Source organism: Burkholderia pulmonis (assembly GCF_984667975.1).
This window is the reverse complement of the sequence record NZ_OZ480186.1, coordinates 2898871-3010947: the sequence shown is the minus strand read 5'-3', so window position 1 is coordinate 3010947 and position 112077 is coordinate 2898871. Positions and strand designations below refer to the sequence as shown.

The following is a 112077-nucleotide window of genomic DNA, read 5'->3' as shown; positions in this document are numbered from 1 at the left end:
AAGCCGGGTTCGAAGGCCGACCTGCAGATCTGGCGCGACAAGTCGAAGAAGTCGCTCAGCGTGACGCTCGGCGCGATGGCCGATGCGAAGCTCGCGTCGAACGACGGCGGCCCGGTGGAGCAGGGGCGCCTGGGCGTTGCGGTGCGTCCGCTGTCGCCGCAGGAGCGCAGCGCCGACAACCTGTCGCACGGGCTGATCGTGCAGCAGGCCGGCGGGCCGGCCGCCAACGCGGGCATCCAGCCCGGCGACGTGATCCTCGCGGTCAACGGCCGCCCGGTCACGAGCCCCGAGCAGTTGCGTGACGCGGTCAAGGGTGCAGGCAACAGTCTTGCTCTGCTGATCCAGCGCGATAATGCACAGATCTTCGTGCCGGTCGATTTGAGCTGACCGGAGATGGTCGCGGCCGGCCTGGCCGGCTGCGGCGGGCGCCGTCGTTCGACCGCGTAGCGCAGCGCCCCGTATGTGTTCCGACCCCAAGGAGAGAGCCATGCAATATCTACGCAACGTGTCCCGATTTGCCGTCGCCGCGGCGCTGGCCGCCGGCCTCGCAGCCGGTGCGACCGGCGCGTACGCGCAGTCGGACGGCTTGCCTGCCGCGCGCCAGCAGGGCGATGTCACTTTCGTGTCTGGCGGCGTCGGGCAGGACGAATCGACGGCGTTCCAGCGCAACGAAGCGAGGTGGCCGCTGGCGCTGCGCTTCACCGGCAAGGGCGGCGAGTTCCTGGCCGACGTCCATGTGCGGATCGTCGACGGCAAGGGCACCGAAGTGCTGAAGACCGACGCGCGCGGGCCGTACATGCTCGTGAAGGTGCCGCCGGGGCGCTATACGGTGCATGCGTCGTACCAGGGCAACGATGAATCGCGCGCCGTCACGGTCGGCGCGAAGGGCGGCGCGAAAACCGCATTCCAGTGGAGCGCGCAGTAGCCGGCCGCGCGCGGCCCGGGCACGGGTCGCGCAATCGGACGAAGTTTCGCCCATAATGAAAGCCACGGCACCCGTGCCGTGGCTTTTTTCGTTTCCTGCCCCCGGCCCGCCGGCCGCCCGAAGGAGAAACGATGTCCGATGCAGCCGACCCTCGACTCGAAATCGTGCCGAACCGTCATCGCGTGCGCGTGATTCATCGCGGCATCACGTATGCCGATTCGCATGGCGCGCTGACCGTGCGTGAAACGGGGCTCCCGGACATCCATTACCTGCCGCGCGGCGACGTCAACATGCGCCGGCTCGTGAAATCAGGCACCACGACGGCCTGCCCGTTCAGGGGGCAAGCCGTGCACTTCGATTTGCAGACCGAAGACGGCGTGATCGAGAACGCCGCATGGAGTTACGAAGAACCGGAGGAGGGGGCGTCCGCGCTTGCGCACTACGTCGCCTTCGATGTCGCACTGGTCGACAGTCTCGTCGAGACGTCCTGATGCGGCGCGTGTTCATCGGGGAGGCGTCATGGAACTGAACGACACGTTACGCGTACCGCTCGCGCCGCCTGTCGTGCGGGATGCGCTGGAGGATCTCGCGCTGCTGAGGGCGAGCTTCGACCATTGCGAATCGTTCGTGAAACTCGCGCACGGCGAGTTCGCGCTGACGGTCACGGTGCCGCTCGGCCCGCTGCGCGCCCGCTACGACGTGCGCGCGCATGCGGCCGCCGAGCAGGGCGATGCGGAAGGGCAGCCGCGCCGCGTGATCAACTTCAAGGCGCGGGCCGACGGCCTCGGTGCGTTGCGCGGCCAGGTCGAGCTCGTGCTGATGCCGGACGACGACGCGGATGCCACGCGGATCGAGTACGTGGTCTGGGCGACAGCGAGCGGGCCGCTTGCCGAGCTGCCGGGGCGGCAGATCGACAATGCGCTGCGCGAGTGGACCGATACTTTCTTCCGCGAGTTCTGCGCGGTCGTGCAGGCGAAGCACGGTCTCGCGCCGAATCGTGCGCGTTCGCCCGCGCAGCGGCGCCAGCACGTGTTCCTGCGGCCGGCGTCGCTGGTGGCCGCGACCAAGCGTTCGCCGCCGCCGCATCTCGGCGGCGCGCTGACCGGGCGTGCGGCCAGTGCGCTCCCGCATCGCGGTTCGGGCACGGTGCCCGTCTGGGCATGGGCGGCGATGATCGTGTTCGTCGCGCTGCTGCTCTATGCGGCACGCTGGATCAACGTCGCCTGAGCGTCCGGCCGGTTCCGCCGCTCTCGCTTCATCGCCTGCCCGCCGCCCGCGCGGCGGGCGTTACCGTCCCGCCTCGGCGCCGGTCCCGGCGCCGCGAAATTCCCTTCGATACGCAGACGGCGACGTGCCGAGCGCGCCCGAGAAATGCTGGCGCAGCGACACGCTCGAGCCGTAGCCGGCCGCCTGCGCGATCGCGTCGATCGATTGCCCGGTGGTTTCGAGCAGGTGCTGCGCACGCGCGAGCCGCTCGGCCTGCAGCCACGCGGTGACGGTCGTGCCCGTTGCCTGGCGGAAGTGGCGCGTGAACGTGCGGCGGCTCATCAGCACGCGTTCGGCGAGCGAATCGACACTGTGCGCGGCGTCGAGGTGCGCACGCACCCAGTCGAGCAGGCCCGCGAGCCGCGCATCGCGCGGGTGCGCGGCGACCGGCTGCGGCACGTACTGGGCCTGCCCGCCCTGGCGGTGCGGCGGGATCACGAGGCGGCGCGCGATCTGGTTCGCGGCGTCCGAGCCGAAGCGCCGCCGCACGACGTGCAGGCAGCAGTCGAGCCCCGCGGCCGTACCTGCCGACGTCATCAGGTTGCCGTCGTCCACATACAGCACGTCGGGATCGAGCTTCACGCGCGGAAAGCGTTCGGCGAAATCGTCGGCCCACGCCCAGTGCGTGGTGGCCGGGCGGCCGTCGAGGAGGCCGGCCGCCGCGAGCACGTACGCGCCGAGGCACAGGCCGACGAGTTGCGCGCCGCGTGCGGCGACCGCGCGGACGGCATCGAGCAGCTCGCCGGGCGGCGCTTCGTCCGGGTCGCGCCACGCCGGCACGATGACGATGTCGGCATCGTCGAGCGCGTCGAGCCCGTATGGCGCGGTAATCGTGAAGCCGCCGGTCGTGGCCAGCGGGCCGCGCTCGGCCGAGCACACGCGGAACTCGAACACGGGCGACACGGCCGCGTCGCGCTCCTTGCCGAACACGACGGACGGCACCGACAGGTGGAACGGGCTGATGCCGTCGTATGCGATCACGGCGACGACGGTCGGAACGGGCGGGGCGGGCGACGCAGCGGCGGTCATGACGGGCTCCGGGTAGGCGATGGCCCGATTCTATCGAAGAATGGCTATCGGGCCACTGTCCGCGTGAGCGATGCGACCGGACAATGCAACGCATCGCGCTGCTGGCCGTCCCGCTCCGGGGCGGGGCGGCGCCCCCGGACCAGGAGCCCGTCATGTCGAACGCCGTCCCGCATTCCGCTTCCCATCCTGCCGCCCGCCGTGCACTGGTCGTGATCGACGTCCAGAACGAATACGTGACGGGCAACCTGCCGATCGAGTATCCGCCGCTCGACGTGTCGCTCGCGAACATCGGCCGTGCGATCGACGCCGCGCATGCGGCCGGCGTGCCGGTGATCGTGGTTCAGCACGTCGCGCCGGCCGGCGCGCCGATCTTCGCACCGGGCTCCGACGGCGTCGCGTTGCATGCGGTCGTCGCCGGCCGGCCGTACGCGCACCTGATCGAGAAGGCGCAGGCAAGCGCGTTCGCCGGCACCGATCTCGCCGCGTGGCTCGATGCGCACGGGATCGATACGCTCGCGGTGGCCGGCTACATGACGCACAACTGCAATGCGTCGACGGTCTATCACGCGGCGCATGCGGGGCTGAAGGTCGAGTACCTCGACGACGCGACGGGCGCGCTGCCTTACGAGAACGAAGCGGGGGCGGCGAGTGCCGAAGAGATTCACCGCGCGTTCACGGTGGTGTTCCAGTCGAATTTCGCGGCGGTGATGTCGACCGGCGCATGGATCGCGGGGCTGGCCGGTGCGCCGATGCCGGCGTGCGATTCGGTGGTCGCGTCGAACCGGCGGGCCCGCGCGCATCGCGCGAAAGCGGCCTGATCCGGACGGCGGGGCGGGGGCGGCCGCCTCTTGCCGTCAGTCGCCGTCCTTCAGCATCGCCGGGCTGTAGCGCAGCATGTCGAAGCAGCCGTCGACGAGCTTTTCAGCATGCTGCTCGGCGTCGATCTCGTCGGGCAGCATCAGCATGTCGCGCACGAAGCCGCTGACGAGCGTGTGCAGCATCAGCGTCGCGCGCCACGTATCGAGCCGCTCGGGCAACAGCTTGAGCCGCACGGCCCCGGCGAGATCGGCGTCGATCGTGTGCAGCGCCTCGCTCATCCCCGCGCGGTTGCGTTGCAGCAGCGGCTCCATGTCCGCGACGTACTCGCACTTCATGAACAGGATGCTGAACACGCGCCGCAGCTGCGAATCGCGCTGCACGCCGAGCAGGCACCAGATCAGGATCTGGCGGACCTTGTCGAGCGGATTGCCGCCCGGTGCGTCGAGCGGCATCCGCTTCAGTTCGTCGATCGGCAGAAACACGCGGTCGAACATCGCATCGAACAGCTCACTCTTGTTCGCGAAATGCCAGTAGATCGCACCGCGCGTCACGCCGGCGTGTTGCGCGATGTCCGCGAGCGACGTGTGCGACACACCCTTCTCGAAAAACACGTGTTCGGCGGCGTCGAGAATGCTGTTGCGCGTCTCGAGCGCCTCCTCCTTGGTACGTCTGACCATGTGCAGGCCTGATTGGATCGATCGTAGGTGAATATAGGGTCTGCAACCCTCGCAGCCGTCATGCAGACGGGCTATGCTTGCGACTGGTAACAATTCGTAAGACTGGATAGCCGGCGGCGCTCAACCGGGCTTTTTACATACATTCGTGAATGTATATACAATACCACCCTACGATCGAATGACCCAAGTGGCAATCAGTTAATATCCCACTCTGCTGATTCCCGCCAAAGTACCAGTCCGCAGTTCGCGGCATCCCCGTCGGCACGGAGGTCTCGTGCCGACGTGCTGTATCTAGCAGTCCAGTATTTCAGGTGTTCGATCTGCGCCGCGAGGCGCATCCGTGTTGCGCTCTGGTCGGGTGCGGCACTTATTCCATTGGTTATACACAGAGGTCGCTCCATGCGCGTCGAACGGGTTCCATACCGCTTAATCACTGTCGCGACGGCCGCCGTTTTCCTGGCCGCGTGCGGGAAAAAAGAATCGGCACCGCCGCCGCAAACGCCGGAAGTCGGCGTCGTCACCGTCCAACCGCAAGCCGTACCGGTCTTCACCGACCTGCCGGGCCGTACCAGTGCGTTCCTCGTCGCGCAGGTCCGCGCGCGGGTCGACGGTATCGTGCTGCGCCGTGAATTCACCGAAGGCACCGACGTCAAGGCCGGCCAGCGCCTCTACAAGATCGATCCGGCACCTTATGTCGCCGCACTGAACAGTGCGAAGGCGACGCTCGCGAAGGCGCAGGCGAACCTCGTCACGCAGAACGCGCTGGTCGCGCGCTACAAGGTGCTGGTGGCCGCGAACGCGGTCAGCAAGCAGGACTACGACAACGCGGTGGCCACGCAAGGCCAGGCCGCGGCGGACGTCGCGGCCGGCAAGGCAGCGGTCGACACCGCGCAGATCAACCTCGGCTATACGGATGTCGTGTCGCCGATCACCGGCCGTGTCGGCATTTCGCAGGTGACGCCGGGCGCATACGTGCAGGCGAGCCAGGCGACGCTGATGTCGACGGTGCAGCAGCTCGATCCGGTGTACGTGGACCTCACGCAGTCGAGCCTCGACGGGCTGAAGCTGCGCCAGGACGTGCAGAGCGGGCGTCTGAAGACGACCGGCCCGGGCGCGGCGAAGGTGTCGCTGATCCTGGAAGACGGCAAGACCTACCCGGAGCCGGGCAAGCTGCAGTTCTCGGACGTGACGGTCGACCAGACCACCGGCTCGGTGACGATCCGCGCGGTCTTCCCGAACGCGGGCCGCGTGCTGCTGCCGGGGATGTTCGTGCGCGCACGGATCGAGGAAGGCGTGAACGAGAACGCGTTCCTGGTGCCGCAGATCGGCGTCACGCACGACCAGAAGGGCCAGGCGATCGCGATGGTGGTGAACGCCAGCAACAAGGTCGAGCCGCGTCCGCTGAAGACGGTCGGCATGCAGGGCCAGAACTGGGTCGTCGAAGGCGGTCTGGAAGCGGGCGATCACGTGATCGTGCAGGGCGTCGACAAGGTGCGTCCGGGTGCGACCGTGAAGACCGTCGCCGCGCAGCTCGCACCGGCGGCCGATGCCGCATCGGGTGCTGCTGCCGCCACCGCCGCACCGGCCGCTGCCGGTTCCGGCGCCGCTGCTGCTTCCGGTGCTGCCGCATCGGGCGCCGCGCCGGCGAGTGCAGCCGCGGCTTCGAGCGCGCAATAACAGGGAGCCTGTTTCATGGCAAAGTTTTTTATCGATCGCCCGATCTTCGCGTGGGTGATCGCCATCATCCTGATGCTGGCCGGGGTTGCGGCGATCTTCACGCTGCCGATCTCGCAGTATCCGACGATCGCGCCGCCATCGATCCAGATCACCGCGAACTACCCGGGCGCTTCCGCGAAGACGGTGGAAGACACGGTAACGCAGGTGATCGAGCAGCAGATGAGCGGTCTCGACAACTTCCTGTACATGTCGTCGACGAGCGACGACTCGGGTAACGCGACGATCACGCTGACCTTCGCGCCGGGCACCAACGCCGACATCGCACAGGTCCAGGTGCAGAACAAGCTGTCGCTCGCGACGCCGGTTCTGCCGCAGGTCGTGCAGCAGCTCGGTCTGTCGGTGACGAAGTCGAGCAGCAGCTTCCTGCTGGTGCTCGCCTTCAACTCCGAAGACGGCAGCATGAACAAGTACGACCTCGCGAACTTCGTGGCGTCGCACGTGAAGGATCCGATCAGCCGGTTGAACGGCGTCGGTACCGTCACGCTGTTCGGCTCGCAGTACGCGATGCGGATCTGGCTCGACCCGAACCGCCTGACGAACTACGGCCTCACGCCGGTCGACGTCAGCTCGGCGATCACCGCGCAGAACGTGCAGATCGCGGGCGGCCAGATCGGCGGCACGCCGGCCACGCCGGGCACCGTGCTGCAGGCGACGATCACCGAATCGACGCTGCTGCAGACGCCCGAGCAGTTCGGCAACATCCTGCTGAAGGTCAACCAGGACGGCTCGCAGGTTCGCCTGAAGGATGTCGCGAAGATCGAGCTCGGCGGCGAAAACTACAACTTCGACACGAAGTACAACGGTCAGCCGACCGCGGCACTCGGTATCCAGCTCGCGACCAACGCCAACGCGCTCGCGACCGCGAAGGCCGTACGCGCGAAGATCGACGAACTGGCACCGTTCTTCCCGCACGGCCTCGTCGTGAAGTATCCGTACGACACGACGCCGTTCGTGAAGCTGTCGATCGAGGAAGTGGTCAAGACGCTGCTCGAAGGTATCGTGCTCGTGTTCCTCGTGATGTATCTGTTCCTGCAGAACCTGCGGGCGACGATCATCCCGACGATCGCGGTGCCGGTGGTGCTGCTCGGCACGTTCGCGATCATGTCGATGGTGGGCTTCTCGATCAACACGCTGTCGATGTTCGGCCTCGTGCTCGCGATCGGCCTGCTGGTGGACGATGCGATCGTGGTGGTCGAGAACGTCGAGCGGGTGATGGCGGAAGAGGGCTTGTCACCGAAGGAGGCGACCCGCAAGGCGATGGGCCAGATCACCGGCGCACTCGTCGGCGTGGCGCTCGTGCTGTCGGCGGTGTTCGTGCCGGTCGCGTTCTCCGGCGGGTCGGTCGGCGCGATCTATCGTCAGTTCTCGCTGACGATCGTGTCGGCGATGGTGCTGTCGGTGCTGGTCGCGTTGATTCTGACGCCGGCACTGTGCGCGACGATCCTGAAGCCGATCCCGCAAGGGCATCACGAAGAGAAGAAGGGTTTCTTCGGCTGGTTCAACCGCACGTTCAACAACAGCCGCGACAAGTACCACGTCGGCGTGCACCACGTGATCAAGCGCTCGGGCCGCTGGCTCATCATCTATCTGGTCGTGATCGTCGCGGTCGGCCTGCTGTTCGTGCGCCTGCCGAAGTCGTTCCTGCCCGATGAAGACCAGGGCCTGATGTTCGTGATCGTGCAGACGCCGTCGGGTTCGACGCAGGAAACGACCGCGAAGACGCTCGCGAACATTTCCGACTACCTGCTGAAGGACGAGAAGGAAATCGTCGAGTCCGCGTTCACGGTCAACGGCTTCTCCTTCGCGGGCCGCGGCCAGAACTCGGGTCTCGTGTTCGTGCGCCTGAAGGATTACTCGCAGCGTCAGCATGCGAACCAGAAGGTGCAGGCGCTGATCGGCCGGATGTTCGGGCGCTACGCGGGCTACAAGGACGCGATCGTGATCCCGTTCAACCCGCCGTCGATTCCGGAACTCGGTACGGCTGCCGGCTTCGACTTCGAGCTGACGGACAACGCCGGTCTCGGCCACGATGCGCTGATGGCCGCGCGTAACCAGCTGCTCGGGATGGCTTCGAAGGATCCGACGCTGCAGGGTGTCCGTCCGAACGGCCTGAACGATACGCCGCAGTACAAGGTCGACATCGACCGCGAGAAGGCGAACGCGCTCGGCGTGACGGCTGCGGCGATCGACCAGACGTTCTCGATCGCGTGGGCATCGCAGTACGTGAACAACTTCCTCGATACCGACGGCCGGATCAAGAAGGTGTACGTGCAGTCGGACGCGCCGTTCCGGATGACGCCGGAAGACATGAACATCTGGTACGTGCGCAACAGCTCGGGCGGGATGGTGCCGTTCAGCGCGTTCTCGACCGGTCACTGGACGTACGGTTCGCCGAAGCTCGAACGTTACAACGGCGTGTCGGCGATGGAAATCCAGGGTCAGGCCGCACCGGGCAAGTCGACCGGCCAGGCGATGACCGCGATGGAAGGGATCGCGAAGAAGCTGCCGGTCGGTATCGGCTATTCGTGGACGGGCCTTTCGTTCCAGGAAATCCAGTCCGGTTCGCAGGCGCCGATCCTGTACGCGATCTCGATCCTCGTCGTGTTCCTGTGTCTCGCGGCGCTGTATGAAAGCTGGTCGATCCCGTTCTCGGTGATCATGGTCGTGCCGCTCGGCGTGATCGGTGCGCTGCTCGCGGCAACGATGCGCGGCCTCGAGAACGACGTGTTCTTCCAGGTCGGCCTGCTGACTACCGTGGGCTTGTCGGCGAAGAACGCGATCCTGATCGTGGAATTCGCGAGAGAGCTGCAGCTGACGGAAAAGATGGGGCCGATCGAGGCCGCGCTGGAAGCGGCGCGTCTGCGGCTGCGTCCTATCCTGATGACGTCGCTCGCGTTCATTCTCGGCGTGATGCCGCTCGCGATCAGCAACGGCGCGGGTTCGGCCAGCCAGCACGCGATCGGCACCGGCGTGATCGGCGGGATGATCACGGCGACGTTCCTCGCGATCTTCATGATCCCGATGTTCTTCGTGAAGATCCGTGCGATCTTCAGCGGCGAGAAGGAAGACGTCGACGAGGCGCTGCGCCTGGCTCAGGAGCACTCGCACCACGAAGAGAAGCCGGGCAACGGCGACGAAGGCAACAAGGGACAGTGATGATGCAAAAACACGCTTTGACTGCAATCGCGGTCGCGCTCTTTGCCACGGGCTGCACGATGGCGCCGCATTACAAGCGGCCCGACGCACCCGTCGCGCAGGCGTACCCGGCCGGCGGCGTCTACGCGACGCAGCCGGGTGCGGCCGGCGCGCGCAGCGCGAACGGCCAGGCGGCGACCGCCATCGGCTGGCGCGAATTCTTCGTCGATCCGCGCCTGCAGCGGCTGATCGAAATCGCGCTGAAGAACAACCGCGACCTGCGCGTGTCGGTGCTGAACATCGAGGCGGCGCGCGCGCAGTACCAGATCACGCGCGCGGGCCTGTTCCCGACGCTCAGCGCGACGGGCACCGGCAATCGCCAGCGTTTGCCGAATGCGCTGACGTCGGTGCCGGGTCAGAACATCACGTCGACCTACAACGTCGGGCTGTCCGCTTCGTGGGAGCTCGACCTGTTCGGCCGCGTGCAGAGCCTGAAGGACCAGGCGCTCGCGCAGTACCTGTCGACCGCGTATGCGCGGCAGGCCTCCGAGATCTCGCTGGTGTCGCAGGTGGCTGACCAGTACCTGACGCTGCTGTCGACCGACGACCTGCTGAAGGTCACGGAAGACACGCTGAAGTCCGCGCAGGCGTCGTACAACCTGACGAAGCTGCAGTTCGACAACGGCACGGGCTCCGAGCTCGACCTGCGTCAGGCGCAGACGGTGGTCGAGCAGGCGCTCGCGAACCAGCAGGCGCAGGCACGTGCCCGCGCGCAGGCGCTGAATGCGCTGGTGCTGCTGATCGGCGAGCCGCTGCCGGACGACCTGCCGGCAGGCATGCCGCTCGACGCGCAGAACCTGCTGACGGACGTGCCGGCCGGGCTGCCGTCGGATCTGCTCACGCGCCGTCCGGACGTGATGCAGGCCGAGCAGACGCTGCTGGCCGCGAACGCGAACATCGGCGCGGCACGCGCGGCGTTCTTCCCGAAGATCTCGCTGACGGCCGCGTTCGGCACCGCGAGCCCGACGCTGGGCGGCCTGTTCAAGGCCGGCACGGCGGCGTGGTCGTTCGCGCCGAACATCGCGCTGCCGATCTTCGAGGGCGGGCAGAACATCGCGAACCTCGATCTCGCGCACGTGCAGAAGCGCATCGAGATCGCGAACTACGAGAAGGCGATCCAGTCGGCGTTCCGCGAAGTATCGGACGGGCTGGCCGCACGTGGTACGTACGACCAGCAGATCGCGGCGCTGGAGCGCAACGAGCACGCGCAGCAGCGACGTTTCGACCTGTCGGACCTGCGCTACAAGAATGGTGTGGACAGCTACCTGTCGGTGCTGACCGCGCAGACGGATCTGTACTCGGCGCAGCAGACGCTGATCAGCGCGCGTCTGGCGCGCTGGACGAACCTGGTCGACCTGTACCGCGCACTGGGCGGCGGGTGGGTCCAGCGGGCCGGCGAGACGCCGCGTGCGCCGGATGCGCCGGTCGACTACGACAAGGCGGCCGCTCCGGCGGCGGCGGCGTCGGCGGCAGCGACGAACGGGTAAGCGCAGAGAAGGGCAGGCGCGGGAAACCGCGTTTGTCCGCCGAACCGGCAGTACGCAAAAACGAAACGCCACGGACGCAAATCCGTGGCGTTTTCTTTTGTGCTGTCGAATCGTGCGAGAAGAAGGGTGTTGTCGTGGCGATGCGTGCGTCGCGTTCCGCTTGCGCTGTTCATGCCCGCCACGCCAACCACGCCAACCACGCTGACCGCGCTGACCGCGCTGACCGCGCAACGTGCGCAGCCAATCGACATCCTGCACCGCTCACCGGTGCTCGGCCTCCACGCGCGGAGCGCGCCCCCGAGCGCTCCGCGCGGCCCGGCACCTGCACAGCAAAAACGCCACGGCAAGCCGTGGCGTTTTGCGTTACCGCTTCGCGCCGTCGTCCGGCGCGGTGCGATCAGTGGTGCACGTCGGCGGGACGCCCGTCGAAGTCGTGTCCGGCGCGGCGGATGTCGCAGCGCGCATCCTTTTCGCCTTTCACGCCGTTGAACACGATGTTCAGGATCACGGCCGAGGCCGATGCCAGCAGGATGCCGCTGTGCAGGATCGGGGCGAGCGCGGGCGGCAGCTTCGAGAAGAAGTGCGGCGACACGACCGGCACGAGGCCCATGCCGACGCTCACGGCGACGATGAACAGGTTGTGCGAGTTGTTCACGAAGTCGACCTTCGACAGCACCTTGATGCCGTTCGCCGCGACCATCCCGAACATCACGATGCCCGCACCGCCGAGCACGAACGGCGGCACCGATGCGACGACCTGCGCCATCTTCGGGAACAGGCCGAGCAGCACGAGGATCACGCCGCCCGTGGCGCACACGAACCGGCTCTTCACGCCCGTCACGCCGATCAGGCCGACGTTCTGCGAGAACGACGTATGCGGGAACGAGTTGAAGATGCCGCCGATCAGCGTGCCGAGGCCGTCGACGCGCAGGCCGCGCACGAGGCGCTCCTGGTTGACCGGACGATCGACCATGTCGCCGACCGCGAGGAACATGCCGGTCGATTCGATGAACGTGACGAACATCACCGTGACCATCGTCACAATCGACAGCGGGTCAAAGTGCGGCATGCCGAAGTGGAACGGCATCACGATGCCGACCCACGGTGCGTGCGCGACGCCGTCGGTATTCACGCGGCCGATCGCGAACGCGATCGCGAAGCCGGCGACGATGCCGAGCAGCACCGAGATATTCGCGATGAAGCCGCGGCCGAACTTGTTGATCATCAGGATCAGCGTCAGCACGAGCAGCGACAGGCCGAGATAGACGGGGCTGCCGTATTCGGGGTTACCGACGCCGCCGGCCGCCCAGTTGATGCCCACTTCCATCAGCGACAACCCGATCACGGCGATCACCGTGCCGACGACCACGGGCGGGAAGAACCGCAACAACTTGCCGATCATCGGCGCGAGCACGATGCCGATGATGCCGGCCGCGATCGTCGAGCCGAAGATGTCGAGAATGCCGAGGCCGGGGTTCGTGCCGATCGCGATCATCGGGCCGACCGCCGCGAACGTGCAGCCCATGATGACGGGCAGGCGGATCCCGAAGATCCACAGGCCCAGCGTCTGGATCAGCGTGGCGATGCCGCACGAAAACAGATCGGCGCTGATCAGGAACGCGATCTGGTCTTTTGGCAGCTTGAGTGCGGCGCCAACGATAAGCGGCACCGCGACAGCGCCGGCGTACATGACGAGGACGTGTTGCAGACCAAGCGTTACCAGCTTGCCGGTCGGCAGCACCTCATCGCACGGATGGACCGTGTTCGATTGCATCTGTCTCACTCCATGATCTTGTTTTCGGGGTGATACGAAGTTATTCGGAATGAATCCACGCAACAAGAGCGCTGGGTTCTATTCCGTTCTTTGCTGGTTCGATATGCCGATTCGGCATGGAACAGGGTGTCGATCATCGGGAAACTGCCGCAGGAGTGAGGTTTCCCGGTTTTATAGCCCTTCAAAATAGCGCCGGCCCCCGTGTCAAATATAGGTCGCTTTATGGTGTGTATCGGGGCGGGCGCATAGTGGCAAAAAGGGGTGTCGAAAAATCGTGCCGGGTTAACCCGCGAACGGCCGCTTTTGCACACAAGGTGCAGCCCGGTGTAACCCGGCGGCAAACCATGCATTCGACGCGTCGACGATGCGGCAAAAAACGGGGCGCACATCGCGATCCCGTTATCATCGGTATCCGTTCATACGAATTCGCCTACACGTCATGCGCCTGCTCGGAATCGACCTCGGCACCGGCTCCGTCAAACTCGTCACGCTCGATGCCGACGGCGTCGAGCGGGCAGTCGCGAGCGAACCTTATGCGTTGTCGTCGCCGCACCCCGGCTGGGCCGAAATCGCGCCCGCCACGTGGTGGCAGGCGCTCGTGCGCGCGGCCGCGCGGCTGCCGGACGGCGAGCGCGCGCAGGTCGCGGCGATCGGTTTCTCGGGGCAGATGCACGGCGTCGTGCTGATCGACGCAGCCGGGCAGCCGGTGCGGCCCGCGCTGCTGTGGCCCGACACGCGTGCGGTGCGCGAAGCGGATGCTGCCGGCTGGGCCCGTGCCGGTTTGCCCGTCGCACCGAACCCCGTCGCGCCCGGCATGGCCGGCCCGCTGCTGCGCTGGCTGGCCGCGCACGAACCCGAGGCGCTGCGCGCCGCGCGCTGGGCCGTGCAGCCGAAGGACTGGCTGCGCATCGCGCTCGGCGGCGACGTCGCGGCCGATCCGAGCGACGCGTGCGCGACCGCGCTCGCGACGCCCGACGGCGCGTGGGATCTCGCATTGATCGACACGCTCGGCCTGCCGGCCGACCGCTTCGCACCGGTGCTTGCGTCGACTGCGCGCTGCGGCACGCTCGGCGCGCGGGCGGCCGCCGCGCTCGGCCTGCCGGCCGGCGTGCCGCTGGCGACGGGCGCGGCCGACACGGCATGCGCGGCACTCGGCAGCGGGCTGGCTGCCGCAGGCGACGCGATGCTGACGACCGGCAGCGGTGGCCAGATCGTCGTGCTCGCGGATACGCTGCCGCCTGCGCGGCGCGGCCTCCATCGCTATCGCACGGCAGCCGGCGGCGGCTATTACACGATGGCCGCGATGCAGAACGTCGGGCTCGCGCTCGAGGCCGTGCGCGGCTGGCTCGGCTACCCGGGATGGGCCGATGCGTATGACGATGCGTTCGCGCAGCCGGCGTCCGAACGGTTGTGCTTCCTGCCGTACCTGACGGGCGAGCGCTCGCCGTGGATGAACCCCGATGCGCGCGGCGGCTGGCTCGGCCTCGGGCTCGGCGATACGCGCGGCGCGATGATGCGCGCCGCGTTCGAAGGCGTCGCGTTCGCGTTGCGCGCGGGGCTCGATGCGATTCGCGATGCCGATCGCGGCGACCCGGTGACGATGCTGCGTCTCGCGGGCGGCGGTTCGGTCGATCCGCGCTGGCGCCAGTTGCTGGCCGACGCGCTCGGCGCATCGCTGCACGCTATCGACTGCCCGAACGCCGCGACGCGCGGCGCCGCGTTGCTCGCGGGTGTCGCGATCGGGCACTGGCGGGACGACGCTTGGCGTACGCTGGCACCGGCCGCGTCGCCGGTCGCCGCACCGCGTGACGACGGTCGACTGGCCGCGCGCCACGCGCGCTTCGTCGACCTGTACGCGCGCACGGATGCATGGTTCACGACGGGCGTTTAAACTCGAACACTTGTTCTTTTGCGTCAGCGATGACGCATCCCGGCAAGCCGGCGGCCGTTTCCCGCACGCGGTGCGCGGCGGGAGCGGCGATCATGGCGAGCACGAGATTCTTTCGCCGTGCCGCGCGGCACGGCTTCGACAGCTTTGCATGGAACCCGGGCCGGCACCGAGGCGCGGGCCCGGGCCGACCTCACAGACACACAGGAGTGACACGATGAAAACGAAAGCCGCGATTGCATGGAAGGCGGGTGCGCCGCTGACGATCGAGGAAGTCGATCTCGAAGGGCCGCGCGCAGGCGAAGTGCTGATCGAAGTGAAGGCCACGGGCATCTGCCACACCGACTACTACACGCTGTCGGGCGCGGATCCGGAAGGGATCTTCCCGGCGATCCTCGGCCATGAAGGCGCGGGCGTGGTGGTCGACGTCGGCCCCGGCGTCGGCACCCTGCGCAAGGGCGACCACGTGATTCCGCTCTACACGCCCGAATGTCGCGAGTGCAAGTTCTGCCTGTCGCGCAAGACCAACCTGTGCCAGAAGATCCGCGCGACGCAGGGCAAGGGCCTGATGCCCGACGCGACGTCGCGCTTCTCGCTCGACGGCAAGCCGCTGTTCCACTACATGGGCACGTCGACGTTCTCGAACTACATCGTCGTGCCGGAAATCGCGGTGGCGAAGGTGCGCGAGGACGCGCCGTTCGACAAGATCTGCTACATCGGCTGCGGCGTGACGACGGGCGTCGGCGCGGTCGTGTACTCGGCGAAAGTCGAGGCCGGTGCGAACGTCGTCGTGTTTGGTCTCGGCGGGATCGGCCTGAACGTGATCCAGGGCGCGAAGATGGTCGGCGCGGACAAGATCATCGGCGTCGACATCAACCCGAAGCGCGTCGAGCTCGCGAAGAAGTTCGGGATGACGCACTTCATCAACCCGAACGAAGTCGAGAACGTCGTCGACCATATCGTGCAGCTGACCGACGGCGGCGCCGACTACTCGTTCGAGTGCGTCGGCAACGTGAAGCTGATGCGCCAGGCGCTCGAGTGCACGCACAAGGGCTGGGGCCAGTCGTTCATCATCGGCGTGGCCGCGGCGGGCGAGGAAATCAGCACGCGTCCGTTCCAGCTGGTGACGGGCCGCGAATGGAAGGGCTCGGCGTTCGGCGGCGCGCGCGGCCGCACCGACGTGCCGAAGATCGTCGACTGGTACATGGAAGACAAGATCAACATCGACGACCTGATCACGCACACGCTGCCGCTCGAGCGGATCAACGAAGGCTTCGACCTGATGAAGGCCGGCGAGTCGATCCGCTCGGTCGTGCTGTACTGACCGGGAGCGCATCGTCATGCTCGAACTCGTTTCCTCGCATGCGTGCCACGGCGGCGAGCAGCGTTTCTACCGGCACGATTCGGTGGCCATCGGCCTGCCGATGAAGTTCTCGGTGTACCTGCCGCCGCAGGCCGCGCACGGCCGCGTGCCCGCGCTGTTCTATCTTGCGGGGCTCACGTGCACCGACGAGACGTTCGCGATCAAGGGCGGCGCGCAGCAATACGCGGCGCAGCACGGCCTCGCGCTCGTGATGCCCGATACGAGCCCGCGCGGCGCGGGCGTGCCGGGCGAGACCGATGCGTGGGATTTCGGCGTCGGTGCCGGCTTCTACGTCGATGCGACCGAGGCGCCGTGGTCGACGCATTACCGGATGGAGTCGTACGTGACGGGCGAGCTGCGCGAGCTCGTCGCGGCCGAGCTGCCGATCGACGGCGCGCGGCTCGGGATCTTCGGCCACTCGATGGGCGGGCACGGCGCGCTGACGCTCGCGCTGCGTCATCCGGGCCTGTACCGGTCGGTGTCGGCGTTCGCGCCGATCGCCGCGCCGACGCGCTGCCCGTGGGGCGAGAAGGCGTTCACGGGCTACCTCGGCGACGATCGCGATGCATGGAAGGCGCACGACGCGAGCGAACTCGTCGCGCGCGCCGATGCGCCGAAGTTCGCGGACGGCATCCTCGTCGACCAGGGGCTCGCCGATCAATTCCTCGCGAACCAGCTGAACCCCGACGTGTTCGAAGCCGCATGCGCGAAGGCCGGCCAGCCGCTGACGCTGCGTCGCCATCCGGGCTACGACCACGGTTACTACTTCATCTCGACGTTCATCGCCGATCACGTCGCGCATCATGCGCGCGTGCTGGCCCGGTAAGCGGGACGGGAAGCCGATAACGCATACGGCGCACCGCGCGACATCGCGGCCGCATGCAAAAACGCCGGCGCTGCCCTCGGGCACGCCGGCGTTTTCATTTGTGTCGGGCGGCGATCCGTCGGGCGGTGCTCCGTCGAACGTCGATCAGTCGCGCCGCAACAGGCTCGCGCCGTACACGAGCGCCGACAGCGCGGTGATCCAGAAGCTCGTCGGCCAGTCGGTGTGATACGCGAGCACGATGCCGGCCCACGCTTCGAACAGCGCGAACAGCGCGGCGAGCAGCACGCCGGTCGACAGCCGCGTCGTCACGTTCTGCGCGGCGGCAGCCGGCCCGACCAGCAGCGTGAACACGAGCAGCACGCCGACGATCTGCGTCGCCGCGGCCACCGCGAGCGCGCACACCGCGAGGAACAGCATCGACACCGTGCGCAGCGATACGCCCTTGGCTTCGGCCAGTTCGGGCTGCAGCGAGGCGAACAGCAGCGGCCGCGCGATCAGCGCGAGCGCGGCGAGGCTTACGGCGCCGATACCGGCGAGTACCGCGAGCGTGTCGTGGCTGACCGCGAGCACGTTGCCGAACAGCAGTGCGGTGACCTGCGTCGCGAACGACGTATAGAAATGCAGGAACAGCAGGCCGAAGCCGAGCGCGCCCGACAGGATCACGCCGATCGCGACGTCGCGGCCCGCGAGCTTTTCGCCGAGCGCGCCCATCCCGATCCCGGCCGCGAGCGTGAAGCCGACCATCCCCCAGATCGGCGAGATGCCGAGCAGCACCGCGCCCGTCGCGCCGGTGAAGCCGACGTGCGACAGCGCGTGGCCGGCGAAGGTCTGCCCGCGCAGCACCAGGAAGTAGCCGACGATGCCCGCAAGCACCGCGACGATCCCCGACGCCGCGAAGGCGTTGATCATGAAGTCGTATTCAAACATCGTGCGAATGCCCGGGATGAGCGTGTCCGTGGTGGTGATGGCCGTGGCTGCCGCTACCGCCGCCGCCGTGCGAGTGGCCGCCGTCGTCCTCGTGCTCGTGGTCGTGTTTCTCGATCTCGACGTCGCCCGACATCACGAAGATCTTGCCGTTCACGCGCATCACGTCGATCGGCGAACCGTAGAGCCGCGACAGCACGGGCTTCGTGATCACCTCGTCGACGGTGCCGAGCGCCGCGACGCCGTTGCCGAGATACAGCACGCGGTCGAGCGCGTTCAGCAGCGGATTCAGTTCATGTGCGGAGAACAGCACGGTGATGCCGAGCTCGCGCTGCACGTTGCGCACGAGTTCGACGACACCGCGCTGGTGGTTCGGGTCGAGGCTGATCAGCGGCTCGTCGAGCAGCAGCAGCTTCGGATTGCCGAGCAGGCACTGCGCGAGCAGCAGGCGCTGCCGTTCGCCGCCCGACAGTTCCGATAGCGGCCGGCGCGCGAGCGTCGGGCCGCCGACGAGGTCGAGCACGCGATCGACGTCGCGGCGCGTGGCCGCATTCGTGTGCGGCAGCCCCCAGCGGTGGCCGTCGGCGGCCATCGCGACGAAGTCGTAGCCGCGCATCCGGCGGTTCGCGAGGCCGCTCCTGATCTGCGGCATGTAGCCGATCGACGGGTTGCCGCGCACGACCGGCACGCCGCCGACGGACAGCGTGCCGGCCGACACGGGCACGAGGCCGAGCACCGCGCGCATCAGCGTCGTCTTGCCCGCGCCGTTCGGCCCGAGCACGCCGACGAATTCGCCGGGCTCGATCGAGAAGCTGACGTCGCGCAGGATCGTGCGTCCGCCCAGTTCGAGCGTGACGCGATCGACGGCGAGTGCGTGGGGAGTGGCGGTCATGTCGTTGCAGTGATTATTTCTTGCCGGCGGACAGTGCGGCGGCGAGCGCGTCGAGCTGGCCGGCCATCCATTGCTGGAAGGTCTTGCCGGCCGGCTGCGTCTCGGTGACGCTGACGGTCGGCACGCCGCCGTCGCGCGCGATCTTCAGCATGCGCTTCGTCATCGGTTCTTCGGCCTGGCTGTTGTAGATCAGCACGCGCACCTGCTTCTTGCGCAGGTCGTTCTCGAACGCGGCGACGTCCTGTGCGCTGGCTTCGGTGTCGTTCATCGTCGCGAGCTGGAAGCGCTGGTTGCGCATGTCGAGGCCGATCGCGTCCGACATGTAGCCGAACACCGGCTCGGTGGCCGTCACCGGCACGCCCTTGTACTGCGCGCGCAGCGCGGCGACCTTGTCGTCGACGGGCTTCAGCGACGCGACGAACTTCTGCAGGTTCGCATCGTACTCGGCCTTGTTCGCCGGATCGGCGCGACCGAGCTCGGCCGCGATCGCGCGCGCGGCGGCCGGCATCGTCGCCGGGTCGTACCACAGGTGCGGATTGTCGCCGGCCTTCTTGCCGACCAGATCGGCGACGACGATCGTCGCGCGCTTCGCCTGCTTCGACGCGCCGAGCAGCTTGGCCATCCACGGATCGTAGTCGGCGCCGTTGTAGATCACGACCTGCGCGTGCTGGAGCGCGCGAGCCGTTTTCGGGCTCGCTTCGAACAGGTGCGGATCCTGGTCGGGATTGCTGAGGATGCTCGTGATCGCGACGTGGCTGCCGCCGATCTGCGACGCGACGTCGCCGTAGAAATTCTCGGCGGCGACGACGTTGACGGTCGCGGCCTGCGCGAACGCGGGCGCCGCGAGCGTCAGTGCGGCAACGGCGGCGGCGAGCCAGCGGACAGGCGACAGGGCACGCCGCGGCGCGCGCTTCAGGGCAATGGACATGGAACTCCTCGGTGGAAGGGGCGGCGCGTGCGCCGCGCGATACGGCGTCAGCGTTGCGCGGGCTTGCGCTTGCAGTGCCCGCACAGGCCGCTCAGCTCGACGACCTGGTGGTGGACTTCGAAACCGTGCGCGGGCTCGCTCGCGGACAACTGCTTCGCGAGGTCGCCGCCGGGAATCTCGACGGTGTCGCCGCACGAATCGCAGATCAGGAACTGGCCTTCGTGCGGCACGCCGATCTCGCAGCACGCGAAAAACGCGTTCTTCGATTCGATGCGGTGGATGAAGCCGTGCTCGACGAGGAAATCCAGCGCGCGATAGACGGTCGTCGGCGGTACGCGGCCGCGTTGCGGTTCGAGTTCGGCGAGCAGGTCGTACGCGCCGATCGGGCGCTGCGCGGCCAGCACGCGCTCGTAGACCTGGCGGCGCAGCGGCGTCCACGCGAGCCCGTGCTCGGCGGCGAATGCGTCGGCCCGGGACAGCCGGGCGTCAATGGACGATGAGGTAGCCATGGCGTGAAGCAGCGCGATGAAACAAAGTACGGCGATGATATAACGTATCGCCGCGCCGTGCAGCGCGAATTCCTCCGCTCCGTCCCCTTCATTGTCGATTCCACTGCGCCGCACCGTGCGCCCTGCGCCTTGCCGGGCGTGTGCAGCGGGCCGTTGCCATGCGCCATCGTGCCGCAGCGCGTCATAGAAAGCCGTCACGTCGTCTTGACAGCGCGAATCGCGTATCCGATCATTCGATCACTAACAGAGCAATTGATCGGTCAGCGAGCGTTCGCTCACTCTCGTGACCGTCGTACAGCAGAACGAACCGGAGACAGCCAGTGAGACTGGAAGACAAGGTCGCGATCCTGACGGGCGCCGCAAGCGGCATCGGCGAGGCGGTCGCGCAACGCTATCTGGAAGAGGGCGCGCGCTGCGTGCTCGTCGACGTGAAGCCGGCCGGCGGCTCGCTCGCGCGGCTGATCGAGGCGAACCCTGGCCGCGCGGTGGCCGTCACCGCCGACGTCACGCGCCGCGACGACATCGAGCGGATCGTCGCGACGACGGTCGAGCGCTTCGGCGGCGTCGACATCCTGTTCAACAACGCGGCGCTGTTCGACATGCGCCCGATCCTCGACGAATCTTGGGACGTGTTCGACCGGCTGTTCTCGGTCAACGTGAAAGGGCTGTTCTTCCTGATGCAGGCCGTCGCGCAGCGAATGGTCGAGCAGGGGCGCGGCGGCAAGATCGTCAACATGTCGTCGCAGGCCGGGCGTCGCGGCGAGTCACTCGTTTCGCACTACTGCGCGACCAAGGCCGCGGTGATCAGCTATACGCAGTCGGCCGCACTCGCGCTCGCGCCGCACCGGATCAACGTGAACGGCATCGCGCCGGGCGTCGTCGACACGCCGATGTGGGAGCAGGTCGATGCGCTGTTCGCGCGCTATGAAAACCGGCCGCTTGGCGAGAAGAAGCGGCTCGTCGGCGAAGCCGTGCCGCTCGGCCGCATGGGCGTGCCGGGCGACCTGACGGGCGCCGCGCTGTTCCTCGCGTCGGCCGACGCCGACTACATCACCGCCCAGACGCTGAACGTCGACGGCGGCAACTGGATGAGCTGAAGTGGCGCCGCTCGCATGCGCCACCCGCCGGCCGGCCCGCAACGCAGCGGCTGCCGTCGTACGAAGAGGGGTTGCCTGATGGCCGAGATCGTCGTTGCCGGCGAGCTGCTCGCCGAATTCGTCGCCGCCGAGCGCGGCCAGGGCTTCGACACGCCGGGCCTGTTCGAAGGACCGTTCCCGAGCGGCGCGCCGGCCATCTTCGCCGACCAGGCCGCACGGCTCGGCGCACGCGTCGCGTATGCGGGCTGCGTCGGCCGCGACGCGTTCGGCGATGCGATCGTCGCGCGGCTCGAGCGCGACGGCGTCGACGTCGCGCGCATCCGTCGCGTCGCGCGCCCGACCGGCACCGCGTTCGTCGCGTATCGCGACGACGGTTCGCGCAGCTTCGTGTTCACGCTGTCCACCAGTGCGGCCGCCTGCGTCGATGCATCCGACGTCGATAGCGCGATGTTCGACGGCTGCCGCTATTTCCACGTGATGGGCTCGTCGCTGACGAGCGAATCGGCGATCGCGGCGGTGCAGCGCGGCGTGATCGAGGCCGCGCGGGCCGGCGCGAAGGTGTCGTTCGATCCGAACGTGCGGCCCGAAATGCTGAGCTTCCGCCCGATGCGCGCGGCACTCGACGAGATGCTCGCCGCGTGCCACCTGTTCATGCCGAGCGAAGCCGACCTGCCGTTCTTCTGCGGCCCGCAGCCGGCCGAGCGCGCGATCGCGGGCCTGCTCGCGACGCATCCGCTGCTCGAACGCGTGGTGCTGAAGCGTGGTGCGCAAGGCAGCGTCGCGTTCGACCGCGCGAACCGTGTCGAAGCGCCGGCGTTCCCGGTCGACGAGACCGACCCGACCGGCGCCGGCGACTGCTTCGGCGGCACGCTGGTGGCGAGCCTCGTCGCGGGCGTGCCGATCGATGCCGCGTTGCGCCGTGCGAATGCGGCCGGCGCGATCGCGGTCACGCGGCGCGGCCCGATGGAAGGCAACAGCAGCGCGGCCGAGATCGACCGTTTCCTGACCGAACGAGGTATCGCATGTCCGGCCTGACGACCGTTGCGGAACGCCCGCGAACCGCGCACGCGGACACCGTGCTGCGGATGATCTTCGACGCGAACCGCGCGGACGCGCAGCGCGGCATCTATTCGATCTGCAGCGCGCACCGGCTCGTGCTGGAGGCCGCGTGCGAAGCCGCACGCGCGGACGGCTCGCCGCTTTTGATCGAGGCGACCTGCAACCAGGTCAACCATCTCGGCGGCTATACGGGCATGACGCCCGCCGATTTTCGCCGCGACGTCGACGCGATCGCCGAGCGCTGCGGGCTCGCGCCTTCGGCGCTCGTGCTGGGCGGCGACCATCTCGGCCCGAACCCGTGGCGGCATCGCCGCGCGGCCGACGCGATGCGCGAGGCCGTCGCGATGGTCGCCGCGTACGTCGAAGCCGGTTTCGAAAAGATCCACCTCGATGCGAGCATGGCGTGCATGGACGATCCCGCGCGGCTCGACGACGCGACGATCGCCGCGCGCGCGGCCGAGCTGTGCCGCGCGGCGGAAGACGCTGCGCGGCGCACCGGCACGGCGCCCGTCTACGTGATCGGCACCGAGGTGCCGACGCCGGGCGGCGAAGTCAGCGGCGATGCGGGCGGCGAAGCCGGCGGCGACGCGATCGCGCAGATCGCCGTGACGCGCAGCGACAGCATCGCGACGACGCTCGACGCGCACCGACGTGCGTTCTCGGCGGCCGGGCTCGACGATGCGTGGACGCGCGTCGTCGCGATCGTCGCACAGCCGGGCGTCGATTTCGACGATCGCCACGTGCTCGATTACGACAGTGCCAAGGCGGCGTCGCTCGGCGCGAGTATCCTGCATACACCGCGTCTCGTGTTCGAGGCGCATTCGACCGATTACCAGACCGAAGACGCGCTCGCCGCGCTCGTGCGCGACCATTTCGCGGTGCTGAAGGTCGGCCCGGCGCTGACGTTCGCGCTGCGCGAGGCGCTGTTCGCGCTGACGTTCATCGAGGACGCGCTGATCGACGACGTCGCGCAGCGCTCGCAATTGCGCAACGTCGTCGACGCCGCGATGCGCGCGCAGCCCGAGCACTGGGCGCCGTACTACCGCGGCGACGAGACCGAGCAGCGGCTCGCGCGCCAGTTCAGCTACAGCGACCGCATCCGCTACTACTGGCTGCAGCCGGCCGTCGCGGCCGCGGTCGAGCAACTGTTCGACAACCTCGCGCGGCAGCCGGTGCCGGAGACGCTCGTCGCGCAGTGGCTGCCGGATGTCTACGCGGCGTGCCGCGCGGGCGGCCTCCCGAAGGAGCCGCGCGCGTGGGTGCGCCACCGGATACGCGACGTGATCGCGCACTATGCGCGCGCGTGCGGCATGCAGCGGCCGGCATGACGGGCCGCGAAGGAAGCGACGCAAGACCGACTCAAGACCGACGACACTTCGAATAATCACAGGAGACATGCCATGCAACGAAAGATGCTCGACGCCGCCCGCGGCTTCGCCGGAGCCGCGCTCGCGACGGCGGCCTGCGCCGCGTCCGCCGGCACGCTGACGATCGCGACGCTGAACAACCCCGACATGATCGAGCTGAAGAAGCTGTCGCCGGCGTTCGAGAAGGCGAACCCCGACATCAAGCTGAACTGGGTGATCCTCGAGGAAAACGTGCTGCGCCAGCGCGCGACGACCGACATCACGACCGGCAGCGGCCAGTTCGACGTGATGGCGATCGGCACCTACGAGACGCCGCAGTGGGGCAAGCGCGGCTGGCTCGCGCCGATGACGGGCCTGCCGGCCGACTACGACCTGAACGACATCGTGAAGACCGCGCGCGACAGCCTGTCGTACAACGGCCAGCTCTACGCGCTGCCGTTCTACGTCGAAAGCTCGATGACGTTCTACCGCAAGGACCTGTTCGCGGCGAAGGGGCTGAAGATGCCCGACCAGCCGACCTACGACCAGATCGCCGAATTCGCGGACAAGCTGACCGACAAGGCGAAGGGCACCTACGGGATCTGCCTGCGCGGCAAGGCCGGCTGGGGCGAGAACATGGCGTACGTGTCGACGGTCGTGAACACGTTCGGCGGCCGCTGGTTCGACGAGAACTGGAATGCGCAGCTCACGTCGCCCGAATGGAAGAAGGCGATCACGTTCTACGTGAACCTGTTGAAGAAGGACGGCCCGCCGGGAGCCAGCTCGAACGGCTTCAACGAGAACCTGACGCTGACGGCATCCGGCAAGTGCGCGATGTGGATCGACGCAACGGTCGCGGCCGGCATGCTCTACAACAAGCAGCAATCGCAGGTGGCCGACAAGATCGGTTTCGCGGCCGCGCCGGTCGCCGTCACGCCGAAGGGCTCGCACTGGCTGTGGGCATGGGCGCTCGCGGTGCCGAAGACGTCGAAGCAGCAGGATGCCGCGCGCAAGTTCATCGCGTGGGCGACGTCGAAGCAGTACGTCGAGATGGTCGGCAAGGACGAGGGCTGGGCATCGGTGCCGCCGGGCACGCGCACGTCGACGTATCAGCGCCCCGAGTACAAGGCCGCCGCGCCGTTCTCGGACTTCGTGCTGAAGGCGATCGAGACGGCCGACCCGAACGATCCGTCGCTGAAGAAGGTGCCGTACACGGGCGTGCAGTACGTCGGGATTCCTGAATTCCAGTCGTTCGGCACGGTGGTCGGCCAGTCGATCGCGGGTGCGGTCGCAGGCCAGATGACGGTCGACCAGGCGCTGGCCGCGGGCCAGGCCGCCGCCGACCGCGCGGTGCGGCAGGCCGGCTACAAGAAGTAACGCGCAAGCGGTCACGCGGCCCGTACCGCGCGCCGTTGCATACGGTGCGGGCCGGCGAAGCTGAAAGGCGGGCAGGCCGTTCGCGCCCGCGCATCAACCGGAGGAACTCCGATCATGCGTCACCTGCGTCTTCCCCTGAGTCACGCGCCGTCTGCCGGTGACGCGTCGTCACCGCCCGGCGCGCCGCGCCGCGCGCGCGGCGGCGCGAGCTGGCTCGTGTCGCCGTCCGTCGCGGTGCTGCTGCTGTGGATGTCGATTCCGCTCGCGATGACGATCTGGTATTCGTTCTCGCGCTACAACCTGCTGAACCCGGACGTGAAGGGGTTCGCGGGGCTCGACAACTACCGCTTCCTCGCGACCGATCCGTCGTTCCTGCCGGCGATCTGGCACACGCTCGTGCTGATCGGCGCGGTGCTCGCGATCACGGTGGTCGGCGGCGTGCTGATGGCCGTGCTGTTCGACCGCAAGTTCTACGGGCAGGGCGTCGCGCGGCTGCTCGCGATCGCACCGTTCTTCGTGATGCCGACGGTCGCCGCGCTGATCTGGAAGAACATGATCCTGCATCCGGTGTACGGGCTAATCGCGACCGCGATGCGCGCGCTCGGGATGACGCCGATCGACTGGTTCGCCGATTATCCGCTCACGGCCGTGATCATCATCGTCGCGTGGCAGTGGCTGCCGTTCGCATTCCTGATCCTGTTCACCGCGATCCAGTCGCTCGACCAGGAGCAGAAGGAAGCCGCGCGCATCGATGGCGCCGGCCCGATCGCGATGTTCTTCTACATCACGCTGCCGCACCTGAAGCGGGCGATCGCCGTGGTCGTGATGATGGAGACGATCTTCCTGCTGTCGATCTTCGCGGAAATCTACACGACGACCGGCGGCGGCCCGGGCGACGCGACGACCAACCTGTCCTACCTGATCTACGCGCTCGGCCTGCAGCAGTTCGACGTTGGCCTCGCATCCGCGGGCGGCATCATCGCCGTCGTGGTCGCGAACGTCGTGTCGTTCTTCCTCGTGCGGATGCTCGCACGCAACCTGAAGGGAGAGTACGAGAAATGAGCGACCTGACCTTCGACCGCCGGCGCGTGCCGGCCGTGTTCGACCTCGTGCGGCGCGCGCTGCCCGGCACGCTCGCGTGGCTGATCGCGCTGCTGCTGTTCTTCCCGATCTTCTGGATGGCGATCACCGCGTTCAAGACCGAGCAGCAGGCGTACGCATCGACGCTGTTCTTCGTGCCGACGCTCGACAGCTTCCGCGAGGTGTTCGCGCGCAGCAACTACTTCGCGTTCGCATGGAATTCGGTGCTGATCTCGGCGGGCGTCACGGTGATCTCGCTGCTGTTCGCGGTGCCGGCCGCGTACGCGATGGCGTTCTTCCCGAACCACCGCACGCAGAAGGTGCTGCTGTGGATGCTGTCGACGAAGATGATGCCGTCGGTCGGCGTGCTCGTGCCGATCTACCTGCTGTGGAAGAACGCAGGGCTGCTCGACACGGTATCGGGGCTCGTGATCGTCTACACGCTGATCAACCTGCCGATCGCGGTGTGGATGACCTTCACGTACTTCAACGAGATTCCGAGGGACATCCTGGAAGCCGGGCGCATCGACGGCGCGTCGACGTGGCAGGAGATCGTCTACCTGCTGATGCCGATGGCGCTGCCGGGGCTCGCGTCCACCGGGCTGCTGCTCGTGATCCTGTCGTGGAACGAAGCGTTCTGGAGCATCAACCTGTCGAGCTCGAACGCGGCGCCGCTGACCGTGTTCATCGCGTCGTACTCGAGCCCCGAAGGGCTGTTCTGGGCGAAGCTGTCCGCCGCGTCCCTGCTCGCGGTCGCGCCGATCCTGATCGTCGGCTGGCTGTCGCAGAAGCAGCTCGTGCGCGGTCTCACGTTCGGGGCGGTCAAATGAGCGCGGCCGGCCCAGGCACCAACGTGCTGATCTGCGATTGCGACGGCGTGCTGATCGACAGCGAGGCCGTGGCCGCCGACGTGATCGTGCGCGAACTCGATGCGCGCTGGCCGGGCGTCGATGCGCGGCCGGCCGTGATGCCGCTGCTCGGGTTGCGCATCGAGCGCGTGCTGGCCGGCGCTGGCGAGGCCGTCGGCCGCACGCTGTCGGCGGCCGACGTCGACGCGATCCGCCGCGCGGTCGAGGCGGCGGCCGTCAATGCGCCGATGGTCGAAGGCATCGATGCGGCGCTGGCCGCGATCCAGCTGACGACGGCGTGCGCGAGCAACAGCTATCGCGCATACGTCGAGGCGGCGCTCGCCCGCACGGGCCTCGCGCGCTTCTTCGGCGACCGGCTGTTCTGCGCGGATTCCGTTGCGCGGCCGAAGCCGGCGCCCGACGTGTATCTCGCGGCCGCGCGCACGCTCGGCGCGGCGCCCGCGCACTGCCTCGTCGTCGAGGACAGCGTGACCGGCATCACCGCGGCGGCCGCTGCCGGCATGACCGTGCTGGGCTTCGTCGGCGGCGGTCACGCATCGGCGGCGCAAATCGACGCGTTGCGCAGCATCGGCGCGCGTCATGTATTCGACGACATGCACGAGCTGCCCGGTTACGTCGCGCGCTGGCAGGCGACGGGCGCGGTGCTGCCGAACTAGCAACGATCAAGCGCTGCCGGCCAGGCGGCGCATCACGAACGAACGGAGACAGATCATGGCAAGCGTGCTCCTGCGCAACATCGCGAAGCGCTACGACGACACCGAAGTACTGCGCAACGTGAACCTCGACATCGCCGACGGCGAATTCGTCGTGTTCGTCGGGCCGAGCGGCTGCGGCAAATCCACGCTGATGCGGATGATCGCGGGCCTCGAGGACATCTCGAACGGCGACCTGCTGATCGACGGCGCGAAGGTCAACGACGTGCCGAGCGCGAAGCGCGGCATCGCGATGGTGTTCCAGTCGTATGCGCTGTACCCGCACATGACGCTGTACGACAACATGGCGTTCGGCCTCAAGCTCGCGGGCGCGAAGAAGCCGGAGATCGACCAGGCCGTGAAGCAGGCCGCGAAGATCCTGCACATCGACCACCTGCTCGACCGCAAGCCGAAGCAGCTGTCGGGCGGCCAGCGGCAGCGCGTCGCGATCGGCCGCGCGATCACGCGCAAGCCGAAGGTGTTCCTGTTCGACGAGCCGCTGTCGAACCTCGACGCCGCGCTGCGCGTGAAGATGCGGCTGGAATTCGCACGGCTGCACGACGAGCTGAAGACGACGATGATCTACGTGACGCACGATCAGGTCGAGGCGATGACGCTGGCGGACAAGATCGTCGTGCTGTCGGGCGGCGCGGTGCAGCAGGTCGGCACGCCGAACGAGCTGTATCACGCACCGGCGAACCAGTTCGTCGCGGGCTTCATCGGCTCGCCGAAGATGAACTTCCTGAAGGGGACGGTCGAATCGGTCGATGCGGGCGGCGTGCTCGTGCGTTTCGACAGCGGCGAGACGCAGCGCGTCGCGGTGGAAGCGGCGGGGCTGCAGCGCGGCGCGGCGGTGACCGTCGGCGTGCGGCCGGAGCACCTGCTGGTCGATGCTGCGGAGACGGGGGTTGCCGCGCGGACGATGGCCGTCGAGTCGCTCGGCGATGCCGCGTACCTGTATGCGGAGTCGGCGGTCGCGCCGGACGGGCTGATCGCGCGGATTCCGCCGCTCGACACGTACCGCACCGGCGAAGCGTTGCGCGTGCATGCGCAGGCCGAGCACTGCCACCTGTTCGACGAACACGGGCTGGCGTTGCGCCGGCTGAGCGCGCACGCGAAGGCCGCGTGACGGTCGGCGCCTGCGCCGCTCAGATGCGCAGGTGCGCGGCCATGTAATCGACGAAGGCACGCAGCTTCGGTGTCGGGTGCCGGCCCGACGGCCACAGCACGTGGATCGGCGTGATGCTCGCGACATGTTCGTCGAGCACCGCGCGCAGCGTGCCGTCGCCGAGCGCGTCGCGCACGAAGAAAACGGGCAGGCACGCGATGCCGAGCCCGCGCAGCGCGAAGCACAGGCGTGCTTCCGCGCTGTTGCTGACCATCGATATGGGCACGTCGGGCGGCGTGCCCGCACGCGGCACGCGCAGCGGCCAGGTTTCGAGCTTGCCGCTGCTCGGGAAGCGATAGTGCAGGCAGCGGTGCCGCGCGAGATCGGTCGGCGTGCGCGGCGTGCCGTGCCGGGCGAGATAGTCGGGCGAGGCGACGAGGTGCTGGCGAAAGTGGCCGAGCAACCGCGACGACAGCCGCGAATCCGACGGCTGGCCGGTGCGCAGCACCGCGTCGAACCCTTCGTCGACGACGTCGACGAGCCGGTCGCTGAAATCGATGTCGAGCTCGATCTCCGGATACGCGGCCATGAAATCGGCGAGCACCGGCAGCAGCAGCGTGCCGATCGTCGGCAGGCTCACGCGCAAGCGCCCGCGCGGCGCTTCGGCGCTGTGCGTCAGTTCCTGCTCGGCTGCGTCGAGCTCGGCGAGCACGCGCCGGCACCGTTCGAGAAAGCGCGAGCCCTCGGCCGTCAGCGTGATGCTGCGCGTGCTGCGGTGAAAGAGCCGCACGTTCAGGCGCGCCTCGAGCCGCGCGATGCGCTTGCCGATGGCCGATGCCGACAGCCCGAGCGCACGGCCGGCCGCGACGAAACTGCGCGTTTCCGCGACCTGAACGAACACGACGAAGCCGCCGAGATTTTCCATGCGAGTTTCCGATTGCGGACGCCGGCGTCCGGATTGTCAGGAACTCTACCCCGGTTTTTCTTCTTGCGTCGGCTCCCTACGATGGGCGTTCCTTCACTCTTTGAGGTCACGCCATGTCATCCCTGCCTGTCACCGCCCGTCGCGTCGAAGCCGGGAGCGCATCATGAGCGATTGCCCGTCGATGGACGGCCGCGTTGCCGGCCGGCCGGCGCAGGCGGCCGAACGCCTGCCGGTCGCGAACCTGCTGGCGCTCGCGACGGCCGGCTTCATCACGATTCTCACCGAGGCATTGCCGGCCGGCCTGCTGCCGTTGATGAGCGTCGACCTGCGCGTGACCGAGGCGCTGATCGGCCAGCTCGTGACCGTGTATGCGCTCGGCTCGATCGTCGCGGCGATTCCGCTCGTCGCCGCGACGCGCGCGATGCGCCGGCGCGGGCTGCTGCTCGCGGCGCTGGCCGGCTTCGTCGTGTCGAACGCGGTGACGGCCGTATCGCCGTACTACGCGCTCACGCTCGCCGCGCGCTTCGTCGCCGGGATGGCGGCCGGGCTGCTGTGGGCGCTGCTGGCCGGCTACGCGAGCCGGATGGTCGACGTATCACTGCGCGGCCGCGCGATCGCGGTCGCGATGCTCGGCGCGCCGGTTGCGATGTCGATCGGTATTCCGGCCGGCACTGCGCTCGGCGCGGCGTTCGGATGGCGTGTGGCGTTCGCCGGCATCACGCTGGCAGCGCTCCTGCTGATCGGCTGGATCCGCGCCCGCGTGCCCGATTATCCGGGGCAGCCTGCCGGCGCGCGCGAACCGGTGTTCGGCGTGATGACGCTGCCTGGCGTGCGGCCGGTGCTGACGGTGATGTTCGCGTACGTGCTCGCGCACAACATGCTGTACACGTACGTCGCGCCGTTCCTCGCGGGCATGCGGATGGGCGCGCAGGTCGACGTGGTGCTGTTCGTGTTCGGCATCGCGTCGCTGGCCGGCATCGCGCTGACGGGCGCGTGGATCGGCGCCGCGCAACGGCGCCTGACGCTGGCGAGCATCGCGCTGTTCGCGCTCGCGGCGGCGATGCTCGGCGCGGGTTCCGGGATGACGATCGTCTATGCGGGCGTCGTGCTGTGGGGGCTTGCGTTCGGCGGCGCGCCGACGCTGTTCCAGACAGCGACCGCGAACGCGGCCGGGGAGTCGGCCGATGTCGCGCAGTCGATGCTCGTGACGGTGTGGAATCTCGCGATCGCGGTGGGCGGTATCGCGGGCGGGATGCTGCTCGGCGCAACGGGCGCCGGCGCGATTCCGTGGGTGCTCGTCGCGCTGCTGGCGGCCGCCTGGGTCGGCGCGTGGCGTGCGCGCCGGCATGCGTTCCCGGCGCCGCGCGCGGCGTGAGCCGGGGCGGCCGACGGCGGCGTCAGGCCGCCTTCGCGGCGAGCGCGGCGCGCGCGCAGGTTTCGTCGGTGACGAGCCCCGACAGCCAGCCGCCGCGCAGTGCGGCAATCACCGCGTCGTGCTTCTTCGGGCCGCCGGCGAACGCGATCGTCGGCAGCTTGGGCGGCGTGGCGAGCGCCACGCTCGTCACGCGCGCGCTGGTCGACACGGTGATCTGCGTGCCCTGCGCGTCGATCGGCACGCCGAGCAGTTCGGCCACCGCGCCGAGCGCGGTCATCTCGTCGCGTTCGTGTTCGGTGATGAAGCCGTCTTCGTAGAGCGGGCAGTGCGGGCCGATGTTGCCGATCCCGACGAACGCGACGTCGGCCTTGCCCGACAGCGTCTCGACGATCCGGAACAGCCGGTGGTTGCACCATTGCGCGCGCTCGGCGGCGCTGTCGGCGAACAGCGGCGCGGGCAGCAGGAAGTGCTTGCTGCCGGTTTTCTCGGAGATGTACTGCGCGACGTCGTAACGGTTCGACGAGCCGTCGGCCGCGATCGCGCCGACCATCGACACGAGCCGGTGCTGCGGACGGTCGATCTGCGCGATCTGCGCGACCGCGGCCTTCAGCGTCCGGCCGCTGCTGACGGCGATCACCATCGGCCGCGTTTCGTTCAGGTAGCGCTCCATCACCTGCGCGCCGGCGACCGCGAGCTTGCGGTCGATCGCGTCGGGCGCATCGGCGTCGACGGGCACGACTTCGCACATCGCGAGGCCGTAGCGTTTCGACAGCTGGGCGCCGAGATCGAGACAGTCGGCAAGCTGGTGGTCGACGCGCACGCGGATCAGGTTCTTCTCGACCGCGAACGCGACGAGGCGCTGCGCGACGGGGCGCGATACCTGCAGCTTTTCGGCGATTTCGTTCTGCGTGTCGCCCGCGACGTAATAGAGCCACGCGGCGCGTGTGGCGAGATCGAGTTTTTCTGAGGACTTGGACACGATAGCGATTCGGTTCGGATCTGGGCCGGCCGGCGGGCCGCATGACGGCATCCACTGTACCGCATGTCGCGCGCGCGGCCGACGGCCGGTCGCGCGGCTGCGGCGCCTACACGAGTCGTGCGCGCGACGGCTCGTACAGCGGCCGCACGTGACGGTACAGCGCCCGGAATGCGTCGAGGCGTTCGCGCAGCTGCGCATGGCGGGCGGCGTCCGGCGCATACTCGGCGCGCACCGGCGGCTTGGTCAGCACCGTCTGCGGATCGCCGCCGACGGCCAGCCAGCCGAGCCGTGCCGCGCCGAGCGCCGCGCCCGTTTCGCCGCCGCCGGTCTGGCGCGTGTGCACGTTCAGCGCGTCCGCGATCAGCTGCGCCCAGAAGGCGCTGCGCGCGCCGCCGCCGATCAGCGACAGCCGGTCGGTTTCGACGCCGGCCGCGTGCAGCGCGTCCAGGCCGTCGGCGAGGCCGAGCGTCACGCCTTCGAGCACCGCGTAACCGAGGTGCGCGCGCTCGGTCGCGTGCGTCATCCCGAAGAACACGCCCTGCGCGTACGGATCGTTGTGCGGCGTGCGCTCGCCCGACAGGTAGGGCAGGAACAGCGGGGCCGTCGCGAGCGCGTCGGGATCGAGCGCCTCGACTTCGGCGAGCAGCGCGGGTTCGTCGGTGCCCGTCAGCTTGCAGACCCAGCGCAGGCAGCTCGCGGCCGACAGCACGACGCTCATCAGTTGCCAGCGATCGGGAATCGCATGGCAGAACGCATGCACGGCGGACGCGGGATTCGGCATGAAACGGTCGCCGACCACGCTCAGCACGCCCGACGTGCCGAGCGACACGAAGCCGTCGCCCGCGTGGATCGCGCCGATGCCGAGCGCGCTCGTCGCGTTGTCGCCGCCGCCGCCGGCGACCGCGACGGCCTCCGACAGCCCGAGCTCGCGTGCGACGTCCGCCCGCAGCGTGCCGGACGGCGCGTTGCCCTCGACGATGCGGGGCATCTGGTCGCGCGTCATTCCGCACGCGGCGAGCAGCGCGTCGGACCAGTCGCGGCGCGCGACGTCGAGCCACAGCGTGCCGGCCGCGTCCGACGGGTCGGACACTTTCGCGCCGGTCATCCGGAACCGCAGGTAATCCTTCGGCATCAGCACGCACGCGGTGGCCGCGAACACGTCCGGTTCGTGCTTCGCGACCCACAGCAGTTTCGGCGCGGTGAAGCCGGGCATCGCGAGGTTGCCGGCCAGCGCATGGAGATCGGGCGCGCGCTCGGTGAGCAGCGCGCATTCGTCGGCGCTGCGCATGTCGTTCCACAGGATCGCGGGACGCAGCACGCGATCGTCGCGGCCGAGCAGCACGGCGCCGTGCATCTGGCCCGACAGGCCGATGCCGCGCACCTGCGCGAAGGCTTGCGGATGCCGTTCGCGCAATGTCGCGAGCGCGGCGAGCGTGCCTTGCCACCAGTCGTCCGGATGCTGTTCGGCCCAGCGCGGATGCGGCCGCGACACGGCGAACGGCGTGCCGGCCGTGCCGACGACCGTGCCGTCGGGGGCGAGCAGCAGCACCTTCACTTCCGAGGTGCCGAGGTCGATGCCGAGATACATGAGCGATCCGTTACGTCAGTGGGGAGTCGCTACTTTAGCCGTGCGGCAGCGCACGTGCCAAGGCAGGTTCGCCCGGATGCGCCGTCAGCGCGCCGCGAGCCATGCGTCGACGCGCGCGAGCCCGGCGCGCAGCGCCTCGAACAGCGCTGCGTTGCCGGCGAGCGACCCCCACAGTGCGCGGCTGGCGCACAGCGCGACGACCGGGTCGTCCGCGTCGACGATCGCGCGCGCGCCGTCGGTGTCCATCACGCCGTCCTGGTACGCATACGGCAGCGTGCCGCGCGCCCAGCGTTCGAGAAAGCGCAGGAACAGCGCGGGCAGCACGGCGGTGGCGACCGGCGCCGCGCCGCGCGCGAACGATTCGGCGAGCGTCGGCGCGATGAAGCCGGGGATCTTCGAGAAGCCGTCGGCCGCGACGCGCTGGTTCGTGTCGAGCACGTACGGGTTGCCGAAGCGTTCGAGCACGATGTCGCGATAACGCGCGAGATCGAGCGGGCTCGGCGTGAGGCACGGGATCACGTCCTGCGTCACGTAGTCATGCGCGAAGCGGCGGATCGCCGCGTCGTGCGTGCCTTCGTGAATATACGTGTGGCCCGCGAGCGTGCCGGCCCACGCGATGCAGCTGTGCGTCGCGTTGAGGATGCGGATCTTCGCCTCCTCGTACGGGTGCACGTCGTCGACGAGTTCCGCGCCGGCCAGTTCCCAGCGCGGCCGGCCAGCCGCGAAGCGGTCTTCGATTACCCACTGGATGAACGATTCGCCCATCACCGGGCACGCATCGTCGATGCCGGTGGCCGCGCGCACGCGTTCGCGCACGTCGGCGGTCGGGCGCGGCGTGATGCGGTCGACCATTGCGCTCGGCGTCGCGACGAGCGCGTCGAACCATGCGAGGAGGTCGGCCTGCCCGCGCCGTTCGAGGAACTCGCGCATCCCCGCGCGAAAGCGTGCACCGTTGTTGCGCAGGTTGTCGCAGCTCTGCAGCGTGAGCGGGCCCGCGTCGCGCCGCATGCGTTCGGCGAGCAGCGCCGCGAGCGCACCGTAAAGCGTCGTGCGCGCGCCCTGCAGGTCGGCCGCGAGATCGGCGTTCGCGAGGTCGAGCCGGTTGTGTTCGTCGAGGTAATAGCCGCCTTCGGTGACGGTGAACGACACGATCCGGCAAGCCGGATCGGCGCCGGCGTCGATCAGCGCGGCGAGATCGATCGACCACGGCAGCACGCGCGTGATCGCGCGGATCGTCTCGTACGCGCGCTCGCCTTGCGGCGTGACGGTTTCGAGCGTGTATTCACCGTGCTGCGCGGCGAGCGCGTCCATCGTCGCTCGCATGTCGTCGCGGATGTTGCCGACGGTCAGCGACCAGCGTTCGCCGGCCGGCACGGCCGCGTTCACGCGATGCAGATACCACGCCTGGTGCGCGCGGTGAAACGAGCCCGCGCCGATGTGCAGCAGCACGGGCGCGCTTGCGGAGGGCGATTCGCTCATCCGGTGTCTCCTGTTCGTGCCAGTCTTTCCTGTTGAATACGATCATTTGCTCTTTGTGTGAGCGAATGATCGTATTCGGGCGAGCGAAAGTCAAGGCGGGGAAACGGCATTTCGATGGTGCGCTGCGGCGGCGCGCGGGCAGGGCGGGCGCGCAGGGCCGGCGGAAGCGCCGGCCGGAGAACCGGCGTCAGCGCCCTTCGCGGGTGAGCGCGACGAGTTCGTCGAGCAGCTTGCCGGCCGGCCCCGGCAGGATCCCGTGGCGGCGCCGGAACGCGGTGAGCGTGCGTACCGCGACGACTTCGTGCACGGGCAGCGTGTCGATCGTGCCGGCGCGCTGCTCGGCGCCGTACATCGGCTCGGCCATCCAGCTCAGGAAGCCGGCTTGCGCGACGAGGCTTTTCAGCGTCGTGACGGAGCGCGTCTCGACCGCGATGTCGGGCAGCGCGAGACCGTGTGCGTCGAAGGTCGCGCGCAGGTGGTCGAACGGCGCGGTGCCGCGCGGCGGAATCGCCCAGCGCGCGTGCAGCGTATCGGCGAGCGTCGGCGCGCGGCCGAGCGCGCGCAGCGGATGGTGCGGCGCCGCAACGATATGGCTGCGATCTTCCCAGCGACATTCGGGAATCGCGACGATCTCGTCGGTATCGGGCCCGTGCGCGGACAGCGCGAGGTCGATCTCGTGCTTGTTCAGCCCTTCCGCGAGCCGGTCCCACACGCCTTCGATGATTTCGACGCGCAGGTTCGGCCAGCGGTCGAGCACGCGGCCGACCGCGACCGGCAGCACGAGGCTCGCGATGCTGCCCACCGTGCCGACCTTGATCGTGCCCTTCGCGAACCCGCGCATCGCGTCGAGTTCCTCGCGCGCGTGCTCGGCCTCGTGCTGCAGCAGCGTCGCGTGCGGCAGCAGCGCGTCGCCGAACGCGGTGAGCTGCACGCCCTTCGAGTGGCGCTCGAACAGCGGCGCGCCGACCTGGTCCTCGAGCCGTTTCAGGATCCGGCTCAGGGCCGGCTGGGTTACATGCAGCGCGTCGGCCGCGCGGCCGAGGCTGCCGCACGCGACGATCGTCGTGAAGGCGCGCAATTGTCGGAGATCGAAAGTCATGCCGGAACGTAATGGCTTTTTTCAGAAAATACAGTATCCGTGAATGGCTTGCGCTTCGATACTGTGGAAACCGCCAAGCCATCGAGGAGACACCCGAGCATGTCCGGCCATCCGCCCCCTTCCGCCGCACCGATCACCGTTCGCGATGCCGTGATCGACCTGCTTCGCCAGTTCGGCATCGACCGCGTGTTCGGCAATCCTGGCTCGACCGAACTGCCGATGTTCCGCGATTTCCCGGACGATTTCCGCTACGTGCTCGGCCTGCATGAAGCCGTCGTGGTCGGGATGGCCGACGGCCATGCGCAGGCGACCGGCAACGCAGCGGTCGTCAATCTGCATTCGGCGGCAGGCACCGGCAACGCGATGGGCAATCTGTTTACCGCTTTCAAGAACCGCACGCCGCTGATCGTCACCGCGGGCCAGCAGGCGCGCGCGATTTTGCCGTTCGATCCGTTCCTCGGCGCGACGCAGGCCGCCGAGCTGCCGAAGCCGTACGTGAAATGGAGCATCGAGCCCGCGCGGGCGCAGGACGTGCCGGCCGCGATCGCGCGGGCCTACCGCATCGCGATGCAGGAGCCGCGCGGCCCCGTGTTCGTGTCGATCCCGGTCGACGACTGGGATCAGCCGGCCGAACTGCTGCCGCGGCGCGACGTCACCAGCATCGTGCGGCCCGATCCCGACGCGCTCGCGCGGCTCGGCGACGCGCTCGACGCCGCGCGGCGTCCCGCGTTCGTGGTCGGCGCGGCCGTCGATCGCGCGGGGGCATGGGACGACGTCGTGCGGCTCGCCGAGCGGCACCGTGCACGCGTGTACGTCGCGCCGATGTCGGGACGCTGCAGCTTTCCCGAGGATCATCCGCTGTTCGCCGGCTTCCTGCCCGCGATCCGCGAGAAGATCGTCGCGCGGCTCGACGGTCACGATCTCGTGTTCGCATTCGGCGCGCCCGCGTTCACCTATCACATCGAAGGCTTCGGCCCGCACGTGCCGCCGGGCGCGGCACTCGTGCAGCTCGTCGACGATCCGGGCGTCGCCGCATGGACGCCGGCGGGCGACGCGGTCGTCGGCAACCTGCGGCTCGCCGCGCGCGACTTGCTGGCGCGCTCGGCGCCGCCCGAGCGGCCAATGCCCGTGCCGCGCCCGCCGCGTGTGCGCGTCGACGCGCCGGCTGCCGGCGAACGCATGTCGGTCGCGTTCGCGCTGCAGACGCTCGCCGACGTGCGCGATGCGCACGACATCGTCGTCGAGGAAGCGCCGAGCGCACGACCGGTGATGCAGGAGCATCTGCCGTTCATGCACAGCGGCACGTTCTACACGATGGACAGCGGCGGGCTCGGCTACGGGATGCCGGCTGCCGTCGGCGTCGCGCTGGCACACCCCGAGCGGCGCGTGATCGGGCTGATCGGCGACGGTTCGAGCCTGTATTCGATCCAGGCACTGTGGAGCGCCGCGCAGCTGAAGTTGCCGATCACGTTCGTGATCCTGAACAATCGCCGCTACGCGGCGCTGCAGGATTTCGCGCCCGTGTTCGGCTTCGGTCCGGACGATCCCGTGCAGGGCACCGATCTGCCGAACCTGGATTTCGTCGCACTCGCGCAAGGGATGGGCTGCCGTGGCGTGCGCGTGACCGATGCGGCGCAGCTGCGCGACACGCTGACCGACGCGCTGCGTGCCGCGACGCCGGTCGTCGTCGAAGTCGAGATTGCCTGACGCGCGGCGCGCGTCATTCCGGAGATTCCATGCAAACCGTATCGATGCTGATCGGCGGCGAACGCCGCCATTCTTCCAGCGGCGCGACCTTCGTACGCCGCAACCCGCTCGACGGCGAAATCGCGTCCGAAGCGCCCGCCTGCACCGTCGACGATGCGCGTGCGGCGGCCGACGCGGCCGCCCGCGCGTTTCCCGGCTGGGCCGCGCTCGGCCCCGGCGCGCGTCGCGCGCTGCTGCTGAAGGCGGCCGCCGCGCTCGAAGCGAAACACGAGCAGTTCGTCGCCGCGATGGCGGCCGAGACGGGCGCGTCCGCGCTGTGGGCGGGCTTCAACGTGCACCTCGCGGCGAGCGGGCTCGTCGAGGCCGCGTCGCTGACCACGCAGGTCGGCGGCGAACTGATTCCGTCCGACGTGCCGGGTTCGCTCGCGATGGGCGTGCGGCAGCCGGCCGGCGTCGTGCTCGGCATCGCGCCGTGGAATGCGCCGGTGATCCTCGCGACGCGCGCGCTTGCGCTGCCGCTTGCGTGCGGCAACACGGTCGTACTGAAGGGCTCGGAGCTGTGTCCCGTCACGCACGGACTGATCGTCGAGGCGCTGCAGGAAGCCGGGTTGCCGCCGGGCGTCGTCAATTTCGTGACGAACGCACCGGAGGATGCGGGCGCCGTCGTCGATGCGCTGATCGCGCATCCGGCCGTGCGCCGCGTGAATTTCACGGGCTCGACGCGGGTCGGCCGGATCGTCGCGGAAGCCTGCGCGCGCCACCTGAAGCCGTCGGTGCTGGAACTCGGCGGCAAGGCGCCGTTCGTCGTGCTCGACGATGCCGATATCGACGCGGCGGTCGCGGCGGCCGCGTTCGGCGCATTCGCGAATTCCGGGCAGATCTGCATGTCGACCGAGCGTATCGTCGTCGATGCTTCGATCGCCGATGCCTTCGTCGCGAAGCTCGCCGCCAAGGCCGCGTCGCTGCCGCTCGGCGATCCGCGCAAAGGGCCCGTCGTGCTCGGTTCGCTGATCGACATGAAGGCCGTCGAGCGCTGCAACGCGCTGATCGACGATGCGCTCGCGCACGGCGCGACGCTTCGGTGCGGCGGCAAGGCCGACAGCACGCTGTTCCCCGCCACGCTGCTCGACCATGTGACGCCGGCGATGCGGATCTATGCGGAAGAATCGTTCGGCCCGGTGAAGGGCATCGTGCGCGTCGACGGCGAGGAAGCCGCGATCCGCTGCGCGAACGACAACGCGTTCGGGTTGTCGTCGGCGGTATTCAGCCGCGATGTCGCGCGGGCGCTGCGCGTCGCGGCACGCATCGAGTCGGGCATCTGCCACGTGAACGGCCCGACCGTGCACGACGAGGCGCAGATGCCGTTCGGCGGCGTGAAGGAAAGCGGCTTCGGCCACTTTGGCGGCAAGGCCGGCATCGCCGCGTTCACGGACCTGCGCTGGATCACCGTGCAGACCGCGCCGCGCCACTATCCGTTCTGACGAGGCCGCCGACGATGAGGATCGCGATTCTGGGAGCGGGTGCGATGGGCTCGCTGTTCGGCGGGCTGCTGGCCGAAAGCGGCGAAGCCGTCACGCTGATCGATGTGAACGACGCGCATCTCGACGCGATTCGCCGCGACGGGCTGCGTATCGACGACGATCGCGGCGAACGGCGCATTCGCGCACTGCAGGCCGTGCGGCCGGAAGCGGCGAACGCGGATGCGCTCGCCTCGCCCGGCACACCGTTCGACCTGCTGATTGTTTTCACGAAATCGCTGCATACGCGTACCGCGCTCGGAGGCGTGCATGCACTGTTGTCACCGGACACCTACGTGCTGACGCTGCAGAACGGGCTCGGCAACGTTGAGGCGCTGAATGCGTTCGTGCCGCTCGAGCGCATCCTCGTCGGGGTGACCACGTGGCCGGCCGATGCGGCAGGGCCCGCACACGTGCGTTCGCACGGCACCGGCACGATCCGCATGATGACGGCCGACGGTGCGGCACGCCCGTTCGCGGCGACCGTGGCCGACGCGCTGTCACGCGCGGGGCTCGCCTGTACGCTCGATGCCGACGTGTGGGCGGCGATCTGGGAGAAGGTCGCGTTCAACGCGGCGCTCAACACGCTGTGCGCGGTGACGGGCTGCACGGTCGACCAGCTCGGCAATCGTGAGGACGGGCCGCGGCTCGCGCTCGCGATCGCGGCCGAGACGGCAGCCGTTGCGCGGGCGAAGGGAATCGCCGTCGACGGCGAACGCATTGCGCGCAACGTCGAACACGCAATTCGCGAGCATCGCGGCCATCGTCCGTCGATGTTGCAGGACGTGCTCGCGGGCCGCCGTACCGAAATCGACGCGATCAGCGGCAAGGTCGTCGCAGCCGCGCGCGAGGCGGGCGTCGCGGTGCCGCATGCCGAGACGCTGCTGGCGCTCGTCCGGCTGATCGACGCACGCATGAACTGAGCAGCAGGCCGGCGGCCGGCTGGCGCCGCATGACGATACGGACGCCGCGCATGCGCGATGGCGTCGGATCGGGAAGGGCTGGACAGGGTGCGGTCGACCGGCGCCGATGCGTCGACGCCGGTCGACCGCGCAGCAAAAGATCCGGGCACGCGCATGCGCGCCAGCCCGGGCAACCGGAGACGCCATGAAAGCCATCGAATGCCGTAGTCTTGCCGCGCGCCGTTCGCGCACGTTGCCGCCGATGCGCGGCGCACGGGAGGCCGCATGAGCACGCGCGACGGATTGCAGCCACCGTCAGTGGACATCGGCACGACGCTCGACGACGGGCCGTTCACGACGATGCAGCGCTGCGTGGTGCTGCTCGCCGCGCTCGCGATCGTGCTCGACGGCTTCGACGGCCAGTTGATCGGCTTCGCGATTCCGGTGCTGATCCGCGAATGGGGCATCACGCGCGGCGCGTTCGCGCCGGCCGTCGCGGCCGGGCTGATCGGGATGGGCATCGGCAGCGCATGCGCGGGGATCGTCGCGGACCGCTTCGGCCGCCGCCAGGCCGTGATCGGCAGCGTGTTCCTGTTCGGCATCGCGACCTGCGCGATCGGCTTCGCGCCCGACGTCGCGGCGATCGCGATGCTGCGCTTCGTTGCCGGCCTCGGGATCGGCGGCGCGCTGCCGACGGCCACGACGATGACGGCCGAATACACGCCCGCGCGCCGCCGCACGATGATGGTGACCGCGACGATCGTCTGCGTGCCGCTCGGCGGGATGCTGGCCGGCCTGTTCGCGCACGAGGTGCTGCCGCGCTACGGCTGGCGCGGGCTGTTCTTCGCGGGCGGCGCGCTGCCGCTCGTGCTCGGCTTCGTGCTCGTGCGCGCGCTGCCCGAATCGCCGCGCTATCTCGCGCGGCGCCCCGCACGCTGGCCGGAACTCGGCGCGCTGCTCGCGCGGATGCAGCGGCCGGTCGCGCCGGGCACCGTGTTCACCGACATGAAGGACGCCCGCGCGGCCGGCGGGCGCGGCGGCTTCGGCGCACTGTTCGAGCGCGGCCAGGCGCGCGACACGATCGCGCTGTGGTGCGCGTTCTTCATGTGCCTGCTCGCCGTGTACGCGGCGTTCAGCTGGCTGCCGACGATGCTGGCGGCGAGCGGGTTGAGCGTGTCGGTCGCGGGCTCGGGGCTCACCGCGTACAACCTCGGCGGCGTGATCGGCGCGCTGCTGTGCGCATGGGCGATCGCGCATGCGGGGTCGCGCTGGCCGCTCGCGGTGTGCAGCATCGGCGGCGCGGCGAGCGCGGTGTGGCTGATGGGTGTCGATGCAAGCCGCCACACCGGCTGGCTGATCGTCGGGCTCGGCCTGCACGGGCTGTTCGTCAACGCGGTGCAGTCGACGATGTATGCGCTTTGCGCGTACATCTACCCGACAGCGGTGCGCGCGACGGGTACCGCGAGCGCGCTCGCGTTCGGCCGGCTCGGCGCGATCCTCAGCGCGTTCGCGGGTGCGATCGTGATCACGGCGGGCGGCGCGGGCGCGTACCTGACGATGCTGGCCGTCGCGATGGGCGTGGTATGCATCGCGCTGCTCGCGATGCGGCGGCACATCCCGCGGCTGTCGCATGCGCAGGCGGCGCCGCGCGAAGGGGAGGAGCTGGCCCGCACGTCGTCGTGACGGCGGGCCCATGACGTGCGTTACAGCGTGGTGCGCACGTGCCAGAGCTCGGGGAACAGCACGACGTCGAGCATCTTGCGCAGGTACGGCGCGCCGCTCGTGCCGCCGGTGCCCTGCTTGAAGCCGATGATGCGTTCGACGGTCGTCACGTGACGGAAGCGCCACTGGCGGAACGCATCCTCGAGATCGACCAGTTCCTCGGCCATCTCGTACAGCTCCCAGTGCTGCTGCGGATGACGATAGACCTCGAGCCACGCGGCTTCGACCGTCTCGTCGTGCCGCATCGGCTGCGTCCAGTCGCGATCGAGCCGCTCGGGCGCGATCGGGAAGCCGCGCCGCGCGAGCAGGCGCACGACCTCGTCGTAGAACGACGGCGCTTCGAGCGTCGCGCGCACCTGTTCGAGGATGTCGGGCCGGTGCGCGTGCGGCTGCAGCATCTGCACGTTCTTGTTGCCGAGCAGGAATTCGAGCTGGCGGTACTGGTACGACTGGAAGCCCGACGACTGGCCGAGATACGGCCGCATCGCCGAATACTCGGACGGCGTCATCGTCGACAGCACGCTCCACGCCTGCACCAGCTGTTCGAGGATGCGCGACACGCGTGCGAGCATCTTGAACGCGGGCGGCAGCGCGTCGGTGCGCACCGCATCGAGCGCGCCGCGCAGTTCGAACAGTGCGAGCTTCATCCACAGCTCGCTCGTCTGATGCTGGATGATGAACAGCATCTCGTTGTGATCGGGCGACAGCGGATGCTGCGCGTCGAGGATCGAATTCAGCGACAGGTAGTCGCCGTAGCTCATCGATTTCGAGAAATCGAGCTGCGCGTCGTGCCAGCCGGCGTCGCCCGGCACGTGCGGCGCGTCGTGCGCGGCTTGCGCCGGTTGTGCGGCGCGTGCGCCCGAGAACGGGCAGCCCGCCGGCGCTTCTTCGCCGGGTGGCTGCATATGACCAGAATTCACGACTTTCTCCAGATTTGAATGACGAACGCGCGGCGCGCGGCTTGCGCGCGCCGGGCAAAACCGGTCAGGTCACCGCGCCGCGCTCGGCGAACTCGGGCGCCTTCCACGCGTCGGTGGCGAGGATGTCGCGCAGCGTCTCGACGGCATCCCACACGTCGGCGAAGCGCGTATAGAGCGGCGTGAAGCCGAAGCGCAGCACGTACGGCTCGCGGTAGTCGCCGATCACGCCGCGCGCGATCAGCGCCTGCATCACTTCGTAGCCGTGCGGATGCTCGAAGCTGGCCTGCGAGCCGCGCTGGTGATGCGCGCGCGGCGTGACGAGCTTCAGCGACAGGCCCGCGCAGCGCGCTTCGACGAGCGCGATGAACGCGTCGGTCAGCGCGAGCGACTTGCGACGGATCGTCTGCATGTTGGTTTGCAGGAAGACGTCGAGCCCGCATTCGACCATCGACATCGACACGATCGGCTGCGTGCCGCACAGGAAGCGCGCGATGCCCGGGTCGGGCGCGAAGCCCGGCTGCATCGCGAACGGCGCGCGGTGGCCCCACCAGCCGGACAGCGGCTGCGAGAAATGCGCGAGATGGCGTTGCGGCACCCACACGAACGCTGGCGAGCCGGGGCCGCCGTTAAGGTACTTGTACGTGCAGCCGACCGCGCCGTCCGCGCGCGCGCCGTTCAGGTCGACCGGCACCGCGCCGGCCGAGTGCGCGAGATCCCACAGCATCAGCGCGCCCGCGTCGTGCACGAGCTGCGTGACGGCCGGCATGTCGTGCATGTAGCCGGTGCGGTAGTTCACGTGCGTGATCATCGCGACGGCCGTGTCCGCGCCGAGCGCGGCCGGCAGGTCGGCCGGATCGTCGATCAGGCGCAGTTCGTAGTCGCCGCCGAGCTGCTCGATCAGCCCCTGCGCGATATACAGGTCGGTCGGGAAGTTCGAGCGTTCCGACACGATCACGCGGCGCTCGGGCGCACGTTCGGCCTGGTGGCGCAGCATCGCCGACAGCAGCTTGAACAGGTTGATCGAGATGGTGTCGGTGACGACCGTCTCGCCGGGCGCGCCGCCGATCAGCGTCGCGAGCTTGTCGCCGAGACGGCGCGGCAGCGCGAACCAGCCGGCCGTGTTCCAGCTGCGGATCAGGCCTTCGCCCCATTCGGCGCCGATCACCTGCTGCGCGCGGGCAGCCGACGCGCGCGGCTGCGCGCCGAGCGAGTTGCCGTCGAGGTAGATCACGCCGTCGGGCAGCGAGAACTGGTTGCGCAGCGGGGCAAGCGGGTCGTCGCGGTCGAGCGCGAGCGCATCTTCACGGGTCTTGATCATGATGTGGGGTCGTAGGTCGGGGTAATCAGGCGGCACGCGCGGGCAGCGTGCGCAGCACGGCGCGCACGGGGCTCGCGTCGAGTGTCGTGAACTTCAGCGGCAGCGCGATCAGCTCATAGTCGCCGGGCGGCACGTCGTCGAGCACGATGCCTTCGAGAATCGCCATCCGGTGGGCACGCACGCGGTGGTGCGCGTCCATCGTCTTCGACTCCTGCGGGTCGAGCGACGGCGTATCGATGCCGATCAGCTTCACGCCGCGCGCGGCGAGCAGGTCGACGGTTTCGGGCGCGACCGCGCAGAAATCGCTGTCCCACTGCTCGACGCTGGCGCGTGCACAGGTGCGCAGCAGCACGCGCGGCGGTACGCCGTCGAGCGCGGCCGCGATGTCGGCCGGCTGCACGACGGGCGACGCGCCGATGCAATGGATCACGCGGCACGGGCCGAGGTAGGTGTCGAGCGGCACGGCGCCGATCGGCGCGCCGTCGGCGTCGTAGTGCAGCGGCGCGTCGCAGTGCGCGCCGGTGTGCGGCGACAGCGTCAGGCGCGCGACGTTGACCGGCGAGCCGGCCTCCATCCGCCACACGCGTTCGACGGAAACCGGCGTATCGCCCGGCCACACGGGAGTGGCGGGGCTGACAGGCGGCGAGATGTCCCAGAGTGTGTCCATGGCATGACGAATCGTGAATCGATGCTTCGAATGATAGGTGGACGCTCGCAGAAAGTGCTTGCGAAATAAACATGGACAATCCGCCGGATTGGCAGATAATTCGACTCAGAGGGAAAACGGGGACCAAAAATGCACGCGATCACGCTCGATGCCACCGACTGCCGGATTCTGGCGGTACTGCAGGAGGAGGGCAGAATCAGCAATCTCGACCTGGCGGAACGCATTTCGCTTTCGCCATCCGCCTGCCTGCGCCGCATGCGCCTGCTCGAGGAGCAGGGCGTGATCGAGCACTATCGCGCGTGCCTGAGCCGCGAGAAGCTCGGCTTCGAGCTCGAGGCGTTCGTGCAGGTGTCGATGCGCAACGAAGAGAATCAATGGCACGAGCGCTTCGCGGAAGCGCTGCGCGAATGGCCGGAGGTGGTCGGCGCGTTCGTCGTGACGGGCGAAAGCCACTATCTGCTGCGCGTGCTCGCGCACAACCTCAAGCACTATTCGGATTTCGTGCTGAACCGGCTCTACAAGGCGCCGGGCGTGATGGACATCCGTTCCAACATCGTGCTGCAGACGCTGAAGGACGAAGCCGGCGCGCCGGTCGGGCTGGCGCGCACGGGAGCGATCAAAGCGGTGTGAGGCCGTGGAAGCCGCCGCCGTGGAACACGAGCGGCGGTGCCGTGTCCGATACCGCGCGCACGCCGCAGCGTTCCACTTCGCCGACGAAGATCACGTGATCGCCTTCGTCGTAACGGCTGCGGTTATGGCATTCGAACCACGCGAGCGCGCCGTCGAGCACGGGCATCCCGGAGTTGCCGGCCGCATGTGCGATTCCTTCGAAGCGGTCGCCCTTGTAGGTAGAGAAACGCTTGCACAGGTCGAGCTGCGACGCCGCGAGCACGTTCACCACGTAATGGCTGTTGCCGCGGAACACGGGCGTCGACGCCGATTTGTGCGCGAGGCTCCACAGCACGAGCGGCGGATCGAGCGACACCGAATTGAACGAGCTGGCGGTGATGCCGATCAGCTGGCCGGACGGCGCGCGCGTCGTGATCACCGTCACGCCCGTCGCGAACTGGCCGAGTGCCTGCCGGAAGGCGGCCGCGTCGAAATCCGGCGGGTTGGCGCGGCTCATCGGGCCACCATCCGGAACGGGACGGGCAGGCGCGGCGCGACGCGGGCGCGGCGGACGAAAGGCGACAAGGCGGTCGATTGGAAAGGGGTGCGCATGGCCCGATTTTAGCGGAATCGGGGCCGCCGGGCCCGACCGGACGGCGTATCGCGGGGGCAGGGTGGCGTAGCGAACACTGCCGCGCGTTGCCCGGTGCGCCGTCGCGGGCGGCCGGCAGCGCCGTTCTGGCGCGTTTTTTTGAGCGTGCCCGCTGCTCCGGTATGCATCGCGGCATCGCACCGACCATCGATCCCGCGCTATCGCGCGGCCGCCAGCCCGAGCGACAGCGCCCCCGTCACGATCAGGCTCGACGCCCACACCGCGTCGAGATTGAACCAGCTCCGCGACACGAACTTCAGCCCGAGATACCGGTACACGAGCCACGCGAGCCCGCCGCCGGCCGCGATCATCGCGGCCGCATGCACGGCCGCGACGACCAACGCCATCCCGAGATGCGCATCGACGAGCATCGTGGCCGCGCGGTGGCCGGCATCGCCGTCGAGCCCGCACAGCCCGAGGTAGATCGGCACCAGCATCAGCCCCGCGCCGTGTGCGAGCGCGACCGCGAACGACCACAGGCCGAGCCGCGCCGGCGGGATCCGCGCGAGCGCACGCGGATGCCGGCGCCGGATCAGCAGCACCGCGCCGAAGCCGATCACGAGCGCGCTCGCGCCGATCCGGATCGCCGATTGCCACGCGAGCAGTGCGGCGAGCAGCCCGAACGGCAGCATCACCGCGAACACCGCGAGCGCATGGCCGAGCGCGAGATACCCGAGCGCCGCGACGAGCGCGGTGCCGCGGCGCGTCATCAGCGCGTTCGACACCGCGAGCGGCCAGCCCATCGCGGGGTTGAGCCCGTGATAGACGCCGCTTGCGAGCACGGCCGCCCACAGGGCGGCTTGCGCGTGCAGGCCGGCGTTCAACGCCCGGCCGACGGATAGCAGAACGAGTCGGTCGAGCAGTCGCCGCCTTCGAGCCGGATCTGGTGCGCGCGGTAGCCGTCGGGGAACTCGACCCAGTAGTCGTCGGCGAGCGTCAGGCCGCCGTCCGGCCCCGCATGCGCGAGCACCTGCGCGCCCGGCACGCCGTCCGGATAGAACTGGTCGTCCCATGTCGAATACAGCGAGTTGGTCCAGTACACGCGGCGGCCGTCGCGACTGATCTCGACCATCTGCGGCCCGCCCGCGAACCTGCGGCCGTTCGTGTGCGGCGCGCGGCGCGCGATGCCGCCGATGCGCACCGACCCCGCGAGCACCGGGTTGTGCGGATCCGACACGTCGTACTGACGCATCTCGCCGGTGCCCCAGCACGACACGTACAGGAAGCGGTCGTCGAGCGACAGGTCGATGTCGGTCACGAGCGGCGGCACCGCGCCGAACGATTTCAGCAACGGCGGCAGTTCATCGGCTGCGGCGGGCTCTGCCGGGATCGTCGCGGTCTTCTTCACATGGAATTTGCCGCCTTCGCGCCACCAGGTCCAGATCGAGCCTTCGAGATTCGTCGTGTCGACCACGACACCGACGAATCCGTATTCGCGTGCCGGATCGTGCGCGGGCCGCACCTCGAGCGCCATCTGGTGCTGCGCGCCGAGATCGATCGTCTGCACGTTGCGCCGCGCGCGCAGGTCCCAGAAATGCAGGCGGTGCCCGTATTTGTTCGCGAGCAGGTCCTCGGGGACGATGCCGTTCTCGAATTGCGGCGGCAGCGCCCATTCGCTCGACACCATGTAGTCGCGCGGCAGGTTCCACCAGAAGTCGTAATGCTTGTCCTGCGAGCCGCGATCGATCTCCCAGCGGCCGAGCACGTCGAAGGTTTCGCAATCCATGATGAAGATGCCGGGCGCGCCGTCGGTGCCGTCCTTGCCCGCGCCGCCGAGCGTGCTCACGTAGATGCCCTCGGGGCCGCAATGCACGGTGTGCGGCCGCGAATAGCCGGTCTTCGCGAAGATCTCGTCGGGCTCGATGATCTTGTGGATGCGCGCCTGCGTCGGATGCGGCTTCGTGTCGATCACGTAGATGCGCGACGAGCGCAGGCCGGGGATGATCAGGAAGCGGCGTTCGAGGAACGCATGGCCGGTCAGCGGCGACAGCGACGACGAGCACGCATTCCAGCCGAAGTGGTGAAACTCGTCGCCGGTGTTCGGCATCGTCACGGTGTGCACGATCTTTCCGTAGGTCGGCGAACCGGGCTTCACGTCGATCACGGCGAGCGCGTCGGCTCTGGAAAAATCGGGGCTCAGCAACAACGTATAGGCAAACGCTTCCGCCGGCGCCTGCATCGCAAGCTCGGGCGAGGCGTGAAACGTCGGGTCAGGCCGCATGCTCATGGTGATGCCCTCTCATGGTGTCGGATCGTGGATGCACGGCCGTTCGTTGCGGACGTGCGGACTGCGGGGGCCGTGCGGCGCGCATCGCGCCGGCGGGAGCGATCGGCAGGCGGGTGCGCGCGTCGGCAACGCGTGCGGCGCCGTGCGTCAGATCGTGAAAGCGGTTGAAGGCGAATTGCCGAATCGTGGCGCCCGCCGTGAGACGGGTGCGCGCCGTCGCAACGGTGCGATCGAGGTGCCGGCGCGCGAGGTCGCGGTGACCGGGCCCGCGAAGCGGGCGATGTCTGTTAAGGCGTGCATATCGATGTTCCGGCAGATGATGTTTGCATCAGGGTCGGGCGTGCATCGGACGCTTGGCTGGCGCGACGGGTTTGCCGCCGCTTGTGCGTGCCTAAGTGTAGACGAGAAATGCGCGGCCGGTCGCGCGCGGTGGCCGCCATGTCTGCCAGGTTCGCGCGCGAGTGAGATACTTGCCGGAGTGCCGTTCGTCGCGCATCACGTGCGGGCGGCGGCGAGGCGAAACGGTGGCGCCGGCGCATGCGTGCCGGCTGCCGTCATCAACGAGGGCTGATTTCATGGGGAACGAGATGCTTGAAACCGCGACGCTGGGAGGCGGGTGTTTCTGGTGTACCGAGGCCGTGTTTCTCGACGTCGACGGTGTAACGGCCGTCCAGTCGGGTTACGCGGGCGGCCATACGCGCAATCCCGGCTATCGCGACATCTGCGAAGGCGATACGGGCCACGCGGAAGTCGTCAACGTGACGTTCGATCCGGCGCGCATCGGCTATCGCGAGATCCTCGAGATCTTCTTCGCGACGCACGATCCGACCCAGTTGAACCGGCAGGGCAACGACACCGGCACGCAGTACCGGTCGGTCGTGTTCACGCATTCGGATGCGCAGCGCGACACCGCGCTCGACGTGATCCGTGAGCTCGAGCGCGAGCAGGTGTTCGGGCAGCCGATCGTCACGCAGGTGGTGCCGCTCGACGGCAACTACTGGCCGGCCGAGGACTATCATCAGAACTATTACGCGCAGAACCCGGGGCAGGGCTACTGCTCGGTCGTGATCGGGCCGAAGCTCGCGAAATTCCGGCAGAAGTTCTCGCACCGGCTGAAGTCGCTGCGCGGCGCGTAAGCGCGCGGCCGGAAGGAACGGGCGTTATGCCGCCTCGTTGCGCCACTGCGCGCACGCGGCGGCGATTTCGCGCGCCAGCGCGATGCACGACAGCGGCGCGGAGCCTTCCGCCTTGTTGTTGATCGTGATGATCACCGGCTGCCCGGCCAGCGCGTAGCGCGCGGCCAGTTCCGCGAGCGCCGAGCGGGTGGCCGGATCTTCGTCGACGAGCTTGTCGAACGGCTCGTATTTCGCTTTCGCCTGTTCGTACTTGAAGCCGCCGTGCAGGCTCCAGCGCACGATCAGCGGCCCCGGCGTGTCGCCGTCGAGCAGCGCGAGCGCGGCGGCCTGGCGCAGCGGGTCGGGCATCCGCGCATGCAGGCCGACGCAGTAGCGCACGCCGAGTGCGGCCAGTGCGCGGATGAAGCGCGGCGTGAGCAGGCTCGCGTCGCGGATTTCGATCGCATAGCGCGTGCTGTCGGCTTCGGGCGGCAGCGGCGGCAGCGCCGCGAAAAACGCGGTCAGCCGGTCGATCAACGCGGCCGGTTCGGCAAGCAGTTGGTCGGGCAGCGGCGAGAACTGGAACACGAGCACGCCCGCTTTCCGGCCGAGTCCTTCGAGACACGGCTGCACGAATTCGCGGGTCGCGAGCGACGCGTCGAGAAAGGTCGGGTTCGGCCCCGACGGCTCGCCGCGCCGGCCGCGGATCACCGCGTCGGTCACCGATGCCGGCGCCTTCACGACGAAGCGGAAATCGTCGGGCACCTGCTGCGCGTAGCGCAGGTAGTCGGCCACCGACAGCGGGCCGTAGAACGACCGGTCGAGGCTCACGCTTTTCAGCAGCGGATGCGCGCCGTACGCTTCGAGCCCTTCGCGCGACAGCTTCGTCTGCGCGAAATCGCCGTCGTAGACGATGCCGTTCCAGCCCGGGAAGTACCACGACGATGTGCCGAGCCTGACGTTCGGCGGCAGGCCGGCCGCCGCATCGGCGACGTCCGCCGCGATCGGTGCGGGCAGCACGCCGCGCTTGCGCCGGCCTTTCTTGGGCGGCGCGGCGGGCGGGGACGGTTCGTCCCACAGCAGGCCGGACGAGGCTGCCGGTTCGTCGCCGGCGGGGGCGGAGGGCGCGCGGGTGCGCGGCGCCGGCTGCGCGTCGTCGTGCGCGTCCGGCATCACGTGTTCATCGGTGCCGGCGGGCCGGTCGTCACTCGCAGGCGACGCGCGTGCGGCATCCGTCGGCACGCCGAACAGGTCGAATTGTCCGTCGGCGTGCGACCCGTCCGCATCGTCGTGCTGCTGTCGTTCCGGCGGCGCCTTGCGCCGCGTCCTGCCGTCACCCATGCATGCCCAGCGTGATGTGCTGCCTAGCGCGGCAGCGCGTGTTCGTACATATAGCGCCGCGACCACGGCAGCGTTTTCGCGCTGCGTCCGGCCTTGCGGCACACGATCTGGAAGATCGACACGTCGTCGTGCTCGAATGCATACGCGCAGCCGGCCAGATACACGCGCCAGATGCGGAATTTTTCGTCGTCGACGAGTGCTTTCGCCTGGTCGGCCTTCGCTTCGAAGTTTTCCGTCCAGATTTCCAGTGTGCGCGCATAGTGCCGCCGCAGGCTTTCGACGTCAATCGCCTCGAGTCCGCCGCGCTGCGCCGATTCGAGCGCGAGGCTGATGTGCGGCAGCTCGCCGTCCGGGAACACGTAGCGGTCGATGAATTCGCCGCCGCCGAGCGCCGTTTCGCCGCTTTCCGCGTCGGTCGACGTGATCCCGTGGTTCATCGCGATGCCTTCGTCGGCGAGCAGGTCGTGCACGCGCGAGAAGTAGAGCGGCAGGTTCTTGCGGCCGACGTGCTCGAACATCCCGACGCTCGTGATGCGGTCGAACTGGCCGTCGATCTCGCGGTAATCCTGCAGACGAATCTCGATCCTGTCTTCCAGCCCCGCGGCCTTCACGCGCGCGGTTGCGAGGTCGAACTGGTTCTGCGACAGCGTCACGCCGAGACACGTCGCGCCGAACTTCTGCGCGGCGCGCAGCACGAGCGCCCCCCAGCCGCAGCCGATGTCGAGCAGGCGCTGGCCGGGCTCGAGCCGGATCTTCGTCAGGATGTGGTCGATCTTCTTGATCTGCGCGGTGGCGAGATCCTCGTCGCCGTTCTCGAAGTACGCACACGAGTACACCATGTTCTCGTCGAGCCACAGCTGGTAGAACTCGTTGGAGACGTCGTAGTGATACTGGATCGCCTTCCGGTCGGTGCTCTTCGAGTGATTGAAGTAGCGCTTCACGCGTGCGAGCTTGCTCGCGCTCGTCACGGTGCTGCGCGCGAGCGAGTAGCCGATGTTGATGATGTCCGACAGCTTGCCTTCGATGTCGATCTTGCCCTTCACGTACGCCTCGCCGAGATTGTCGAGGCTCGGTTCGAGCAGCAGCGGCAGCGCCGACGCGCTGTTCACCTTCAGCGTGACCTGCGGCGCGCTGAAGGTGCCGAAATCGAGTTGATCGCCGTTCCACAGCACGAGGCGCGCAGGTATGTTCGCTTTCGCCCGTACTTCGTCCGCCCACTGTGCCAGCTTCTTTTCCCAGAACATTTGGATTCTCCGTTTGTTCGTTGAATCGAATACAGCCAAGTATCTTGACCGGCGCCCGCCGCTTGCGAGGCGGGCGCCCGGATGCAACACGAGACACGACCGGCACGCGCCGGCGCCGCGCTTACGGCGACAGGCGCGAGATCGTCCAGCCCGGCGACGCCGCGGCGTCGCGCGTATAGAGCAGGCGGTCGTGCAGCCGCGACGGGCGCCCCTGCCAGAACTCGATCGAGTCGGGTACGAGGCGGTAGCCGCCCCAGTGCGGCGGGCGCGGCGGGTTGTCGCCGTAGCGCTCGCCGACGGCCTTTTCGCGCGCTTCGAGCGTCGCGCGGCTGTCGATCACGGCGCTCTGCTCCGACGCCCATGCGCCGATGCGCGAGCCGAGCGGTCGCGACGCGAAATAGCGGTCGCTTTCTTCGGCGCTGGTTTTCTCGATCCGGCCTTCGATGCGCACCTGGCGCTCGAGCTCGATCCAGTAGAACAGCAGCGCGGCTTGCGGATGCACGGCGAGATCGTGCCCCTTGCGGCTTTCGTAATTGGTGAAAAAGACGAACCCGCGTTCGTCGACGCCCTTGATGAGCACGATTCGGGCCGACGGCCGGCCGTCGTCGCCGACGGTCGCGAGCGTCATCGTGTTCGGCTCGGGCAGCTGGGCGGCGAGCGCCTCCTTGAACCAGCGATCGAACTGGGCGAAGGGGTCGGGGGCGGCATCGGCTTCGTCGAGCGAAGCACGTGAATAGTTGATGCGGAGATCGGCGAGAGTCGTCATGTTATGCAAACGCTTCAATCTGGGGCCAGTATAGCGAACGCGCGAGAATCGTGCGTGCACAGTGGCGCGTTCGAGCGGGGAGTTCAGGCAAAATAGAGGGCTGCACGACTTACGTTTTCCTTGCTGCCATGTCTTCCGCCGACGCTGCCCCGCCTAGTTCTTCTGATCTTACCCCGACACCGGAAATCCAGCTTGACGTGGATCGCGCCCGGCGTTTCGGCGGCGTCGCGCGCCTGTACGGCGCGCCGGCCGCTGCCGCGTTCGAGCGTGCGCACGTCGCGGTGATAGGGATCGGCGGCGTCGGATCGTGGGTGGCCGAGGCGCTCGCGCGCAACGCGGTCGGCACGCTGACGCTGATCGATCTCGACAACGTCGCCGAAAGCAATACCAACCGGCAGATCCATGCGCTCGACGGCAATTACGGCAAGCCGAAGGTCGACGCGATGGCCGAGCGGATCGCGCTGATCGATCCCGCGTGCCGCGTGAACCGGATCGAGGATTTCGTCGAGCCGGACAACTTCGACGCGCTGCTCGGCGGCGGCTTCGACTACGTGATCGACGCGATCGACAGCGTGCGCACGAAGGTCGCGCTGATCGCGTGGTGCGTCGCGCAGCGGCAGCCGCTCGTCGTCGTCGGCGGCGCGGGCGGGCAGCTCGACCCGACGCGCATCCGCATCGACGATCTCGCGCTGACGATCCAGGATCCGCTGCTGTCGAAGGTGCGTGCGCAGTTGCGCAAGCAGCACGGCTTTCCGCGCGGCCCGAAGGCGCGTTTCAAGGTCAGTGCCGTGTATTCGGATGAACCGCTGATCTACCCGGAAGCTGCCGCGTGCGACCTCGAGGACGGCACCGAGCCGTCCGCGGCTGCCCACGTCGCGGGGCTCAACTGCGCGGGGTTCGGTTCGAGCGTGTGTGTGACCGCGAGCTTCGGTTTCGCGGCCGCCGCGCATGCACTGCGCGCGATTGCGGCGCAGGCGGCCGGCTGAGCCCGCGACGCGCGGGCAGGGCAGGATGAGGCGGCGGCGCGTCTAACGTGCCGCGCGCGATTTGGCGATGCAGCCGGGCCGTTGCGGCCCGGCACGTCGTGCGTCAGTTGAGCGCCATGCTCAGCTTGCGTCGCCACCCGGCGACGAGGTCGGGACGATCGCCGGCCAGTTCGAACACCGAGATCAGCGTGCGGCGGCCGAGATCGTCGCCGTACGCGCGATCGCGCGAGACGATTTCCAGCAGCTGCTCCACCGCACCGTCGTACGCGCGTCGCGCGATCAGGCTCTGCGCGAGGTCGAAGCGCGCGTCGAGATCGGCCGGGTTCGCCGCGATGCGCGCCTCGATCGCATCGGTCGGCGGCAGGTCGGCTGTCGCGTCGAGCGCATCGAAACGGGTCTTGATCGCCTGGTAGCGCGGATCGCCGTTCTGCAGCGTTTGCGGTGACAGGCGTTCGGTTTCGGCGCGTGCGGCGTCGATCTGGTTGCTCGCGAGCAGCAGCTCGATCAGGTCGAGGCGTGCGTCGTCGAAACCGGGGCTCAGCACGAGCGCCGCTTCGAGGTGCGTGAGCGCATCGTCGTAGCGCTGTTCGGCCATCGCGTACTGCGCGGCGCGGCGCTCGGCTTCCTCGGGCGCCGGCAGCAGCCGGTCGAGGAATGCGCGCAGCTGGCCTTCGGGCAGCACGCCGACGAACTGGTCGACCGGGCGCCCGTCCGCAAACGCGATCACGTGCGGGATGCTGCGCGTCTGGAAGTGCGCGGCGAGTTCCTGGTTTTCGTCGACGTTGACCTTCACGAGCTTCCAGCGCCCTTCATAGTCGGCTTCGAGCTTTTCCAGCAGCGGGCCGAGCGTCTTGCAGGGGCCGCACCACGGCGCCCAGAAGTCGACCAGCACGGGCGTGTCCAGCGACGCCTCGATGACGTCGTTCTCGAATGTGGCAAGCGTGGTGTCCATGTCGTTCTCTTTCGTTCGAATATCGTCAGGATGGGGGCAGCGCGCCCCTTTTTCAACGCGGCTTCGATTCGGGCAGCGGAATCCATTCGGTCTCGCCCGGCACCTTGCCCATTTCCTGGCGGGTCCAGGCGGCTTTCGCGCGCTCGATCGCGTCGCGGCTGCTGGCGACGAAATTCCACTCGATGAAGCGTTCGCCGTCGATCCTGTCGCCGCCGAGCAGCATCGCGCGCGCGCCGCTGCCGCTCGTCAGCGTGACCGCGGCACCCGGCGCGAGTACGGCCATCTGTTCGGCCGGTACCGGCGTGCCGTCGATCGCGAGCTCGCCGTCGACCACGTAGACCGCGCGCTCCTCGTGCGCCGCATCGAGTTCGAGCCGGCCGCCGGCCGCGAATTCGGCCGCGACGTACAGCGTGCGCGAGAAGGTGGTCACGGGCGAGCGCAGCCCGAACGCATCGCCGGCGATCACCGTCAGCGCGACGCCGTCTTCGTTGCGCTTGGGCAGCGTGTCGGCCGCGTGGTGCTCGAACGACGGCTCGGTCGTCTCGTGCGCTTGCGGCAGCGCGACCCAGGTCTGGATCCCGTGCACGGTATGGCCGTTCGCGCGTTGCGCGTCGGGTGTGCGCTCGGAGTGGACGATTCCGCGGCCGGCCGTCATCCAGTTCACGTCGCCCGGCACGATTTCCTGCAGCGAGCCGAGGCTGTCGCGGTGCAGGATCGCGCCGTCGAACAGGTAGGTGACGGTCGCGAGCCCGATGTGCGGGTGCGGGCGTACGTCGAGCCCCGTGCCGGCCGGCAGCGTGGCGGGTCCCATGTGATCGAAGAAGATGAACGGGCCGACGAGGCGCGCGGCGAGCGCGGGCAGCGTGCGGCGCACCTGCAGGTTGCCGATGTCGCGCACGTGCGGCTTCAGCAGGGCTTTGATCGAGTCGGTCATGGTGAATCCTGTGGAGCGGCGGGGGGATGCCGGTCATTGTACTGGCCGCCCGCCGCCGATTCCATGTGCGCCGCGCGGGTATCGGGCCGGGCGGCGAAACCCGGTAGACTGACGCGCTTCAGAACAACGATCCGAATCGAGGAGACGCCGATGATGGCCCCGAAGGACTTGCTGCTCGCGCTGGTCGTGATCCTGGCGTGGGGCGTGAACTTCGTCGTGATCAAGGTCGGCCTGCACGGGATGCCGCCGATGCTGCTCGGCGCGCTGCGCTTCACGCTCGCGGCCGTGCCCGCGGTGTTCTTCGTGCGCCGGCCGCAGATTCCGTGGCGCCTGCTGGTGCTGTACGGCGCGACGATCCAGCTCGGCCAGTTCGTGTTCCTGTTCACCGGCATGTACGTCGGCATGCCCGCCGGCCTCGCGTCGCTCGTGCTGCAGTCGCAGGCGTTCTTCACGCTCGTGTTCGCGATGCTGTTCCTCGGCGAGCGGCTGCGCGTGCAGAACCTGATCGGGCTCGCGATCGCCGCGGGCGGGCTCGTCGTGATCGCCGCGCAGGGCGGCCGCGCGATGACGCTCGCGGGTTTCCTGCTGACGATCTGCTCGGCCGCGATGTGGGCATTCGGCAATATCGTCACGAAGAAGGTCGGGAAGGCGAACCTCGTATCGCTCGTCGTGTGGGCGAGCCTCGTGCCGCCCGTGCCGTTCTTCCTGCTGTCGCTGTGGTTCGAAGGGCCGCAGCGGATCGCGGCCGCGCTCGCCGGGCTCAACGGCGCGTCGATCTTCGCGGTCGTCTATCTCGCGTTCGTCGCGACGCTGCTCGGCTACGGGTTGTGGAGCCGCCTGCTGTCGCGTTACCCGGCGGCGCAGGTCGCGCAGTTCTCGCTGCTGGTGCCGGTCGTCGGGCTCGCGTCGTCGGCGCTGCTGCTCGACGAACATCTGACACGCGCGCAGCTGATCGGCACCGCGCTCGTGATGGGCGGGCTCGCGGTGAACGTGTTCGGCGGGAAACTGCTGAGCCGCTTCGCGGCGTCGTGACGCGCCGGCACGCAGCGCGTGCCGGCGGCAGGGAACGGGCGGCCGTCAGGCCATCCGGTTCTTCGCGAGCGGCGGATTCGCGGAGAAGTAACGCTTGATGCCGCGGAAGATCGCGTCGGCCATCTCGTCGCGATAGCTGTCGTCGTTGAGCCGGCGCTCTTCGTCCGGGTTGCTGATGAACGCGGTCTCGACGAGGATCGACGGAATGTCGGGCGCCTTCAGCACCGCGAACCCGGCCTGCTCGACCGAGCCCTTGTGCAGCTTGTTGATGCCGCCGACTTCCTTCAGCACGTAATTGCCGTAGCGCAGCGAGTCGCGGATCTGGGCGGTCGTCGACATGTCGAACAGCGCGCGGTTCACGGCCGCATCCGCCGTCTTGATGTTGATCCCGCCGATCAGGTCGGACGAATTCTCCTTGTTCGCCATCCAGCGCGCCGCGGCGCTCGTCGCACCGTGGTCGGACAGCGCGAACACCGACGAGCCGCGTGCGGACGGCGTCGTGAACGCGTCCGCGTGGATCGACACGAACAGGTCGGCGCCGACGCGGCGCGCCTTCTGCACGCGCACGTTCAGCGGTACGAAGAAGTCGGCGTCGCGCGTCATCATCGCGCGCATGTTCGGCGCAGCGTCGATCTTCGCGCGCAGCTTCTTCGCGATGTCGAGCGCAATGTGCTTCTCGTACGTGCCGCCGCCGCCGATCGCGCCCGGATCCTCGCCGCCGTGGCCCGGATCGATCGCGACCGTCAGCAGGCGCACGGTGCCGCCCTTGCCGGATTTCGGTGCGGTGAACTTGTAGGTGTCGCCATCGTCGTCGCTGTCGTCGCGGCGCGCGATGACGGGCGGCGGCTTGACGGCCGGTTTCGGCGGCGTCGAAGGCGTGCCGGCGGCCGGCGGCGCATGCGGCGTGGCCGGCGTGTTCTGCGCGAAGCGCTGGAAGAACGCGTCGCTGTTGTCGCCCGCGCCGGGCGCCGGGGTGCCGGGGCCGGCCAGCGCAGGCGGCGGCTGCATCTGCTGCGCGCGCGCCGTGTCGTTGAGCGCCTGCTCCTTGCGTTCCGTCTGCGCGATCAGGTCGGACAGCGGATCGGGCGCGACGGCCGGATACAGGTCGAACACGAGCCGGTACTTGTAGGTGCCGACGGGCGGCAGCGTGAACACCTGCGGTTTGACCGAACCTTTCAGGTCGAACACCATCCGCACGACGTGCGGCTGATACTGGCCGACGCGCACCGACTGGATCTGCGGATCGTTCGGCGCGATCTTCGACACGAGGTCGCGCAGCGCCTGGTCGAGATCGAGGCCGGTCAGGTCGACGACGAGACGGTCGGGACCCTGCAACAGCTGTTGGCTATTCTGCAGCGGCTGATCGGATTCGATCGTGACGCGCGTGTAATCGCGCGCGGGCCACACGCGCACGCCGAGCACCGACGACGCGTGCGCGAGCCGCGGTGCGACGAGACCGAGCACCAGCGTCGACGCGCCCGCGCACAGGATCTGGCGGCGGCGCCAGTTGTGCGTCGCGGTGGCCGCCGATTCGATCGAGCGGAACGGTTTGATCAACATCTTTCGAGACATGCCTTTCCTGAAGCGCTATACGCCCGGACGGTGAGGGCGCGGCCGTCGCCATCCACATCGAGCGAGAAAACCAGATCGGGCACGCCGAGCAGCGCGCCTGCCTGTTGCGGCCATTCGACGAGGCAGATCGCGCTGGAATTGAAATATTCGCGAAAGCCTGCATCGGACCATTCGGCCGGATCGTTGAATCGATACAGATCGAAGTGATAGACCTCAAGTTCCCCATCGCTGCGGTCGAGCGCGTACGGCTCGACGAGCGTATAGGTCGGGCTGCGTACGCGCCCCTGGTGGCCGAGGCCGCGCAGGATCGCGCGCACGAGGGTCGTCTTGCCCGCGCCGAGATCGCCGACCAGCTGAATTTGCAGCCCGCCGAACACATGTGCGCGGTCGAGCGCGATGCGCGCTGCGTCGAGCGCGTGCGCGAAGCGCGTGCCGAATGCGTCGGTTGCCGCTTCGTCGGCGAGCGCGATCACGCGCTCGGCGAACGGGGCGGGCAGCATGGCGTCATGAGGCATATGGCTGGACGTAGCTGACATTCTCGTAAAATAGTGCGATGAACCGATTACCGGAACTCGCCGCATCCGACAAGCCTTCGACTCATGCCGAAGGCGCGGCGCCGTGCGCGCTCGACGATGCGGCGTTGACTGCGCTCGCCGCTCGCATCAGGGCGTGGGGGCGCGAATTGGGTTTCGGGGCGATCGGCATCAGCGATACCGATCTCTCGGATGCCGAAGCAGGCCTCGCCGCCTGGCTGGAAGCCGGATACCACGGCGAAATGGATTATATGGCGAAACATGGGATGAAACGCGCGCGTCCGGCCGAACTTGTGGCCGGTACGCGACGCGTGATCTCCGTGCGGCTCGCCTATCTGCCGGCCGAAACGCTCGCCGACGGCGTGCCCGGCGACGCGCCCGGTGCGCTTGCGCCGCACGATTGGCGCGCGCGCGAACGGGCGCGGCTCGACGACCCGCAGGCGGCCGTCGTGTCGATCTATGCGCGCGGCCGCGACTATCACAAGGTGCTGCGCAACCGGCTGCAGACGCTCGCGGAGCGCATCGAGCGCGAGATCGGCGCATTCGGCTATCGCGTGTTCACCGATTCGGCGCCGGTGCTCGAGGTCGAGCTTGCGCAGAAGGCCGGCGTCGGCTGGCGCGGCAAGCACACGCTGCTGCTGCAGCGCGATGCCGGGTCGCTGTTCTTCCTCGGCGAAATCTACGTCGACCTGCCGCTGCCGACCGATGCGCACACGTCGCCCGATACCGCACCCGAGACACCGGGCGCGCACTGCGGCAGCTGCACGCGCTGCATCGACGCATGCCCGACCGGCGCGATCGTCGAGCCGTACCGCGTCGATGCGCGCCGCTGCATCTCGTACCTGACGATCGAATTGAAAGGCAGCATCCCCGAGCCGCTGCGGCCGATGATCGGCAATCGCGTGTACGGCTGCGACGACTGCCAGCTCGTGTGTCCGTGGAACAAGTTCGCGCAGGCCGCGCCCGTCGCCGATTTCGACGTGCGGCACGGCCTCGACCGCGCGACGCTCGTCGAGCTGTTCGCGTGGGACGCCGACGCATTCGACACGCGGATGCAGGGCAGCGCGATCCGGCGCATCGGCTACGAAAGCTGGCTGCGCAATCTCGCGGTCGGGCTCGGCAATGCGCTGCGCGCCGGCGCCGGCCGGCTCTCGCCGCAGGCGCGCGACGCGATCGTCGCCGCGTTGCGCGCACGGGCAGACGATCCGTCGCCGGTCGTGCGCGAGCATGTCGAATGGGCGCTGCGTGCCGCGTGAAGGCGGCGTAAAGTGTCGTCGGCGCGCGGCCGGCCCGCGCGCATCCCCCGGTCAGGAGAAGACAATGTTCAACGCAGTCATCGACGCGCCGTTCGGCAAGGTCGGCATCCGCACGGATGCCGCGGTGGTGCGCGAAATCGTCTATCTGCCCGAATCGATGAAGTCGGTCGATCCGGATTCGGCACTCGCGAAGCGCGCGGTCAAGCAGATCGAACGTTATTTCGAGCGCGCGTCGGCGCGCTTCGACCTGCCGCTCGCCGACGTCGGCAGCGTCTTCCAGCACCGCGTCTGGGACGTGATCAGCGATATCCCGCCCGGTACGGTACTGACCTACGGCCAGGTCGCGAAGCGGATCGGCAGCGCGCCGCGCGCGGTCGGCCAGGCATGCGGCGCGAACTACTTCCCGCTCGTGATCCCGTGCCATCGCGTCGTCGCGGCGGGCGGCATCGGCGGCTTCGCGAACCACGACGACAACGGCTATTACCAGAAAGTGAAGCGCTGGCTGCTGGCGCACGAGGGCGTGCCGTACTGATGAGCGAACCGATGATTTCCCCCGAAGCCGGCGACGATGCCGCCGAAGCCTCGCCCGCGCTGCTCGCGAGCCGCGCGTCGATCGACGTGTTCTGCGATGCGCTGTGGCTCGAGCACGGGCTTGCGCGCAATACGCTCGACGCGTACCGGCGCGATCTGGTGCTGTTTTCCCAGTGGCTGGCCGCGACGCACGACGCACCGCTCGATTCGGCCGACGAGGCAATGGTGACGGGCTACATTGCCGCGCGCAGCGACGGCAAGGCGACGTCGTCGAACCGGCGGCTGTCGGTGTTCCGTCGCTATTACGGCTGGGCCGTGCGCGAGCATCGCGCGAGCGCCGATCCGACGCTGCGGATCACGTCCGCGAAACAGGCGGCCCGGTTCCCGTCGACGCTGTCCGAGGCGCAGGTCGAAGCGCTGCTCGGCGCGCCCGACATCGGTACGCCGCTCGGCCTGCGCGATCGCACGATGCTCGAGCTGATGTATGCGAGCGGGCTGCGCGTGAGCGAGCTCGTGACGCTGAAGACGGTCGAGGTCGGCCTGAACGAAGGCGTCGTGCGCGTGATGGGCAAGGGCTCGAAGGAGCGGCTCGTGCCGTTCGGCGAAGTCGCGCACGGCTGGATCGAGCGTTACCTGCGCGATGCGCGGCCGGTGCTGCTCGGCGCACGCGCGGCCGATGCGCTGTTCGTGACCGCGCGCGGCGACGGGATGACGCGCCAGCAGTTCTGGAACATCATCAAGCGCCACGCGCAGCAGGCCGACGTGCGCGCGCACCTGTCGCCGCACACGCTGCGGCATGCGTTCGCGACGCACCTGCTGAACCACGGCGCCGACCTGCGCGTCGTGCAATTGCTGCTCGGCCACAGCGACATCTCGACCACGCAGATCTACACGCATGTCGCGCGCGAGCGGTTGAAGACGCTGCACGCGCAGCACCATCCGCGCGGCTAGCGCGCGGGGCGCGCGCGTCCGGCACGCACGGTGCGGGCTTCGACGAGCGCTTCATGCATGCCCGGCCGCGCAGCGGGCGGCGTCAGACCAGCTCGCGCAGCCTGTGCTTGAGCACCTTGCCGGTCGACGCGGCCGGCAGCGCATCGAGCACGCGGATGTGCGACGGACGTTTGTAAGGCGTGAGCCGCTCCGCGCACCACGCATGCAATGCCGCTTCGTCCACGATCGCGCCCGGCACCCGCTCGACGAACGCGAGCACTTCCTCGTTGCCTTCGATCGCACGGCCGATCACGGCCGCCTGCACGACGTCCGGATGCGCGTTCAGTACCTGCTCGACCTCGACCGGATACACGTTGAAGCCCGAGCGGATGATCAGTTCCTTGCTGCGGCCCGCGATCGTCACGGCGCCGTCGGCTTCCTGCCGCGCGAGATCGCCGGTGCTCAGCCAGCCGTCCGCCGACACGGCCGCGCGCGTCGCGTCCGCATTGCGGTAGTAGCCGAGCATCACGTTCGGCCCGCGCACGCGGATCTCGCCGACTTCGCCCTGCGGGACGTCGGCCCCGTCGGGTGCGACGATCCGCATGTCGACGCCGGGAATCGGCACGCCGACCGAGCTGTCGGTGCGCGGCGCGTCGATCGGCGTCTGCGTGATCGTCGGGCTGCTTTCGGTCATCCCGTAGCCGTTGTGCAACGACACGCCGTACGTGCGCTCGACGCGCGCCTTCAGGTTCGCGTCGAGCGGCGAGCCGCCCGAATACGCGAAGCGCAGGCGCGGCGCGTGCCATGCGTGGCCGTGCGTGTGCAGGTGTTCGAGCAGCTTCGCGTGCATCGCGGGCACACCCTGGAAGATCGTGACGCCTTCGTCGGCGAGCGCGATACGCACGGCCTCCGGCGCAAAGCGCGGCGCGAGCCGCAACGTCGCGCCCGCATACAGGCTGCCGAGGCAGACCGACGCGAGCCCGTACACGTGCGACACGGGCAGCACCGTATAGACGACATCGTCGGGCGACACGCGTCGCAGCGTGCTCGACATTGCCGCGATGAACAGCAGGTTGCGGTGCGACAGCATCACGCCTTTCGGCGTGCCGGTCGTGCCAGTCGTATAGATCAGCGCCGCGCATTGCGCAGCGCCATCGGCGGCCACCGGTTCGGCGGGCGCGTCCGCATCGATCCGATACGACCACGCGCCGATGTCGACCGGCAGCGCATGGGCGGGCGTTGCGCCGAGCCGCGCCGCATGCGCGCGTGCGTCGGGCGATGCGTCCGTCGTGAACGCGATCAGCTTTGGGCGTGCGTGCGCGGCGATCGCATCGAGTTCGCCGGCCGACAGCCGCGCGTTCGACACGAGCGCCCACGCGTCGAGGCGCGCCACCGCGAACAGCAGCACGATCTGCACGACGCAGTTTTCCGCGACGATCATCACGCGGTCGCCGCCCTGCACGCCGAGGCTCGCGAGCCGCTCGGCCGCCGCATCGACGGCCTGCGCCAGTTCGCCGTACGACAGGCGGCGCGCATCCTCGATCAGCGCCGGATGCGCGGGCGCTTGCGCGGCCCGGCGCGCCGGCACGTCGGCGATGCGGCGCGGCAGCGCGGCGAGCAGGGCGTCGACGTCGCGCGACTCGGATGAACGGATGGGCGAGGGCATGGCGTCTCCAGAAAAGGGGGCCGGGCAGCGGCTTGACGATGTTTGCGAACGATCGTGCCATGACGGCGGGCGCGCCACAATCGGCCAATCGGGCAATAGCACTTCGCGATGTCCGCAATGATGACGGGCGGAATCGGGGCGGTGGCGCAGGCGGCCGTCCGGCGGAAAACGGGCCGCGAGTATACCGCCGGTGCGGAGCTCGCCATCGCCCGCCGGTCGTTCGCCATTAAAATGCCGCCATGAGCAAATCCAGACACGTGTCCGAAACCCCTGCGACCCAGCTGTTGCGCCGCCATGGCATTGCATTCGAAGAGCATCCGTACGACTACGTCGAGCACGGCGGCACCGGCGAATCGGCGCGTCAGCTCGGCGCCGACGAGCACTGCGTCGTCAAGACGCTCGTGATGGAAGACGAACACGCGAAGCCGCTGATCGTGCTGATGCACGGCGACCGCACGGTATCGACGAAGAACCTCGCACGGCAGATCGGCGCGAAGCGCGTCGAGCCGTGCAAGCCCGAGGTCGCGAACCGCCATTCGGGCTATCTCGTCGGCGGCACGTCGCCGTTCGGCACGCGCAAGGCGATGCCGGTCTACGTCGAGGCGACGATCCTCGAATTGCCGACGATCTACCTGAACGGCGGCCGCCGCGGCTACCTCGTCAGCCTCGCACCGGCGGTACTCGTGTCGCTGCTCGGCGCGCAGCCCGTGCAGTGCGCGAGTGTCGACTGAGGGTTTCACCTTCGTGGCACCCCGCGCCCGTTCGGTAGAATGGGCGCCGTTTCGGCCTGCCGGCTTGCCGTGCACGACCGTCCCTTTACCGATACGTTGAAAGAAGAGTCCTCCGCATGCAGATCCTGCTCGCCGCCCTCGTTGCCTACCTGATCGGTTCGGTGTCGTTCGCTGTCGTCGTCAGTTCCGTGATGGGCCTGGCCGACCCGCGTTCGTACGGGTCGAAGAATCCCGGCGCAACCAACGTGCTGCGCAGCGGCAACAAGAAGGCCGCGATCCTGACGCTCGTCGGCGACGCGTTCAAGGGCTGGATTGCCGTCTGGCTCGCACGGCACTTCGGTTTGCCCGACGTCGCGGTCGCGTGGGTCGCGATCGCCGTGTTCCTCGGCCACCTGTATCCGGTGTTCTTCCGCTTCCAGGGCGGCAAGGGCGTCGCGACCGCGGCCGGCGTGCTGCTCGCCATCCACCCGGTGCTCGGGCTCGCGACCGCGCTGACCTGGCTGATCGTCGCGTTCTTCTTCCGCTATTCGTCGCTCGCGGCGCTGGTGGCGGCGGTGTTCGCGCCGGTGTTCGACGTGTTCCTGTTCGGCACGGGCCACAACCCGGTCGCGTGGGCGGTGCTCGCGATGAGCGTGCTGCTCGTGTGGCGTCACCGCGGCAACATTTCGAAGCTGCTCGCGGGGCAGGAGAGCCGGATCGGCGACAAGAAGAAGGCGGCCGCGGACGGCGGCGCACAGGACGGCGGGAAGGCCTGAGAAAGCGCGGCGCCTGCCGCGCGCCGGGCGCGCCGCGTGTGCGGGGCCCAGCGGGCTGACGCGACGGATCGGGGGCCGATCAGTCGCGGAAGTTGTTGAAGTCGAGCGGCGTGTCGGTCACGTCCTTGCGCAGCATCGCGATCACGTTCTGCAGGTCGTCGCGCTTCGTGCCGGCCACGCGCACCGCGTCGCCCTGGATGCTCGCCTGCACCTTGATCTTGCTGTCTTTCACGAGCCTGACGATCTTCTTCGCGAGGTCGCCCGTCACGCCCTTCTTCACGGTGACGATCTGCTTGACCTTGTCGCCGCCGATCTTCTCGACCTTGCCGTAGTCGAGGAAGCGCACGTCGACGTTGCGCTTGGCGAGCTTGCTGATCAGCACGTCCTTGACCTGGCCGAGCTTGAAATCGTCGTCGGCGAACAGCGTCAGCTCGCGCTCCTTCTGCTCGACGCGGGCGTCGGAGCCCTTGAAGTCGAAGCGCGTCGAAATTTCCTTGTTCGACTGCTCGATGGCGTTCTTCACTTCGATCATGTTCGCTTCGGAAACGACGTCGAACGATGGCATGGCATTCTCCCTTGAGATGCGGGCACCCGGCTCGCGCGCGGGCACTCGCTATAATTGCGGACTGTTTGCCATTTTACCGATGCCCCTCCGTTTGCCCAAGACCGGTCATGTGCCGGCCCGGGCCGACGTGACCGCGAATGCCGATGCCTCCTGACGATTCCGCCCTGTCGCTGCTTCCCGACCATCCGCTCGCCGAGCTCAACACGTTCGGCATCGCCGCGAACGCGCGCTTTGCCGCGCGCATCACGCAGGCGTCGCAGTTCGAGGCGCTGCATCGCGACCCGCGCGTCGCGAACCTGCCGCGGCTCGTGCTCGGCGGCGGCAGCAACGTCGTGTTCACGCGGGATTTCGACGGCGTCGTGCTGCTCGACGAGATCGCGGGCCGCCGCGTCGTGCGCGAGGACGACGATGCGTGGTACGTCGAGGCCGGCGGCGGCGAGAACTGGCACGCGTTCGTCGCGTGGACGCTCGAGCACGGGATGCCGGGCCTCGAGAACCTCGCGCTGATCCCCGGCACCGTCGGCGCCGCGCCGATCCAGAACATCGGCGCATACGGCCTCGAGATGAAGGCGTATTTCGACTCGCTGGTCGCGGTCGAGCTGGCGACGGGGCGCAGCGAGCGCTTCGACGCCGCGCGCTGCGCGTTCGGCTACCGCGACAGCTTCTTCAAGCGGGACGGGCGCGGCCGGTTCGCGATCGTGTCGGTGACCTTCCGGCTGCCGAAGCAATGGGCGCCGCGGCTCGGCTACGCGGACGTCACGCGCGAACTCGACGCCCGCGGCATCGCAGCCGATGCGGCGGCGCCGCGCGACGTGTTCGACGCGGTCGTCGCGATCCGCCGTGCGAAGCTGCCCGATCCGCTCGTGCTCGGCAATGCGGGCAGTTTCTTCAAGAATCCGGTGATCGACACGGCGCAGTTCGATGCGCTGCGTGCCCGCGCACCCGAAATCGTGTCGTATCCGCAACCGGACGGGCACGTGAAGCTCGCGGCCGGCTGGCTGATCGACCGCTGTGGCTGGAAGGGGCGCGCGCTGGGCGCGGCGGCCGTGCACGACCGCCAGGCGCTCGTGCTCGTCAATCGCGGCGGCGCGACGGGCGCCGACGTGCTCGCGCTGGCGCAGGCGATCCAGGCCGACGTGCGTGCGCAGTTCGGCGTCGAGCTGGAGGCCGAACCGGTCTGCCTGTAACGCAGGCGCCACGCCGCTTTCTGCCGGCCCAAACAAAAAGCGCCGATCGTCGATCGGCGCTTTTTTATGCGTGTGTGTTCCGGCGCGTCAGTGCTTGAGGCGGCCGAGCAGCAGGAACTCCATCAGCGCCTTTTGCACGTGCAGGCGGTTTTCCGCCTCGTCCCACACGACGCTCTGCGGGCCGTCGATCACGCCGGCCGTCACTTCCTCGCCGCGGTGTGCGGGCAGGCAGTGCATGAAGAGGGCGTCCGGGTTCGCGTACCCCATCATTTCCTCGTCGACGCACCAGTCGGCAAACGCCTGCATGCGCGCCTCGTTCTCGGCCTCGAAACCCATGCTCGTCCATACGTCGGTGGTAACGAGGTCGGCGCCCTTGCAGGCTTCGTTCGGATCGTCGAACACCTCGTAGAACGGCGCGCTGCCGGGCGATACGAGCTTCATGTCGAGTGCGTAGCCGGGCGGCGTGGACAGGCGCAGCTTGAAGCCGAGGATCTGCGCGGCCTCGATCCACGTGTAGAGCATGTTGTTCGCATCACCGACCCACGCGACGGTCTTGCCGGCGATCGGGCCGCGGTGCTCGTAGTACGTGAAGATGTCGGCGAGCACCTGGCACGGGTGGTAATCATTCGTCAGGCCGTTGATCACCGGCACGCGGGAGTTGTCCGCGAAGCGCTTGATGACCTCCTGCTCGAACGTGCGGATCATGATGATGTCGACCATCCGCGAGATCACCTGCGCGGAATCCTCGACGGGTTCGCCTCGGCCGAGCTGCGTGTCGCGCGTGCTCATGAAGACGGCGTGGCCGCCGAGCTGGAAGATCCCGGCCTCGAACGACAGGCGCGTGCGCGTCGAGCTCTTCTCGAAGATCATCGCGAGCGTGCGGTCGTGCAGCGGGTGATAGGTCTCGTAGTTCTTGAACTTGCGCTTCAGGATACCCGTGCGTTCGAGCACGTACTCGTAGTCTTCCAGCGAGAAATCCTTGAACTGCAGGTAGTGACGAATGGTTTTGGCGGTCATGAAGCGAAATACGGCGGGTTTCACCCGGCAGCGAAGCCGGACGGCGCCGCCGTCGGGTGTGGATAACTCAAAGCAGCATAAAGGATTTTCTGTGCTTTGACGAGCCGTGGGGAGAAGCGGGGCGCGATCACGGCGGGCTGCAAACGGTGCGGGAAGGCGGCCGTCGGGACGGCGCGCGATGGCGCGCTGCGGTATAATTCAAAAGTTTTCTCCAGCCCGGCAGGCAAGCTTTTTCACGCTCTGCCGGACACAAGCCGTGCGCTGCACAAATCCGGTGCAGTCCACCGGCGGCGCGCATCGACGTCCCGTTTTCGGGATATCGGAATGCTTGTGCCGCCGACCATTCCAGCTTTGTGTTCGCGTATCCAGGCGCTGTTGCCTGGACATCGCCGGGCCGTCACTTGGGTAACCACATGGCTGAAACCCCTCCGACCGAATTTTTCATCCAGGGCATCACGAAAGACGGGAAAAAGTTTCGCCCGAGCGACTGGTCGGAACGTCTGGCCGGTGTGATGGCCTGCTTCGGGCCTGGGGCGAGCGGGCCGAATGCGCGTCTCAAGTATTCGTTGTACGTGCGGCCGACGATGCTCGGCGACCTGAAATGCGTGATTCTCGATTCGCGGTTGCGCGACATCGAACCGATGGCTTTCGATTTCGTGCTGAATTTCGCGAAGGACAACAACCTCGTCGTCACCGAGGCGTGCGAGCTGCCCGACTACAACGCGAAGAAATGATGCCGACGGGCGAGGGCGCATGCAGCGCCTGCCCCGGCCAGTGCCGTTGCACCGCGTGATGCGTGGGCGACGGACGACAAAAAAGCCCGCCTAGGCGGGCTTTTTTGCGATCGCAGGAAACAGGAACGCCCGCCTGAGCGGGCGTACCGGATTTACGCTGCTGCCTGCAGGCCCTTGACGGCTGCGGCCAGGCGGCTCTTGCTGCGAGCGGCCTTGTTCTTGTGAACGATCTTCTTGTCGGCGATCGTGTCGATCGTCTTCACGGCAGCCTTGAACAGCTCGGCAGCCTTTGCCTGGTCGCCGGCGTCAACAGCCTTGCGGACCGACTTGATCGCGGTACGGAATTTCGAGCGCAGCGCCGAGTTGTGCGAGTTTGCCTTCGCGGCCTGGCGGGCGCGCTTGCGTGCTTGTGCGGAGTTAGCCATGACGGTTCCTTATCCTGTCCTGTTTCCAGAGCTTGGAGCCTGACGGCCAAGCGCTGCTTTTCGATCCGTCCCCTGAGAACGATTGCCCAGGGGCGCATAAAAAAACGGTGATTTTAACCGAGGCCGGGACATGAAAACGGCAGTTGCCGTGCATGTACGAGCCCAGAAACCGGCGATTATAGCAACAAAATCAAGCGAGTGGCAAGTTCGAAGTGATATCCCCCGGGCGGGGTGCCGGCGGAATGCGTGCATTTCGGCATCGCGCCGCTGGCCGGGTCGCGCAACGTCCGTATAATAAGCGCCCCATGAATCTATTCCGAGCCCTGCTGACGGTCAGCGGCTTCACGCTGCTGTCGCGCGTGACCGGACTGGCCCGCGAGACGCTGATCGCCCGTGCGTTCGGCGCCAGTCAATACACCGACGCGTTCTACGTCGCCTTCCGTATTCCGAACCTGCTGCGCCGCCTGTCCGCCGAAGGCGCGTTCTCGCAGGCGTTCGTGCCGATTCTCGCCGAATTCAAGAATCAGCAGGGGCACGATGCGACGAAGGCGCTCGTCGACGCGATGTCCACCGTGCTCGCGTGGGCGCTTGCCGTGCTGTCGGTCCTCGGCATCGTCGGCGCGTCGTGGGTCGTGTTCGCGGTCGCATCCGGCCTGCACAGCGACGGCCAGGCGTTCCCGCTCGCGGTCACGATGACGCGGATCATGTTCCCGTACATCGTGTTCATTTCGCTGACGACGCTCGCGTCCGGCGTGCTGAACACGTACAAGAGCTTCTCGCTGCCCGCGTTCGCGCCGGTGCTGCTCAACGTCGCGTTCATCTCCGCGGCCGTGTTCGTCGCGCCGCACCTGAAGGTGCCGGTCTATGCACTCGCGTGGGCCGTCATCGTCGGCGGCGTGCTGCAGTTCCTCGTGCAGTTGCCGGGGCTGAAGAAGATCGACATGGTGCCGCTGATCGGCCTCAACCCGCTGCGTGCGCTGCGTCACCGCGGCGTGAAGCGGGTGCTCGCGAAGATGGTGCCCGCGACCTTCGCGGTGTCGGTCGCGCAGCTGTCGCTGATCATCAACACCAACATCGCGTCCCGGCTCGGGCAGGGCGCCGTGTCGTGGATCAACTACGCCGACCGCCTGATGGAGTTCCCGACGGCGCTGCTCGGCGTCGCGCTCGGCACGATCCTGCTGCCGAGCCTGTCGAAGGCGCACGTCGACGCCGATTCGCACGAATATTCGGCGCTGCTCGACTGGGGGCTGCGCGTCACGTTCCTGCTCGCGGCGCCGAGCGCGCTCGCGCTGTTCTTCTTCGCGACGCCGCTCACCGCGACGCTCTTCAATTACGGCAAGTTCGACGCGCATACCGTGACGATGGTCGCGCGGGCGCTGGCGACCTACGGGATCGGCCTCGTCGGCATCATCCTGATCAAGATCCTCGCGCCGGGCTTCTATGCGAAGCAGGACATCAAGACGCCCGTGAAGATCGCGATCGGCGTGCTGATCGTCACGCAGATCTCGAACTACGTATTCGTGCCGCTGATCGGCCATGCGGGCCTCACGCTGAGCATCGGCGTCGGCGCGTGCCTGAATTCGCTGCTGCTGTTCATCGGGCTGCGCAAGCGCGGCATCTACCAGCCGTCGCCGGGCTGGATGCGCTTCTTCGTGCAGCTCGTCGGCGCGACGCTCGTGCTCGCGGGGCTGATGCACTGGTGCTCGATCAGCTTCGACTGGACCGGGATGCGTGCGCAGCCGCTCGACCGCATTGCGCTGATGGCTGCGTGCCTCGTGCTGTTCGCTGCACTATATTTCGGTATGTTGTGGCTGATGGGCTTCAAATACGCTTACTTCAGAAGGCGCGCCAAGTGACGACCGCAATGACCCGCGTCCTCGACTACTTCAGCACGCTCGTGGCGGACGACGACAGCCTGCCCGTCACGGAGACCGCGCTGTCGCTGGCGCAGGACGCGTATCCCGACCTCGACCTGCAGGGCACGCTGGCCGAACTCGACATGCTGGCGGCGCGGTTGCGCCGGCGCTTCACCGACGATGCGGACCTGAAAGGCCGCGTCGCCGCGCTGAACGATTTCTTTTTCCGCGAGCTCGGCTTCGCGTGTAATCACAACGATTACTACGACCCCGATAACAGCCACCTGAACGCCGTGCTGAAACGGCGGCGCGGGATCCCGATCTCGCTGTCGGTGCTGTACCTGGAACTCGCCGAGCAGGTCGGCGTGCCGGCGCGCGGCGTATCGTTCCCCGGCCACTTCCTGCTGCGCGTGACGCTGCCGGACGGCGACCTGATCATCGATCCGACCAACGGCCATTCGCTGTCCGAAGCCGAGATGGTCGAGATGCTCGAGCCGTACGTCGCGCGTGCGGCCGGCGCGGTCGACAGCGCGTTGCGCGCGCTGCTGCAGCCCGCGACCAGCCGCGAGATCATCGCGCGGATGCTGCGCAACCTGAAGACGATCTATCTTCAGACGGAACGCTGGCAGCGGCTGCTCGCGGTGCAGCAGCGGCTCGTGATCCTGTTGCCCGAGCAACTCGACGAGGTGCGCGACCGAGGCTTCGCATATGCGCGGCTCGACTACCTGCGCCCGGCGCTCGAGGATCTCGAGCAGTATCTCGGCGAGCGGCCGGAGGCGGACGACGCAACCGTCGTCGAGTCGCAGGTAACCGAACTGCGGCAGCGGATGCAGCGCGACGGCGAGGACTGAGCCGCCATCGCGACGTTGCCGGAACGAGAAAAAACGCCCGCATCGCGGGCGTTTTTCATGTGCGCTTACTTCGGCTGCATCCGGATCGCGCCGTCGAGGCGGATCACTTCGCCGTTGAGCATTGGATTCTCGACGATCTGGCGCACCAGCATCGCGTATTCGGCCGGTTTGCCGAGGCGCGGCGGGAACGGCACCATCGCGCCGAGCGCATCCTGCACGTCCTGCGGCATGCCGAGCAGCATCGGCGTCTCGAACAGGCCGGGCGCGATCGTCATCACGCGGATGCCGCTGCGCGACAGGTCCCGCGCGATCGGCAGCGTCATGCCCGCGACGCCGGCCTTCGATGCCGCGTAGGCGGCCTGGCCGATCTGGCCGTCGAAGGCGGCAACCGACGCGGTGCTGACGATCACGCCGCGCTCGCCTTCCGCGGTCGGCGCGGTCGCGGCCATCGCGGCGGCCGCGAGCCGGATCATGTTGAACGTGCCGACCAGGTTCACGTTGATCGTCTTCGCGAACACGTCGAGCGGATGCGCGCCGTCCTTGCCGACGGTTTTCGCGGCGGGCGCGATGCCCGCGCAGTTCACCAGGCCGCGCAGCGTGCCCGCGCGCGTCGCGGCGTCGACGGCCGCCTGCGCGTCGGCCTCGCTCGACACGTCGCAGCGCACGAATGTGCCGCCCAGCTCGGTGGCGAGCGCCGTGCCTGCCGCCTCGTTCAGGTCGGCGAGCACGACCTTGCCGCCCGCTTGCGCGAGCATCCGCGCGGTGCCGGCGCCGAGGCCCGATGCGCCGCCCGTGATCAGAAAGACGTTGCCGCGAATCTCCATGACTCCCTCCGTTGTCGACCGCCCTTGGCGCTTCAGCGCCTAGGGAGGTCCCATGCAAAGCGTCGACCGCCCTTGGCGCTTCAGCGCCTAGGGAGGTCCCATGCAAAGCGTCGACCGCCCTTGGCGCTTCAGTGCCTAGGGAGGTCCCATGCAAAGCGTCGACCGCCCTTGGCATGCAAAGCGGTTGTTTGTCCGATGCCGAGCTATCGGTTGAACGGCCGGTGCATCGCCGGATGGCGTGCACGCACTGAACCAATTGTACGAGGCACCATCGCGCCGGGGCGAAAACGGAACGATCGTGCCATTTCAGATCGAAGGCAAAAAAAAGCCGCCCGGAAAGGGCGGCTTGCGGGCGCGCGATGCGCTGCTTACTTCAGTGCGCCAAACGCACGCTCGCGGATTTCTTCGACGCTGCCGAGGCCCGAGATCTTGCGATACTGCGGCGCCTTCAGGCCGTTTTCCTCGCCGCGCTGTGCCCAGTCGCCGTAGTACGTGATCAGCGGCTTGGTCTGCGCTTCGTACACTTCGAGACGCTTCTTGACGGTTTCTTCCTTGTCGTCGTCGCGCTGGATCAGCGGCTCGCCCGTCACGTCGTCGTGACCTTCGACCTTCGGCGGGTTGAACTTGACGTGGTACGTGCGGCCCGATGCCGGGTGCGTGCGGCGGCCGCTCATGCGCTCGATGATTTCCGAGAACGGGACGTCGATCTCGAGCACGTAGTCGATCGCGACACCGGCTTCCTTCATCGCGTCAGCCTGCGCGATCGTGCGCGGGAAGCCGTCGAACAGGTAGCCGTTCGCGCAGTCGGATTCCTTCAGGCGTTCCTTGACGAGGCCGATGATCAGCGCGTCCGGCACGAGCTTGCCGGCGTCCATGTAGCCCTTCGCCTCGACGCCGAGCGGCGTGCCGGCCTTCACGGCCGCGCGCAGCATGTCGCCCGTCGAGATTTGCGGGATGCCGAACTTTTCCTTGATGAAGTTTGCCTGGGTGCCCTTTCCCGCGCCGGGCGCGCCCAACAGGATCAAACGCATGGTGTATCTCCGAGTATGTGGATTCGTGTGGCGAGACGCAAAGGCGTCGGCGACAGCGGGCGCGGGGCTTGCCTGGCGCGCGGCGGACCGGTCTGATGCGGCGCGTCGGCTAGGGCGACGCGCGGCTGCCGGCAGGGCCGCGGGCGGGGTCAAGCGAGGACGCGCTGGTCGCGGACGGCTCGCACAATCGCCTGATTATGCCATGGGTTATTTTGAACCCGGCTGAAAAAGGGCCTGCACGCGAGCGAGATCGGCCGGCGTGTCGATTCCGGCTTCGGGCGCGGACTCCGTGATCAGCACTGCGATGCGCTCGCCGTGCCACAGCGCGCGCAGCTGTTCGAGCTGCTCGGCCTGTTCGATCGGCGCCTGCGCGAGCGACGGATAGGTGCGCAGGAAGCGCGCGCGATACGCATAGAGCCCGATGTGCCGGTAGACCGGGAAGGCCGGTGCCGGCATGGCCACGACGTCCGGCCAGTGCGACTGGTACGCGTCGCGGCTCCACGGGATCGGCGCGCGCGAGAAGTACAGCGCGACGCTTTGCGCGTCGAGCGCGACCTTCACGACGTTCGGGTTGAACACGTCGGCCGCGTCGTGGATCGGGTGGGCTGCGGTCGCGATCGCGCAGGCCGGATGCGCGGCCAGGTGCGACGCCACGTCGCGCACGAGCACGGGGTCGATCAGCGGTTCGTCGCCCTGCACGTTGACGACGACGGTGTCGTCGCTCCACCCGAAGGCCGCCGCGACTTCCGCGAGCCGGTCGGTGCCGGACGGATGATCGGCCCGCGTGAGCACCGCTTCGAAGCCGTGGTCGCGGGCCGCGTCGAGCACGCTCTGCGCGTCGGATGCGACGAGCACCTGCTGCGCGCCCGCCTCGCGCGCACGTTCGGCGACGCGCACGACCATCGGCTTGCCGCCGAGATCGGCGAGCGGCTTGTTCGGAAGGCGCGTCGACGCGAGCCGGGCGGGAATGACGGCGATGAAGGGTTGCGGGTGAGTCATCGGGGAGCGGTGAGAAAGACGGGGCGGGCGACGCCGGGAGCCGGTCGCCCGGCGGGGTTCGGCGGCCCGGCCGGAGCCGGGCCGCCTGGGTCGAATCGTTGCGCCGTGCGAGCGGCCTGGCGGATCAGCGGCCGGCCGGATCGACCGGCGTGCCTTCGACGGTCTGGCGCGCTTCGTCGACGAGCATCACGGGGATGCCGTCGCGGATCGGGTAGGCGAGCTTGTCCGCGTTGCAGATCAGCTCCTGCGCGGCACGGTCGTAGTGGAGCGGGCCTTTGCAGATAGGGCACACAATGATTTCAAGGAGGCGAGCGTCCACGGAGTTTCTCCACAACGAGGGCAATGAGGCGAGGGTCGAGCGCGGCTTCGACGGGGACAACCCACAGTCGGGCGTCGCGCCAGGAAGCGCCCAATTTTACTGCATCCTTCTCGGTGATCAGGATCGCATCGACGGCATCGTCGACGAACGGATTGTCGGCGAACGCGTAATGGTCGGGCAGCGCCCGCGTTGCCGGTGCGAGACCGGCCGCGCGCAGCGTCGCGAAGAAGCGTTCCGGCGCGCCGATGCCGGCCGCGGCGAGCACGCGTTCGTTCGCGAACTGCGACAGCGGGCGGCGCAGCGCGGGCTGGTCGAGGTGCCACGCGGCGCCCGGCGTCAGCGCGAGCGCGTAGGTGTCGGGCCACGGCGGCAGCGCGCCGCTGTACGGGTCGTTGACGAGCGTCGCGTCGCGGTGCCGCGACAGCGGCTCGCGCAGCGGGCCGGCCGGCAGCAGGAAACCGTTGCCGCCGAGCCGGTGGTCGAACACGACGAGCTCGACCGTGCGCGCGAGGCGGTAGTGCTGGAGGCCGTCGTCGCTGACGATCACGTCGACGTCCGGGTGCGCGGCGCGCAGCGCCTGCGCGGCCGCGACGCGGTCGGGGCACACCCAGACGGGCGCGCCGGTGCGGCGCGCGATCAGCAGCGGCTCGTCGCCGCCGACGCTGGCGCGTGACGCGGGCGTGACGGCGGTCGGTGCCGTCACGCTCGCGCCGTAGCCGCGCGATACGACGCCCGGCGTGAAGCCGGCCGCGCGCAGCGCGTCGACGAGCGCGATCACGGTCGGGGTCTTGCCGGTGCCGCCGACGGTCACGTTGCCAACCACGACGACCGGCACGCCGACGTCGATCGGCCGCTTCCAGCCCTGTGCGTAGGCGGTGCGCCGCAGTGCCGCGCACAGGCCGAACACGCACGCGAACGGCGTGAGCGCCCATGCGAGTGCGCCGCGCCGCTGCCATTCGCGTGTCAGGCGCGCTTCGAGCCGCGCGAGCGGGCCGCCGGGCGCGCTCATCGGGCCGGGCGCGGCGCGTCGTGCGCCGCGGCGTGGGACGGATTCGTCAAGGCGGATTCTCCGTTGGGCGGCGCATGCCGCGGGGTCTGCGGAAGGCGGCACTCTAGCGCGCCGCATGCCGGCGCGGCAAGCGCGACCGGCCGACGCAGCCTGCGGGGCCGGATCACGGCGGCCTGTGGATAACTCTGTGAAAAACTCATCGACCGATTGCGTCAAACGCCCGCCGGGCGGGCCTCGAATCGGAAGTGAATTGTTTTGAAAGGTTTAAAAATCTATAAAAATCAATGTGTTATGAGGAATCGTCTGGTTTTTTTGGCGGTTTCCCGGCGTTTTAGGCGGACGAATGCCAGAGTGTGGACACCTTCAGCGCATGGCGGCGAATGCGGCGGCGCTGGACGTCGCGCGCATGTCGGACTATCGTGACGCCGCCAGCATTCATCCGACCGTCCATGCCTTCCGACTCTCCTTTTTCCGCACCCGGCGCGACCCGCGGCGGCGACGAAGTGATTCCCGTTTCGGCGCTCAATCGTGCGATTTCGACGATGCTCGAGCGCTCGTTTCCGCTGCTGTGGATTTCGGGCGAAGTATCGAATTTCACGCGCGCCGCGAGCGGCCACTGGTATTTCTCGATCAAGGACCAGCAGGCGCAGATGCGCTGCGTGATGTTCCGCGGCCGTGCCCAATACGCGGAATTCACGCCACGCGAAGGCGACCGCATCGAGGTGCGCGCGGTCATCACGATGTACGAGCCGCGTGGCGAAGTACAGCTCAACGTCGAAGCCGTGCGGCGTACCGGGCAAGGGCGCCTGTACGAGGCGTTCCTGCGGCTGAAGGCGCAGCTCGAGGGCGAGGGCCTCTTCGCGGCCGAGCGCAAGCGGCCGTTGCCGGCCCACCCGCGCGCGATCGGCATCGTCACGTCGCTGCAGGCCGCCGCGCTGCGCGACGTGCTGACCACGCTCGCCCGGCGTGCGCCGCACATTCCGGTGATCGTCTATCCGGCGCCCGTGCAGGGCGCCGGTTCCGCCGAGAAGCTCGTCGCGGCCGTCGAGGCCGCGAACGCGCGCCGTGAGGTCGACGTGCTGCTGGTCTGCCGCGGCGGCGGCTCGATCGAGGATCTGTGGTCGTTCAACGACGAAGCGCTGGCACGCGCGATCGCGGCGAGCGAGCTTCCGGTCGTCAGCGGCGTCGGGCACGAAACCGATTTCACGATCGCGGACTTCGCGGCCGACGTGCGCGCGCCGACGCCCACCGGCGCGGCCGAACTCGCGAGCCCGCAGCGCGCGCTGCTGCTGCGCGAGGTCGACGAGCGCCAGCGTGCGCTCGCGCGCGGCATGGCGCGCCGGCTCGAACAGCGTGCGCAGCAGCTCGACTGGCTCGCGCGCCGGCTCGTGAGCCCGGCCGAGCGGCTGCAGCGGCAGCGCACGCACGTCGAGCAGCTCGCGGTGCGGCTTGCGTCGGCCGCGTCGCGGCCGGTGCGCGATGCACGTGCGCGATTCGCGCTTGCGCAACTGCGCTGGCAGCGTGCGCGGCCCGATGCGTCGCAGGCGCGCCAGGCGCTCGCCGGGTTGTCGCAGCGCCTCGTCATCGCATTGCAGCGCCGTCACGAACGCGACACGGCGCGTGTGTCAGCCTGTGCTGCACGGCTCGAGGTGCTGAGCCCGCAGCGCACGCTCGAGCGCGGCTATGCGGCGCTGATCGACGCGCAGACGGGCCGGGCGGTACGCGCGCCGAACGCGCTGAAGCCGCAGCGGCGCCTGACCGTGCATCTGGCCGAAGGCTCGGCCGACGTGTCGCTCGCCGACGTGCAGCCGCGGCTGACCGATACGATCTGACGTAACCGGCGCCAAGCGGGGCGAAAAGTTGCCGCAGCGGACGCCTTGGGCGCGGGAACGGATGCTGCGCATCGTCTGGCTCGTCCTGCCGGACGGTGCGCCAACATCGCTTTTCCGCATACCGCGGATAAATGGCCCGTGAGTTTGCGGGGTTATTCGTCCTCGCCTACAATCGGACGCTCGGCAGCATCCAACACAGCCTCCCTACATACTCAACGAAGGAATTGCCATGGCTCATACGCTCCCGCCGCTCCCGTACGCTGAAGACGCACTCGCGCCGACCATCTCGCTCGAGACGATCCAGTACCACTACGGCAAGCACCATCAGGCTTATGTGACGAACCTGAACAATCTGATCCCGGGCACGGAATTCGAAAACCTGTCGCTGGAAGAGATCGTGAAGAAGTCGTCGGGCGGCATCTTCAACAACGCCGCGCAAATCTGGAACCACACGTTCTTCTGGAACAGCCTGTCGCCGAACGGCGGCGGCGCACCGACGGGCGCGCTGGGCGACGCGATCAACGCGAAGTGGGGTTCGTACGACGCATTCAAGGAAGCGTTCACGAAGGCCGCAGTCGGCACGTTCGGTTCGGGCTGGGCATGGCTCGTGAAGAAGGCGGACGGTTCGCTCGACATCGTGTCGACGAGCAACGCCGCAACGCCGCTGACGACCGCCGACAAGGCACTGCTGACGATCGACGTGTGGGAACACGCGTACTACATCGACTACCGCAACGCACGTCCGAAGTTCGTCGAAGCGTTCTGGAACATCGTGAACTGGGACTTCGCAGCGAAGAACTTCGCGTAAGTCCGGCGCCGGCGCGTCGCCACGGCGCGCGGCACCCCAAAAAAAGCCCTCGTTTCGAGGGCTTTTTTGTTTTGGTCCCGCAGGAACGCGCCGCGCGGGCCGGGTCAGGCGGCCAGGCCGAGCATCCAGCCGAGCGCTGCACTTGCGATCACGACGGCCCACGGCGGCACGCGCCAGAACACCAGCGCGACGAAGGCGACGAGCGCGGCGGCCAGGTCGCGCGGCGCGACGATCGTGTCGGTCCAGACCGGGTGATAAAACGCGGCGAACAGCAACCCGACGACGGCCGCGTTCACGCCCGCCAGTGCCGCCTGCATGCGCGCGCTGCGGCGCATGCGTTCCCAGAACGGTGCGGTGCCGGCCACCAGCAGGAACGACGGCGCGAAGATCGAGACGAGCGCGATCGTGCCGCCGAGCCAGCCGTTCGGCGCGTCGCGCAGCGACGCACCGAGAAACGCGGAGAACGTGAACAGCGGCCCCGGCACGGCCTGCGCGACACCGTACCCGGCCAGGAACGCCGAATCGCCGACCCAGCCGGGCGCGACCACCGCCGCCTGCAGCAGCGGCAGCACCACGTGCCCGCCACCGAACACGAGCGCGCCCGTGCGGAAGAACGCATCGACGACGGCGAGCGTATCGGACTGCAGCGCGCGGGCCGCGAACGGCAATGCGACGAGCAGTGCCGCGAACAGCGCGAGCCACAGCACGCCCGCACGGGGCGACACGTGCAGCGGTAACGGCTCGTGCGCATCGCGCGCCGGCTGCGGCAGCAGCACGAGACCGGCCGCACCGGCTGCGACGATCACGGCAACCTGCGTCCACGCGGCCGGCGCGAGCAGCGCGACGCAGGCGGCGGCCGCCATCAGCGTGACGCGGCGCGCATCCGGGCACAGCGTGCGCGCCATCCCCCAGACCGCTTGCGCGATCACCGCGACTGACACGATGCGCAGCCCGTGCAGCGCGCCGGCTTCGATCGGTGCGCCCGTCGCGTGAACGCCGAGCGCGAACAGCATCATCAGCAGCGCCGACGGCAGCGTGAAGCCGAGCCATGCGGCGAACATGCCCGCATAGCCGGCGCGCGCAAGGCCGATCGCCATCCCGACCTGGCTGCTCGCGGGCCCCGGCAGGAACTGGCACAGTCCGACGAGATCGGCATAGGTGCGCTCGGTGAGCCAGCCGCGCCGCGTGACGAATTCGGCACGGAAGTAGCCGAGATGCGCGACCGGGCCGCCGAACGACGTGAGGCCGAGCCGCAGGAACGCGGCGAATACGGGCCACGGATGGCGGGACGGGGCGGGGACGGACGACGTGTTCAAGACGAGGTATGCGGTGGACGAGCGAGCTGCCACGATAGCGCAACGCGGCGACGGCGGGGGCGCGTGGGTGGCCGTTGCGCGGCGTTCAGTGCGACCCGTCGCCGAGCCCGCCCGCGCGGCGCAACGCGTCGATGTCCACGAGCTCGATCTCGCCGACATGCAGCCGTACGACGCCGTCGGCCTGCAGCGCCTTCAGCAGCTGGTTGGTGGTCTGCCGCGTCAGCGACAGCATCGACGCGAGCGTTTCCTGCGACAGCCGCACGTGCGTGCGCCCGGCGCTGATGCCGCCGTAGCCTTCGGCGATCATCAGCAGGCGCGCGGCGAGCCGCTGCGCGGCCGGCATCACGCTCATCGATTCGACGGTCAGGAAGCTCAGGCGCAGCTTCTGCGCCATCAACAGCGCGAACTGCCGCCAGTATTGCGGCGTCGCATCGAGGATCGCGAGCAGCGCGGCCTGCGGCACGTGCAGCAGCAGCGTGTCGTCGAGCGCGATCGCGTCGTGCGTGCGCGGCTGGCCGTCGAACAGCGCGATTTCGCCGAACCACGTGACGGGCTCGGCCACCGTCAGCAGCGCCTCCTTGCCCTGCGGGTCGACCGCACCTATCGTGAGTGAACCGGCCAGCACCGCGTACAGCCCGCACGGCGGGTCGCCGCGGCGGAACAGCGCGTGGCCGGGCGGCAAACGGCGCAGCGCCGCGCGGGCGAGCAGGTCCGCGCGCAATGCGGGCGGCAGCGCGGCGAACCACGGGTTCGCTTCGATCTGCGGCAGGTACGGGGCGAGCGACGAAGACATGGGCACGCGATGTCGGGTAGTTGACAGCGGTTCTCGGGCGTGACGCGCATCATAGCGCTCAATAACCGACCAGGAGACGCGATGAAAACGCTCGAAGACCATCTTTCGCAGTATGCGGCCTACCATCGCGACGCGCGCAATATCGCGACGCATCTGGTCGGCATTCCGATGATCGTGTTCGCGGTCGAAGTGCTGTTGTCGCGGCCGGCGCTCGGGATGCTCGCCGGCATCGCGCTGTCGCCGGCGCTGCTGCTCGCCGTCGCGTTCGCGGCGTTCTACCTGCGACTCGACCTGCGGTTCGGGATCGTGATGACCGCGCTGTTCGCGCTCGGCCTGTGGGCCGCGCAGTCGCTCGCGTTGCTGCCGACCGCGCAATGGCTTGCGGCGGGCATCGGCGCATTCGTCGTCGGCTGGATCGTGCAGTTCGTCGGGCACTGGTTCGAAGGCCGCAAGCCTGCATTCGTCGATGATCTGGTCGGCCTGATGGTCGGGCCGCTGTTCGTCGTCGCCGAGGTCGCGTTCTTCGCGGGACTGCGCGGCGACGTGCGGCGCGAAGTCGAACGGCGCGCGGGCCCCGTGCATGGCGGCGCGCACTCGCATGTCTGATTTGCCGGTCTGCGTGTTCGGCGCGGGCGCGGTCGGCTGCTATCTCGGCGGCCGCCTCGCGGCAGCCGGCGTGAACGTGACGCTCGTCGGCCGTGCGCGGATCGGTGACGCGATTCATGGGCACGGGCTTACGCTGACCGACCAGCGCGGCTATCGCGCGGCGCTTGCACCGGCCGATGTCGCGTTCACTACCGATCCGGCCGTCGCGGCCGATGCGCGGCTCGTGCTTGTCGCGGTGAAGTCGGCCGCCACGCACGAGGCCGCCGCGCAACTGGCCGGTGTGCTGCGGCCCGGCACGATCGTGGTCAGTTTCCAGAACGGCCTGCACAACGCCGACGTGCTGCGCGACGCATTGCCGCACGCGACCGTGCTGGCCGGCATGGTGCCGTTCAACGTGATCGAGCGCGGGCCCGGCGCGTTTCACCAGGGCTCGGCCGGCACGCTCGCGGCCGCCGCGTCGCCCGCGCTGCAGCCGTTCGCCGGCACGTTCGTGCGTGCCGGGCTGCCGCTCGTGCTGCATCGCGACATGCGTGCCGTGCAGTGGGCGAAGCTGCTGCTCAACCTGAACAACGCGGTCAATGCGCTCGCGAACCTGCCGCTGCGTGACGAACTCGCGCAGCGCGCGTACCGGCGCTGCGTCGCACTGGCCCAGCGCGAGGCGCTGCACTGGCTGGCGCGGGCCGAGATCCGCCCCGCGCGGCTGACGCCGCTGCCGGCCGCGTGGATCCCGGCCGTGCTCGATCTGCCCGATGCGGCCTTTCGTGTGCTTGGCGGCCGGATGCTCGCGATCGACCCGCTTGCCCGTTCGTCGATGTCCGACGATCTCGCGGCGCGGCGCGCGACGGAAGTCGAGTGGATCAACGGCGAGATTGTCCGGCTGGCCGCGCGTTACGGTGCGCAGGCGCCGGTCAATGCGCGGCTGTGCGCGCTCGTTCACGACGCGGAAAGTGCGGCGGCGCGTCCCGCGTGGCGAGGCGACGCGCTGTGGGCCGAGCTGACCATGCAGGCGCCGCGCGCGGGTGACGTGCGGGCCGCGTGAGCCGGCTTCGCGCGATCGTCGGCGCGGATCGCGCGCGGCACCACGGTCCGGGCACAACGGCTAAGATGCGGGGTGCGTCATACGACGCCTTTGCGGAGCAATCGCCATGGTGGATCGCCCGACTCTCGACGCCTACGACGCTCATGCCGCGCAATACGCGCAGGACTGGCTCGACCAGGCTGCGCCCGACGACATGTACGCGCTGCTCGAGCAGCACTTCTCGCCGGGGCCGACCGCCGACATCGGCTGCGGCGCGGGGCGCGACACGGCCTGGCTCGCGTCGCGCGGCTTCGACGTGCGGGGCTACGACGCGAGCGCCGCGCTGCTCGACGAGGCGCGGCGGCACCATCCGGGCCTGACCTTCGAACTGGCCGCGCTGCCGGCGCTGGCTGGTGTACCGTCCGGCACGTTTCGCAACGTGCTGTGCGAAACGGTCGTCATGCACCTCGAACAGGCGGACGCGGCGACAGCCGCCGCGCGGCTGGCGGATCTGCTGATACCGGGCGGCACGTTGTACCTGAGCTGGCGGGTGGCCGGAAACGGCACGTTGCGCGACGAGCGCGGCCGCCTCTATACGGCGCTCGATTCGGCGCGGATGCGCGCGGCGCTCGGCAAGGATGTGCACGTGATCGACGAGCACGAGGTCGTCAGCGCATCGTCAGGCAAGCGCGTGCACCGGCTGATCGTGCGCAAGGCGGGCGCCGTCGCGTGAGGGCGGCGCGTCATCGCGCTTACTCGCGGCTGAGCGCGGCTTCCCAGTTGATGTCGACGCAGAGCACCTGCATGCCGGTCGCGGCGGGTGCGGCGATCGACGCCGTTACGCACAGGTGCGCCTCGTTGATCGACAGGTACGGCGGCGTCAGATGCACGCGGCCCGGCGCGCGCATTGCGTCGATGAAGTACGGTCGGCGTTCCCAGCTTGCGCCTTCGGAATGCAGCAGCGGTCGGAAGCGCTTCGCGCGTTGCGATACGCTGCCGCGCGCGCGCACGTTGTCGCCGATCTGGCGGCCCGACGCATCGAGCAGGAAGCAGCGCGCGGTTTCGGGCAGCCCCAGCACGGCGGTCGCCGCATCGGTGAGCGATTCGCCCGCGCCGAGCTTGCGGCTCGCTTCCTCGAGCGCCGCGACGTACGGAGCGAGCCGCTCCGCCTGCGTGCGCTCGCGCTGCGCGACGCGCAGCCGCAGCGCGGCCGACAGCGTATCCATGCAGCCTGCGGCGGCCTGCGGCTGCACGGGATCGACGCTCGGCCCCGCGAAATACTGGCCCTGCACGAAATCGACGTCGCATTCGAGCGCGATCAGCGCATCGCGCTCGGTCGCCAGGCCGCCCATCAGCACCAGCTGGCCGGATTCGTGCAGCAGCGACACGAGCCCCGGCAGCACGCGTTCGAGATGTGAGTGCTCGCTTGCCTGCGCGAGGATGCCGCGGTCGAGCGTGACGATATCCGGATGCAGGTGCCACACGCGGTCGACGTTCGAATGCTTCGCGCCGAACCCGACGAGCGCGATCAGGAAGCCGGCCTTGCGCAGCCCGTCGATGATCGCCGCATAGCGCGGCGTCTCGCCGCCGGCCTGCTCGGGCACCTCGAGCACCACGCGGTGCGGCGGCAGCCCGAGCGCCTTCAGGTTCGCGAGCATCGCGTCGCCGTAGATGGTGTCCATCAGCGCGGCCGGATGCAGGCTCAGGAAGAGCCATTCGTCGTGGCTGTCGAACGCGTGGAAGTTACCGAGATGCAACGATTCGGCAAGTCGGCCGAGTTCGAGCAGGTCGCCGCGGCGCGCCGCCTGCGTGAACACCTCGTGCGATGCCACCTGGCGGCTTTCCTCGTCGTGCGCGCGCAGCGACGCGTGATAGCCGATCGCGCGACGGTGCGACACCGAGAAAACGGGCTGGAACACGCTTAACACGGTGTAGCCGCCGTACAGCACGGTGCGCCGGTTCCCGTCGTCGCCGGCGACGGGGCGGGGCGGCTGAAAGCCGGGGGGATCGATTTCGATCATGCTCATGATGTCGGCCGAAGGAAGACTACCAGTTTACCTAGAGAATAGGCGAGCAAGAAGCATGCACGGCATCGTACCGCGTGCGGCGGCCCGTCGCGGCCGGCAGGCGGCGCACGGCAGGGCGGCGTTGCACCGCGGTGGTGCGCGCCGACCCGATTCGGCACGCGCCGCGCGTCACGTGCGCTCGGACGGGTCGGTCTTGCGCGCGGTGTTGCGGATCTCGGGCGCGAGCTGCGCGAAGATCCACGCGGACGCGGCCGTGATGATCCCGACGCAGATGAACGTCGCATGGAACGCCGGCAGCGTGTTGCTGGGCGTCACCGTGCGCAGCATGCCCGTGAACGTCGCGAGCAGCGCGCCCGCGACCGTGACGCCGAGGCTCATCGACAGCATCTGCACGAGCGAGAACAGGCTGTTGCCGCTGCTCGCGCCGCCCGTGCCGAGATCCTTCAGCGTCAGCGTGTTCATCGCGGTGAACTGCATCGAGTTGAAGCCGCCGAACAGCGCGAGATGCACGACCTTCACCCAGACCGGCACCGTGTCGCGCATCAGCGCGAAGCTCGCCATCATCACGCCGACCATGATCGTGTTCGCGAGCAGCACCTTGCGGTAGCCGTGCTGCGTGATCAGGCGCGTGATGATCCGCTTCGAGAACATCCCGGCCGCCGCGACCGGCAGCATCATCAGCCCGGCCTCGAACGCCGAGTAGCCGAGGCTCACCTGCAGCAGCAGCGGGATCAGGTACGGCATCGCACCGCTGCCGATCCGCGCGAACAGGTTGCCGAGCAGGCCGACGCTGAACGTGTGGATCCTGAACAGTTCGAGCGAGAAGATCGGTTGCGGCGCACGCACCGCGTACAGCCCGTATGCGACGAAGCATGCAAGGCTCAGGATCAGCAGCACCAGCACGGCCGCGTGCTGCATGCCGAGATCGGCGAGCCCGTCGAGCGACAGCGAGATCGCGATCATGCCGATCGTCAGCAGCAGATAACCTTTCAGGTCGAAGCGGCCGACGGCCGGGTTGCGCGAATCGGGCATCGAATAGAAGGTCGCGATGCAGCCTGCGACGCCGACCGGCACGTTGATCAGGAAGATCCAGTGCCACGACGCGATCTTCACGAGCCAGCCGCCGAGCGTCGGCCCGATCAGCGGGCCGATCAGGCCCGGAATCGCGACGAACGACAGCGCGGGCAGGTAGCGTTCGGCCGGGAACGTGCGCAGCACCGCGAGCCGCCCGACCGGCAGCAGCATCGCGCCGCCGACCCCCTGCACGACGCGGAATGCGACGAGTTGCGTCAGCGTATGTGCGTTCGCGCACAGCAGCGAGCCGAGCGAGAACACCAGGATCGCGCTGAAGAACACGCGCCGCGTGCCGAACGTATCGGCGAGCCAGCCCGACACGGGGATCATCACCGCCATCGTCAGCGAGTACGCGATCACGACCGACTGCATCCGCAGCGGCGATTCGCCGAGGCTCGCGGCCATCGACGGCAGCGCCGTGTTGACGATCGTCGAATCGAGCGTCTGCATGAAGAAGCCCGTCGCAACGAGCCAGAGCATCACGGTGAGGTTCTTTTCGCCGGGAGCGGCGGCGGGCGGGCGCTGGAACATGGTGGTGGGCGGTGGCGCGGGACAGCCGACATTGTAGGGAAAGGCGCCGCGCCGTGCAGGCTCGAGACGGCATGCGATGCGGCGTCGGGCCTGCCCGACGGAGGCCTGTCCCCGTCGGTTGGCCAGTACAGTTCAGTCAAAAGTGTCTGCGGCCGTATCTGTCCGTGTGCTGCCACTGTCCGAAATACTGGTGCCATCGAACCCGTGCGACCAGGAGGCTGCCATGCGCGAACTGCGACTTTACGTGATGGACGGCGATGAGCCGGCCGGACGGTGGCGGATCGTCGACCGCACACTGCTCGAGGTGGCCGAAGGCGAAGTGTGGGTGACCGTCGAGGGCCGTCCGGACGATCACTGGCTGGGTGCCGGTGCGTCGCTGACGTTGCTGCCCGGCACGCGTGCGTGGGTCAGCGCGGGGCAGTGCGGCGCGACGTTCGCGTTCGGTCCGCTCGCGGTGCCGGCCAAGCAGGCCGCGCACGCGTGGTGGCGTCCGTTCGCCGCGTGGCGCGACGGCCGTCGTCACACGGCTGCGTCGCTGCCGACGTAGCGCGCCCGCGGCCGGATCAGCTTCCCGTCCGCGTACTGTTCGAGCGCATGCGCGATCCAGCCGGCCGTGCGGCCTGCTGCGAACAGCGTGAATGCCGCGCCTTCAGGCAGCGCGAGCGTGCGCTCCAGCACCGCGAGCGCGTAATCGATCGCCGGGCGCAGGCCCGTCGCCGCTTCGACGCGCGCGGCGAGCGCGTGCGCCGTACGCAGCGCCGGCCGGTCGGGCGTCGCGGCGTGCAGCGCGTCGAGCAGCGCCCGCGCGCGCGGGTCGCCGTCGGGGTACAGCGGGTGCGCGAAGCCGGACAGGGCCGTGCGGCCGCTGTCCGCGCGTTCGTCGCGCGCCAGCCGCAGCGCAAGGTAGCGGTCGAGGTCGGCGGCGCGGGCCGCTTCGTCGAGCAGTGTACCCGCGCGGAACGTCTCGCCGCCGTGGCGCGGCCCCGACAGCGCCGCGAGCCCGCCCGTGACCGCGCCGAACAGGTGGGTGCCGGTCGACGCGATGCAGCGTACCGCGAAGGTCGACGGATTCAGTTCATGATCGGCGCACAGCACGAGCGCGCGCCGCAACAGGTCGGTTTCGTCGCGTTGACGTACGCGCCATGCGGTCGCGAGCTGCAGGTGTACGGGCGCGTCGCCCGGTGCGATGCCGGCGAGCGCAGCCGTCGCGACGCGCAGCAGCAGCGCGGCGGAGTCGAGCTGTGCGTCGCGCCCTTGCGCCCACAGGCGCGGCAGCGACGCTGCAGCAGCAGGCAGCAGCACCAGCGCGCGTTCGACCGGCGCAAGATGCGCCCAGCGGCGCGCCCAGTCGTCCCACTGCGCGGCGTCGAAACCGGTCGACGCGAGCGATGTGCGTGCCAGCCGCGCGGGCGGGCAGTCCCAGAGCCGCGCGGCCGTGTCTTCGAGCGTCGCTTCGTCGGCCAGCGCGACCGCATCGGCGCCGCGGTAGCACAGGCGGCCGTCGGCGATCTGCGTGATCCGCGATTCCAATACCGGCACGCCCCAGTCGAGCGAACGTTCGGCTACGCCGCCCGCGCGCTTCGCGTCGGCACGGCGGCGCGCGAGCAGGCGCACCTCGTCCGCGTCGTAGCAGCGACGCTTGGTTGTGCCGTCGGGCAGCGAGCGCAGCAGACCGCGGCTCACATACGCATAGAGCGTGCTCACGCTGACACCGAGGATGCCCGCCGCTTCCTGCGCACTGAGGGATGTCATGCCGGTGGCTCCTGTCGGGGCGCATGAAGCGCGGCCCCGCTACAACTATTCGTTATGCATTGATTCATGCAATCAAGATTGATCGCGTCTGTCGAGAATTCTAGACTCGATTCCGTCTCCTCAACGGACTCCTTTCGCCATGACACCCGAACTCGCATTGACGCATCTGTGGCAACTCGCACAAGGCGATCCCGGCGCACTGGCCCGCGCGACCGTGACGGGCCAGGACCCGACGCTGCCGTCGACGTTTCACGTCGGCACGCTGGCTGCCGCGACGATCGCGGCAGCCGGGCTCGCGGCGGCGGAATGTCACCGGCTTCGCACCGGCATCGCGCAATCCGTCGACGTGTCGGTGCGCGATGCGCTGATCGCGTTCCGCAGCGAGCGCTACCTGCGAGTCGACGACGGCCCGCCGCCGGAGTTGCGTCACCCGGTGACGGGGTTCTTCGAGACGCGCGACGGGCGCTGGATCCAGCTGCACGCGAACTTTCCGCATCACCTGCACGGCATCATCGACGTGCTCGGCTGCGGCGCGGAACCCGCCGACGTCGCCGCGGCGATCCGCACATGGGACGGCGCGGCGCTCGATACCGCGCTGGCCGAGGCCGGCCTGTGCGCGGCCTTGATCAGAACACCTGAAGAATGGGCGGCGCACGAGCAGGCGCGCGCGATCGCGTCGTTGCCGCTGTTCGAGATCGAGCGGATCGGCGACGCGCCGGTCGAGCCGGTCGGCCGCGGCGACACCGGCCAGCCGCTCGCCGGCGTGCGCGTGCTCGATCTCACGCGCATCATCGCGGGGCCGGTCGCGGGTCGGACACTGGCGTCGCACGGCGCGCAGACGCTGCTCGTCAACGGTCCGCACCTGCCGAACATCGCGCCGCTCGTGATCGACAACGGGCGCGGCAAGCGTTCGACGTGGATCGATCTGCGCGACGCGGCGGGCATCGATACGTTGCACGCACTCACGAGCGATGCCGACGTGTTTCTGCAGTCGTATCGGCCCGGCGCGCTCGCGGCACGCGGTTTCGCGCCGCAGGCACTCGCAGCGCTGCGGCCCGGCATCGTGTGCGTGTCGGTGTCGGCCTACGGGCACGCGGGGCCGTGGGCGAAGCGGCGCGGTTTCGACAGCCTCGTGCAGTCGGCGAGCGGCATCGCATGGCAGGAGCAGCACGCCGCGCAGGCGGACGGGCCGCGCCATTTGCCGTGCCAGGCGCTCGACCATGCGACGGGTTATCTCGCGGCGTTCGGCGCGATGATGGCGCTCGCTCGGCGTGCGAAGGAGGGGGGAAGCTGGCACGTGCGGATGTCGCTCGCGCAGACGGGGCGCTGGCTGCAGTCGTTCGGCAACGTGCCGGACGGGTTGCAGGTGCCCGATCTCGCGCCTGCCGACGTGCGCGACCGGATCGACCGCCTCGCGTCGCCGTTCGGGATGCTCGACACCGTGCGGCCGGCCGAGCGGTTGTCGGCGACGCCGCCGGCGTTTGAGCGCCCCCCCGTGCCGCTCGGCACCGACGAGGCACGCTGGCTGTAAGCGCCGGCGGTGCGGCGCGCGTTACTTGCGCAACTCGACGACGAAATCGTAGTAGTCGTTGCGGCAGTAGGTATCGGTCAGTTCGATCGCGCGCTGGTCCGACGTATAGCCGATCCGCGTGATCAGCAGCAGTGCGTCGTGCGGCGCGATGCCCATCTGTTCGGCGATCTCGTCGGTCGCGTTGACTGCGCGGAAATGCTGCAGTGCGCGCACGATCGGTGTGCCGCGCGCTTCGAGGTAGCTGTACAGCGAGCCGGCGATCGCTTGCGGATCGGGAATCAGCGTCGCGGGGAACGTCGAGTTCTCGACGGCCATCACGATGCCGTCGGCGAGCCGCAGGCGTTTCAGGCGCGTAACGGATGCAGCCGGCGACAGCCCGAGCTGGATCACTTCGTCGCGGTTCGCCGGCTGAATTTCGCGCGCGAGCCATTGCGAGCTGGGCTTGAAGCCGCGGCGCTCGAGCATTTCGCTGAAGCTCGACAATCGCGACAGCGGATCCTCGTAGCGCGGCTGGATGAAATTGCCCGCGCCCTGCGTGCGGCGGATCAAGCCCTGCTCGACGAGCAGCGCGATCGCCTTGCGCGCGGTGATGCGCGACACGCCGAGCGCTTCGGACAGCACGCGCTCGGAAGGCAGTGCTTCGCCGGCCGTCCAGCGGTTGTCGTGGATCGCGTCACCGAGCTTGCGGGCGAGCTGCAGGTAGAGCGGCGTGTCGTTGTCGGGGTCGGGGCGCAGGTCCTGCCACCGGTCGTCCGTGGGTGCCTTCATGGAATGGGTATCGATCAGGTTGCGGCCATTCTAAGTCATCACGCCGCGCCGTTATAGCCGGTTTTTGCCGTGTAATAGGCTGCGGGCGCACCGATTGACTACACTGACGCGTCGTATTCCACGCTTCGGCCGCGGTGCGCGGCCACGAATCCGCAACGAATCTGCAACGAGGAACGCATGACAGACACGATCGCCACGGTCGTCCTGCCGGACGGCGAGACGATTCCGAAGCTTGGCCTGGGCACTTGGGAAATGGGCGAGCGGCCGGCCCGGCGCGCGGACGAGATTGCCGCGCTGCGCGAGGGCGTCGACCTCGGGATGACGCTGGTCGATACGGCCGAGATGTATGGTGACGGTGCGACCGAAACGCTCGTCGGCGAGGCGCTCGCAGGCCTGCGCGACGACGTGTTCCTCGTCAGCAAGGTCTATCCGCACCATGCGAGCCGGCGCGGCGTCGTCGCCGCGTGCGACGCGAGTCTCAAGCGCTTGCGTACCGATCGCCTCGACCTGTACCTGCTGCACTGGCGCGGCTCGGTGCCGCTCGAGGAGACGGTCGAGGGGTTCGAGGCGTTGCAGCGCGCGGGCAAGATCCGTCACTGGGGCGTGAGCAACTTCGATACGGCCGACATGGTCGAGCTCGTCGACGAGGCGGGCGGCGGGGCGTGCGCGGCCAACCAGATCCTCTACAACATCGCGCGGCGCGGCCCGGAATTCGACCTGCTGCCGTGGCTCGCCGATCACCGGATGCCGGCAATGGCGTACAGCCCGATCGATCACGGGCGGTTGCCGAAACGCTCGCCGCTCGACGAGATCGCGCGGCTGCGCGGCGTGTCGGTGATGCGGGTCGCGCTGGCATGGGTACTGGCGCAACCGGGCGTGTTCGCGATCCCGAAGGCATCGAGGATCGAGCACGTGCGCGACAATCGCGCCGCGCTCGATTTCAAGTTGGGCGATGACGAGCGCGCGCAGCTCGACGCCTATTTCCGCCCGCCACGCAGCAAGCGCGCGCTCGAGATGCTCTGATTGCACCCGGGCGGGTAACGCTTCCGGTCAGTGGTTGCCGCCGGACGATCCACCATTGCCGTGACCGCCGCCGTTGCCGTTACCCGTGCCGTGGCCGTTGCCGACGCCGTTGGCACCGCCATTGCCGGCGCCTCCGCTGCCGTTGCCGCTACCGTTGCCACCGCCATTGCCGTGACCGCCGTTACCGGTGCCTCCACTGCCGTTGCCGTGGCCACCATTGCCACCAGAGCCGTTGCCTTGGCCTCCACCAGCACCGTTGCCATTTCCACGGCCGTTGCCGACGCCGCTGGAACCGCCGTTACCGGCGCCACCACTGCCATTGCCGTTGCCGTGACCACCGCCGTCACCGTCGCCATGGCCGCCGCCATGGCCGTGACCACCGCCGTCACCGTTGCCGTGACCGCCGCCGTTTCCGTGGCCACCGCCGTCACCGTCGCCGTGGCCGCCGCCGTTTCCGTGGCCACCGCCGTCACCGTCGCCGCAACTGCCACCGCTGCTGCTGCCGCCGTGGCCACCATGGCCGCCACCCGAAGTGCCGCCGCCCGAAGTGCCACCACCTGAAGTGCCACCACCTGAAGTGCCACCACCTGAAGTGCCACCACCTGAAGTGCCACCACCTGAAGTGCCACCACCTGAAGTGCCGCCACCTGAAGTGCCACCACCTGAAGTGCCGCCACCTGAAGTGCCGCCACCCGAAGTACCGCCACCCGAAGTGCCGCCGCCGGAAGTGCCGCCACCCGAAGTGCCGCCGCCGGAAGTGCCGCCACCCGAAGTGCCGCCGCCGGAAGTGCCGCCACCTGAAGTGCCGCCGCCGGAAGTGCCGCCGCCGGAAGTGCCGCCACCTGAAGTGCCGCCGCCGGAAGTGCCGCCACCTGAAGTACCACCACCCGAAGTACCGCCACCTGAACTACCACTGCCGGACGTATTACCGCCGCGGCCGGTGCCGCTCGTACCACTGGAGGTTCCGCTTGTGGTTCCGCCGACGCCGGCAGGTCCGACGGCGCCATTCCCGTTATTTCCGCCGCTACCGCTACCGCTACCGCCGCTACCGCTCGTACCCGCACCGTTCCCGCCGCCACCACCGGCATAGACGTGCATCGCGCACGCAGCCGGATTGGCGGCGCACGACGATGCGTCCTCGACCAGTGTCATGATGGAGTCCGCGCTGGCATTCGCGTCGGGCGCGGAGTCAGGCGTCGTGTTTTGTGCAACGGCATACGAGCAGCAGCACGCAAACGCGGCTGCGGCCAGCAAGGCTGCACGAGGGCGCCGTCCCGCCGGGCGGAACGGTTGTTTTGTCTTATGCATCATGGCTTCCCCATGCGCGCGATGCCTCGTCGCCGCGCGGCTATCTACATGTCGTGCAGGGGGCCGGCAAAGATTCGTAGTCCTTTTTTCGGCGGTCGATTGATTCAGGGCCGGCGCTTGACGCCAGCCGTGAACGCGGATCGGTACGCGGGCCCGCCGTGCGAATCCCTATCTGCGAGATTCGTGCCATCGGCCGCTTGTGCCCGTGGCGCAACGCGCACGCAGGCGCGCGACGGCGCATGCGACGTCGTCGGGGGCGTTTTGTTTCGGGATTGAAACGTCTGAGCGTTGCTCAGCGTGCCGGCGCATCGGCCGCGCGTTGCCAGCGGTGGAACAGGATCGACACGATCCAGCAGACGAGGAACAGTGCGACGATGCCATAGCCGATCGAGCCGAAGCGCTCGCCGAGCGCATCGAGCGCATCGCGCACGGGGCCCGTCAGCGACAGCTTGTCGGCCAGCAGCCCGGCCGCCTCGATCCCGCCGATCGCCAGCGCGACGGCCGCCGACACGAACGTGATGCTCGCGTTGTAGAGCAGCTTGCGTTGCGGATCGTCCATTGCCCAGCCGTATGCATGAACCATCAGCACGTTGTCGGTCGAATCGATCAGCGTCATGCCGGCGGTGAACAACGCGGGAAACAGCATGACCGTGTAGACCGGCAGCCCCTGGCTTGCCTGCGCGGCGGCAATCGCGAGCAGGCCGATTTCGGTTGCAGTATCGAAACCCAGGCCGAACAGCACGCCGACCGGATACATGTGCCAGCTCTTCGACACGAACCGGAACAGCGGGCGCAGCAGTCGCGAAATGAGCCCGGCAGGGCGGTGCGCGTGCGTGTCGTCGTGTCCGTGCCCGGGTGCGCGGCGATAACGTCGCCACACGTCGCGCAGGATCATCAGGTTCACGCACGCGAGCACGAGCAGGAAGGTGGCCGATACGGCGGTGCCGATCGTGCCGCCGATCTCGCGGAACGCATCGAACCGGTCGCGCAGCGCGAACGCGGTCAGTGCGATGCCGAGCGTCGCGGCGATCACGATCGTCGAATGGCCGAGCGAGAAGAACAGCCCGACGCTCACCGGACGCTGGCCGTCCTGCATCAGCTTGCGCGTCGCGACGTCGATCGCGGCGATATGATCGGCGTCGACCGCGTGACGCAGCCCGAGCCCGTACGCGATCGCCGCAGTGCCGAGCAGCAGCGGATGATCGCGCAGCACCGCGAGCGCCCACAGCCAGACGGCGACGTTCGCGGCGATCAGGCCGGCGTAGAGCATCAGCAGGCGGCGCAGGGCAGGGGTGGGCGGCATCGGGCGGGTTCCATCTGACGAATCGCGAGCCATTGTGGCATGCAAAAAAAATGCCTGGCGTGCCGATCAAAAAAACGCGGGTGCAGCGCGCGCCGGACGAAAAAAAGCCCGTCCGGAACCGGACGGGCCTGGCTTGCATGCGACAGGGCGCGAGCGCCCGGCGCTTACTTCGTCTTCGCGCTGATCACGCCTTCCGATACGTTGGCCGGCGTTTCCGCGTACTGCTTGAACTCCATCGTGTACGTCGCGCGGCCCTGCGTGGCCGAACGCAGCGACGTCGAATAGCCGAACATCTCCGCGAGCGGTACTTCGGCGCGCACGAGCTTGCCGCCGCCGCCCGCGATGTCCTCCATCCCCTGCACGATGCCGCGACGGCTCGACAGGTCGCCCATCACGTTGCCCATGAAGTCCTCGGGCGTTTCCACCTCGACGGCCATCATCGGTTCGAGCAGCACGGGCTTCGCGCGGCGCATCGCTTCCTTGAACGCCATCGAACCGGCCATCCGGAACGCGTTTTCGTTCGAGTCGACGTCGTGGTACGAACCGAACGTCAGCGTGACCTTCACGTCGACGACCGGATAGCCCGCCAGCACGCCGCTCTTCAGCGTTTCCTGGATACCCTTGTCGACCGACGGAATGTATTCGCGCGGAATCACGCCGCCCTTGATTGCGTCGACGAACTCGTAGCCCTTGCCGGGATTCGGCTCGAGCGTGATCACCGCGTGGCCGTACTGGCCGCGGCCGCCCGACTGCTTGACGAACTTGCCCTCGACGTCCTTCGCAGGCGTGCGCACCGTCTCGCGATAGGCGACTTGCGGCTTGCCGACCGTGGCTTCCACGCCGAACTCGCGCTTCATCCGGTCAACCAGGATTTCGAGGTGCAGCTCGCCCATCCCCGAAATGATCGTCTGCCCCGATTCCTCGTCGGTCTGCACGCGGAACGACGGATCTTCCTGGGCGAGACGGTTGAGCGCCAGGCCCATCTTTTCCTGGTCGGCCTTCGTCTTCGGCTCGACCGCCTGCGAGATCACCGGCTCGGGGAAGATCATGCGTTCGAGCACGATCGGGTGAGCCGGGTCGCACAGCGTGTCGCCGGTGGTCGCTTCCTTCAGGCCGACGGCCGCCGCGATGTCGCCCGCGCGCACTTCCTTGATTTCCTTGCGCTCGTTTGCGTGCATCTGCAGGATCCGGCCGAGCCGTTCCTTCTTGTCCTTCGTCGCGTTGAGCACCGTGTCGCCGGATTCGACGACGCCCGAATACACGCGGAAGAAGATCAGCTGGCCGACGAACGGGTCGGTCATGATCTTGAACGCGAGCGACGAGAACGGATCCTCGTCGTTCGGATGACGTTCCGCTTCCTTGTCGTGCAGGTCGTGACCGAGAATCGCCGGCACGTCGGCCGGCGACGGCAGGTAGTCGATCACCGCGTCGAGCATCGCCTGCACGCCCTTGTTCTTGAACGCGCTGCCGCACAGCATCGGCACGATCTCGTTCGCGATCGTGCGCTTGCGCAGCGCGCCCTTGATCTCGTCCTCGGTCAGCGACTCGTGGTCGTGCAGGTACTTCTCGAGCAGTTCCTCGCTCGCTTCGGCAGCCGCCTCGACCATCTTCTCGCGCCATTCGTGCGCGAGCTCGACGAGATTCGCGGGGATGTCTTCGTACGTGAACTTCACGCCCTGGCTTTCGTCGTCCCACACGATTGCCTTCATCTTCACGAGATCGACGACGCCCTGGAAGTGATCTTCCGCGCCGATCGGAATCTGGATCGGCACGGCGACGCCTTTCAGTCGGTCGCCGATCTGCTTCTGCACACGGAAGAAGTCGGCGCCGATGCGGTCCATCTTGTTGACGAACGCGATGCGCGGCACCTTGTATTTGTTCGCCTGGCGCCACACGGTTTCGGATTGCGGCTGCACGCCGCCGACCGAGTCGTAGACCATGCACGCGCCGTCGAGCACGCGCATCGAGCGCTCGACTTCGATCGTGAAGTCGACGTGCCCGGGCGTATCGATGATGTTGATGCGGTGTTCCGGATAGTTGCCGGCCATGCCCTTCCAGAAGGCCGTGGTCGCCGCCGACGTGATCGTGATGCCGCGTTCCTGCTCCTGCTCCATCCAGTCCATCGTGGCCGCGCCGTCGTGCACTTCACCGATCTTGTGGCTCACGCCGGTGTAAAACAGGATGCGCTCGGTCGTCGTGGTCTTGCCGGCATCGATGTGAGCGCTGATCCCGATATTTCGATAGCGCTCGATGGGGGTTTTGCGGGGCACGTGAACCTCCTGGTGGTTCGGATCGTAAGCGGGCCGGCAGGGCCGACCCGGGGTGGAACAAGCGAGACTTAAAGCATAGCGCTTGCGCGTGGCTTTTGCAGATGCGGCCGGCGCCGGCTGAATCAAGGCGGACGCCGGGCGCCGGGCGAAAAAAAACCGGCGCCCAACGGGCGGCCGGTTTCGGTCGGTGCGCGGCGCGACGCCGCGGCGAAGACCGTTACTGGGCCTGCGGCAGCCCGTCGAGCTTCATGCCGGGCTTGATGCCCTTGGCCGCGAACCAGCCCTTGCTCATTTCGAGCGCATAGACGCCGTTGTTGCGCGGGCAGTGGTTGTCGGTCGTCTCGGCGCGCATCTCGTCGATGTCGGTGATCGTGCCGTCCGCGCGGATGAACGCGATCGACAGCGGGATCAGCGTGTTCTTCATCCAGAAGCAATGCACGGCATTCTCGTTGAAGACGAACAGCATGCCTTCGTTCGGCGCGAGCTGCGAACGGTACATCAGCCCCTGTTCGCGGTCGGCGTCGTTCGCGGCGACGGCCGCGTCGATCACGTACATGCCGGCGCGCAGCTTCACGCGCGGGAACTCGCTCGGCTGCTTGGCGCCGGGCGGCATCTGCGCGCTGGCAGCCTGCATGCCGAACGCGAGGACGGCGAGCGCGGCGGGAAACACGGCGGCGCGCGCAAGGCGGCCGAGCGACGAGCGCAGGGAGAATTGCACAGCATGGCTCCTGTCTGGGAAACGAGACCCGCATGGTACGCGATGCGCGCGGGTGGGCGCACAAAAGAAAAAGGCAGATCGCCTTGCGGTGATCTGCCTTTCAACGCCGTAAGAACGGCAAAACTGCGTGTTCTTGACTGCGTTATTACAGCAAGCTTACTTAGTTCGAAGCAGCTGCCGGTGCTGCTGCGTCGCTTGCTGCAGCCTTCTTCGATGCCTTGTGGTGCTTCTTGGCTGCGTGGTGCTTCTTGGCAGCGTGCTTAGCCGGTGCCGAAGCAGCTTCTGCTGCTGCCGGAGCAGCTTCCGGAGCCGAAGCTTGTGCGAAAGCAGCCGTTGCGAAGAGGCCAGCGACCAGAGCGGCGATCAGTTTGTTCATGTTGTGTTCCTCAGCTTTAGTTAATTAACCAAATGACCCGGCAATAGGAGTCATGTCGTCTAACGGTGCCATCCACCTTTCGGTTGACAGACGCTTCGAGAAATTTCTCATTGCGCTGCGGGCGCCGAATCGTATTCGAGAAAAACGTCGCTTTCGTGACACAAACACGGGTTCGGCTGCCAATGCCGGATAGCTAAGGTTGGCATCTGCGTGGTTTAACGCGCGATCTTCGCAGGTGGTTGACGAAAAAGATGACGAAAAATGCGTGCGTCCCGAATTCGTCATCCGGCCGGCGCGAAACCGTCCCACGGCGCGCGTGGCGGCAGCGCGATTGTTTCGCCCGGCGCAATGCCGAGCGCAAATATGTCCAGTGCGCCGATGCCGGCGCGCACCAGGCGCAACGTCGGGAACCCGACGGCCGCCGTCATCCGGCGCACCTGCCGGTTCTTGCCTTCGGTGATCGCGAGTTCGATCCACGTGGTCGGGATCGCGGCGCGGTAGCGGATCGGCGGATTGCGCGGCCACAGCGTGTCGGGCGGTTCGATGAATTCGGCGCGGCACGGCCGCGTCACGTAATCGCCGAGATCGACGCCGCGCGCGAGCGCCTTCAGGTCGGCCGGGCCGGGCGCGCCTTCGACCTGCGCCCAGTAGCGCTTCACGAGCTTGTGGCGCGGCTCCGCGATGCGGGCCTGCAGCGCGCCGTCGTCGGTGAGCAGCAGCAACCCTTCGCTGTCGGCGTCCAGCCGGCCGGCTGCATAGACGCCGGGCGTTTTTACCCAGTCGCCGAGCGACGGCCGCGTCTCGTGCGCGGAAAACTGGCAAATCGTGCCGAACGGCTTGTTGAGGGCGATCAGGTTCATGACGGGGCGTCCACCCGGCGCGCCGCGGGAAGCGGGGGCGGGCGGTCTATGGCAAATGGCGGAATCTTAATGCATAATACGGAACGGCAAGTCCTCTGTCTTATATAAGACATAAGTGAGGTCTTGATACGCAGTGCCGCGGTTCATGCCGAAGTGCCCGGTTGGGGCGCTAGAATAGCGGCTCGCTGTTGCCGTCACGGGGTGGCCATGCCGCGCCCCCGCCGCGCGCGCAGCTTCGACCAGCATCACCTGCTCAGCCACGTCACTGGAGTCGATCATGCCGTATCAGCACATCAAGGTTCCGGAAGGCGGTGACAAGATCACCGTCAACAAGGACTTCTCGCTCAACGTTTCCGATCAGCCGATCATTCCCTATATCGAAGGCGACGGTACGGGCTTCGATATCACGCCGGTCATGATCAAGGTCGTCGACGCGGCGGTCGCGCATGCCTACAAGGGCAAGCGCAAGATCCACTGGATGGAGATCTTCGCGGGCGAGAAGGCGACGAAGGTGTACGGTCCGGACGTGTGGCTCCCGGAAGAAACGCTGCAGGTGCTGAAGGAATACGTGGTGTCGATCAAGGGGCCGCTCACGACCCCGGTCGGCGGTGGCATCCGTTCGCTGAACGTCGCGCTGCGCCAGGAACTCGACCTGTACGTGTGTCTGCGTCCGGTCCAGTACTTCAAGGGCGTGCCGTCGCCGGTGCGCGAGCCGCAGAAGATCGACATGGTGATCTTCCGCGAGAACTCGGAAGACATCTACGCGGGCATCGAATGGGCCGCGGGCTCCGAGCAGGCGAAGAAGGTCATCAAGTTCCTGCAGGACGAGATGGGCGTGAAGAAGATCCGCTTCCCGGAAACCTCGGGGATCGGCGTCAAGCCCGTGTCGACCGAAGGCACCGAGCGTCTCGTGCGCAAGGCGATCCAGTACGCGATCGACAACGATCGCAAGTCGGTCACGCTGGTGCACAAGGGCAACATCATGAAGTTCACGGAAGGCCTGTTCCGTGACGCCGGCTACGCGCTCGCGCAGAAGGAATTCGGCGGCGAGCTGATCGACGGCGGCCCGTGGATGCGCGTGAAGAACCCGAAGACGGGCAACGAGATCGTGATCAAGGATTCGATCGCCGACGCGTTCCTGCAGCAGATCCTGCTGCGCCCGGCCGAATACGACGTGATCGCGACGCTGAACCTGAACGGCGACTACATCTCCGACGCACTGGCCGCACAGGTCGGCGGCATCGGGATCGCGCCGGGCGCGAACCTGTCGGATTCGGTCGCGATGTTCGAGGCGACGCACGGCACGGCGCCGAAGTACGCGGGCAAGGATTACGTGAACCCGGGTTCCGAGATCCTGTCGGCGGAAATGATGCTGCGCCACCTCGGCTGGACGGAAGCGGCCGACACGATCATCGCCGCGATGGAGAAGTCGATCCTGCAGAAGCGCGTCACGTACGACTTCGCGCGCCTGATGGAAGGCGCGACGCAGGTGTCGTGCTCCGGCTTCGGCGAAGTGCTGATCGAGAACATGTAAGACCCCTTCCGGGGTGGGCCGGCGTGTGCCGGCCGCCCCGGCGCTGACTGCCGGCGCCGGAGCGTTTCGTGAATGGCAGGTTTGTTGGCAGGGCGGTCCGGCATGCGGGCCGCGGCGTCGCGATGCGGCCCGGAGGCCCTGCAAGGTAGAACATGACGGCCCTCGCAATACCACCGCCCGGCTGAGCCGGCGCGCTCCTTTCGCGACCGACCCGGTCGCTCCCCGCCGGTTACCGCCGGCGCTCCTGAGTCCAAATTTTCACGTAGCAACGCATCGACCATGTCCACTTCGCCCAAGATCATCTACACCCTCACCGACGAAGCGCCCGCGCTCGCGACCTATTCGCTGCTGCCGATCGTCAAGGCCTTCACGCGCTCGTCCGGCGTCGCCGTCGAAACGCGCGACATCTCGCTCGCCGGCCGCATCATCGCCGCATTTGCGGACGTCCTGCCGCCGGAGCAGAAGGGTTCCGACGATCTGGCCGAGCTGGGCCAGCTCACGCTGAAGCCGGAAGCGAACATCATCAAGCTGCCGAACATCAGCGCATCGGTGCCGCAGCTGAAGGCCGCGATCGCCGAACTGCAGGCGCAGGGTTTCAAGCTGCCGGCCTACCCGGAAGATCCGTCGACGGACGAAGAGAAGGCCGTCAAGGCGCGCTACGACAAGATCAAGGGCAGCGCGGTGAACCCGGTGCTGCGCGAAGGCAACTCCGACCGCCGCGCGCCGCTGTCGGTCAAGAACTACGCACGCAAGCATCCGCACAAGATGGGCGCGTGGAAGGCCACGTCGAAGGCGCACGTCGCGCACATGAGCGAAGGCGATTTCTACGGCAGCGAGAAGTCGGCGCTGATCGCCGATGCCGGCAGCGTGAAGATCGAACTCACGACGACCGACGGCGTGAAGAAGGTGCTGAAGGAAAAGACGGCCGTGAAGGCCGGTGAAGTGATCGACGCCTCGGTGATGAGCCGCAAGGCGCTGCGCGGCTTCATCGAAGCGCAGATCGCCGACGCGAAGGCGCAGGACGTGCTGTTCTCGGTGCACCTGAAGGCGACCATGATGAAGGTCTCGGACCCGATCCTGTTCGGTCACTTCGTATCGGTGTTCTACCGTGACGCGCTCGCGAAGCACGCGGACGTGCTGGCGCAGGCCGGCTTCAACCCGAACAACGGCATTGGCGACCTGTACGCGCGCCTGAAGGACCTGCCGGCCGATACGCGCGAAGCGATCGAAGCCGACATCAAGGCCGAATACGCGGTGCGCCCGCGCCTCGCGATGGTCAACTCGGACAAGGGCATCACGAACCTGCACGTGCCGAGCGACGTGATCGTCGACGCATCGATGCCGGCGATGATCCGCGATTCGGGCGGCATGTGGGGCCCGGACGGCGCGCTGTACGACGCGAAGGCCGTGATTCCGGACCGCTGCTACGCAGGCGTGTACCAGGCCGTGATCGAGGACTGCAAGCAGCACGGCGCATTCGATCCGGTTACGATGGGCAGCGTGCCGAACGTCGGCCTGATGGCGCAGGCAGCTGAAGAATACGGTTCGCACGACAAGACGTTCCAGATCCCGGCGGACGGCGTCGTGCGCGTGACCGACGAAGCCGGCAACGTGCTGCTCGAGCACGCGGTCGAGTCGGGCGACATCTGGCGCATGTGCCAGACGAAGGACGCACCGGTGCAGGACTGGGTCAAGCTCGCGGTGAACCGTGCGCGCGCGACCGGCGCACCGGCCGTGTTCTGGCTCGACCCGGCGCGTGCGCACGATGCGCAGATCATCGCGAAGGTCGAACGCTACCTGAAGGATCACGACACGAACGGTCTCGACATCCGCGTCCTGACGCCGGTCGAAGCGACGCGTTTCTCGCTCGAGCGCATCCGCGCGGGCAAGGACACGATCTCGGTCACCGGCAACGTGCTGCGCGACTACCTGACCGACCTGTTCCCGATCATGGAGCTCGGCACCAGCGCGAAGATGCTGTCGATCGTGCCGCTGATGGCCGGCGGCGGGATGTTCGAAACCGGTGCGGGCGGCTCCGCGCCGAAGCACGTGCAGCAGTTCGTCGAGGAAGGCTTCCTGCGCTGGGATTCGCTGGGCGAATTCCTCGCACTGGCCGCATCGCTCGAACACCTCGGCAACGCATACCAGAACCCGAAGGCGGTCGTGCTCGCGAAGACGCTCGACCAGGCGACCGGCAAGTTCCTGGACGAGAACAAGTCGCCCGCGCGCAAGGTCGGCGGCCTCGACAACCGCGGCAGCCACTTCTACCTGTGCCTGTACTGGGCGCAGGCGCTGGCCGAGCAGACCGACGACGCCGCGCTGAAGGCGCAGTTCGAAGGCGTGGCGAAGTCGCTGTCCGACAACGAAGCGCGCATTCTGGAAGAACTGGCGGCGGCGCAAGGCAACGCGCAGGCGATCGGCGGCTACTACCGTCCGAACGTCGACCTGACGAGCCGGGCAATGCGCCCGAGCGCGACGCTGAACGGCATCGTCGACGCAGTCGCCTGACGCGGGCCGCGCAATCGCGCGGGCCAATGCGTATGCCGGCGCGGCGGAACTCGCCGTTCGCCGCCCGACGCAAAATGAAAACGCCCCGGTCGCCCGGGGCGTTTTTCGTTGCAGGCTTGCCATTCAGACGTGAACGATTTCCCATTCGGCGATTTCGTGCGGCACTTCGAGCGTGGCCGTGTCCAGTTCGGACGGCTGCTCGCAGTCGCCGCGGGAGATGTGGTCGGCCGCGACTTCGGGGCACGAGAATGCGCCGAGCAGGGCGTTGCCGAACGTCGCTTCCCAGCCGCCGTTACCCGGCAGGATGTAGAACGACCCGAGCGCTGAACCAAAGCGAAATCCCTTCATTTCCGTTCTCCCTTTCTGATCACAAGCGATTCTGTTGTGCCGCCTGCCGGATCGACCGGCTGTGGCCCGACTGGCTGCTTGCGCCGGGTTCCGTATCGAACGTCTTGGCGAAGCGTCAGTGCATGGAACAAAGTCTACGTCCGCGACCCGTTCGGATGGTGCATGTAGAACGGCTTCTCGAAACAAAAATTATCCTTTAAAAACAAAGAATTATTTCTTTCGTTTTGTATTGCGGAATGATTTTCGGCATCGCGAAACGCGAAATTTGTGCCCTGCACCACGATTTTTTACAACGCAGCGACTTGTTCCGCATCGTGAAATATTGGTCGTTTCGCGGATCGGCGATGCGGCGGGTGTCGATGCGGAGGCGAGCGGAGGGCGCAGGAGGGGCGACCGGAGGATGCAAACGGCGCGGCTGGGCGCGGGTTGCGGTGGTTGACGGAGCGCGGCGCCGGCCGGCGATGGAGGAGGTGCATCGAGTCCGCGCGGAAATACCGCTTGCTGCGGCGTATCGCCGCCCGCCCGGCGGCGGCGTTCGTCTATAAGGCCCTGCGGTTATGATGACGCGGGCATTGGATTTCGCGTCGCGCACCGGCGGTCCAGCCGGCCGGCGCAGACGCCGCGGCCGTCGCGCGGCGCTGCATGGAATAACAAGGATCGATTGATGATACGGAGAACCTTCCTGTCGCGCGCCATCGGCGTCGCGGCCGCGTCGTTGTTCGCGCGCACCGCGTGGGCGCAGCATGCCGGTCATGCGGGCATGGCCGGCATGGATTCGATGGACGACATGCCCGGCATGGCAGGGATGTCGGGCCACGCGCAACACGGCAAGCCCGCACCGGCCGCGCTTGCGGCCGCCGATGCGCTGCCGGCCGGCGCGCCGCTCGCGACGTTGCGCACGCTCGCCAACGAAAGCCGCGAGCCCGGCACGTTCCGGGCCACGCTGGTCGCACAACCCGTGGCGCGCCCGATGCTGCGCTGCGCACGGCCGACCACGTTCTGGCAGTTCGGCGGCGGCACGCAGGGCCCCGTCGTCGGCCCGCTGATCGACGTGCGCGAAGGCGATACCGTCGAGATCCGGTTCGTGAACAAGCTGCCGCAGCCGTCGACGATCCACTGGCACGGCCTGCCCGTGCCGCCCGACCAGGACGGCAACCCGTCCGATCCCGTCGCGCCGGGCGCGACGCGCGTGTACCGCTTCACGCTGCCGAAGGGCAGCGCCGGCACCTACTGGTACCACCCGCATCCGCACATGATGACGGCCGAGCAGGTGTTCCGCGGGCTGGCCGGCCCGTTCATCGTGCGTGCCGCGGACGACCCGCTTGCCGGCTGGCCCGAGCGCAACCTGTTCGTATCCGACCTGAAGCTTGCACGTGACGGCACGATTGCGCCGAACGACATGATGGACTGGATGAACGGCCGCGAAGGCCAGTTCGTGCTGGTCAACGGCGCACGCCGGCCGCGCATCGACGTCGCGGGCGACGAACGCTGGCGCGTATGGAACGCGTGCAGCGCGCGCTACCTGCGCGTCGCATTCGACGACGGTCGCGCGTTCGAGCACGCGGGCACCGACGGCGGCCTGTTCGACGCGCCGCGCCGCGTGACGTCGCTGCTGATCGCGCCGGGCGAGCGTGCGGAACTGCTGGTGCGCGCCGGCGACCGCGCTTCACGCGCGGTGCTGCAGGCGGCCGAATACGACCGCCGCAAGATGGCGATGTCGCACGACGACGGCCATGGCAGCCTGCCGCCCGACCCGGCGCTGGCGCTCGCCGATGTCGCGTTTGCACCTGCCGCCGCGCGCGCGGTACCCGCCACGCTGCGTGCGGTGCTCCCGCTGGGCGAGCCGGTCGCGCACAAGACGGTCGCGTTCGGCGAGGAAATGGACATGGACGCGATGATGAAGGGCGCGGCGCAGGGTCGCCCGGCCGGCATGCGCTTCACGATCAACGGTGAGACCTACGCGGCGCACCGCGCGACGCTGACGAGCCGTCGCGGCGACGTCGAGCGCTGGGAGATCCGCAATACGACGGACATGGATCACCCGTTCCACCTGCACGGCACGCAGTTCCAGGTGATCGAGCGCGCGTCGGGCGGTTCGCGGACGCCTGAACCATTCCGCGCATGGCGCGATACCGTCAACGTGCGCAGTGGCGAAACCGTGTCGATTCTCGTCACGCAAGACATGCCCGGAGAGCGCATGTTTCATTGCCACATTCTCGAACACGAGGATCTCGGCATGATGGGCACGCTGAAGGTCGTGTAACGAAGTCGCGAATGTGTTTCACGTACTGGATCGTTATCCGATCTGCATGCGTGAGAAGACAATGCGTGTTCAATTATCGGGATTGAACGAAAAGGCCGGCCAATCGATAATCGATTGGCCGGCCTCAAAAAAAGAAACCCGGCGCAATGCGCCGGGTTTCTTCGTCCGATATCCGATGCCTTTATGCGGCCTGGATGTTCGACGCTTGCTTGCCCTTCGGTCCTTGAACGACGTCAAAGCTCACCTTCTGGCCTTCCTTCAACGTCTTGAAGCCATTCATGGTGATAGCCGAGAAGTGCGCAAACAGATCCTCACCGCCCTCGTCGGGAGTGATGAAACCGAAGCCCTTCGCGTCGTTGAACCACTTAACGATACCAGTTGCCATTTTCCTACTTCCCCTGTCACACAGTCGCTGCTACTTACCACGAGCACGCTCGAAAAGCTAAACGACTGGAAAATACAGTCGTTCCCCCCTCACAAGCTCACCTCGGCCTCTTTCATTTCGCCAACTGGCAAATTGAAAAAAGTGCCAGCTTGATTGTTGGCGCTCTTTATTGGAGTGTCAAGAGGAATTTTTAGACGGTTAGAGGGTCGTTGTAAAGAACCCATTTTCAGGGTTTTTCCGGCTTTGCTTTGCAGCATGTGGCCAAGCGCGGGGTCTTGAAAAGCCGCATAATCGGCTCATATACCAGGCTCGAGTGACACGCGTTCGAGTCGTCCCGGCTTGTGGGATACTGGATGCGGACACGACGGTCCGGTGCAGTTGACCCCTGACGGTTCGTGTTCCGCGCCACGCGTGAAAGCCGGCACCGCAGCCGGCTTTCGTATGGCACGAAGACGAAAGCGTGTTCCGGGATACCGGGGAGGGCGCCGGCCGGTCGGTCGGGTAATGGCAGGATTGCGGGCCTGTCCGAGTTGTTTAGAATGGGTGTATGGCGATTATCCCGGACAAGCAGGACAGTACCGTCCTGGAACGCAAGCAGCAGAAGCTCAAACCGCCTTCGATGTACAAGGTGGTGCTGCTGAACGACGACTTCACGCCGATGGAATTCGTCGTGATGGTGGTCCAGGAGTATTTCAAGAAGGATCGCGAGACGGCCACGCAGATCATGCTGAAGGTCCATCGCGAAGGGCGAGGGGTATGTGGGGTCTATACGCGGGACATCGCGTCGACCAAGGTTGAGCAAGTCGTTACCCATGCGCGGCAGGCCGGGCATCCGCTGCAGTGCGTGATGGAGGAAGCATGATTGCCCAGGAATTGGAAGTCAGCCTGCACATGGCGTTCATGGAAGCACGCCAGGCGCGCCATGAGTTCATTACGGTCGAGCATCTGCTGCTGGCCCTGCTGGATAATCCGACGGCAGCCGAGGTGTTGCGCGCGTGCGCGGCCAACATCGAGGACTTGCGTCAGAACCTGCGCAATTTCATCCACGACAACACACCTACCGTCCCGGGCACCGACGATGTCGATACCCAGCCGACGCTCGGTTTCCAGCGCGTGATCCAGCGCGCGATCATGCACGTCCAGTCGACGTCGAACGGCAAGAAGGAAGTCACCGGCGCGAACGTGCTGGTCGCGATCTTCGGCGAGAAGGATTCGCACGCCGTGTACTACCTGCAGCAGCAGGGCGTCACGCGTCTCGACGTGGTGAACTTCATTTCGCACGGCATCGCGAAGACGAACAACGGCGAAGCCGCGAAGTCGACCGATGCGAACGCGGAAAGCGAAGACGCGAATGCGCAGAAGGAAACGCCGCTCGCGCAGTTCACGCAGAACCTGAACCAGATGGCGAAGGACGGCCGCATCGATCCGCTGATCGGGCGCGAGCCCGAGGTCGAGCGCGTCGTGCAGGTGCTGTGCCGTCGCCGCAAGAACAACCCGCTGCTCGTCGGCGAAGCCGGCGTCGGCAAGACCGCGATCGCGGAAGGGCTCGCGTATCGCATCACGCGCGGCGAAGTGCCCGACATCCTCGCGAACGCGCAGGTCTACTCGCTCGACATGGGCGCGCTGCTCGCAGGCACCAAGTATCGCGGCGATTTCGAGCAGCGTCTGAAGACGGTGCTGAAGGAACTGAAGGAGCGCCCGCACGCGATCCTGTTCATCGACGAAATCCACACGCTGATCGGCGCGGGCGCCGCGTCGGGCGGTACGCTCGATGCATCGAACCTGCTGAAGCCGGCGCTGTCGTCGGGCACGCTCAAGTGCATCGGCGCGACGACGTTCACCGAATATCGCGGCATCTTCGAGAAGGATGCGGCGCTGTCGCGGCGCTTCCAGAAGGTCGACGTGACGGAGCCGACCGTCGAGCAGACGGTCGCGATCCTGCGCGGGCTGAAGTCGCGCTTCGAGGAGCATCACGGCGTCAAGTACTCGTCGGGCGCGCTGTCGGCCGCGGCCGAGCTGTCGGCCCGCTTCATCACCGACCGTCACCTGCCGGACAAGGCGATCGACGTGATCGACGAAGCGGGGGCCGCTCAGCGCATCCTGCCTAAGTCGAAGCAGAAGAAGACGATCGGCAAGAGCGAGATCGAGGAAATCATCTCGAAGATCGCGCGCGTGCCGGCGCAAAGCGTGTCGCAGGACGATCGCAGCAAGCTGCAGACGCTCGACCGCGACCTGAAGAGCGTCGTGTTCGGCCAGGATCCGGCGATCGACGCGCTCGCCGCGTCGATCAAGATGGCGCGCGCGGGCCTCGGCAAGATGGACAAGCCGATCGGCGCGTTCCTGTTCTCCGGCCCGACGGGCGTCGGCAAGACCGAAGTGGCGCGCCAGCTCGCGTTCACGCTCGGCATCGAGCTGATCCGCTTCGACATGTCGGAATACATGGAGCGTCACGCGGTGAGCCGCCTGATCGGCGCGCCGCCGGGCTACGTCGGGTTCGACCAGGGCGGCCTGCTGACCGAAGCCGTCACGAAGAAGCCGCATTGCGTGCTGCTGCTCGACGAAATCGAGAAGGCGCATCCGGACATCTACAACGTGCTGCTGCAGGTGATGGACCACGGCACGCTGACGGACAACAACGGCCGCAAGGCGGATTTCCGCAACGTCATCATCATCATGACGACGAACGCGGGCGCCGAGTCGATGCAGAAGGCGACCATCGGCTTCACGACGCGCCGCGAGACGGGCGACGAGATGACCGACATCAAGCGCCTGTTCACGCCGGAGTTCCGCAACCGCCTGGATTCGATCATCAGCTTCCGCTCGCTCGATGAGGAAATCATCATGCGCGTGGTCGACAAGTTCCTGATCCAGCTCGAGGAACAGCTGCACGAGAAGAAGGTCGACGCGCTCTTCACCGACGCGTTGCGCAAGCATCTCGCGAAGCACGGCTTCGACCCGCTGATGGGCGCGCGGCCGATGCAGCGGCTGATCCAGGACACGATCCGGCGCGCGCTGGCCGACGAACTGCTGTTCGGCAAGCTCGTCAACGGCGGTCACGTGACGGTCGATGTCGACGACAACGACAAGGTGCTGTTGTCGTTCGACAAGCTGGCGAATCCGCCGCACAAGCCGAACGAAGAGACGGTCGAAGTCGAGTAAGCGATAATTCGTTGTTCATGCGAACGGCGCGGGAAGTTCTCCGCGCCGTTTCGTTTTATCCGGCGCCGGCGGCGCAATGGTGGTGCAGGGGAGTGGTAACGCAGTGACACAACAACAACGGTCGTTCGACGCTATCGTCGCGCGCGAACAAGGGTTGCGCCACGCGCTGACGTCGGGGCAGATGGCGATGATCGCGATCGGCGGCGCGATCGGCACGGGGCTGTTCCTCGGCAGCGGGTTCGCGATCGGGCTCGCGGGCCCGAGCGTGCTCGTGTCCTATGCGATCGGTGCGCTGATCGCCCTGCTGCTGATGGGTGCGCTCGCGGAAATGACCGTCGCGCATCCGACGGCCGGCTCGTTCGGCGCGTATGCCGAACACTACGTCGGCCCGCTCGCGGGCTTTCTGGTGCGCTATGCGTACTGGTTCGCGGTGGTGTTCGCGATCGGCACCGAAATCAGCGCGATCGCCGTGTTCATGAAGTACTGGTTTCCGGCCGTGCCCGGCTGGTACTGGGTGATCGGCTTTTCCGCACTGCTGATCGCCGTGAACCTGGCGAGCGTCACGCTGTACGGCACGGTCGAATACGCGTTTTCGCTGCTGAAGATCGCGGCGATCGTCGTGTTCATCGTGCTCGGCGCGTACCTCGTGTGGTCGGCGCCGGTCGCCTCGGGCATCGGTTTCGCGAACTACACCGCGCACGGCGGCTTCATGCCGAAGGGGCCGTGGGGCACCTGGGTCGCGGTGATCGTCGCGATCTTCAGCTACATGAGCATCGAAGCGGTCGCGATCGCGGCCGGCGAGGCGCGCGATCCGCAGCACGCGGTCACGCGCGCGTTCCGCTCGACCGTGTTCCGCCTCGTGCTGTTCTACCTGCTGACGCTGTCGCTGATGCTCGCGATCGTGCCGTGGACGGCGGCCGGCACCGACGAAAGCCCGTTCGTGAAGGTGATGGCCGCGACGCACGTGCCGTATGCGGCCGGCGTGATCAATTTCGTGCTGCTGATCGCTGCGCTGTCGGCGATGAACAGTCAGCTCTACGTGACGACGCGGATGATGTTCAGCCTGTCGCGCGCGCGCCTCGCGCCGGCGGTGTTCGGCCGGCTCGGCACGAACGGCGTGCCGCGGGCGGCGCTGTGGATCTCGACCAGCGGGGTCGCGGTCGCGGCCGTGCTGGTCGCGCTGGCGCCCGACACCGCGTTCACGGTGATGATGGCGATCGCGATGTTCGGCGCGTTGTTCACGTGGCTGATGATCTTCGTCACGCACCTGCGCTTCCGTTCGCAGTATCGCGGCCCCGCGCTGGCGTTCCGGATGTGGGGGCACCCGTTCGGCAGCCTGCTCGGGGCGGCGCTCGTCGCGGCGATCCTGTTGACGACCGCGTTCACGCGCGAATTCCGGATGACGATGGTGGTCGGCGTCGTGTTCGCCGTGCTGCTGACGCTCGCGTACGCGCTGCATTACCGGCACCAGCACGCGCGCTGACGCGGATGGCGATGGAAACGGAAAAAGAAAAGGGGCCGTGAGGCCCCTTTTTGCATTGCTCTGTCCGCTTAGTGACGGCCGGTGCTGCCGAAGCCGCCTTCGCCGCGATCGCTCTCGGCGAAATCGTCGACGATGTTGAACTGCGCCTGCACGACCGGCACGATTACGAGCTGCGCGAGCCGTTCGAACGGGTTCAGCACGAACTCGGTCTGGCCGCGGTTCCACGTCGAGACCATCAGCTGGCCCTGGTAGTCGGAGTCGATCAGGCCGACGAGGTTGCCGAGCACGATCCCGTGCTTGTGGCCGAGGCCCGAGCGCGGCAGGATCAGTGCCGCATAGCCGGGGTCCGCAAGGTGGATCGCGAGGCCCGTCGGCACGAGCGTCGTTTCGCCCGGCTGCAGCGTGACCGGTGCGTCTAGGCATGCGCGCAGGTCGAGGCCCGCGCTGCCGGTGGTCGCGTAGGCGGGCAGGTAGTCGCGCATGCGCGCGTCGAGAATCTTCAGGTCGAGTTTCATGCGGTCGTCGAATCGGTCGGGAAGGGTGCGGCGACACAAGCCGCCGCACGGGGGATCAGATCAGGCGGTTGTCGGGCAGGCGCTTCGCGATTTCCGCGACGAGCGCATGCGCGAGTTCGTCCTTTGGGGCGCGCGGCAGGCGCGTGAGGCCGGCCGCTTCGAACAGCACGACTTCGTTGTCGTCGCGGCCGAACGTCAGCGGGCCGAGGTTGCCGACGAGCAGCGGCACGTTCTTGCGTTTGCGCTTCTCGTCGCCGTGCACGTCGAGGTCGCCGCTTTCGGCTGCGAAGCCGACGCAGAACGGCGGATCGGGCAGCGCCGCGACCGACGCGAGGATGTCCGGGTTCTCGACGAACGCGAGCGCCGGCATCTTGCGGTCGGCCGTCTTCTTCATCTTGTGCTCGGCGGGCTGGTCGACGCGCCAGTCGGCGACCGCGGCCACCGCGATGAAGATGTCGGCATCGGCGACCGCATGCATCACGGCGTCGTACATCTGCTGCGCGGTCTGCACGTCCTGGCGGTACACGCCCCACGGCGTGTCGAGCGCGACCGGCCCGGCAACGAGATGCACGTCGGCGCCGGCCTGCTGCGCGGCGCGCGCGAGCGCGAAACCCATCTTGCCGCTCGAGCGGTTCGTGAGGCCGCGCACCGGGTCGAGCGGTTCGAACGTCGGCCCGGCCGTGATCAGTACGCGCCGGCTCGCAAGCACCTTCGGCGCGAAGTGCGCGACGATCGCTTCGTAGATCGCTTCGGGCTCGAGCATGCGGCCGTCGCCGACTTCGCCGCATGCCTGCGCGCCCGAATCCGGGCCGAGCACCGACACGCCGTCTGCGCGCAGTTGCGCGGCGTTGCGCTGCGTGGCCGGGTTTTGCCACATCTGGCGGTTCATTGCGGGAACGACGAGCAGCGGGCAGTCGCGTGCGACGCACAGCGTCGACAGCAGATCGTCCGCGAACCCGTGCGCGAGCTTCGCGAGGAAGTCCGTCGACGCGGGCGCGATCACGATCGCGTCGGCTTCGCGCGACAGGTCGATGTGCGCCATGTTGTTGTCGATGCGCGCGTCCCACTGGCTCGTATAGACGGGCCGGCCCGACAGCGCCTGCATCGTGACAGGCGTGATGAACTGGGTGGCGGCGTCGGTCATCGCGACCTGCACGGTCGCGCCGGCCTTCACGAGCAGCCGCGTGAGCTCGGCGATCTTGTAGCAGGCGATGCCGCCCGTCAGGCCGAGAACGAGGTGTTTTCCTGCGAGTTCTGCGTGTGCCAACTCAGGCCTCCAAGGGTCAAACGGAACGGCCGGCGCGAAGCCGGCCGTCGACGCCGAGTATGCGCGTTTAGCGCGAGCCGCGCACGCGACGCAGTTCGTCGTAAATCAGCAGCACCGCGCCGACCGTGATCGCGGAATCGGCGAGGTTGAACGCCGGGAAGTGCCAGGCGCCGAGGTGGAAATCGAGGAAGTCGATCACGTGACCGTAGACGAGCCGGTCGATCACGTTGCCGAGCGCGCCGCCGAGGATCAGCGCGAGCGACAGGCTGAACAGCCGCTGCTGGCCGTGACGGCGCAGCAGGACGCAGATCACGAGCGTCGCGCCGATGCCGAGCGCGGTGAACGCCCAGCGCTGCCAGCCGCTCGCGGTCGACAGGAAGCCGAACGCGGCGCCGCGGTTGTACACCAGCACGAGGTTGAAGAACGACGTCAGCGCATGCTGCGCGCCGTACGCGAACGTTTTCAGGATCGCGATCTTCGACAGCTGGTCGAACAGGATCACGACCAGCGAAATGCCGAGCCAGGGCGCAAGCGCGCCGCTGGCCGGTTTCGACAGGGTTTTCGCCATATTTAAGCAGCGCTCCGGATTTCGCCGTTTTCGAACAGGTTGGAGAAGCAGCGGCCGCACAGCGTCGGATGGTCGGCGTGTGCGCCGACGTCTTCGCGGTAATGCCAGCAGCGTTCGCACTTCTGGTACTTCGATGCGGCCACGTCGACGCTTTCCTGCGCTTCGTCGTCGACCTTGACGACCGTCGCGGCCGACGTGATCAGCACGAACTTCAGGTCGTCGCCAAGGCTCGTGAGCGCGTTGTAACGCGCGCCGCTCGCGTGCACGGTGACTTCGGCCTGCAGCGACGAACCGATGCGGTTCGCGGTGCGTGCCTCTTCGAGCGCCTTCGTCACGTTGCCGCGTACGTCGCGCAGCAGCGCCCACTTCTCGATCAGCTCGGCCGAGCCGGCGACGTCCGGATACGCGTAGTAGGTTTC

At 68.1% G+C, this 112077-nt stretch carries 104 protein-coding genes (2 of these 104 cut by a window edge); 51 read left to right on the top strand and 53 right to left on the bottom strand.

Annotated features, from left to right (window positions below):
* The 4 genes from AC5LXK_RS13970 to AC5LXK_RS13955 all read left to right on the top strand — a co-directional run.
* Nucleotides 1-387 carry the 3' end of a DegQ family serine endoprotease gene (locus AC5LXK_RS13970; RefSeq protein WP_493389341.1) on the top strand. It extends 1098 nt beyond the left edge of the window, so 387 of the gene's 1485 nt are visible here — the last part of the coding sequence; the start codon falls outside the window, past its left edge; the stop codon is at nt 385-387.
* A gap of 100 nt (nt 388-487) precedes the next feature.
* Nucleotides 488-925, top strand: coding sequence for a carboxypeptidase-like regulatory domain-containing protein (locus AC5LXK_RS13965; protein WP_493389340.1), 438 nt, complete (start codon nt 488-490; stop codon nt 923-925).
* Nucleotides 926-1056: 131 nt separating this feature from the next.
* Complete coding sequence (locus AC5LXK_RS13960) at nt 1057-1416, top strand: DUF427 domain-containing protein (RefSeq protein WP_493389339.1); 360 nt, start codon at nt 1057-1059, stop codon at nt 1414-1416.
* A 28-nt stretch (nt 1417-1444) separates the two neighbouring features.
* Nucleotides 1445-2152 (top strand): SRPBCC family protein, encoded by a 708-nt coding sequence (locus AC5LXK_RS13955; RefSeq protein ID WP_493389338.1) that lies wholly within the window; start codon nt 1445-1447, stop codon nt 2150-2152.
* 60 nt (nt 2153-2212) lie between these two features.
* Here AC5LXK_RS13955 and AC5LXK_RS13950 read toward each other — a convergent pair whose 3' ends face one another.
* Entirely contained in the window at nt 2213-3220 is a 1008-nt protein-coding gene (locus AC5LXK_RS13950) for a helix-turn-helix domain-containing protein (protein WP_493389337.1), read from the bottom strand.
* A gap of 152 nt (nt 3221-3372) precedes the next feature.
* Here AC5LXK_RS13950 and AC5LXK_RS13945 point away from each other — a divergent pair, with 152 nt between their 5' ends.
* Nucleotides 3373-4038 carry a cysteine hydrolase family protein gene (locus AC5LXK_RS13945; protein ID WP_493389336.1) on the top strand — a complete coding sequence of 222 codons (666 nt, stop codon included), beginning with the start codon at nt 3373-3375 and terminating at the stop codon, nt 4036-4038.
* A gap of 36 nt (nt 4039-4074) precedes the next feature.
* On the opposite strand, the gene AC5LXK_RS13940 is transcribed toward AC5LXK_RS13945, so the two are convergent.
* Entirely contained in the window at nt 4075-4716 is a 642-nt protein-coding gene (locus AC5LXK_RS13940; RefSeq protein WP_493389335.1) for a TetR family transcriptional regulator, read from the bottom strand.
* 399 nt (nt 4717-5115) lie between these two features.
* Here AC5LXK_RS13940 and AC5LXK_RS13935 point away from each other — a divergent pair, with 399 nt between their 5' ends.
* The 3 genes from AC5LXK_RS13935 to AC5LXK_RS13925 are packed head-to-tail and all read left to right on the top strand — an operon-like array spanning nt 5116 to nt 11135.
* Nucleotides 5116-6393 (top strand): efflux RND transporter periplasmic adaptor subunit, encoded by a 1278-nt coding sequence (locus AC5LXK_RS13935; RefSeq protein ID WP_493389334.1) that lies wholly within the window; start codon nt 5116-5118, stop codon nt 6391-6393.
* A gap of 15 nt (nt 6394-6408) precedes the next feature.
* Nucleotides 6409-9609 (top strand): efflux RND transporter permease BpeB, encoded by a 3201-nt coding sequence (gene bpeB / locus AC5LXK_RS13930; RefSeq protein ID WP_493389333.1) that lies wholly within the window; start codon nt 6409-6411, stop codon nt 9607-9609.
* Nucleotides 9609-11135: an efflux transporter outer membrane subunit gene (locus AC5LXK_RS13925; protein WP_493389332.1), complete on the top strand. Its 1527-nt coding sequence runs from the start codon at nt 9609-9611 to the stop codon at nt 11133-11135. Before bpeB ends, AC5LXK_RS13925 begins: the two co-directional genes overlap by 1 nt.
* A gap of 397 nt (nt 11136-11532) precedes the next feature.
* Here the strand turns inward: AC5LXK_RS13925 and AC5LXK_RS13920 are convergent, their stop codons facing one another.
* Entirely contained in the window at nt 11533-12909 is a 1377-nt protein-coding gene (locus AC5LXK_RS13920; protein ID WP_493389331.1) for a nucleobase:cation symporter-2 family protein, read from the bottom strand.
* A gap of 439 nt (nt 12910-13348) precedes the next feature.
* Between AC5LXK_RS13920 and AC5LXK_RS13915 the strand changes: the two genes are divergently transcribed.
* The 3 genes from AC5LXK_RS13915 to fghA all read left to right on the top strand — a co-directional run bounded on the left by AC5LXK_RS13915 (nt 13349) and on the right by fghA (nt 16986).
* The gene (locus tag AC5LXK_RS13915) at nt 13349-14800 is read left to right on the top strand and encodes a xylulokinase (protein ID WP_493389330.1); all 1452 of its coding nucleotides are present in this window, start codon (nt 13349-13351) and stop codon (nt 14798-14800) included.
* 214 nt (nt 14801-15014) lie between these two features.
* Entirely contained in the window at nt 15015-16121 is a 1107-nt protein-coding gene (locus tag AC5LXK_RS13910) for an S-(hydroxymethyl)glutathione dehydrogenase/class III alcohol dehydrogenase (RefSeq protein ID WP_493389329.1), read from the top strand.
* Between the two features lie 16 nt (nt 16122-16137).
* Nucleotides 16138-16986, top strand: a complete 849-nt coding sequence (gene fghA, locus AC5LXK_RS13905; RefSeq protein ID WP_493389328.1) for an S-formylglutathione hydrolase — start codon at nt 16138-16140, stop codon at nt 16984-16986.
* 144 nt (nt 16987-17130) lie between these two features.
* Here fghA and AC5LXK_RS13900 read toward each other — a convergent pair whose 3' ends face one another.
* Genes AC5LXK_RS13900 through AC5LXK_RS13885 form a run of 4 tightly spaced genes read right to left on the bottom strand, consistent with a single transcriptional unit; the run spans nt 17131 to nt 20239 of the window.
* On the bottom strand, nt 17131-17913 hold the full coding sequence (locus AC5LXK_RS13900) for a metal ABC transporter permease (protein WP_493389327.1): 783 nt from the start codon (nt 17911-17913) through the stop codon (nt 17131-17133).
* Nucleotides 17906-18802 (bottom strand): ABC transporter ATP-binding protein, encoded by an 897-nt coding sequence (locus tag AC5LXK_RS13895; RefSeq protein ID WP_493389326.1) that lies wholly within the window; start codon nt 18800-18802, stop codon nt 17906-17908. The genes AC5LXK_RS13900 and AC5LXK_RS13895 overlap by 8 nt, the downstream gene beginning before the upstream one ends.
* Nucleotides 18803-18815: 13 nt before the next feature.
* Nucleotides 18816-19730: a metal ABC transporter solute-binding protein, Zn/Mn family gene (locus AC5LXK_RS13890; protein ID WP_493389325.1), complete on the bottom strand. Its 915-nt coding sequence runs from the start codon at nt 19728-19730 to the stop codon at nt 18816-18818.
* 47 nt (nt 19731-19777) lie between these two features.
* Nucleotides 19778-20239, bottom strand: coding sequence for a Fur family transcriptional regulator (locus tag AC5LXK_RS13885; protein ID WP_011546084.1), 462 nt, complete (start codon nt 20237-20239; stop codon nt 19778-19780).
* A gap of 320 nt (nt 20240-20559) precedes the next feature.
* Between AC5LXK_RS13885 and AC5LXK_RS13880 the strand changes: the two genes are divergently transcribed.
* From AC5LXK_RS13880 to AC5LXK_RS13845, 8 genes are all read left to right on the top strand, one after another.
* A complete protein-coding gene (locus AC5LXK_RS13880) occupies nt 20560-21336 on the top strand; it encodes an L-iditol 2-dehydrogenase (protein ID WP_493389324.1) in 777 nt (258 codons plus the stop codon).
* Between the two features lie 78 nt (nt 21337-21414).
* The gene (locus AC5LXK_RS13875) at nt 21415-22371 is read left to right on the top strand and encodes a sugar kinase (RefSeq protein ID WP_493389323.1); all 957 of its coding nucleotides are present in this window, start codon (nt 21415-21417) and stop codon (nt 22369-22371) included.
* A complete protein-coding gene (locus tag AC5LXK_RS13870) occupies nt 22359-23723 on the top strand; it encodes a D-tagatose-bisphosphate aldolase, class II, non-catalytic subunit (RefSeq protein ID WP_493389322.1) in 1365 nt (454 codons plus the stop codon). The genes AC5LXK_RS13875 and AC5LXK_RS13870 overlap by 13 nt, the downstream gene beginning before the upstream one ends.
* A gap of 72 nt (nt 23724-23795) precedes the next feature.
* Entirely contained in the window at nt 23796-25118 is a 1323-nt protein-coding gene (locus tag AC5LXK_RS13865) for an ABC transporter substrate-binding protein (protein WP_493389321.1), read from the top strand.
* A 114-nt stretch (nt 25119-25232) separates the two neighbouring features.
* Nucleotides 25233-26180 (top strand): carbohydrate ABC transporter permease, encoded by a 948-nt coding sequence (locus tag AC5LXK_RS13860; protein ID WP_493389320.1) that lies wholly within the window; start codon nt 25233-25235, stop codon nt 26178-26180.
* Nucleotides 26177-27028, top strand: coding sequence for a carbohydrate ABC transporter permease (locus AC5LXK_RS13855; protein WP_493389319.1), 852 nt, complete (start codon nt 26177-26179; stop codon nt 27026-27028). The genes AC5LXK_RS13860 and AC5LXK_RS13855 overlap by 4 nt, the downstream gene beginning before the upstream one ends.
* The gene (locus tag AC5LXK_RS13850; RefSeq protein WP_493389318.1) at nt 27025-27723 is read left to right on the top strand and encodes an HAD family hydrolase; all 699 of its coding nucleotides are present in this window, start codon (nt 27025-27027) and stop codon (nt 27721-27723) included. Before AC5LXK_RS13855 ends, AC5LXK_RS13850 begins: the two co-directional genes overlap by 4 nt.
* A 55-nt stretch (nt 27724-27778) precedes the next feature.
* Entirely contained in the window at nt 27779-28888 is a 1110-nt protein-coding gene (locus AC5LXK_RS13845) for an ABC transporter ATP-binding protein (protein ID WP_493389317.1), read from the top strand.
* A gap of 19 nt (nt 28889-28907) precedes the next feature.
* On the opposite strand, the gene AC5LXK_RS13840 is transcribed toward AC5LXK_RS13845, so the two are convergent.
* Entirely contained in the window at nt 28908-29792 is an 885-nt protein-coding gene (locus AC5LXK_RS13840) for a LysR family transcriptional regulator (protein WP_493389316.1), read from the bottom strand.
* A 163-nt stretch (nt 29793-29955) separates the two neighbouring features.
* On the opposite strand from AC5LXK_RS13840, the gene AC5LXK_RS13835 reads away from it, so the two are divergent.
* On the top strand, nt 29956-31167 hold the full coding sequence (locus tag AC5LXK_RS13835) for an MFS transporter (protein WP_493389315.1): 1212 nt from the start codon (nt 29956-29958) through the stop codon (nt 31165-31167).
* 22 nt (nt 31168-31189) lie between these two features.
* Here the strand turns inward: AC5LXK_RS13835 and AC5LXK_RS13830 are convergent, their stop codons facing one another.
* The 4 genes from AC5LXK_RS13830 to AC5LXK_RS13815 form a co-directional block, all read right to left on the bottom strand.
* Entirely contained in the window at nt 31190-32197 is a 1008-nt protein-coding gene (locus AC5LXK_RS13830) for a sugar-binding transcriptional regulator (protein ID WP_493389314.1), read from the bottom strand.
* Between the two features lie 55 nt (nt 32198-32252).
* Entirely contained in the window at nt 32253-33734 is a 1482-nt protein-coding gene (xylB, locus tag AC5LXK_RS13825; RefSeq protein ID WP_493389313.1) for a xylulokinase, read from the bottom strand.
* Between the two features lie 84 nt (nt 33735-33818).
* Nucleotides 33819-35213: a D-arabinitol 4-dehydrogenase gene (gene dalD / locus AC5LXK_RS13820; RefSeq protein WP_493389312.1), complete on the bottom strand. Its 1395-nt coding sequence runs from the start codon at nt 35211-35213 to the stop codon at nt 33819-33821.
* A 187-nt stretch (nt 35214-35400) separates the two neighbouring features.
* Nucleotides 35401-36312 carry a LysR family transcriptional regulator gene (locus AC5LXK_RS13815; protein ID WP_493389311.1) on the bottom strand — a complete coding sequence of 304 codons (912 nt, stop codon included), beginning with the start codon at nt 36310-36312 and terminating at the stop codon, nt 35401-35403.
* Nucleotides 36313-36411: 99 nt separating this feature from the next.
* Here AC5LXK_RS13815 and mdlC point away from each other — a divergent pair, with 99 nt between their 5' ends.
* The 4 genes from mdlC to AC5LXK_RS13795 all read left to right on the top strand — a co-directional run bounded on the left by mdlC (nt 36412) and on the right by AC5LXK_RS13795 (nt 42121).
* Nucleotides 36412-38019: a benzoylformate decarboxylase gene (mdlC, locus tag AC5LXK_RS13810; protein ID WP_493389310.1), complete on the top strand. Its 1608-nt coding sequence runs from the start codon at nt 36412-36414 to the stop codon at nt 38017-38019.
* A 29-nt stretch (nt 38020-38048) separates the two neighbouring features.
* Nucleotides 38049-39500 carry an aldehyde dehydrogenase gene (locus AC5LXK_RS13805; RefSeq protein WP_493389309.1) on the top strand — a complete coding sequence of 484 codons (1452 nt, stop codon included), beginning with the start codon at nt 38049-38051 and terminating at the stop codon, nt 39498-39500.
* A 14-nt stretch (nt 39501-39514) separates the two neighbouring features.
* Entirely contained in the window at nt 39515-40459 is a 945-nt protein-coding gene (locus AC5LXK_RS13800) for a ketopantoate reductase family protein (protein ID WP_493389308.1), read from the top strand.
* A 264-nt stretch (nt 40460-40723) separates the two neighbouring features.
* Complete coding sequence (locus tag AC5LXK_RS13795; RefSeq protein WP_493389307.1) at nt 40724-42121, top strand: MFS transporter; 1398 nt, start codon at nt 40724-40726, stop codon at nt 42119-42121.
* A gap of 20 nt (nt 42122-42141) precedes the next feature.
* Here the strand turns inward: AC5LXK_RS13795 and kynA are convergent, their stop codons facing one another.
* From kynA to kynB, 3 genes are all read right to left on the bottom strand, one after another.
* Entirely contained in the window at nt 42142-43065 is a 924-nt protein-coding gene (gene kynA / locus AC5LXK_RS13790; protein ID WP_493391225.1) for a tryptophan 2,3-dioxygenase, read from the bottom strand.
* A 79-nt stretch (nt 43066-43144) separates the two neighbouring features.
* On the bottom strand, nt 43145-44398 hold the full coding sequence (gene kynU, locus AC5LXK_RS13785; protein WP_493389306.1) for a kynureninase: 1254 nt from the start codon (nt 44396-44398) through the stop codon (nt 43145-43147).
* Nucleotides 44399-44423: 25 nt separating this feature from the next.
* Nucleotides 44424-45065 (bottom strand): arylformamidase, encoded by a 642-nt coding sequence (kynB, locus tag AC5LXK_RS13780; RefSeq protein WP_493389305.1) that lies wholly within the window; start codon nt 45063-45065, stop codon nt 44424-44426.
* 129 nt (nt 45066-45194) lie between these two features.
* Here kynB and AC5LXK_RS13775 point away from each other — a divergent pair, with 129 nt between their 5' ends.
* Complete coding sequence (locus AC5LXK_RS13775) at nt 45195-45695, top strand: Lrp/AsnC family transcriptional regulator (RefSeq protein WP_006477992.1); 501 nt, start codon at nt 45195-45197, stop codon at nt 45693-45695.
* Here the strand turns inward: AC5LXK_RS13775 and AC5LXK_RS13770 are convergent.
* The 3 genes from AC5LXK_RS13770 to AC5LXK_RS13760 form a co-directional block, all read right to left on the bottom strand.
* Nucleotides 45682-46191, bottom strand: coding sequence for a flavin reductase family protein (locus AC5LXK_RS13770; protein WP_059233351.1), 510 nt, complete (start codon nt 46189-46191; stop codon nt 45682-45684). The two genes, AC5LXK_RS13775 and AC5LXK_RS13770, sit on opposite strands and share 14 nt — an antisense overlap.
* Nucleotides 46192-46484: 293 nt before the next feature.
* Nucleotides 46485-47150, bottom strand: a complete 666-nt coding sequence (locus AC5LXK_RS13765) for a hypothetical protein (protein ID WP_493389304.1) — start codon at nt 47148-47150, stop codon at nt 46485-46487.
* Nucleotides 47147-48553: a selenium-binding protein SBP56-related protein gene (locus AC5LXK_RS13760; protein WP_493389303.1), complete on the bottom strand. Its 1407-nt coding sequence runs from the start codon at nt 48551-48553 to the stop codon at nt 47147-47149. Before AC5LXK_RS13760 ends, AC5LXK_RS13765 begins: the two co-directional genes overlap by 4 nt.
* A 575-nt stretch (nt 48554-49128) precedes the next feature.
* Here AC5LXK_RS13760 and msrA point away from each other — a divergent pair.
* On the top strand, nt 49129-49689 hold the full coding sequence (gene msrA, locus AC5LXK_RS13755; RefSeq protein WP_175848009.1) for a peptide-methionine (S)-S-oxide reductase MsrA: 561 nt from the start codon (nt 49129-49131) through the stop codon (nt 49687-49689).
* Nucleotides 49690-49713: 24 nt separating this feature from the next.
* On the opposite strand, the gene AC5LXK_RS13750 is transcribed toward msrA, so the two are convergent.
* The 3 genes from AC5LXK_RS13750 to pdxH all read right to left on the bottom strand — a co-directional run bounded on the left by AC5LXK_RS13750 (nt 49714) and on the right by pdxH (nt 53019).
* Nucleotides 49714-51009: a DUF72 domain-containing protein gene (locus AC5LXK_RS13750; protein WP_493389302.1), complete on the bottom strand. Its 1296-nt coding sequence runs from the start codon at nt 51007-51009 to the stop codon at nt 49714-49716.
* 23 nt (nt 51010-51032) lie between these two features.
* The gene (locus AC5LXK_RS13745) at nt 51033-52253 is read right to left on the bottom strand and encodes a class I SAM-dependent methyltransferase (RefSeq protein ID WP_493389301.1); all 1221 of its coding nucleotides are present in this window, start codon (nt 52251-52253) and stop codon (nt 51033-51035) included.
* 121 nt (nt 52254-52374) lie between these two features.
* Nucleotides 52375-53019: a pyridoxamine 5'-phosphate oxidase gene (gene pdxH / locus AC5LXK_RS13740; protein ID WP_493389300.1), complete on the bottom strand. Its 645-nt coding sequence runs from the start codon at nt 53017-53019 to the stop codon at nt 52375-52377.
* 128 nt (nt 53020-53147) lie between these two features.
* Between pdxH and AC5LXK_RS13735 the strand changes: the two genes are divergently transcribed.
* Nucleotides 53148-54005, top strand: a complete 858-nt coding sequence (locus tag AC5LXK_RS13735) for a tRNA threonylcarbamoyladenosine dehydratase (RefSeq protein ID WP_493389299.1) — start codon at nt 53148-53150, stop codon at nt 54003-54005.
* Nucleotides 54006-54108: 103 nt separating this feature from the next.
* Here the strand turns inward: AC5LXK_RS13735 and trxA are convergent, their stop codons facing one another.
* Together trxA and AC5LXK_RS13725 are read right to left on the bottom strand one after the other, a co-directional pair.
* Entirely contained in the window at nt 54109-54957 is an 849-nt protein-coding gene (gene trxA / locus AC5LXK_RS13730; RefSeq protein WP_493389298.1) for a thioredoxin, read from the bottom strand.
* Nucleotides 54958-55009: 52 nt separating this feature from the next.
* Entirely contained in the window at nt 55010-55891 is an 882-nt protein-coding gene (locus tag AC5LXK_RS13725) for a pirin family protein (protein ID WP_493389297.1), read from the bottom strand.
* A gap of 153 nt (nt 55892-56044) precedes the next feature.
* Between AC5LXK_RS13725 and AC5LXK_RS13720 the strand changes: the two genes are divergently transcribed.
* Entirely contained in the window at nt 56045-56923 is an 879-nt protein-coding gene (locus tag AC5LXK_RS13720) for an EamA family transporter (protein WP_493391224.1), read from the top strand.
* Between the two features lie 45 nt (nt 56924-56968).
* Here AC5LXK_RS13720 and AC5LXK_RS13715 read toward each other — a convergent pair whose 3' ends face one another.
* A complete protein-coding gene (locus AC5LXK_RS13715) occupies nt 56969-58495 on the bottom strand; it encodes an N-acetylmuramoyl-L-alanine amidase (RefSeq protein WP_493389296.1) in 1527 nt (508 codons plus the stop codon).
* On the bottom strand, nt 58477-59031 hold the full coding sequence (tsaE, locus tag AC5LXK_RS13710) for a tRNA (adenosine(37)-N6)-threonylcarbamoyltransferase complex ATPase subunit type 1 TsaE (protein WP_493389295.1): 555 nt from the start codon (nt 59029-59031) through the stop codon (nt 58477-58479). The genes AC5LXK_RS13715 and tsaE overlap by 19 nt, the downstream gene beginning before the upstream one ends.
* Before the next feature lie 17 nt (nt 59032-59048).
* Between tsaE and queG the strand changes: the two genes are divergently transcribed.
* The 3 genes from queG to xerD all read left to right on the top strand — a co-directional run bounded on the left by queG (nt 59049) and on the right by xerD (nt 61766).
* Nucleotides 59049-60284: a tRNA epoxyqueuosine(34) reductase QueG gene (gene queG / locus AC5LXK_RS13705; protein ID WP_493389294.1), complete on the top strand. Its 1236-nt coding sequence runs from the start codon at nt 59049-59051 to the stop codon at nt 60282-60284.
* Between the two features lie 64 nt (nt 60285-60348).
* Nucleotides 60349-60816: a methylated-DNA--[protein]-cysteine S-methyltransferase gene (locus AC5LXK_RS13700; protein WP_493389293.1), complete on the top strand. Its 468-nt coding sequence runs from the start codon at nt 60349-60351 to the stop codon at nt 60814-60816.
* Nucleotides 60816-61766, top strand: a complete 951-nt coding sequence (xerD, locus tag AC5LXK_RS13695; protein WP_493389292.1) for a site-specific tyrosine recombinase XerD — start codon at nt 60816-60818, stop codon at nt 61764-61766. The genes AC5LXK_RS13700 and xerD overlap by 1 nt, the downstream gene beginning before the upstream one ends.
* Nucleotides 61767-61848: 82 nt before the next feature.
* Here xerD and AC5LXK_RS13690 read toward each other — a convergent pair whose 3' ends face one another.
* Nucleotides 61849-63411 (bottom strand): class I adenylate-forming enzyme family protein, encoded by a 1563-nt coding sequence (locus AC5LXK_RS13690; RefSeq protein ID WP_493389291.1) that lies wholly within the window; start codon nt 63409-63411, stop codon nt 61849-61851.
* Nucleotides 63412-63650: 239 nt separating this feature from the next.
* On the opposite strand from AC5LXK_RS13690, the gene ybaK reads away from it, so the two are divergent.
* Nucleotides 63651-64142 carry a Cys-tRNA(Pro) deacylase gene (gene ybaK, locus AC5LXK_RS13685; RefSeq protein WP_493389290.1) on the top strand — a complete coding sequence of 164 codons (492 nt, stop codon included), beginning with the start codon at nt 63651-63653 and terminating at the stop codon, nt 64140-64142.
* Nucleotides 64143-64258: 116 nt separating this feature from the next.
* A complete protein-coding gene (gene plsY, locus AC5LXK_RS13680) occupies nt 64259-64897 on the top strand; it encodes a glycerol-3-phosphate 1-O-acyltransferase PlsY (RefSeq protein WP_493389289.1) in 639 nt (212 codons plus the stop codon).
* 79 nt (nt 64898-64976) lie between these two features.
* Here the strand turns inward: plsY and AC5LXK_RS13675 are convergent, their stop codons facing one another.
* Entirely contained in the window at nt 64977-65462 is a 486-nt protein-coding gene (locus AC5LXK_RS13675) for a YajQ family cyclic di-GMP-binding protein (protein WP_493389288.1), read from the bottom strand.
* A 137-nt stretch (nt 65463-65599) separates the two neighbouring features.
* Here AC5LXK_RS13675 and murB point away from each other — a divergent pair, with 137 nt between their 5' ends.
* A complete protein-coding gene (gene murB, locus AC5LXK_RS13670; protein ID WP_493389287.1) occupies nt 65600-66649 on the top strand; it encodes a UDP-N-acetylmuramate dehydrogenase in 1050 nt (349 codons plus the stop codon).
* An 87-nt stretch (nt 66650-66736) separates the two neighbouring features.
* On the opposite strand, the gene argF is transcribed toward murB, so the two are convergent.
* Nucleotides 66737-67666 carry an ornithine carbamoyltransferase gene (gene argF / locus AC5LXK_RS13665; protein ID WP_493389286.1) on the bottom strand — a complete coding sequence of 310 codons (930 nt, stop codon included), beginning with the start codon at nt 67664-67666 and terminating at the stop codon, nt 66737-66739.
* 413 nt (nt 67667-68079) lie between these two features.
* Here argF and AC5LXK_RS13660 point away from each other — a divergent pair, with 413 nt between their 5' ends.
* Nucleotides 68080-68400 (top strand): DUF3579 domain-containing protein, encoded by a 321-nt coding sequence (locus tag AC5LXK_RS13660; RefSeq protein WP_006482210.1) that lies wholly within the window; start codon nt 68080-68082, stop codon nt 68398-68400.
* A 152-nt stretch (nt 68401-68552) separates the two neighbouring features.
* On the opposite strand, the gene rpsT is transcribed toward AC5LXK_RS13660, so the two are convergent.
* Nucleotides 68553-68825 carry a 30S ribosomal protein S20 gene (gene rpsT, locus AC5LXK_RS13655; RefSeq protein ID WP_059233374.1) on the bottom strand — a complete coding sequence of 91 codons (273 nt, stop codon included), beginning with the start codon at nt 68823-68825 and terminating at the stop codon, nt 68553-68555.
* Nucleotides 68826-69130: 305 nt separating this feature from the next.
* Between rpsT and murJ the strand changes: the two genes are divergently transcribed.
* Nucleotides 69131-70681 (top strand): murein biosynthesis integral membrane protein MurJ, encoded by a 1551-nt coding sequence (gene murJ, locus AC5LXK_RS13650; RefSeq protein WP_493389285.1) that lies wholly within the window; start codon nt 69131-69133, stop codon nt 70679-70681.
* Between the two features lie 8 nt (nt 70682-70689).
* The gene (locus AC5LXK_RS13645; RefSeq protein WP_069747736.1) at nt 70690-71532 is read left to right on the top strand and encodes a SirB1 family protein; all 843 of its coding nucleotides are present in this window, start codon (nt 70690-70692) and stop codon (nt 71530-71532) included.
* 65 nt (nt 71533-71597) lie between these two features.
* Here the strand turns inward: AC5LXK_RS13645 and AC5LXK_RS13640 are convergent, their stop codons facing one another.
* The 5 genes from AC5LXK_RS13640 to lpxK all read right to left on the bottom strand — a co-directional run bounded on the left by AC5LXK_RS13640 (nt 71598) and on the right by lpxK (nt 75714).
* On the bottom strand, nt 71598-72356 hold the full coding sequence (locus AC5LXK_RS13640; protein ID WP_493389284.1) for an SDR family NAD(P)-dependent oxidoreductase: 759 nt from the start codon (nt 72354-72356) through the stop codon (nt 71598-71600).
* 368 nt (nt 72357-72724) lie between these two features.
* The gene (gene adk / locus AC5LXK_RS13635) at nt 72725-73387 is read right to left on the bottom strand and encodes an adenylate kinase (protein ID WP_011352990.1); all 663 of its coding nucleotides are present in this window, start codon (nt 73385-73387) and stop codon (nt 72725-72727) included.
* Between the two features lie 207 nt (nt 73388-73594).
* Nucleotides 73595-74386 carry a 3-deoxy-manno-octulosonate cytidylyltransferase gene (gene kdsB / locus AC5LXK_RS13630; RefSeq protein ID WP_493389283.1) on the bottom strand — a complete coding sequence of 264 codons (792 nt, stop codon included), beginning with the start codon at nt 74384-74386 and terminating at the stop codon, nt 73595-73597.
* Nucleotides 74387-74510: 124 nt separating this feature from the next.
* The gene (locus tag AC5LXK_RS13625) at nt 74511-74705 is read right to left on the bottom strand and encodes a Trm112 family protein (protein WP_006482216.1); all 195 of its coding nucleotides are present in this window, start codon (nt 74703-74705) and stop codon (nt 74511-74513) included.
* Nucleotides 74686-75714: a tetraacyldisaccharide 4'-kinase gene (lpxK, locus tag AC5LXK_RS13620; protein WP_493389282.1), complete on the bottom strand. Its 1029-nt coding sequence runs from the start codon at nt 75712-75714 to the stop codon at nt 74686-74688. The genes AC5LXK_RS13625 and lpxK overlap by 20 nt, the downstream gene beginning before the upstream one ends.
* Before the next feature lie 449 nt (nt 75715-76163).
* Between lpxK and xseA the strand changes: the two genes are divergently transcribed.
* Nucleotides 76164-77546 carry an exodeoxyribonuclease VII large subunit gene (gene xseA, locus AC5LXK_RS13615; RefSeq protein ID WP_493389281.1) on the top strand — a complete coding sequence of 461 codons (1383 nt, stop codon included), beginning with the start codon at nt 76164-76166 and terminating at the stop codon, nt 77544-77546.
* A 229-nt stretch (nt 77547-77775) separates the two neighbouring features.
* Complete coding sequence (gene sodB, locus AC5LXK_RS13610; RefSeq protein WP_011352986.1) at nt 77776-78354, top strand: superoxide dismutase [Fe]; 579 nt, start codon at nt 77776-77778, stop codon at nt 78352-78354.
* Between the two features lie 104 nt (nt 78355-78458).
* On the opposite strand, the gene chrA is transcribed toward sodB, so the two are convergent.
* Nucleotides 78459-79670: a chromate efflux transporter gene (gene chrA, locus AC5LXK_RS13605; RefSeq protein ID WP_493389280.1), complete on the bottom strand. Its 1212-nt coding sequence runs from the start codon at nt 79668-79670 to the stop codon at nt 78459-78461.
* Between the two features lie 85 nt (nt 79671-79755).
* Nucleotides 79756-80463 carry a Crp/Fnr family transcriptional regulator gene (locus AC5LXK_RS13600; protein WP_493389279.1) on the bottom strand — a complete coding sequence of 236 codons (708 nt, stop codon included), beginning with the start codon at nt 80461-80463 and terminating at the stop codon, nt 79756-79758.
* A gap of 81 nt (nt 80464-80544) precedes the next feature.
* Here AC5LXK_RS13600 and AC5LXK_RS13595 point away from each other — a divergent pair, with 81 nt between their 5' ends.
* The 3 genes from AC5LXK_RS13595 (at nt 80545) to AC5LXK_RS13585 (ending at nt 82820) form a co-directional block, all read left to right on the top strand.
* Entirely contained in the window at nt 80545-81069 is a 525-nt protein-coding gene (locus AC5LXK_RS13595) for an Mpo1 family 2-hydroxy fatty acid dioxygenase (RefSeq protein ID WP_493389278.1), read from the top strand.
* Nucleotides 81062-82108 (top strand): 2-dehydropantoate 2-reductase, encoded by a 1047-nt coding sequence (locus AC5LXK_RS13590; protein WP_493389277.1) that lies wholly within the window; start codon nt 81062-81064, stop codon nt 82106-82108. Before AC5LXK_RS13595 ends, AC5LXK_RS13590 begins: the two co-directional genes overlap by 8 nt.
* Nucleotides 82109-82214: 106 nt before the next feature.
* The gene (locus AC5LXK_RS13585) at nt 82215-82820 is read left to right on the top strand and encodes a class I SAM-dependent methyltransferase (RefSeq protein WP_493389276.1); all 606 of its coding nucleotides are present in this window, start codon (nt 82215-82217) and stop codon (nt 82818-82820) included.
* Nucleotides 82821-82839: 19 nt separating this feature from the next.
* Here the strand turns inward: AC5LXK_RS13585 and AC5LXK_RS13580 are convergent, their stop codons facing one another.
* Together AC5LXK_RS13580 and mdtD are read right to left on the bottom strand one after the other, a co-directional pair.
* The gene (locus tag AC5LXK_RS13580; RefSeq protein ID WP_493389275.1) at nt 82840-84114 is read right to left on the bottom strand and encodes an EAL domain-containing protein; all 1275 of its coding nucleotides are present in this window, start codon (nt 84112-84114) and stop codon (nt 82840-82842) included.
* Nucleotides 84115-84282: 168 nt separating this feature from the next.
* Complete coding sequence (mdtD, locus tag AC5LXK_RS13575; RefSeq protein WP_493389274.1) at nt 84283-85719, bottom strand: multidrug transporter subunit MdtD; 1437 nt, start codon at nt 85717-85719, stop codon at nt 84283-84285.
* A 223-nt stretch (nt 85720-85942) separates the two neighbouring features.
* Between mdtD and AC5LXK_RS13570 the strand changes: the two genes are divergently transcribed.
* Complete coding sequence (locus tag AC5LXK_RS13570) at nt 85943-86266, top strand: DUF2917 domain-containing protein (RefSeq protein WP_493389273.1); 324 nt, start codon at nt 85943-85945, stop codon at nt 86264-86266.
* On the opposite strand, the gene AC5LXK_RS13565 is transcribed toward AC5LXK_RS13570, so the two are convergent.
* Nucleotides 86239-87471 carry a citrate/2-methylcitrate synthase gene (locus AC5LXK_RS13565; protein ID WP_493389272.1) on the bottom strand — a complete coding sequence of 411 codons (1233 nt, stop codon included), beginning with the start codon at nt 87469-87471 and terminating at the stop codon, nt 86239-86241. The genes AC5LXK_RS13570 and AC5LXK_RS13565 overlap by 28 nt on opposite strands.
* 139 nt (nt 87472-87610) lie before the next feature.
* Here AC5LXK_RS13565 and AC5LXK_RS13560 point away from each other — a divergent pair, with 139 nt between their 5' ends.
* Nucleotides 87611-89002, top strand: a complete 1392-nt coding sequence (locus AC5LXK_RS13560; RefSeq protein ID WP_493389271.1) for a CoA transferase — start codon at nt 87611-87613, stop codon at nt 89000-89002.
* A 21-nt stretch (nt 89003-89023) separates the two neighbouring features.
* Here AC5LXK_RS13560 and AC5LXK_RS13555 read toward each other — a convergent pair whose 3' ends face one another.
* A complete protein-coding gene (locus AC5LXK_RS13555; protein ID WP_011546029.1) occupies nt 89024-89770 on the bottom strand; it encodes a GntR family transcriptional regulator in 747 nt (248 codons plus the stop codon).
* Nucleotides 89771-89947: 177 nt separating this feature from the next.
* Here AC5LXK_RS13555 and AC5LXK_RS13550 point away from each other — a divergent pair, with 177 nt between their 5' ends.
* Nucleotides 89948-90793: an aldo/keto reductase gene (locus AC5LXK_RS13550; protein WP_493389270.1), complete on the top strand. Its 846-nt coding sequence runs from the start codon at nt 89948-89950 to the stop codon at nt 90791-90793.
* A gap of 27 nt (nt 90794-90820) precedes the next feature.
* Here AC5LXK_RS13550 and AC5LXK_RS13545 read toward each other — a convergent pair whose 3' ends face one another.
* The 6 genes from AC5LXK_RS13545 to AC5LXK_RS13520 all read right to left on the bottom strand — a co-directional run bounded on the left by AC5LXK_RS13545 (nt 90821) and on the right by AC5LXK_RS13520 (nt 97628).
* A complete protein-coding gene (locus tag AC5LXK_RS13545; protein ID WP_493391223.1) occupies nt 90821-92101 on the bottom strand; it encodes a hypothetical protein in 1281 nt (426 codons plus the stop codon).
* Nucleotides 92102-92393: 292 nt separating this feature from the next.
* The gene (locus AC5LXK_RS13540) at nt 92394-93404 is read right to left on the bottom strand and encodes a HoxN/HupN/NixA family nickel/cobalt transporter (RefSeq protein ID WP_493389269.1); all 1011 of its coding nucleotides are present in this window, start codon (nt 93402-93404) and stop codon (nt 92394-92396) included.
* A 164-nt stretch (nt 93405-93568) separates the two neighbouring features.
* Nucleotides 93569-95674, bottom strand: a complete 2106-nt coding sequence (gene fusA / locus AC5LXK_RS13535; protein WP_493389268.1) for an elongation factor G — start codon at nt 95672-95674, stop codon at nt 93569-93571.
* Nucleotides 95675-95891: 217 nt separating this feature from the next.
* Nucleotides 95892-96392: a DUF192 domain-containing protein gene (locus AC5LXK_RS13530; RefSeq protein WP_493389267.1), complete on the bottom strand. Its 501-nt coding sequence runs from the start codon at nt 96390-96392 to the stop codon at nt 95892-95894.
* Nucleotides 96393-96552: 160 nt separating this feature from the next.
* Nucleotides 96553-96768, bottom strand: coding sequence for a hypothetical protein (locus AC5LXK_RS13525; RefSeq protein WP_011352970.1), 216 nt, complete (start codon nt 96766-96768; stop codon nt 96553-96555).
* A 281-nt stretch (nt 96769-97049) separates the two neighbouring features.
* A complete protein-coding gene (locus AC5LXK_RS13520; protein WP_493389266.1) occupies nt 97050-97628 on the bottom strand; it encodes a pseudouridine synthase in 579 nt (192 codons plus the stop codon).
* Nucleotides 97629-97905: 277 nt separating this feature from the next.
* On the opposite strand from AC5LXK_RS13520, the gene icd reads away from it, so the two are divergent.
* Both icd and AC5LXK_RS13510 read left to right on the top strand, forming a co-directional pair.
* Nucleotides 97906-99162, top strand: coding sequence for an NADP-dependent isocitrate dehydrogenase (gene icd, locus AC5LXK_RS13515; RefSeq protein WP_493389265.1), 1257 nt, complete (start codon nt 97906-97908; stop codon nt 99160-99162).
* A gap of 279 nt (nt 99163-99441) precedes the next feature.
* Nucleotides 99442-101670 (top strand): NADP-dependent isocitrate dehydrogenase, encoded by a 2229-nt coding sequence (locus AC5LXK_RS13510; RefSeq protein ID WP_493389264.1) that lies wholly within the window; start codon nt 99442-99444, stop codon nt 101668-101670.
* Nucleotides 101671-101793: 123 nt separating this feature from the next.
* On the opposite strand, the gene AC5LXK_RS13505 is transcribed toward AC5LXK_RS13510, so the two are convergent.
* On the bottom strand, nt 101794-102018 hold the full coding sequence (locus AC5LXK_RS13505; RefSeq protein ID WP_043190017.1) for a hypothetical protein: 225 nt from the start codon (nt 102016-102018) through the stop codon (nt 101794-101796).
* A 664-nt stretch (nt 102019-102682) separates the two neighbouring features.
* Between AC5LXK_RS13505 and AC5LXK_RS13500 the strand changes: the two genes are divergently transcribed.
* Nucleotides 102683-104281 (top strand): multicopper oxidase family protein, encoded by a 1599-nt coding sequence (locus tag AC5LXK_RS13500; RefSeq protein WP_493389263.1) that lies wholly within the window; start codon nt 102683-102685, stop codon nt 104279-104281.
* 181 nt (nt 104282-104462) lie between these two features.
* On the opposite strand, the gene AC5LXK_RS13495 is transcribed toward AC5LXK_RS13500, so the two are convergent.
* Nucleotides 104463-104666 (bottom strand): cold-shock protein, encoded by a 204-nt coding sequence (locus tag AC5LXK_RS13495; protein WP_006478030.1) that lies wholly within the window; start codon nt 104664-104666, stop codon nt 104463-104465.
* An 89-nt stretch (nt 104667-104755) separates the two neighbouring features.
* Nucleotides 104756-104923, bottom strand: coding sequence for a hypothetical protein (locus AC5LXK_RS13490; RefSeq protein ID WP_493389262.1), 168 nt, complete (start codon nt 104921-104923; stop codon nt 104756-104758).
* A gap of 290 nt (nt 104924-105213) precedes the next feature.
* On the opposite strand from AC5LXK_RS13490, the gene clpS reads away from it, so the two are divergent.
* The 3 genes from clpS (at nt 105214) to AC5LXK_RS13475 (ending at nt 109308) form a co-directional block, all read left to right on the top strand.
* Nucleotides 105214-105528 (top strand): ATP-dependent Clp protease adapter ClpS, encoded by a 315-nt coding sequence (clpS, locus tag AC5LXK_RS13485; protein ID WP_006398529.1) that lies wholly within the window; start codon nt 105214-105216, stop codon nt 105526-105528.
* A complete protein-coding gene (gene clpA, locus AC5LXK_RS13480) occupies nt 105525-107825 on the top strand; it encodes an ATP-dependent Clp protease ATP-binding subunit ClpA (RefSeq protein ID WP_493389261.1) in 2301 nt (766 codons plus the stop codon). Before clpS ends, clpA begins: the two co-directional genes overlap by 4 nt.
* Before the next feature lie 103 nt (nt 107826-107928).
* Complete coding sequence (locus tag AC5LXK_RS13475) at nt 107929-109308, top strand: amino acid permease (RefSeq protein ID WP_493389260.1); 1380 nt, start codon at nt 107929-107931, stop codon at nt 109306-109308.
* A 68-nt stretch (nt 109309-109376) separates the two neighbouring features.
* Here AC5LXK_RS13475 and dut read toward each other — a convergent pair whose 3' ends face one another.
* The 4 genes from dut to ileS form a co-directional block, all read right to left on the bottom strand.
* Nucleotides 109377-109823: a dUTP diphosphatase gene (gene dut / locus AC5LXK_RS13470; RefSeq protein ID WP_021160741.1), complete on the bottom strand. Its 447-nt coding sequence runs from the start codon at nt 109821-109823 to the stop codon at nt 109377-109379.
* Nucleotides 109824-109878: 55 nt separating this feature from the next.
* Nucleotides 109879-111090 (bottom strand): bifunctional phosphopantothenoylcysteine decarboxylase/phosphopantothenate--cysteine ligase CoaBC, encoded by a 1212-nt coding sequence (coaBC, locus tag AC5LXK_RS13465; RefSeq protein ID WP_493389259.1) that lies wholly within the window; start codon nt 111088-111090, stop codon nt 109879-109881.
* A gap of 67 nt (nt 111091-111157) precedes the next feature.
* Nucleotides 111158-111658 carry a signal peptidase II gene (lspA, locus tag AC5LXK_RS13460; RefSeq protein ID WP_493389258.1) on the bottom strand — a complete coding sequence of 167 codons (501 nt, stop codon included), beginning with the start codon at nt 111656-111658 and terminating at the stop codon, nt 111158-111160.
* 2 nt (nt 111659-111660) lie between these two features.
* Nucleotides 111661-112077, bottom strand: partial view of an isoleucine--tRNA ligase gene (gene ileS, locus AC5LXK_RS13455; RefSeq protein WP_493389257.1) — the 3' end only. It continues 2421 nt past the right edge of the window; the window shows 417 of its 2838 coding nt (coding positions 2422-2838); its start codon lies beyond the right edge, outside the window — the gene reads right to left on this strand; its stop codon occupies nt 111661-111663.

Coding starts and splice junctions, on each gene's coding strand:
- AC5LXK_RS13965 (WP_493389340.1), top strand. CDS start 488: ATGCAATATCTACGCAACGTGTCCCGATTTGCCGTCGCCGCGGCGCTG.
- AC5LXK_RS13960 (WP_493389339.1), top strand. CDS start 1,057: ATGTCCGATGCAGCCGACCCTCGACTCGAAATCGTGCCGAACCGTCAT.
- AC5LXK_RS13955 (WP_493389338.1), top strand. CDS start 1,445: ATGGAACTGAACGACACGTTACGCGTACCGCTCGCGCCGCCTGTCGTG.
- AC5LXK_RS13950 (WP_493389337.1), bottom strand. CDS start 3,220: ATGACCGCCGCTGCGTCGCCCGCCCCGCCCGTTCCGACCGTCGTCGCC.
- AC5LXK_RS13945 (WP_493389336.1), top strand. CDS start 3,373: ATGTCGAACGCCGTCCCGCATTCCGCTTCCCATCCTGCCGCCCGCCGT.
- AC5LXK_RS13940 (WP_493389335.1), bottom strand. CDS start 4,716: ATGGTCAGACGTACCAAGGAGGAGGCGCTCGAGACGCGCAACAGCATT.
- AC5LXK_RS13935 (WP_493389334.1), top strand. CDS start 5,116: ATGCGCGTCGAACGGGTTCCATACCGCTTAATCACTGTCGCGACGGCC.
- bpeB (WP_493389333.1), top strand. CDS start 6,409: ATGGCAAAGTTTTTTATCGATCGCCCGATCTTCGCGTGGGTGATCGCC.
- AC5LXK_RS13925 (WP_493389332.1), top strand. CDS start 9,609: ATGATGCAAAAACACGCTTTGACTGCAATCGCGGTCGCGCTCTTTGCC.
- AC5LXK_RS13920 (WP_493389331.1), bottom strand. CDS start 12,909: ATGCAATCGAACACGGTCCATCCGTGCGATGAGGTGCTGCCGACCGGC.
- AC5LXK_RS13915 (WP_493389330.1), top strand. CDS start 13,349: ATGCGCCTGCTCGGAATCGACCTCGGCACCGGCTCCGTCAAACTCGTC.
- AC5LXK_RS13910 (WP_493389329.1), top strand. CDS start 15,015: ATGAAAACGAAAGCCGCGATTGCATGGAAGGCGGGTGCGCCGCTGACG.
- fghA (WP_493389328.1), top strand. CDS start 16,138: ATGCTCGAACTCGTTTCCTCGCATGCGTGCCACGGCGGCGAGCAGCGT.
- AC5LXK_RS13900 (WP_493389327.1), bottom strand. CDS start 17,913: ATGTTTGAATACGACTTCATGATCAACGCCTTCGCGGCGTCGGGGATC.
- AC5LXK_RS13895 (WP_493389326.1), bottom strand. CDS start 18,802: ATGACCGCCACTCCCCACGCACTCGCCGTCGATCGCGTCACGCTCGAA.
- AC5LXK_RS13890 (WP_493389325.1), bottom strand. CDS start 19,730: ATGTCCATTGCCCTGAAGCGCGCGCCGCGGCGTGCCCTGTCGCCTGTC.
- AC5LXK_RS13885 (WP_011546084.1), bottom strand. CDS start 20,239: ATGGCTACCTCATCGTCCATTGACGCCCGGCTGTCCCGGGCCGACGCA.
- AC5LXK_RS13875 (WP_493389323.1), top strand. CDS start 21,415: ATGGCCGAGATCGTCGTTGCCGGCGAGCTGCTCGCCGAATTCGTCGCC.
- AC5LXK_RS13870 (WP_493389322.1), top strand. CDS start 22,359: ATGTCCGGCCTGACGACCGTTGCGGAACGCCCGCGAACCGCGCACGCG.
- AC5LXK_RS13865 (WP_493389321.1), top strand. CDS start 23,796: ATGCAACGAAAGATGCTCGACGCCGCCCGCGGCTTCGCCGGAGCCGCG.
- AC5LXK_RS13860 (WP_493389320.1), top strand. CDS start 25,233: ATGCGTCACCTGCGTCTTCCCCTGAGTCACGCGCCGTCTGCCGGTGAC.
- AC5LXK_RS13855 (WP_493389319.1), top strand. CDS start 26,177: ATGAGCGACCTGACCTTCGACCGCCGGCGCGTGCCGGCCGTGTTCGAC.
- AC5LXK_RS13850 (WP_493389318.1), top strand. CDS start 27,025: ATGAGCGCGGCCGGCCCAGGCACCAACGTGCTGATCTGCGATTGCGAC.
- AC5LXK_RS13845 (WP_493389317.1), top strand. CDS start 27,779: ATGGCAAGCGTGCTCCTGCGCAACATCGCGAAGCGCTACGACGACACC.
- AC5LXK_RS13840 (WP_493389316.1), bottom strand. CDS start 29,792: ATGGAAAATCTCGGCGGCTTCGTCGTGTTCGTTCAGGTCGCGGAAACG.
- AC5LXK_RS13835 (WP_493389315.1), top strand. CDS start 29,956: ATGAGCGATTGCCCGTCGATGGACGGCCGCGTTGCCGGCCGGCCGGCG.
- AC5LXK_RS13830 (WP_493389314.1), bottom strand. CDS start 32,197: ATGCCGTCATGCGGCCCGCCGGCCGGCCCAGATCCGAACCGAATCGCT.
- xylB (WP_493389313.1), bottom strand. CDS start 33,734: ATGTATCTCGGCATCGACCTCGGCACCTCGGAAGTGAAGGTGCTGCTG.
- dalD (WP_493389312.1), bottom strand. CDS start 35,213: ATGAGCGAATCGCCCTCCGCAAGCGCGCCCGTGCTGCTGCACATCGGC.
- AC5LXK_RS13815 (WP_493389311.1), bottom strand. CDS start 36,312: ATGACTTTCGATCTCCGACAATTGCGCGCCTTCACGACGATCGTCGCG.
- mdlC (WP_493389310.1), top strand. CDS start 36,412: ATGTCCGGCCATCCGCCCCCTTCCGCCGCACCGATCACCGTTCGCGAT.
- AC5LXK_RS13805 (WP_493389309.1), top strand. CDS start 38,049: ATGCAAACCGTATCGATGCTGATCGGCGGCGAACGCCGCCATTCTTCC.
- AC5LXK_RS13800 (WP_493389308.1), top strand. CDS start 39,515: ATGAGGATCGCGATTCTGGGAGCGGGTGCGATGGGCTCGCTGTTCGGC.
- AC5LXK_RS13795 (WP_493389307.1), top strand. CDS start 40,724: ATGAGCACGCGCGACGGATTGCAGCCACCGTCAGTGGACATCGGCACG.
- kynA (WP_493391225.1), bottom strand. CDS start 43,065: ATGCAGCCACCCGGCGAAGAAGCGCCGGCGGGCTGCCCGTTCTCGGGC.
- kynU (WP_493389306.1), bottom strand. CDS start 44,398: ATGATCAAGACCCGTGAAGATGCGCTCGCGCTCGACCGCGACGACCCG.
- kynB (WP_493389305.1), bottom strand. CDS start 45,065: ATGGACACACTCTGGGACATCTCGCCGCCTGTCAGCCCCGCCACTCCC.
- AC5LXK_RS13775 (WP_006477992.1), top strand. CDS start 45,195: ATGCACGCGATCACGCTCGATGCCACCGACTGCCGGATTCTGGCGGTA.
- AC5LXK_RS13770 (WP_059233351.1), bottom strand. CDS start 46,191: ATGAGCCGCGCCAACCCGCCGGATTTCGACGCGGCCGCCTTCCGGCAG.
- AC5LXK_RS13760 (WP_493389303.1), bottom strand. CDS start 48,553: ATGAGCATGCGGCCTGACCCGACGTTTCACGCCTCGCCCGAGCTTGCG.
- msrA (WP_175848009.1), top strand. CDS start 49,129: ATGGGGAACGAGATGCTTGAAACCGCGACGCTGGGAGGCGGGTGTTTC.
- AC5LXK_RS13750 (WP_493389302.1), bottom strand. CDS start 51,009: ATGGGTGACGGCAGGACGCGGCGCAAGGCGCCGCCGGAACGACAGCAG.
- AC5LXK_RS13745 (WP_493389301.1), bottom strand. CDS start 52,253: ATGTTCTGGGAAAAGAAGCTGGCACAGTGGGCGGACGAAGTACGGGCG.
- pdxH (WP_493389300.1), bottom strand. CDS start 53,019: ATGACGACTCTCGCCGATCTCCGCATCAACTATTCACGTGCTTCGCTC.
- AC5LXK_RS13735 (WP_493389299.1), top strand. CDS start 53,148: ATGTCTTCCGCCGACGCTGCCCCGCCTAGTTCTTCTGATCTTACCCCG.
- trxA (WP_493389298.1), bottom strand. CDS start 54,957: ATGGACACCACGCTTGCCACATTCGAGAACGACGTCATCGAGGCGTCG.
- AC5LXK_RS13725 (WP_493389297.1), bottom strand. CDS start 55,891: ATGACCGACTCGATCAAAGCCCTGCTGAAGCCGCACGTGCGCGACATC.
- AC5LXK_RS13720 (WP_493391224.1), top strand. CDS start 56,045: ATGGCCCCGAAGGACTTGCTGCTCGCGCTGGTCGTGATCCTGGCGTGG.
- AC5LXK_RS13715 (WP_493389296.1), bottom strand. CDS start 58,495: ATGTCTCGAAAGATGTTGATCAAACCGTTCCGCTCGATCGAATCGGCG.
- tsaE (WP_493389295.1), bottom strand. CDS start 59,031: ATGTCAGCTACGTCCAGCCATATGCCTCATGACGCCATGCTGCCCGCC.
- queG (WP_493389294.1), top strand. CDS start 59,049: ATGAACCGATTACCGGAACTCGCCGCATCCGACAAGCCTTCGACTCAT.
- AC5LXK_RS13700 (WP_493389293.1), top strand. CDS start 60,349: ATGTTCAACGCAGTCATCGACGCGCCGTTCGGCAAGGTCGGCATCCGC.
- xerD (WP_493389292.1), top strand. CDS start 60,816: ATGAGCGAACCGATGATTTCCCCCGAAGCCGGCGACGATGCCGCCGAA.
- AC5LXK_RS13690 (WP_493389291.1), bottom strand. CDS start 63,411: ATGCCCTCGCCCATCCGTTCATCCGAGTCGCGCGACGTCGACGCCCTG.
- ybaK (WP_493389290.1), top strand. CDS start 63,651: ATGAGCAAATCCAGACACGTGTCCGAAACCCCTGCGACCCAGCTGTTG.
- plsY (WP_493389289.1), top strand. CDS start 64,259: ATGCAGATCCTGCTCGCCGCCCTCGTTGCCTACCTGATCGGTTCGGTG.
- AC5LXK_RS13675 (WP_493389288.1), bottom strand. CDS start 65,462: ATGCCATCGTTCGACGTCGTTTCCGAAGCGAACATGATCGAAGTGAAG.
- murB (WP_493389287.1), top strand. CDS start 65,600: ATGCCGATGCCTCCTGACGATTCCGCCCTGTCGCTGCTTCCCGACCAT.
- argF (WP_493389286.1), bottom strand. CDS start 67,666: ATGACCGCCAAAACCATTCGTCACTACCTGCAGTTCAAGGATTTCTCG.
- AC5LXK_RS13660 (WP_006482210.1), top strand. CDS start 68,080: ATGGCTGAAACCCCTCCGACCGAATTTTTCATCCAGGGCATCACGAAA.
- rpsT (WP_059233374.1), bottom strand. CDS start 68,825: ATGGCTAACTCCGCACAAGCACGCAAGCGCGCCCGCCAGGCCGCGAAG.
- murJ (WP_493389285.1), top strand. CDS start 69,131: ATGAATCTATTCCGAGCCCTGCTGACGGTCAGCGGCTTCACGCTGCTG.
- AC5LXK_RS13645 (WP_069747736.1), top strand. CDS start 70,690: ATGACCCGCGTCCTCGACTACTTCAGCACGCTCGTGGCGGACGACGAC.
- AC5LXK_RS13640 (WP_493389284.1), bottom strand. CDS start 72,356: ATGGAGATTCGCGGCAACGTCTTTCTGATCACGGGCGGCGCATCGGGC.
- adk (WP_011352990.1), bottom strand. CDS start 73,387: ATGCGTTTGATCCTGTTGGGCGCGCCCGGCGCGGGAAAGGGCACCCAG.
- kdsB (WP_493389283.1), bottom strand. CDS start 74,386: ATGACTCACCCGCAACCCTTCATCGCCGTCATTCCCGCCCGGCTCGCG.
- lpxK (WP_493389282.1), bottom strand. CDS start 75,714: ATGAGCGCGCCCGGCGGCCCGCTCGCGCGGCTCGAAGCGCGCCTGACA.
- xseA (WP_493389281.1), top strand. CDS start 76,164: ATGCCTTCCGACTCTCCTTTTTCCGCACCCGGCGCGACCCGCGGCGGC.
- sodB (WP_011352986.1), top strand. CDS start 77,776: ATGGCTCATACGCTCCCGCCGCTCCCGTACGCTGAAGACGCACTCGCG.
- AC5LXK_RS13600 (WP_493389279.1), bottom strand. CDS start 80,463: ATGTCTTCGTCGCTCGCCCCGTACCTGCCGCAGATCGAAGCGAACCCG.
- AC5LXK_RS13595 (WP_493389278.1), top strand. CDS start 80,545: ATGAAAACGCTCGAAGACCATCTTTCGCAGTATGCGGCCTACCATCGC.
- AC5LXK_RS13590 (WP_493389277.1), top strand. CDS start 81,062: ATGTCTGATTTGCCGGTCTGCGTGTTCGGCGCGGGCGCGGTCGGCTGC.
- AC5LXK_RS13585 (WP_493389276.1), top strand. CDS start 82,215: ATGGTGGATCGCCCGACTCTCGACGCCTACGACGCTCATGCCGCGCAA.
- AC5LXK_RS13580 (WP_493389275.1), bottom strand. CDS start 84,114: ATGAGCATGATCGAAATCGATCCCCCCGGCTTTCAGCCGCCCCGCCCC.
- mdtD (WP_493389274.1), bottom strand. CDS start 85,719: ATGTTCCAGCGCCCGCCCGCCGCCGCTCCCGGCGAAAAGAACCTCACC.
- AC5LXK_RS13570 (WP_493389273.1), top strand. CDS start 85,943: ATGCGCGAACTGCGACTTTACGTGATGGACGGCGATGAGCCGGCCGGA.
- AC5LXK_RS13565 (WP_493389272.1), bottom strand. CDS start 87,471: ATGACATCCCTCAGTGCGCAGGAAGCGGCGGGCATCCTCGGTGTCAGC.
- AC5LXK_RS13560 (WP_493389271.1), top strand. CDS start 87,611: ATGACACCCGAACTCGCATTGACGCATCTGTGGCAACTCGCACAAGGC.
- AC5LXK_RS13555 (WP_011546029.1), bottom strand. CDS start 89,770: ATGAAGGCACCCACGGACGACCGGTGGCAGGACCTGCGCCCCGACCCC.
- AC5LXK_RS13550 (WP_493389270.1), top strand. CDS start 89,948: ATGACAGACACGATCGCCACGGTCGTCCTGCCGGACGGCGAGACGATT.
- AC5LXK_RS13545 (WP_493391223.1), bottom strand. CDS start 92,101: ATGCATAAGACAAAACAACCGTTCCGCCCGGCGGGACGGCGCCCTCGT.
- AC5LXK_RS13540 (WP_493389269.1), bottom strand. CDS start 93,404: ATGCCGCCCACCCCTGCCCTGCGCCGCCTGCTGATGCTCTACGCCGGC.
- AC5LXK_RS13525 (WP_011352970.1), bottom strand. CDS start 96,768: ATGAACAAACTGATCGCCGCTCTGGTCGCTGGCCTCTTCGCAACGGCT.
- AC5LXK_RS13520 (WP_493389266.1), bottom strand. CDS start 97,628: ATGAACCTGATCGCCCTCAACAAGCCGTTCGGCACGATTTGCCAGTTT.
- icd (WP_493389265.1), top strand. CDS start 97,906: ATGCCGTATCAGCACATCAAGGTTCCGGAAGGCGGTGACAAGATCACC.
- AC5LXK_RS13510 (WP_493389264.1), top strand. CDS start 99,442: ATGTCCACTTCGCCCAAGATCATCTACACCCTCACCGACGAAGCGCCC.
- AC5LXK_RS13505 (WP_043190017.1), bottom strand. CDS start 102,018: ATGAAGGGATTTCGCTTTGGTTCAGCGCTCGGGTCGTTCTACATCCTG.
- AC5LXK_RS13500 (WP_493389263.1), top strand. CDS start 102,683: ATGATACGGAGAACCTTCCTGTCGCGCGCCATCGGCGTCGCGGCCGCG.
- AC5LXK_RS13495 (WP_006478030.1), bottom strand. CDS start 104,666: ATGGCAACTGGTATCGTTAAGTGGTTCAACGACGCGAAGGGCTTCGGT.
- AC5LXK_RS13490 (WP_493389262.1), bottom strand. CDS start 104,923: ATGCTGCAAAGCAAAGCCGGAAAAACCCTGAAAATGGGTTCTTTACAA.
- clpS (WP_006398529.1), top strand. CDS start 105,214: ATGGCGATTATCCCGGACAAGCAGGACAGTACCGTCCTGGAACGCAAG.
- clpA (WP_493389261.1), top strand. CDS start 105,525: ATGATTGCCCAGGAATTGGAAGTCAGCCTGCACATGGCGTTCATGGAA.
- dut (WP_021160741.1), bottom strand. CDS start 109,823: ATGAAACTCGACCTGAAGATTCTCGACGCGCGCATGCGCGACTACCTG.
- lspA (WP_493389258.1), bottom strand. CDS start 111,658: ATGGCGAAAACCCTGTCGAAACCGGCCAGCGGCGCGCTTGCGCCCTGG.